Below are 112,793 nucleotides of genomic sequence, written 5' to 3' on the forward strand. Positions count from 1 at the left end.
CCAATGGGGAGAATGTGGCCCGAAGGGCCGGATGAGGGGGGTACCCTCTCCGAATATCGCTACCCTTGCCCCCTCATCCCGCTGCCGCGGACTTCTCCCCGGCGGGGAGAAGAAACAAGCGGTGCGCCCCCAGTCACTAAGTTGAACTCAATTCACAGCGAAACTTCCGTCTCGCTGTCCTCCGCATCCTCTTCTTCTTCTTCTTCTTCCCACTTTTCCGCCTTGGTCTTCGGCTTCATCAGCGGTTCGGGCTTCACCTCGCGCACCGGCTTGTTGTGCAGCATCTGCCGGCCGGCGGCGAGGCCTTCCACGGCCTGTAGCTGCAACCGCTCCTCGTCGCGTTCGCGAATGTCGTCGGCAATCGCCAGCGCCCTTTCACCGTCCATATCCAGCCCCTCCAGAATGCGCCTGCCGAACAGCAGGCCCGATTCCAGCGTCTCGCGGATTTCATATTCCACGCCCTTTTTCCTGAGGTCGAGGGAATGCACGCGATCATAGGAGCGGGCATAGATGCGCACGCTCGGAAATTCCGACTGGATCATGTCGATGATACGGTCGGTCACCTCCTTTTTGTGGGTGCAGACCGCAACGAGATCGGCCCGCTCGATGCCGGCGGCGATCAGCACGTCCTTGCGGGTGCCATCGCCGAAAAAGATGCGGAAGCCGAAACGGGCGGCCTGGCGCACACGGTCGGCCGAGCTGTCGATGACGGTCACGTCGCGCCCGCCAGCGAGCAGGATTTGCGAGGCGATCTGGCCGAAGCGGGAAAAACCGATCATCAGCACATCCGCACCCGCCCCGTCGAAATCCTCTTCCAGCTTGTCCTCTTCCGCATCCTCCGCCGTCAGCCGGCGTGAAATCACCGCCAGAAGCGGCGTCAGCGCCATGGAAAGCGTGACGACGGCAACGAGGATCGAGGCCGTCGCCTGCGGAAACAGCCCGGAGGCGGCAGCCGTGGTGAAGAGCACGAAGCCGAATTCCCCGCCCTGCGCCAGCAGCAGCGCGATGCGGCTCGATGCATAACGCGACGAGCCGGCGATGCGGCAAAGACCATAGATCAGCGCCGCCTTCACCGCCATCATCGCCGGCACGGCGATCAGGATGAGCAGAATATGCTCATAGACGATATGAATATGCAGCGACATGCCGACCGCCATGAAGAACAGCGCCAGAAACAGGCCGCGAAACGGCTCGATATCGGCTTCCAGCTCGTGCCGATAGGAGGATTCCGACAGCATCAGCCCCGCCAGCAGCGCCCCCATGCCCATCGACAAGCCCACCGCCTCCATGATGGCGGCGGCGCCGATGACAACGAAGAGGGCGGCGGCGATCATCACCTCCCTCGCACCGGTGCGGGCTATGATCTGGAACATCGGCGTCAGAAGATATCGCCCGGCGAGCACCATGCCCGCCACGGCAACGACGGAGGCGATGAGATCGGACACCATCGAATCCGTCGGCACATCCGGCCGGTTGGAAAGAATGGTGACGAGGGCGAGAAGCGGCACGATGGCGAGGTCCTGAAACAGCAGGATCGAAAAGGACCGGTTGCCGTGCCGCGTATTCATGTCGCCGTCATCGGCAAGGATTTGCAGCGCAAAGGCGGTGGAGGAAAGCGCAAGGCCGAAACCGGCGACGAGGCTGCCGCGCCAGTCGATCAGCCCCGCCCACCAGGCAATCGCCGCCAGCACGCTGCCCGTCACCAGCACCTGCGCCATCCCCAGTCCTAAAATATCGCGCCGCATCTGCCAGATGCGCGACGGCTTCAGTTCGAGACCGATGATGAAGAGCAGGAAAACCACGCCGAGTTCCGAGACGTTGAAGATGTCCTTCGCATCTGTGACCAGATGCAGGAACGGCCCGATGATGATGCCCGCCACCAGATAACCGAGCACGGTGCCAAGCCCGAGCTTGCGGAAAACCGAGGCCGCGATGACCGCGCCGGCCAGAAGCAGCAGGGGTTCGGAAAAGAGAGCGTCGTGCTCGGTCATGCGGGCGGACTTTCGAATAGGTTGGCGACAATACCGTCCGAATGGAGAAAGCGGCGTTTCGCCCTTGATGCGGGGTTGCTGGCACAATAAATGGAACAGGAATGAAAGGCCAACTCATGTCCTCAGAAATAGATTCTTCCAAACTTCTCGATCGCGCCAGCCAGCTTGTCGATCTTGCCCGCGCCGCCGGTGCGGATGAGGCGGATGCCGTTGTCGTTCGCTCCCGCTCGCAATCGGTCGGCGTACGGCTCGGCAAGGTGGAAAGCACCGAATCCTCCGAAAGCGACGATTTTTCCCTGCGCGTCTTCGTTGGCCGACGGGTGGCGAGCGTTTCGGCCAATCCGGGTTTCGACCTGAAGACCTTGGCGGAGCGGGCCGTGGCCATGGCGAAGGTTTCGCCGGAAGACCCCTTTGCCTGCCTTGCGGACAAGGAACGGTTGGCCACTTCCTATGACGATCTCGAGCTTTTCGATGCGACGGACGTGTCGGCGGATCAGCTGCGTGAGGCGGCCCTTGCCTCGGAAGAGGCGGCACTTGCGGTCAAGGGCGTCAGCAATTCCTCCGGCGCCGGCGCATCGAGCGGCATGGGCGGCCTCGTGCTTGCCACATCCCACGGTTTTTCCGGCAGCTATATGGGCAGCCGCTTCAGCCGTTCCGTCAGCGTCATTGCCGGCGAAGGCACGAAGATGGAGCGCGACTACGATTTCGACAGCCGCCTTTATTATGCCGATCTCGATGCCGCCGAAGAAATCGGCCGCCGCGCCGGTGAAAAAGTCGTGCGCCGCGTCGGTCCGCGTCAGGTCGATACCGGCAGCAACATTACCGTGGTTTTCGATCCACGCATCGCCCGCGGTTTTGTCGGCGCGATTGCCGGCGCCATCAACGGCGCTTCGGTTGCTCGCAAGACCAGCTTCCTGCGCGATAAAATGGGCCAGCAGGTTCTGAAAAAGGGCCTTTATCTCACCGACGATCCGCAGATCGTGCGCGGCCCGTCCTCGCGTCCCTTCGATGGCGAGGGCGTGCGCGGCGAGAAGATGACGATGATCGAGGACGGTGTTCTCAAGCACTGGTTCCTGTCCACCTCGGCCGCGCGGGAACTCGGCCTTGAAACCAACGGTCGCGGCGTGCGCGGCGGCACGGCGGTTTCGCCGGCTTCCACCAATCTGGCGCTGGAGCCGGGCGATCTCTCGCCGGATGACCTGCTGAGACAGGTCGGAACCGGCTTTTACGTCACCGAGCTGATCGGCCACGGCGCCAATATGATCACGGGTGAATATAGCTGCGGGGCGAGCGGTTTCTGGATCGAGAATGGTGAAAAGACCTTCGCGGTTTCCGAGGTCACCATCGCCTCGAACCTGAAGGACATGTTCATGCGGGTCACGCCGGCTAACGATATCGATCGCAAATACGGCGTCGCGGCCCCGACGCTCGCCATTGAAGGCATGACGATCGCGGGCAAGTGAGACGGCCTGCGGGTTGTTTTCGCCGGCACTTTGTGTGCAAGTGCGAAAAGAAAAACGGGCGCGCCGTGTGAGGCGCGCGGAAAAGACGGCAAAATGAACGATATGGCTGAGGCCCGCTGGGCCTCTGATCTGAGGCTGGTCCTCGAAGCCGCCCGCAAGGCGGGCGAGACGGCCCTCGGTTTCTTCCGCAAGGATCCCGAGGTCTGGTGGAAGAATGGCGGACTTTCGCCGGTCAGTGCGGCCGACTACGCCGCCAATGAAATCCTCGAAACCATCCTGCGCTCCGCCCGGCCGGATTACGGCTGGCTTTCCGAAGAGACGGATGACGATACGGACAGGCTTTCCCGCTCCACCGTCTTCGTCGTCGATCCCATCGATGGCACCCGCGCCTTCATCGGCGGCCGGGATACCTGGTGCGTCAGCGTCGCGGTGGTGCACGAGGGGCGGCCGGTGGTCGCGGCCCTTGTCGCCCCGGCGCTTGCCGAGGAGTTCACCGCATTTGAAGGCGGCGAAGCGCTGAAAAACGGGGCGCCCGTTTCTGTCGCGCGCGAAAACGCCGGCATCTTCCATCTGGCGGCGCCTGAAGACGTGATCGCGCATCTGCCGGAAGAGGTGCGGGGCGGCGTCAAGCGCATTCCGCACGTGCCCTCGCTCGCCTACCGGCTGGCCATGGTGGCGGATGGCCGCATCGACGGAACGCTGGTCAAGGCCAACTCGCACGAGTGGGATCTCGCCGCCGCCGACCTCATTCTGGAGAAGGCCGGCGGCCGGCTGGTCGGGCTCGATGGAAAACCTCTGATGTATAATCGCCAGCAGGTGAACCACCCCGCATTGTGCGCCGCAGCAGATTATGCGCTGCCTGCACTTTTGAAAGCGTTTTCACATCTGTCTGACAGTTGACGTTTGCCGGGAAATCCCGCAGATGAATGCCTCTCTCAGAGTTTAAGAAAGAGACAAAGACATGACGGAATCTGGCAAACAGAAACAGCTGCTGCACCTCGTATTCGGCGGCGAACTGGAAAACCTTCAGGATGTTCAGTTCCGGGATTTGAAGGCGCTCGATATCGTCGGTATCTATCCGGACTATGCTTCCGCGCTCACCGCATGGAAGTCCAAGGCGCAAATGACTGTCGATAACGCCCATATGCGTTATTTTATCGTGCATATGCACCGTCTTCTCAATCCGGACGACAAAATTTGAGTCCTTTTGCCCTTGCGTTGTAATACTATTGGGTGAAAGCGAGTTTTCCCGTGATTCCTGCGCGAGCGGCGCAGGCCGGGAATACCGGGGCGAGAAAATGTGATCGCGCTTTCGTTTCCGATGACAAAAAATGACGCAATTTGAGAAGAAGTAGGCGGCGATAACAACCAAAAACAGGGGAAGGGCATTGCGCGGAATGATCAAGGGCAGAATGTCATGAGCAGCCGTATCGCACGTTTCGCTCTTTCCGGTTACCGCATTGCCGGTATCGCCGCTTACCCGTTCGCGAAACCCTATCTTTCCTATCGGGCGGCGAAGGGCAAGGAAGACAAGCGCCGTCGGCTCGAACGCTTCGGTTATGCCAGCGCCGAGCGCCCGCGTGGGCCGCTGGTCTGGTTCCATGCCGCAAGCGTGGGCGAAACGCTGGCGCTTATTCCGCTGATCCGCGAAATCCGCAAGCGCGATATCTTCGTGCTTTTGACCACCGGCACCGTCACCTCGGCCGAACTGACCCGCACGCGGCTCGGCGACGATGTGATCCACCAATATGTGCCGCTCGATATCAAGATCGCGGTCAACCGCTTCCTGACCTACTGGGCGCCGGATGCCGCCATCACCGCTGAATCGGAAATCTGGCCGGTGACGATGATGGAGCTGGAACGCCGGCACATTCCGCAGATCCGGGTCAATGCACGTCTCTCCGACCGTTCCTTCGACCGCTGGAAAGCCCGGCATGACATTGCTGAATCGCTGTTTTCCAAGCTGGCGCTGGTGGTTGCGCAATCCGATGTGGATGCCGAACGCTTCCGCGATCTCGGCTCCTGGCCGGTGGTGATTTCAGGCAACCTCAAGGGCGACACCGACCCGCCGCCCTGCGACGAGGCGCTTCTGGAGAGCTATCGCAAGCAGGTCGGCAATCGCAAGACATGGGCTGCCATCTCCACTTTCGACGGCGAGGAGAAGGCTGCCGCCACCGTGCATGCGGCGATCAAGTCGCGCAACGGTCAGTTGACCATCATCGTGCCGCGCCATCCCGAGCGCGGCGACGATGTCGAGGCGATGCTGAAGGGCATGAATCTTTCGGTCGCCCGCCGCAGCCGCAATGACGTGATCACCCCGGAAACCGATATTTTCCTCGGCGATTCCATCGGTGAAATGGGGCTTTACCTGCGCCTGACCGAGCTTGCCTTCGTCGGCCGCTCCCTGACGGCCGAGGGCGGGCAGAACCCGCTGGAGCCGGCAATGCTCGGCTGCGCCGTCCTGTCTGGCGCACATGTGCAGAATTTCCGCGAGGCCTATCAGAAACTGATCCGCGCCGGCGGCGGTCGTATCATCCGCGATGTGGAGATGCTGGCCAAGGCGGTGCATTATCTGCTGGTCAACGACAATGAGCGTTACAAGATGATCGATGCGGGCAACCGGGTCATTCAGGATATGCGCGGTGCGCTGTCCTCCACCGTCAAGGCGCTGGAACCCTATATCAATCCGCTCACCGTTTCCGCCAAGCTGCAACCGCGGAGCGCCATCGGTTCATGGTAGCGGATATCGAACTCAACGCGGCGCAATCGATCGCCGCAGTCCTTTTCGACAAGGACGGCACGCTTCTCGGCTATGACGCCAGCTGGGGTCCGGTGAACCGCGAACTTGCGGCGATTGCCGCCAAGGGCGATCCGGTTCTTGCCGACCGGCTTCTTTCCGCCTGCGGCATGGACCCCGTTACCGGTCATGTCGTACCGGACAGCCTTCTGGCCGCCGGCAATACGGCGGAAATCGCCGCCGGTCTGGTTGCCGCCGGCTCGCCCTGCGATGTCGGAGAACTGACGGCGCGCCTCGACCGGTTGTTCACCGAGGCGGCGGATAAATCCGTTCCCGTCACCGATCTCAAGGCGTTTTTCGCTAGATTGAAGGCGCGCGGCTACAAGCTCGGCATCGCCTCCAGCGACAATGAAAACTCCATCCGCCAGACGGCCATCCGCTTCGGTTTCGAAAAGGACGTCGATTTTGTCGCGGGATATGACAGCGGTTACGGCACCAAGCCGCAGCCCGGCATGGTTCTCGGTTTCTGCGAGGCGATAGGCTTCCCGCCGGAGCGTGTGGCGGTGGTCGGCGACAATAATCACGATCTGCATATGGCGAAGAATGCCGGTGCCGGTCTGCGTATCGCCGTTTTGACCGGAACAGGCTCGCGCGAAAGCCTCGGCGCCGATGCCGATTTTTGTTTCGACGACATCACGGCGCTTGAATCGCTTTTGCCGGAACGGGCTCTCTGAACCCGGTGGAATTTCCGCCGGGCCGGGTGCGGCTCCATCAAACCCGTTTATTCCATTTTTGCAATTTACGGTTTTTTCTGGCAAACAACCTCCTGACATGTGACGGGCGAACGGAATGCCGTGGGCGACGCGGCCGGGAGCGGGAATAGATGGTTTCTGAAGCGCCGCCGTTCTGGTGGCAGAAAGCGGGCTGGCAGGCGTGGCTCCTGTCTCCTTTCTCGCTTCTTTACGGCAAGATCGCCGGCCGGCGGATGCGAACGGCGAAGAGGGCAGGCGTTTCTGTTCCGGTCATCTGCATCGGCAACTTCACCGTGGGCGGCGCCGGCAAGACACCGACGGCGATGGCAATTGCGAGAGCCGCCGTCGCAAAGGGCCTGAAACCCGGATTTCTCAGCCGCGGTTACGGCGGCACGCTCGATGTCACCACCCTTGTCGATCCCGGACAGCACCGCTCGGCCGATGTCGGCGATGAGCCGCTGCTCCTGGCGCGGGAGGCGGTCACGGTCATTTCCCGCAAGCGCGTGGAAGGCGCACACCGACTGGTGAAGGAGGGCGTCGATCTCATCATCATGGATGACGGTTTCCAGAGCGCACGCCTGACGCTGGATTATGCGCTCGTCGTCATCGATACGATGCGCGGCATCGGCAACGGCCATCTCGTGCCGGGCGGCCCGGTGAGGGCGCCGCTTGCCGAGCAGATGCGGCATATGACCGGGCTCTTGAAGGTCGGCAGCGGCCATGCGGCTGATGCCCTGGTCCGGCAGGCGGCAAAGGCTGCCAAACCCGTCTTCGTTGCGGCGATCACGCCGCAGGAGCCGCAGGATTTCAGGGGAAGGCGCGTGCTGGCATATGCGGGCATCGCCGACCCGGCCAAATTTTATCGAACCGTCGAGGCGCTCGGCGGCGACATCGTGCTGCAGCGCTCTTTCCCGGATCATCATCATTTCAGCGATGACGAAATTGCCGATCTTCTACAGGACGCCGGCAAAGACAACCTGCAACTGGTGACGACGGCCAAGGACGCGGTGCGGCTTAGCGGGCACCACGGCCGGGCGGAAGAGTTGTTGTGGAACAGCCTGGTGATCGAAATCGACATGGTGTTCGACGACCCCAACGCGGCCGCGACGATCATCGATGCGGCGGTGAGGAACTGCCGTGCGCGCTTGCTGCGGGACAATGCGCGGACGTCGGTTTAGAGTACCGAAGAAGATAAACCGCCGTGCACCCACTTCTCCTCATTCCTGTGCTTGTCACAGGAAACCAGTCGACGCGCGTCCGCGCGGCGGGAAGAGTCCTTTCAGCCCAAGGACTTGGGCTGGCTAGATCCCTGTGACAAGCACGGGGATGAGGGGAGGCACACGCGCTATACTCAACGCACCGCTTCCCAACTCACACCGGCAAATTGCCAGCCTTCTTTTCGGCTTCCAGCGAAGCCGCCGCATCCACATAGGCCTCCTGCCGTGCCACGCTCCAGTAGCGCAGCTCATCGAGAGGAATGTTTTTGCCGGTGATGGCGCAGATGACGTGCGAGCCGGTCTGGACGATGCGGAAGTCACCGTCGAGATATTCGATGACGGCGAGGCGGTTGCCGCCTCCTTCAAATCTGTTCATCCGTTTTCGTCTCCTGCTCTGTCCCGTCAGGGCACCCAGTCCGAAACGGCGCAGCGTTTTCCTGAACAATTGGGTGCTCCAGTATCTCAAATTTATATAGCCCGGCGCGGCGCAAGGCCAGCCCCGCCTGCTTGTGGCGTCAGCTACGGCCGAATAGCCGTTCTATATCGGAAAGTTTCAGTTCGATATAGGTCGGACGGCCGTGATTGCACTGGCCGGAACCCGGTGTGTTTTCCATCTGCCGCAGAAGCGCGTTCATCTCCTCCGGCCGCATCCGCCGGCCGGAGCGCACAGAACCGTGGCAGGCCATGGTGGCCGCGACATATTCCAGCTTGTTGGCAAGCGTTGAGGCCGCGTCCCATTCGGCAATCTCGTCGGCAAGCTGGCGTACCAGCCCCTGCACGTTGACCTCGCCCAGCATGGCGGGCGTTTCCCGGACGGCGACCGCGCCCGGCCCGAAACGCTCGATGACGAGCCCCAGCGCATCGAAACCGGCGGCATGATCCATCAGCCGGTCGCAATCCTCTTCCGGCAGATCGATGATTTCAGGGATGAGCAGCACCTGCGAAGGCGGCCGCCTGGAATGCAGCGCATTGCGCATCTGTTCGAACACCAGCCGCTCATGCGCGGCATGCTGGTCGACGATGACGAGGCCGTTTTCCGTCTGCGCGATAATGTAGTTCTCGTGGAGCTGCGCCCGCGCGGCTCCGAGAGGATAAAGCACAGGCTCCGGTGAGGGGCTTGCGGCGGTCTCGTCAGTGTCCCGCGGCTCGGCCCGCGCCGTCGGCATGGTGATGTCGGAAAAGCGTGACTGCACCGCCTCCGCAAATTGCGCACCGCCTGAAACCGCAAGCGGGCGGGAGGGCGAGGTGGCGGCGGACCACGGCGCGGGGGCTGCCATGGAAGGCGAGGGCCGGAGGCCGGACGGGCTGTAGCCGGGGCGGAAGGCGTTCATCATCTGGCTCGCGCCCGTCGTCGCGGCCCTGTCGCCGTCGCGCGTCAGCGCCTGCCGGATCGCGCCGACGATCAGCCCGCGAATGAGGCCGGGATCGCGAAAACGCACGTCGGATTTTGCCGGGTGCACGTTCACGTCCACAAAGGCGGGATCGAGCGTGATGGATAGCACCGCGACCGGATAACGCCCATGCGGCACGGTTTCGGCATAGGCGCCGCGAATGGCGGATAAAAGCAGCTTGTCCTGCACCGGGCGGCCATTAACGAAGACATATTGATGCGCCGAGTTGCCGCGATTGAAGGTCGGCACGCCCGCAAAACCGGTCAGCGTCACATCCTCGCGCCCGGCATCGATCTCGATGGCGTTGTCCTTGAACTCGGCACCGAGGATTTGCGCCATGCGGGCCAGATGATCGTCGCCGGTCGAAGGGATTTCGAGCGTCGAGCGGTCGGTGCCGGAGAGCACGAAACGGATATGCGGAAAGGCGATCGCCATCCGTTTGACGACTTCGGTGATGGCGGCGGCCTCGGCGCGTTCCGTTTTCAGGAATTTCAACCGCGCCGGCGTGGCGAAGAACAGGTCGCGCACCTCGACGATGGTGCCGGCATTCGAGGCGGCGGGCCGCACATCGGACACCTTGCCGCCGGTAACGGAAATCACCGAACCCTGTTCCGCGCCCTGTTGGCGGCTGGTAATCGTCAGCTTGGCGACGGAGCCGATGGAGGGCAGCGCCTCGCCGCGAAACCCGAGCGTGCGGATATCGTCCAGCGTATCGGAAATTTTCGAGGTGCAGTGACGCCGGACCGCCAGCTCCAGATCGGCAGGTGACATGCCGGAGCCGTTGTCGGTAATCCGCACCAGCCCCTTGCCGCCGCCCGCCGTGGCGATTTCGATCCGGGTCGCGCCCGCATCGATGGCGTTTTCCACCAGTTCCTTCGTGGCGCTGGAGGGTCTTTCGATGACCTCGCCGGCGGCGATCTGGTTGATGAGGGTTTCTGAAAGCTGCTTGATGGCCATGATCGTCATTTTCGCGGATTCGCCGTGGCTTCGAAAGCAAAAAACTCGAGCTGCGGAAATTTGCACATGTTTTGCGGCCTGTCCGGCATTCGATCATTTCCGTCAACATGGCATTAAGCGTTAATCCGCCTTTAATCGGCCTTGATTATGGTGAGGCGGCTTGAAATGACCGCAGGAACGGGGCCGCCTTCGCCGGGCGGTGTGTGACGTCGAATATGGGTGAGCGTCATCTTCCCCTCAAGACTGCTTCAAGTTGCAAACCCTGATGTCTCTTTTTCGGAATTTTTCGTTTCATCCCGGCATCTGCCCTGGACGATTCCAGTAGAAACATAAGCCTGACCCCTGAAAAACAGGCGGGAGTTTGCAGTTGAGTGATTTGGCGTCCTCTGGCGCGGGCGTTCATACGGTGATGCTTGATGCCCTTTGCGACGCGCTTGGCGCGGCGATCGTCGTTTACGACCGGAACGATCACATTATTTTCGCAAGCCGGAAACTCTTGAGCTTTTTTCCGCTGGAAGAGGCCGTCATCGGCCCGGGCGCGCGGCTGCGCGACTATCTGAGTGCGCTTTACGATTGTTATCTACTCGAGGCGGAAAGCCTCTCCGCCAACGCCCGCCCGCTCGGCCGGGAGGAATGGATCGGCGAGCGGCTGGCGCTGCACTGGAAGGAAAGATCGGAAAAAACCGAGAGGCTGAAGGGAGAACGCTTCCTGCGCTTCGTCATGAACCGCCTGCCGTCGGGCCTCGGCATCAGCGTGGTTGCGGATATTTCCGAACAGAAGAAGCGCGAAGAGCAATGGCGCATCGACCTCGAGCGCGTGCAGCTCATCGAGGATATTCTCGACAATCTGCCGTTTCCCGTCTTCGTCAAGGACCGGAACATGGCCTATGCCGCCGTCAACAAATCCGCCTGCGCTTTGGTCGAAACCAGCCCCGAGAGCATTCTCGGCCGCACCGTTTTCGATCTCCACTCGCGCAAGGTCGCCGGACGGATCGATATTGCCGATCGTATGGTGCTGGATAGCGGCACGCCGAGCGTCATCCCCGAAAGGGTGCGGCGGCTGAACGGCGAAGAGGTACTGACCATCACCCGCAAGCAGCGTGTGGGCAGGCCCGGCCGATATTTCCTGGTGACGACGATGGAGGACGTGACCGCTCTCGCCACCATCGATGCCAACGGCATGCCCGTCATCCCCTCGCTTGAACACGTCCCTTTCGTCGCCTCCACTTACGGTAGGGATGAGGAAACGGAAAAGCGCGGCGGGGTTTTAAAGAGCAAGGCGGTGCTGATCGTCTCTGAAAACGGACGCTTTGCGGAAGCGGCCGGTCGCCGGCTGACAGCGGGCGGCATGGACCATGCGGCGGTGACGAGCGAGGACGAGCAGCGTGCCTTCATCGACGTCGCGACCTCCGCCGGCGTGAGCATCGATGTGGTCGTTGTCGACGCCCAGATGAGCGTCGCCTGCCTCGATATTGCCGCCGCGCATGATCTGCCCGTCGTCACCATCGAGGAAGAGGAGATAGACGCTTCGCTGCTGCATTATCTTGCGGCCGGGCTGCAATCGTCCCCGAAGGAGAAAACCGCCGACGAGGACTGGGAGATCATGACGGAGGACCTGCCTGAAATCCTCAAGACCGGCGGCGTCTGCGAGATACTTCTCGTCGAGGATAACAGGGTCAACCAGATCGTCTTTTCGCAGATACTCGAGGGCCTCGGGCTTTCCTGGCGGCTCGCCACCTCGGGCGAGGAAGCGCTGCGTCTCTTTGCCGAACAGCCGCCTTCCGCCGTCCTGCTCGACACGACGCTGGGCGATATCGACGGCTTCGAAGTCGCGCGCCGCATGCGCGGCCTTTGCGGCGAAAAGCACATTCCCATCGTCGGCGTCATCACCCACGCTTTTGAGGGCGATCTCGATAAATGCCGCGCGTCGGGCATGGACGACATGCTGCTGAAACCCGTCAGCCCGGATATGGTCGAGGCGGTTTTCCTGCGGCTTTTCGGTAAGGATGTCCTGCGGCTGCAGGCCTGACATTGCCTTTGTCGGCAGGCTATGGCTTTTTTAATACTTGCCCTGCATTGTGAGCGCGGTCGACACAGGATTCACGAGATGCAGGAATGAAACGGGCAGAGCCGCAAACGTTGCAGGTCAGCCAGAACGAGCTGCAGGCGATGGCCTACAGCGACCCGCTGACGGGGCTCGGCAACCGCTACCGTCTGCGGGACAAGATTCGCATGCTTGCCAGCGAGCGCTCCAGCGATCCGGCGCCCTTTACGGTCGGCATCGCCAATATAGACGGCTTCAAACCCATCAATGATCTGTTCGGTGTGCAGGCGGGCGATGAAATCCTCTGCCAGGTCGCGCACCGGCTGAAGGCCTGCATTCCCGATGGCGCGGTCGTGACGCGCCATGACGGCGACGAATTCGCCTTCGTGCTGCCGCTGGTGTTCGAGCGCACCGGTGCCGAGCGCATCGGCAACATGATCAAGGACGTGCTTTCGGCCCCTTACGATCTCGGCGACCGTAACGTTCGCCTGTCTTCTTCCTTCGGTTTCGCCATCTATCCCTTCGCCGGCGATGAATTCGAGGATTTGCTGAAAAGCGCCGAGACGGCGCTCTATCGCTCCAAGAGACGTGGCCGCGGCCAGATCACGGTCTATTCGCGCGAAATCGCGCAGGAAATGAAGCGCGCCACGCAACTGGAACAGGCGCTCAGAAACGCCATCATCACCGATGCCATCGACGTGCATTTCCAGCCCATCGTCAGGCTGGAAGAGGCGAAGGTCATCGGTTTCGAGGCGCTGGCCCGCTGGAACGATCCGGACCTCGGTTTCGTATCGCCCGCCGTTTTCGTGCCGCTGGCCGAAGAGCGCGGTTTCATCGATGCGCTGTCAGAAGCTTTGCTCCGAAAGGCGGCGGAAGCGGCCCTGTTCTGGCCGCGTGAGCTTTTCCTGTCCTTCAACCTCTCTTCCGCGCAATTGATGGACCCCAGCACGGCGGACAATATTCTCTCCATCCTCTCGCGTGTCGGCCTCGACCCGCATCGGCTGGAGCTTGAAATCACCGAAACGGCTGTGATGACTTCCGCCGATACCGCTCAGCGCATCATCAGCGAGTTGCAGAGCGCCGGCGTTCGCATTTCGCTGGACGATTTCGGCACCGGCCAGTCGAGCCTCGGCCGTCTGCGCGATTTCACCTTCGACAAGGTGAAGATCGACCGCGCCTTCGTGTCGCGCATCAGCAGCGACCGCCCTTCCGAACATATCATCAAGGCCATCGTCGCCATGTGCGAAGGGCTCGATCTCGAAGTCGTGGCCGAGGGGATCGAAGAACGGGCGGAAGAGGAAAAGCTGCGCGCACTCGGCTGCGCCATGGGGCAGGGCTATTTCTACGGCCGCCCCGCCGATGCCGCCGCGACCCAGCGGTATCTGCACGAGAATTACCGCGAGATATTGTCGGATATTTCCTGAAAACCGGGTGACTATAGGGCGGGGTCGAACTCACCAGCCCCCAACCCTCATTCCTGTGCTTGTCACAGGAATCCAGCCGACGCGCGTCTGCGCGGCGAAACGACTCCTTCCAGCCCAAGGACTTGGGCTGACTGGATTCCTGTGAAAAGCACAGGAATGAGGGGTTCTGGAACGCCATTACATTGAGCGTTCCAGGCGCTGTTTTTCCGAACCCGCGCCTTAGAGCCTGTAAAGCGGCTCGAACCGACCCTTCACCTCAACCCCCAGCTCGAACGTCAACCCGTGCTGCGGATTGGCGGCAATGGCGTCGTCGTCGAGATGTTCGCGCGCCGAGGTGACGAGAAGGCGCGATGCGTCGGGGCCGATGAAGGCCGGGCAGGTCGTCTGTCCGCCGGGCACCTCATATCGGGCAATGTGATTGCCGTCCGTGTCGTAACGATCCACAGCGCCTACGCCCCAGCGGGCATTCCAGATATGCCCTTCGGCATCGCAGACCGACCCGTCGATGCCGCCTTTGATACCGGTGGAATCGATGAAGACTTCAGCCTTGCCTGCGGGAAGGCCGGTCTCCGCATCGAGCGGCACCCGCATCAGCTTGTTCACCTTGGTATCGACGTAATATCCCGTCGCGCCATCGGGCGAAAAGCAGATCGAATTCGGAATGCTGATCTCGGCAAACAGCTTTGTCACGGTGCCCTTCGCGACATGATAGATGCTGCCCGCACCGGTCTCCGCCTTGCGGCCCATGGTGCCGATCCACAGCGCGCCTGAGGGGTGCATGCGCCCGTCATTGGAGCGGTTGCCGGGTAAGTCCTTTTCCAGCTCCGCATGCAGGGTCAGCACGCCGGTTGCCGTGTCGCGCAGGAAAAGCCCGTCATCGGAGGCGATCAGCTGCTTGCTGTCGCTGACCTTGGCGAGTGCACTGCCCATGAAGGGCAAAGCGTGCACGGTCTTGCGGCCGGAGGCGAGGTGCAGCTCATGCAGTTCCCGCTCGAGAATATTGAACCACCAGGCGGTGCCGGTCGCAGGATCGAAGGTCGGGCCTTCGCCGAGCAGCATCGGCGTCTCGTCCAGAACACGTCCGGCAAAGGGAAAAACAGTCGCCAAGCTCTTATCCTCCGATGGCTGCATCATAGGCTGAAAGTGTGACAGTGGCGCGTTCGCGCACCTCCGCTGCCGTCATGCCCGGCTTGTAAAGGCTGGTGCCAAGCCCGAAAGCCACGATACCGGCCGAGGTATATTCGGCGAAATTCTTGTCCGAGACGCCGCCGACGGCGGCGATCACCAGATCCTTCGGCAGGATCGTCCGGATCGCATTGATGCCGGCGGGGCCGATGATGCTGGCGGGAAAGAATTTGAGACCCGTCGCGCCGGCCTTTGCGGCCACCAGCGCCTCGGTGGGGGTGAGAACACCCGGCATCGTCACCATGCCCTTGACGCGCGCGGCAACGATCACATCGGCATCGGCATTGGGGCTCACCATCAGCTTGCCGCCGGCCGCATCCAGCGAGGCCACGTCTTCCACGCTGAGCACGGTGCCCGCGCCGATCAGGCAATCGGCGGGCGCCATCTTCGCGGCGATCTCGATGGAGCGGAACGGATCGGGCGAGTTGAGCGGGATTTCAATGGCGCGGAAGCCGGTTTCGATCAGCGCGCCGACGACGCCCTCGGTTTCCTCGGGCTTCAGACCGCGCAGGATGGCGATCAGCGGATATTTGATGGAAGGGAAGGGAATACGCATGGTCGATCTTTCTTCTTATGGCCAGATGGCATTTGCAGCGGCCAGCAATCCGCGCCGCACGGCCTCGTCTGCATCGATGACCGTATAGTGGATATCAAGGGCGGTGAAGGCGCCTTCGTAAAGCGCGCCGAGCGCACCGGAACCGATCAACACCACCGGCGTCTCGCGCCGGGCGGTGGAATGCGCGCCGGCGATTTCCAGCCCGATCATGATGCCGGAAAGCTTGGCCTTGGCGTCGGTGGCGGTGAGGCCGTGCAGCAACTGGCCGGAGCGAAGGGTGAAAAAGCGATTGGTCGCAAGCTGCGGATTGGCATAGATGTCGCGCACCGCCGCCGTGAAAGCCTCATGCTCGCCGGTAAAGGCTTCCGCCTCGGCCACGGCATGGGAAAGGATCGTCTGTTTCGAGACGACTTCGAAGAGTTCGCCGGTCATGAACGTGGCGAAACCGGTCACGCCGCCATCCTTCACGGTCACCCATTTGGAATGGGTGCCGGGCATGCAGACGAGTTTTTCACCGGCGTCCGAGGAAGCGAGAGCGCCAAGCAACTGCGTTTCCTCGCCGCGCATGACGTCGGGCGCGTTTTGATCCCGTTGCGCCAGCCCCGGCAGAATCCGCACATCCCGCGCCTGGCCCGGCACGCGAACCGCCCCATCGAGAACCGCCGAAAGCGATGTCGGCACGTCGATGTAACCCGCCTCGACCCAGCCCTGCCGCGCGCCTGCCATGCCGCAGACGAGAACCGGCAAACCTTCCGGCGCGCGGATGGCGTCGAGATGCGATTGCAGCACATCGGCAAAACCGGTTCGCATGGCGGTGGTCATGCCTTCCGTGCTTCTGCGCTCCGCCAGCACCGCGCCCGATCGGCTCATGAGCCAGAGCCGGAAACTGGTCGTGCCCCAGTCGACGGCGATGAAAGCGGGTTCGGACATTATAGGAGGCCTCCGTCTACGATTATGGATTGCGCCGTGATGGCGCCCGATGCCGATGATGCGAGAAACAGGCACGGGCCCGCCAGATCGGCGGCGACGAGCGTGCGTTTCAGACATTGCCGCGCGGTGGTGGCAGCAATGCCCTCATCCGTCAGCCATAGTTCCTTCTGCCGCTCCGTCACGATCATGCCGGGCAGCAGCGTGTTGACGCGGATATTTTCCGGCCCCAGCCGTCCGGCAAGGCTTTTCGTCAGCCCGATGATGCCGGCCTTGGCCGCCGCATAGGAGGGCAACTCGCCCATGTTGAGCAGAAACGAGATGGACGAGAAATTGACGATGGAGGCGTCCTTCGCCTGCCGCAGATAGGGCAGGGCTGCCTGAACCGTGAAGAACATCTGCTTGAGATTGACCGCCTGATTGGCGTCCCAATAGGCTTCCGTCACCGTGTCTATGTCGTGGCGGTCGTCCCAGGCGGCGTTGTTGACCAGTACCTTGATGCCGCCGGTGGCGGAAGCCGCCGCCTCCACCGTCTTGCCGATCGCCGCAATATCGCGAAGGTCGGTCTTGAAGAAGTGGACCGGATGCGGCGTCGTCGTTGCAAGCCGCTTGACGAGCGCCAGGCTCGGCTCTTCGGCGATATCGATGAACGAAACCTGCGCGCCCTGCATCGCAAAGGCTTCCACCAGCGATGCCCCGATGCCGGAACCGCCGCCGGTGACGAGCACGCCCGCATCCTTGAGGTCCGGAAATTGGGCTTGCGTCATCGGCATCATCTCATCCATTGAATGGCTTGATTGTTCCATTATTTGGAACTAGATTTTACTAAATGGAATTATTCTCTTGGCGTCACGCTTATGTCAAGGCAGATGATGGTGGATGTTGCCATGCCCGATAATAAAAAGCCCAATGGGCAAAAGCCTGATGCGGTTCCGGTGACGCAACGGAAAACCGGAGTTGAGACGGGCACGCTCGGCAAGGCTGTCTCGCTGCTTGAGTTGATCGCCTTTGCTGAAAAACCGCTGCGCTTTACCGATGTGGTCGAAGCCTGCGGCCAGCCGCGCGGCACGGTTCACCGTCAGCTCGCCCATCTTGTCGCCGAAGGCCTTGTCGATCACGCTGCCGATCAGACCTATGCCGTGGGGCTGAGGCTGCTGCAACTGGCCGCGAAAGCCTGGAGCGGCAACGACCTGCGCAGCGTCGCGGCCCCCCATCTGGCGGCCTTGCAGGAGGTGACGCAGGAGTCAGTGCATCTCGCCGTGCTGAACGGCAGACAGGTTACCTATCTCGACAAGATGGAGGGCCGGCACACATTGCGCATGCATTCGCAGGTCGGCAAAACCTCGCCAGCCTATTGCACCGGCGTGGGCAAGGCGGCGCTGTCGCTGCTCTCCGCCGACGATCTGGCACAGCTGGCTGCGGAACTGGATTTTCATCGCTTCACGGAAAGCACGGTCACGACGACGGAAGCGCTGATGGCGGAGGTGGCGACCATTCGCGACAACGGCTACGGTTTCGACCTTCAGGAGCACGAGATCGGAATTCACTGCGTCGCCGCGCCGGTCCGGGCGCCCGGCCGCAATTTTCGAGCGGCGATTTCCGTCACCGGTCCGGCCTATCGCGTGGATGTGGAACAGCTTCGTAAATGGGCCCCCCTGGTGCGCGAGACCGCCGACAGGATTTCCGACGACCTTGCCTGCAGATTATCCCCGGTTGCGGATGGTTGAAGAAAACAGCGCTCGCAGTCCCTGGATTTTCCCGTGCGGAACCGCCGGCCATGCACCCATTCAGATGCGTTCGATATTATTTTCGACTATTCTGAATTAAGTTTTCAACTTTTGTTTGCATGAATCGTTTTGGTGAGTAACATCCGCAACAATTTCCGGGCAAGGGCGGGCCTTTGCGGCGGCATTTTCTCATTCTCGAAGAACAGCTTTGATGCAGAAAACAGAGACGGCCGCCGTTCAGTCGATTGGTGTTGATTGCGTTCGCGAGATCGCCGATCTCAACACGCAATTCGATATATTCCGGTTTTTGAAACGGCTGACGGAGGCCTGGGAATTCAAGGCTTTCATGGTGCTTGACCTGTCTTCGGAAGTGGCGAGCGAACTGTCGCAATATACGATCATCACCAGCTGGCCGGCCGAGCTTCTGCAGCGTTACGATGAAGAGGGCATGCTCCAGACCAGCCGGGTGATGGCGCAGTTGAAAAAATCGACCGTCCCCTTTTCCGTCTCCATGGATTTTCTGGTCAGAGGCGACGGAGAAATCGCCAAGAAAACCGTGATCAACCTTTTCGAACGTTTCGAGATGATCAATTCGGTCTGGTTTCCCGTTCACGACATCACCATGCGACGGGGCGCGGTATCCTTTTCCGGCAACAAGACGGCCGTGCCCGCCAGCCGGCTTGCGGAGCTTTTTTACATTTCCAGCCATGTCTTTGCCCGGCTGTCTGAAATCCGTCGCCTCGATCTCAGGGTTCCCGAAACCTTGAGCGAGCGCGAGATCGACTGCCTGAACTGGACCGCCGCCGGCAAGACCAGCGCCGAAATCGCTGAAATCATGATGTTGTCGGAACATACCATCAATCATTACCTGAACCGCGCGACGAAAAAACTCGACACGGTCAACCGCACCCAGGCCGTCGCAAAAGCGCTGCGGGTCGGCCTGATAAAATAGCGAAATCTTAATTTTATCATTGTGATAAACCGCTTCCTGGGCGATCCTCTTTTCGAATCACCGGAAAGGAGAAATCGTTTGCCGGAACGGCATAAGGTAAAAGCAGGATTTTCTCCGACTATCGATTGCGCCGTGCTGATAGCCGCTGCCGAAAAAGGCTTTGCTGCCGATGAAGGCATAGAACTCCAACTTTTCCGAAAACAGTCCGCCCGCGCCGTGCTTGCGGCGCTTGGCGAGGATGGCGTTCACGTCGCGCATCTGCCCGCTCCGGTTCCCGTCGGCTCCGCTGTCGGCCTCGACGATCTGCCGGCCGATATTGTCGGCGTTTTCACGCTTTCCCTCGGTGGATCGGCGACGACCGTTTCTCACGGATTTTATGACGAACTCTACCGCGAAGGGCTGAAGCTGCCGGACCCGGCGGCTTTTGGACGCGCCATGGCCCGTGTCTGCGCCGCGCGCCGGGCGGCGGGCGGAAATCCGCCGGTCTTTGCGGTCGAGGATATCGTCTCGACGCCGTTTTATGCGCTGCGTTACCTGCTCGGAAGCTGCGGCGTGCTGCTCGGCCGGGATATGGAAATCGTCGAGGCCCTGCCGAAGGCGATGCCGGCGCTCCTGGAAAGCGGCAAGGTCGATGCGCTCTGTACCGCCGAACCGGCGGGCAGCGCCGTGGTGCTCGGCGGCGCTGGCCGGATCGTCACCACCGGGGCGTTGATTTGGCACAATGCGCCGGAAAAGATACTGGCTACGAAGAAGCGCTGGGCGGAGGAGAACCCCGCCCTTCTTGAAGGGCTGTTGCGCGCCCTTTACCGCGCCGGCGAATGGTGCGCCAATGCCGCCAATATCGAGGAACTGGCCGGCATCCTCGCCGCCCCTCAATATATGGATGAGAACGGCGAATTCCTGCTGCCGGCGCTGACGGGCTATATTTCCACCTCGCAGAAGGACATGCAGCGTTTTCAGGAGTTTTTCGTGACCAGCGCCAAGGCCGCCAATTTTCCATGGCAGAGCCAGGCCCTGTGGTTCTTCAGCCAGATGTTGCGCTGGGGCGAGGTTTCCGCCGATTACCGGTTCGATCCCGCCATGGTGGAGGCGGCCCGTAACGCCTACCGGCCGGATATTTTCCGCAAGGCGATGAAGCCGCTTTTCGTGCCGGTGCCGGGTGCTAATCTGAAACTCGAGGGCACGCTGCGCGAACCTGTTCATGTCGGCGCATCCCGCACGGGTCTGGTGCTCGGCCCCGACTGTTTTTTCGACGGCCATGTTTTCGATCCGGAAACGCTCGAGATGGACGACGAAATCTGAAACCGCAGCGTTAAATCGTCGCGAATGCCTGACTGTCGCGCTTTGGCATTGGCGAAGCGCTCCGGCTTGTCTATGGATGGCACGCAATACCCGGTCGGATGAAGAAGCGGAGCAGGAATATGGCAGAGGTCAGCAGAAGCCAGGTGGAAAAGGCGCTGGAAACGGTGATCTATCCCGGCAGCGGCAAGAGCATCGTCGCACTCGGCATGGTCTCGGAAATCTTCATCGCCGATGCGAAGGCCTATTTCTCGATCACTGTCCCGGCCGACAAGGCTGCGGAGATGGAGCCGCTGCGGCTTGCCGCCGAACAGGCGGCCAAAAGCGTGGAAGGTATCGTCGGCGCGGTCGTGGCGCTGACGGCCGACCGCAAGCCCGGCCAGCAGCAACCCGCACCCGCCGCGCGCCCCGCCGCTGCAACCGGCCGGCCGGCCCAACAGCCCGGCTCGTCAAAGGTGGGCGTCCCGGGTGTGCGGGCCATCATCGCCGTCGCCTCGGGCAAGGGCGGGGTGGGCAAGTCGACCACCGCGGTCAATCTGGCGCTCGGCCTCCAGTCGCTCGGCCTCAAGGTCGGTATGCTCGATGCCGATATTTATGGCCCCTCGTTGCCGCGACTGCTGAAAATTTCCGGCCGCCCGCAGCAGCAGGAAGACCGCATCATCCTTCCCATGGAAAACTACGGGCTGAAGGTCATGTCCATGGGCTTTCTGGTGGATGAGGAAGCCGCGATGATCTGGCGCGGGCCGATGGTGCAGTCCGCCCTGATGCAGATGCTGCGCGAGGTGGCCTGGGGCGAACTGGATGTGCTGGTGCTGGACATGCCGCCCGGCACGGGCGATGCGCAGCTTACCATCGCCCAGCAGGTGCCGCTCGCCGGCGCCGTCATCGTTTCCACGCCGCAGGATCTGGCGCTGATCGACGCACGCAAGGGCATCACCATGTTCCGCAAGGTGGAGGTTCCGCTCCTCGGCGTCATCGAGAATATGAGCTATTTCATCGCGCCCGATACCGGCGCGCGCTACGATATTTTCGGCCATGGCGGCGCGAAGGCGGAGGCTGAAAGGATCGGCGTGCCCTTCCTCGGCGAAGTGCCGCTCACCATCTCCATCCGCGAAATGTCGGACGCCGGAACGCCGGTCGTCGCCGCCGAGCCCAATGGCCCGCAGGCCGCGATCTATCGCGATATTGCCGAAAAAGTCTGGGCGCGCATCGGTGCGGGCGAGAGAAAAGCGGCGCCGAAGATCGTTTTCGAATAGCGCGGCAATCACGGACGCAAAATCGGTCAGGTGTCTGCCCGCTTTGAATAATCCTTTGAAAACAGAAGATTAATCGCCAGTATCGCGCAGGATTTCCGGATTTGAACTGCAGAAATGCTTCGCCTGCAATGCTGTCGAGAAAAAATATTGCTTGATTGCATCTCGCTTTGGGCGCATACGCCTGCGCCGTTTGGCTCTTGGTCCATCGGGCTGGCGAGATTGTGAAAATCCCGCTCGTTCCGGCGTTCCCTGAAGTGTCGTCCAAGGGTTTGCCGAGCGCAAACAGGATATGTTAAGCAGCATTGCGGCTGAAGCCTGCAATGTGGAGCGGAGAAACGGATTGATAAAAGCCTATCGCGCCAATTGCGAGGCGATCAGCCTGTCGTCAGACGACGGCTCCGGACAGATTCCCGACGACATCGTCTGGATCGATCTCGTCAATCCGGACAGGGCGGAAGAGCAGCATGTGGAAAAGCTGCTGGGGCTCGATCTGCCCACCCGCGAAGATCTGAAGGATATCGAACCTTCCAGCCGGCTTTATATGGAAGACGGCAATGTCTTCATGACCGCCTCCCTGGTGTGGAAGGCGGATTCGGACGATCCCCGTCTCACCGACGTCGCCTTCATCCTTGCCGGCAAGCGTCTGGTGACGATCCGTTACGCCGAGCCGAAATCCTTCCATCTCTTCATTGCCGCCATCACCCGCGTTCCGCACGAGATGCGCAGCGGCGCGGCGCTGCTCCTGAAGCTGCTGGAAACCATCGTCGACCGCACGGCGGAAATTCTCGAAAACTCGGTTACGGGGATCGACAATCTCGCCGCCGACATTCTCGGCAGCCAGGCTCGTTCCAAACGCAAGGCGCCGCGCTATCTCGAAGACCGCCTCGGCAACATCGCCGCCTATCACCGGCTGATATCGAAGGTCCGCGTGAGCCTTGCATCTCTGGCGCGTCTTCAGACCTTTCTGTCCACCAGCGATCAGGTGCGCGAAGACAAGGGCGCGCGGGAGCAGGGCAAGTCGATCGGCCGCGATATTCAATCGCTGAACGAACATGCCTCCTTCGTTTCCGGCAATCTGACCTTCCTGCTGGACGCCTCGCTTGGTATCATCAACATCGAGCAGAACGGCATCATCAAGATTTTTTCCATCGCTTCGGTGGTGTTCCTGCCGCCGACGCTGGTGGCCTCTGTCTATGGAATGAACTTTCAGCTCATGCCGGAGTTGAACTGGACATTCGGTTATCCGCTCGCGCTCGTCATCATGCTGATGTCCGCCATCATCCCGTTTCTCTTTTTTCGTTGGAAGGGCTGGCTCTGAGGAGCCAGGATCATCATGTCCCAGATCGCTGACAAGGATGTTGCCGAGAAACCGGATGCGGATGACGAGCACAAGAACAAGGGGCTTTACGCCGCGATCCTTGGTTCCATCGGCGTCGTCTATGGCGATATCGGCACCAGCCCGCTCTACGCCTTCCGCGAGGCCCTGCGGCCCATCGCCTATGACGGCGTGACGCAGGAAGAAGTCATCGGCCTCACATCGCTGATGATCTGGTCTTTGACCATCATCGTCACCTTCAAATACATTACCCTGCTGCTGCGCGCCGACAATGACGGCGAGGGCGGCACGTTGTCGCTGCTGGCGCTGCTGATGAAAACGGCGGGCACCCATCGCGGCGTTCTCATTGTGCTCGGCCTCATCGGCGCGGCGCTGTTTCTGGGCGATGCCATGATTACCCCGGCGCTATCGGTGCTTTCGGCGGTGGAGGGCCTGAAGCTCGTCACGCCGGAAATGGACGCCTTCATCATCCCGATCTCCGTCGGCATTCTCATCGGCCTCTTCGCCATCCAGTCCCACGGCACGGGCACGGTGGCGAAATTCTTCGGGCCGATCACCGCCGTCTGGTTCATCGTCATGGGTCTGGCCGGTCTCCTTCATATCGCCGATGATTTCAGCATCCTCTTCGCCTTCAACCCGTGGCATGCGGTGGAGTTTCTGGCCAGTGAAGGCTTCTACGGCATCGTTGTGCTTGGCGCGGTTTTCCTGACGATCACCGGGGCGGAAGCGCTTTACGCCGATCTCGGCCATTTCGGCCGCCGTCCCATCCAGTGGGCGTGGTTCTGTCTGGTTTTCCCGGCATTGACGCTGAATTATCTCGGGCAGGGGGCGCTGGTGCTGAAAGACCCTGCGGCGATGTCCAATCCCTTCTACCTGATGTTCCCGCAATGGGCGATCCTGCCGGCCGTCATTCTGGCGACCGCCGCCACCATCATCGCCAGCCAGGCGGTCATAACAGGCGCGTTTTCGCTCGTGCGTCAGGCGATCCATCTCGGCTACCTGCCGCGCATGGAAATCCTCTTCACCTCGGAAACCAATACGGGGCAGATTTACCTGCCGGCCGTCAACACCATCCTGCTGTTCGGCGTCGTGGCGCTGGTGCTCACCTTCAAGAGTTCGGATGCGCTGGCCACCGCCTACGGTATTTCCGTCACCGGCGCGATGGTCGTCACCAGCCTGATGTTCTTCGAATTCGTGCGCAAGCGCTGGCAGTGGTCGGTCTGGCTGGCCATTGCCGTGCTGGCCCCGCTTCTGGCGCTGGAGCTGATCTTCCTCGGTGCGAACCTCCTGAAGATTCACGATGGCGGTTATGTGCCGGTGCTGCTGGCAATCGCCTTCACCGTCATCATGACCACCTGGCAGCGCGGTTCGAGAATCCTCTTCGCCAAGACCCGCCGTATCGATGTGCCGCTGAAGGCTTTCATCGCCTCGGTGGAAAAGGAAAGCGCCCATGCGCCGGTGCGCGTGCCCGGCACGGCCATCTTCCTCACCGGCGATCCGGAAGCGGCGCCAGCCGCACTGCTGCACAATCTCAAGCATAACCACGTCCTTCACGACAAGAACGTCATCCTGACGATCCGCACCGAAGACCAGCCCCGCGTTCATCCCGCAGATCGTTATACGCTGACGAAGATGAGCGAGCGCTTTGTCGTGGTCGAGCTGCATTTCGGCTTCATGGAAACCCAGAACGTCACCCAGGCGCTGGGCTATCTCCGGCGCACCGGCTACAAGTTCGACATCATGTCGACCTCGTTTTATCTCGGCCGCCGCAAGCTGGTGCCGGATCCGAAATCGGGCATGCCGGGCTGGCAGAACCGCCTGTTCATCGCGCTTGCCGAAACCGCCGCCGATCCGTCCGATTATTTCCGCCTGCCGGCCAACCGCGTGGTAGAACTGGGTTCGCACGTCGTCGTCTGACGAAGTGGGCATGCCCTCAATATAGCTGGGCGATCTCCTTCTTTCCGTCATACCGGCCTTGAGCCGGTATCCAGCCAGCCCAAGTCCTTGGGCTGAAAGGAGTCTTTACGCCGCGCCGACGCGCGTCGGCTGGATTCCGGCTCGAGGCCGGAATGACGGATGTGGAGATGCCCTGCGGGACAGTTATGATCGGCACATGCGAACTCGGCTCCACGCCACGCGCATTAGAGGATGGTTACACATTAACGTGAAGCCGCGTCCGCGCGCGGCGTTAACCAAGCATCAAGGTTAATAAGAGATTCTCGAACACCTGTAGCAAATATGGTTGTCGGTGTTCGGAGTGCTGGTTTTGCGTTCGAAAAGAGTAATGCGTCGTCGGTCCCCCGTGTCCATTCAGGGGTGGGCGTCAAAATGGACCTCGCCCGTCGTCTTCGGCCTTGCCGCCTGGCTCGTTTTTCCCTCCCTCGCTGCGCGCGCGGATCTGGCCTCGCTTCTGGCCGGTCTTGATAATGGCGGCGAGCAATGGCGCATGGTGCTGACAGCCTCTCCGGCGGGCTCGGTGCACAATGCCTCGCTCACCTTCAACGATGCCGCAGGGGAGGCGGCGCTGCAGGGCGGCGGCATGACCCTGCCCAATGGCAGCAAGGTCGCCTTCGTCACCAACAAGAAGGGCGAGGCAACGACGCCCGACAGCGAGCGCGTCAACCGCGCCGCCAAGAAGGGCCGTATCGTCGCCACCGAAATCATGCAGCCGCCCAAGGCCTTCACCGCCGGTTCCGTTCTGCAGCGCACCAGCATGCTGGATATCGAGCCGCTGAAGCGCAAGGACCGCACCGCTTTCGTCAAGCCGAAGCGCGGCAAGGATGTGGAACTCGCCTCCTTCTATTTCCGTCGTGAGGAAAAGAAGGCGGACAGAAGCGTCTCGCCGATGCTGGCCGAACTCATCACCAATCGCACGCCGGATATTCTCGCCACGGCCTATGCGCCGGCCGAACCGGATTTCGCCCGCGAGTCGCCCTTCGACGCCATTCTCAAAAAGCCCGAGGCCGGCCGTTTCGTGCCGCAGATCGCCGAGGACGACCACGCCTGGGCGGCCACCCCGCTGCCCGCCACCGTGTTTTCCGCAGCCGAACAGCAATGCCTCGCCTCCGGCATCTATTTCGAGGCGCGCGGAGAATCGGTGAAGGGGCAGGCGGCGGTGGCGCAGGTTATTCTCAACCGCGTGCGCAATCCCGCCTATCCGAAAACCATCTGCGGCGTCGTTTATCAGAACAAGGACTGGCGTAACCGCTGCCAGTTTTCCTTCGCCTGCGACAATATCAAGGACCGGGTGAATTCCGAACGCCACTGGAAAATGGCGCGCGAAGTGGCCATGGCCACCACCGCCGGCAAAATCTGGATGAAGGAAGTGGGTTCGGCAACCCATTATCACGCCGTTTATGTGCGTCCCGCCTGGGGCCGCACGATGAAGAAGGTCGGCAGAATCGGATTGCACGTCTTTTACCGTACCTATGGTGGCGGCTGGAGCTGATACCACCGCCGATTTGTCGCATTTTGCGTGTCAAAAATGCCGATTCCTTTGCGAAACATCGCGGTCAAACGGCGATTTGAGGTCAAGCTGTTGTTTTTGCATGATTAATTTGTGCTGCAACAACCGTCGCCAGTGCCTTGACTAGAGAAGCCCCTAAAACTATGTTGCGCGCGACTTCAGAGCGGGCTGGAACAGGCTTAATCCGTCACCGTTTACAACTCCAAAGGGTTCTGGCATGGCTGGAACGGAGAAAATGGGTGGGATTTTAAGATGACTGGCAACCGTGACGATAGTCTGGACGAGCGCCGCAAGCGCCTTGCTGATGAGTTGGCGAAGGTGAAGGCGGAGGATGAGGCGGAAGTGAGGGCGGAGACCAACGCTGCGGAAAGCCGGAAGGGCTTTGCGATGGCGGTTAAGCTCTCATCGGAGTTCATTTCGGCCATCGTGGTCGGCGCTATGCTGGGTTATCTTCTGGACTATTTTGCCGGCACGACGCCGTGGGGGATGATCGTTCTTCTTCTTCTCGGTTTCTGCGCAGGCGTATTGAATGTGTTGCGCTCGACGGGCGCGGTGGCCAAGCCGCCGCTGCTGGAAAAGGCAGACAGGCGAGACGAGGGTGGAAAAGGCGGCGTTTAAGCTGTTTTTTCTTGCAGTTGAGATGCCGCGACAGGCGGCGACAGGTAAAGAGGGCAGCCGGTGGCAAACGATCCGACCCATCAGTTCTTGGTGCAGCCGATCATTCCGATCGAAATTGGCGGCGTCGATTTTTCCTTCACCAATGCGTCGCTCTTCATGGTCGCGACCGTGGCTGCGGCTTCCGGTTTCCTTTATTTCGCAACGTCGAACCGCGGTCTGATCCCGACCCGCATGCAGTCCGTCGCTGAAATGTCCTATGAATTCATCGCCTCCATGCTGCGCGAAGGCGCCGGCAAGAAGGGCATGGTGTTCTTCCCATTCGTATTCTCGCTGTTCATGTTCGTGCTGACGGCGAACCTTCTCGGCATGTTCCCGTATTTCTTCACGGTCACCAGCCAGATCATCGTCACCTTCGCGCTCGCCTGCCTCGTCATCGGCACGGTCCTGGTTTACGGTTTCTGGAAGCATGGCCTACATTTCTTCGGCATCTTCGCCCCCTCGGGCGTGCCCAAGGCGCTTCTGCCGCTTGTGGCGTCGATTGAAATGATCTCGTTCCTGTCGCGCCCGATCAGCCTTTCGGTTCGTCTCTTCGCGAACATGCTGGCCGGCCACATCACGCTCAAGGTTTTCGCAGGCTTCGTCGCCTCCATGAGCGCGCTCGGCGCGCTCGGTGTCGGCGGTGCTGTCCTGCCTCTCATCATGACGGTCGCGATGACCGCTCTCGAATTTCTCGTTGCCTTCCTGCAGGCTTATGTCTTCGCGGTACTGACTTGCATGTACCTGAACGACGCCGTGCATGGTGGTCACTGAGAAGTAAAGTCGCTGGCCCCGGCAACGGGCGTCAAAAACAGCCGCAACAACCAATATCTCAAGGAGTCTCACATGGAAGCGGAAGCAGCAAAGTACATCGGCGCAGGTCTCGCATGCCTCGGCATGGCTGGTACGTCCCTCGCACTCGGCCGTATCTTCGGTGATTACCTGTCCGGCGCACTGCGCAACCCCTCTGCTGCCGACAGCCAGTTCGGCCGTCTGGTATTCGGCTTCGCCGTTACGGAAGCTCTGGGCATCTTCTCGCTGCTCGTTGCTCTCCTTCTCCTGTTCGCTGTTTAATATCGGCATCAGGTCTGGATCACGGCCCGCAAATGGCGTGCCGTGATCCTTCGCATTTGCAGTACCCCTGGAGGTGAGCATGTTCGTGACCGAGGCTTATGCCCAGTCAGCACCGACCGTAGGTGAAACGCATACGGAAACTCCGGCTGTCGGCCAGCCGCAACCGGAAGCCACGCACACGGAAACCGGTGTGGCGCACGGCGCCGAACACGGCGCTTCCGGCGTATTCCCGCCGTTCGACCAGTCTACTTATGCATCGCAGGTTCTCTGGCTGGCGATCACGTTCGGCCTTTTCTACCTGCTCATGCAGAAGGTCATCGTTCCGCGCGTCGGCGGCATTCTCGAAAACCGTCACGGACGCATCGCACAGGATCTCGATGAAGCGGCACGGCTGAAAAGCGAAGCCGACGCTGCCGTCGAAACCTATGAAAAAGAACTCGCGGCAGCCCGCGCCAAGGCAGGCTCCATCGGCGCTGCGGCCCGTGACGCCGCAAAGGCGAAGGCCGATGCCGACCGCGCCGCTATCGAAGCCGGTCTTGCCGAAAAGCTTGCCGCCGCCGAAAAGCGCATTGCGGGCATCAAGGAACAGGCATTCGCCGATGTCGGCGCAATCGCCGAAGAAACCGCGACCGCGATTGTCGACCAGCTGGTCGGCGCCAAGGTCAAGGACACGGACGTCAAGGCAGCGATTGCCGCCGCTTCGAACGTGAAGGGAGCCTGATATGGCATTTGATGCATCATTTTTCGCTCTCGTCGGTCTCGTCCTCTTCTTCGTTCTGGTTGCCTATCTCAAGGTTCCCGGCATGCTCGCCAAGTCTCTGGACGAGCGCGCCCAGAACATTCAGGACGAGCTGGCCGAAGCCAAGCGCCTGCGCGAAGAGGCCCAGCACCTGCTGGCCGAATATCAGCGCAAGCGTAAGGAAGCCGAGGCCGAAGCCGCAGGTATCGTTGCCGCCGCCGAGCGCGAGGCCGCAGCCCTGACGGAAGAAGCCAAGCAGAAGACGGAAGAATTCGTCGCCCGCCGCACGGCCCTTTCGGAACAGAAGATCAAGCAGGCCGAAGACGACGCCATCGGCGCCGTCCGCGCCGCCGCCGTGGATATCGCCATTGCCGCTTCCGAGAAGCTCATTGCCGAAAAGACCACCGCCGCCGCAAAGGCCAAGCTTTTTACCGCCACGATTGGCGAAGTGAAGTCGAAGCTGAACTGAGATTTATCTCGGACTGTTTAAAGCCCCTCCGGCACGAGCCGTGAGGGGTTTTTTGTTTGAGGTGGTGAAGCTGGTTCGGGATGTGGCAAGATTAGCCGTCGGAAATGCGAATCCGCTGCAAAAATTACCACCGACCGGCCCGGTTGGGTCGAGCCACGAGGTCAGGGGGCTTGGCATCGCTTCGGCGTAAGCTTTATCAATGCCTGATATCCAATTTCGTTGCTACTTTGCGCCAAATCAAACATGGCTGAGCTTCCATTGGTGACGAAATCACCGAGACGAACGAGGCTGCTCTTGGTTACTGCTAGTTGCAATGCCGTCATTCTGCTATACGACGAGATAACTTGGATGGTGCACAACGGGTTAGGATGAAGAAGAAGGACAGAGGAATTGTCGATCTCCCATCAGTACGGGAGCTTTCAACTGCGCTGTCTGTTGCGCGAATGGTTCGCCACCTAGCAAACCTAGCGCTCAAAGTGGGGCTTGGTGGAGAAAAGACGAGGAAGATCGTGGATAGCGCGGATCAGTTTCTTGCCCAATCGGACATCCTTCATCTTCCCGACAGATTCAATGCCGCATTCTCAGGACGGGGCTGGCTTGCGACGTCATCAATGTCGGTGGATGCTATGCGTGCTGCTTTGAAAAAGCATGAAGAGGGCGACACGGATGCCGGGGAAGAGATTATACTCGACTGGGTACTTGACCGCGAGACGATTGATCTTTTTGCCATCAACCGCAGCAAAAGGTTCGGGGGCGTCAGCGGTCGGTGGCATCAGTTACGCGAAGCACTGACGCTGACCACAGAAGGTCGGTACTGGTCAGCGGTTCCACTAATCCTGATCGCTTGCGACGGTTTCGCGTCGGACGTACTCGGAACCTCACCGTTCGAGAAGAACGCGGACCTGAGCGTGTTCGATTCCTTAGTAGCCCACCCGTCATCGCTTCCTGCGGCAATTGCACGGATTACAAAAGGGGTGCGCAAGTCGAGCGACGATATGCTTTCTTTACCGCTCCGGCATGGCATCCTTCACGGCCGTTCTCTGGGCTATGCAAACCGTGCGGTCTGCGGAAAAGCATGGATGCTAATGATTGCGCTGGTGGACTGGGCTGCGGACAAACAAGACGAGGAGGCACGACGGGCCAAAGACGAGGAGCGACGATCCATCAAGTGGGCTGATATCTCCGCATCACTGGAGAAGAACAGGGCGGACAAGGTAGCTATCGAAGCGTTTGTCCCTCGCCGCTGGGAAGGGCCGTTCTTAGCGGGATTGGCAGATGACGAGCCTCCCATTGCGTTCCGAGAGTTTCTCACTGGCTGGCAGAATCGGAACTTCGGCATCATGGCAAAACGAGCGGTCAATATGACACGGCAGAAGCACGCACATCTCGCAGGTCGTATGCGTGCAGATGAGGAGCATATAAAGCTCATTGAATTTGAGATTATCTCAGTGTCGCAGACAACAGTTGCTCGAGCGGAAGCACGCATTCGAATGAATGGCCGGAATCAGAAAGGTGATGTTAGCGGTGAATTTCTAGTCTTGGCTTTCAATCACACAGTCGATGGCCAGATTGCAATGCCTACCGATGAAGGCACTTGGCAGGTCCAGCAGGGATGCATGTTTGATTTAATGCACGAGCGTACGATCGATAAGCGGAATGTTTGAGCAAGATTGCCGCGAGATTGCTCATACCCGACCTCAACTCGTTTTAAGATAAGTTGGTGAAAGGGCTATCGCTAAGACGGACGGCTTCGATAACGCCAGTGAATCTCAGCGAATAAGAGCTTTTCTCTATAACGTTGCCGAAATCAATCCCGCTTCAGCGGCCTGAAGCTCATCCGGTGCAGCGGGCAAGGCCCGTGGCTTTCGATGGCGCGCAGGTGGGCCGGCGTGCCGTAACCGGCATGGCCTTCAAAACCGTAGGATGTGTGCACCACACCCGCGCGTTCCATCATCCGGTCGCGGGTCACCTTGGCGATGATCGAGGCGGCGGCGATGGAGAGGGAGCGGGAATCGCCCTTGATGACGGCTTTGGCTTCGCAGGCGATGCCGGGCGGGCGGTCGCGGCCGTCGGCCAAAACGAGGGCAGGGGAAATTTCGAGACCGAGCACGGCGCGGCGCATGGCGTCGAGGCTGGCGCGCAGGATATTCATGCTGTCGATCAGGCCGGGGCCGGAAGAGGCGACGGATACGATCGAGGTTTCCATGATCTGTACGAACAGGCTTTCCCGCTTCTGCTTCGTCAGCTTCTTGGAATCGTCCATCCCCTTGGGAATATTGTCCGGATCGAGAATGACCGCTGCCGCAACCACCGGTCCGGCCAGAGGTCCCCGGCCTGCCTCATCCGTGCCGGCCACGGGCCAGAGGCCCTTCTTTTTCGCTTCCAGTTCGAAGGAAAAATCCGGGCCGGTATCGGCAAGATCAAAAAGAGCAGGAGAATCGGGTGTGGCCGTGCGTTTCATGCGGCGAAACTGGCACACACACCCGATCTCCTGCAAGCCCCCGGAAGCGGGCGATGACAGGCATGGTGAGCCGGGGTCAAGGGGCGTGGCTCACCGTGCCCCGAAGGTCATCATGACCTTTGATCCTCCAACGGGGCGGCGGAGGAAAAACGATCGCACGCGAGGCGGCGGTTCCGGGGGCGATGTCCGGCGGGCCAGGGAAAACCCGCCGGGCATGTCGTGGGAGTGTGGCCGGTCTAAAAAAGAGGCCGCCGCTCCCTGTCATATTCTGCCTGATATCGCCGCACGTTCCGTATGGTGCTTCGATCAGGCGGAGTTGTTTTCAGCATCGGTCTTTCAAAGCAGCGACAACTGCACGCCGGCTCCGCCCGGCGGCACGAAGAGATCGTCGCGCAGGTGGATGCCGCGACGGATGAGGCCGAGCCTTTTTGTCGCCATCTCGAAACGCCTGCCGATCTGCCAGGCATAGGGGCCGGCGCCCTTCATGCGTTTTCCAAATTCCGCGTCATAATCCTTGCCGTCGCGCATGGAGCGCACCAGCGACATGACATGACGGTAGCGGTCCGGATAGTTGCGCAGCAGCCAGTCGCGGAACAGCGGGCTCACCTCCAGCGGCAGGCGCAAAAGCACATAAGACGCTTCGGTGGCGCCGGCGGCCTTGCCGGCCTCGAGAATACGCTCGATCTCATGATCGTTGAGCGCCGGGATGACAGGCGCCATCATAACGGCTACGGGAATGCCGGCCTCGGTCAGCGCCTTGACGGCTTCCAGTCGCTTCTCTGGCGTGGCGGCGCGCGGTTCCATGTTGCGCGCGAGCTTTCGGTCCAGCGTGGTGACGGAAATACCGACCTTGGCGAGCCCCTTTTTGGCCATGGGCGCCAGAATGTCTATATCCCGCTTGATCAGCGCCGATTTGGTGACGATGGCGACGGGATGATCGGCCTTGGCCAGCACTTCCAGTATCTGCCGCATGATGCGCCATTCGCGCTCGATCGGCTGATAGGGATCGGTATTGGTGCCGATGGCGATCACCCGCGGCTTGTAGCCCGGCTTAGCCAGTTCCCGTTCCAGCAGCTTCGCCGCATCCGGCTTGGCGAAGAGCTTGGCTTCGAAATCCAGCCCGGCGGAAAGCCCCATATAGCTGTGCGTAGGGCGCGCAAAACAATAGATGCAGCCATGTTCGCAGCCGCGATAGGGATTGATGGAACGGTCGAAGGGGATATCGGGCGATTCATTGCGGGTGATGATGCTGCGCGGCTTTTCCACCTGCACCTCGGTGCGAAACTCCGGCATGTCCTCGAGAGTCTGCCAGCCATCGTCGAAAACCTCGTGCTGCAGGGTCTCGAACCGTCCATCCGGGTTCAGCCCGGCACCACGGCCGCGACGGCGGTCGATCTCGATGCGCAGGCCGGATGCATCGGCCAACGCATTGGCAATATCCGGCATATGGCTCGGCTGGAAGGCAGCCTGCCCCGAAAGCGTATGGTTTCTCATCTGGATGCTCCCAGGACGCCGCACGCCTCTCAAGGCACGCTCAACGCCCTAAACCGTTTCCGTCCGGACAGGCTTTCAACCGCCTCCCGAATGATTAAATTCCTACATCAGGAATGAGAACAATACAAGAACAAAATTGCAAATTCGGCTCGTTCTCCAGAGATGGATGAGTGGCCGCGACAGGCACGGCCACATCTGGAGACTGTGCGGTCGGTGGGCATGGACAGCCTTGGATTTTACAGCGATGAGCATAGTGGCAATTTATTGTGCGATGCGTTAGAGCTATGCAGATGTTGACAGTCATAATGGAATGCCGGGATCACGAGCCGGAACTGGCGCACACATTGTCTGCGCTTGTAACCGGGGCCGTGGAAGGGCTTGTAAGCGATGTTGTGATTCTCGATCACGGTTCGCGCGATGGATCGTCGCGCGTCGCCGATGCCGCCGGCTGCCGTTTTTATGGGCAGTGGGACATCGAGGACGTGGTGAAGTCCGCACGCGGCGGCTGGCTGCTTCTGATCGAGCCGGGCGCGCGCCCGCAGGCGGGCTGGATCGACGAGATTCTCGAATATGTGGCGATCTGCGCGCAGCCGGCCCGTTTCTCGCCCTCGCGCTATCACCGGCGCAATGTCTTCAGCCGTATGCTGCGGCGTATTCCGCCATTGGAACACGGATATCTTCTGCCAAAGAAGCATGCCGTGTCGATTGCGAAATCGGGCATGAGCCTGACGCAATTTGTCGGCGCGCAAAAACCGCGCCGGCTGAATGCGGAAATGGTGCCCGCCTGGGCGCTGCGAGCCTCGGCCTAACCTCGGGGCCGCTTTACCCGGCCAGAACCTTGCCGGGGTTCATGATGCCGGCGGGGTCGAAAGCGTGCTTGATGCGCCGCATCAGTTCCATTTCGATGCCGGGGCGGATGGCGGCCAGTTCGTCGCGCTTCAACTGCCCGATGCCGTGTTCGGCCGAAATGGACCCGCCGAGCGACAGCACGATGCCATGCACGATCTCGTTCATGTCCCGCCAGCGGCCAATGAATTCGGCCTTGTCGGCACCCACCGGCTGGGAAATATTGTAGTGAATATTGCCGTCGCCCAGATGCCCGAAGGCGCAGACGCGGGCGCCGGGTATGGCGGCAAGAACCGCCTTTTCCGCCGTCGCCATGAATTCCGGTATTTTCGACACCGGAACGGAAACATCGTGCTTGATGGAGCCGCCTTCGGGTTTCTGCGCCTCCGACATGCTTTCGCGCATGTGCCAGAGAGCCTGCCGCTGCGCTTCGGACGCGGCGATCACCGCATCCTGAACCAGCCCGGCCTCAAAACCGCGCTCCAGCAGCGATTGCATCATGCTATCTGCCGTTTCGGCCGAGTCGGAGGTGGAAATATCGATGAGCGCGTACCAATCATGCGGCTGTTCCAGGGGATCGCGCACGCCGGGAATATGCCGGGCGGTGAATTCGACGCCGATTCGTGGCATGAGTTCGAAACCGGTGAGCGCCGTGCCGCAGAGATTGGAGGCCATCTCGAACAGCTTCAGCGCATCCTCGGTGGAGGTGAGCCCGGCAAAGGCCACCTGATGGCCGAGCGGTTTCGGGAAGAGCTTCAGCACCGCGCCGGTGATGATGCCAAGCGTGCCTTCGGAACCGATGAAGAGATCGCGCAGATCGTAACCCGTATTGTCCTTTTTCAGCCGGCGCAGCCCGTTCCAGATTTCGCCGGTCGGCAGCACCACTTCCAGCCCAAGGCAAAGCTGGCGCATATTGCCATAAGCGAGCACCGCCGTGCCGCCGGCATTGGTGGCGAGATTGCCGCCGATGCGGCAGGAACCCTGCGAGCCGAGCGACAGCGGGAACATGCGCTCCACGGAATCGGCAGCCTTGTGGATGTCATCGAGAATGCAGCCGGCATCGGCGACGATGATATTGGCGACCGGATCGATATCGCGAACGCGGTTCATGCGCTCCAGCGACAGGATGATGTCCGTTCCTTCGGCGCGCGGTGTCTGGCCGCCCACGAGGCCGGTATTGCCGGTCTGCGGTACGATGGCGGTGCCGGTTTCGCTGGCGAGCTTCAGGATGGCGGCAACCTCTTCGACCGAACCGGGCTTGATGAGCAGCGGCGAGGCGCCGCGATAAAGTCCGCGATTTTCCACCAGACGCGGCGCCATTTCCGCCGGGTCGCGGACCGCGTTCTTTTCGCCGACAATGGCGGCAAAGCGGTCGAGGATGTCGGAGGAGGGGATGGCGGTGGTCGTCATGGGTGGCGTCTCGCTGTCTTTTGAAACATGGGCGAAAGGATTGGGTGTCGTCAGCCTCGCGGCGCGGCGGCGCGGGAAAGGCGGTCGTTGATCGCCTCTCCGAGACCGTGGGTGGGAATGGCGGTGATGGCGATCATGTCTGCGCCGCTCGCATCGGCGGCTTTGAGATAATCGAACAGATTGGCAGCGGCCTCGGAAAGATCGCCGGAGGGGCTGAGATCGAGCACGGTGCGCGCCGTCTCTTCGCCGGCAATGGCGATGCCGCCGAAGCGGATCAGCGCTTCGCCCGGCAGAACCGATGTGGCGTGAAGGCGCACGGCCGCACCCGGCGCGTAATGCGAGGCCAGCATTCCCGGCGCTTCAATGGCGGCGGCGGCTTTTTTCGGCCGTTCAAGCCGTTTGCCGGCAATGCGTTCTATGTCCGCGGTGACGATGCCGCCGGGACGAAGCAGCCGCACCCGGCCATCCTCTTCCACCTTGACGATGGTGGATTCGACGCCGACAGCGGCCGCCCCGCCATCGAGAATGAGATTGATCTTCTGGCCGAGATCCGCCTCCACATGGGTCGCACTTGTCGGGCTGATCTTGCCGGAACTATTGGCGCTGGGGGCGGCGAGCGGCCTGCCGAAGCGGCGGATCAGATCGCCGGCAAAACCCTGCGGCACACGAATGCCGACCGTATCGAGACCGGCTGTCGCCAGCGAATGAATGTCGCTTGCCGGTTTCAGCGGCAGCACCAGCGTCAGCGGGCCGGGCCAGAAGGCTTCTGCCAGCTTCAGCGATATGGGGTCGAAGACGGCGTAACGTTCGGCCATGGCGATATCGGCCATGTGGCAGATCAGGGGGTTGAACTGCGGCCGGCCTTTTGTCTCGTAAATGCGGGTAATCGCCGCCGGATTGGTGGCGTCGGCGGCAAGGCCATAGACGGTTTCCGTCGGCAGGGCGATGGGCTGGCCGGCGGCAAGCTCCGCCACGGATACCTGCAGGGCCGTTTCCCGCTCTTTGTCTATATCGATATGACGCGCCATGATGCTGCCTTTCAGGGCGGTCAATAGCGTATTTCAGAGGCTTATGGAAAGTTTTATATCGCCTTGATGATCCTGCGCATCTCCTCGGACCGCGCGCCGAGCATGAGCACGTTTTTCAGCGCCACCCGCGGATCGTGGGTCTGGAACAGCAGGCCGCCGCGATGGACGGAGGTATCGACGGCGAGTTCCTGATCGGGAAGCGCGTTGATGGCGACGGCGAAGTACATCCGCGAATAGCGCGCATCGATATTTTCGAAGAAGTTTTCAGCCCCGCTCAGCTCGGCGAAGAAATTCGCGAAATAGAAGGACCAGAGCACATGGCGCTCGGCGTCGAAGCTGGTTTTCGCCGCCGTGACGTGACAATAGCCGAGATGCGGCCGGTCATTGAGCAGATGGTGAAAAACCATCTTCGGAAAACGGATGGACTGGTGAAAGCCGTTCAGACGGCTGTGGGTGGCATCGGCGGCAGCTTCCAGCTTTCGCCCGGTCAGCGCAGCCACTTCGTCATGGCTGTAATAGACGCGTTCTTTCGGCAGCCATCGTTCTTCATAACGGCTGATACGCCCTGTCCGCAGGAAATCGGAATGCGCGGTCTTCGAGCGTATCGGTGTGAGCGAATGCCTGCTCGCATCGAAATAGCGTATGCGTGTCGCCTTCTCCACCGGGAACACCCTCGTTGCTGTCGATCCGGCAAGATAATTTAGGGCGCGTTAATACTCCGTTGCGCCGCACCCCCCGTTTTTTAATGGGTGGGGAGCAGGATGCGCGCCATCATGCGTCATATTGCGACGTCATTTCCGTCATTGAATAGCTGTCGGATTTCCCAGCGGAATGGGCTGAGAGGGCGAATTGCGCATGTCGCAATTTGTCGCCAATGCGGAAGGTAATGTCGCTGTTTGTGCTGCCGCAAATGAGCGCCGGTGTTTAGATGAGTACATGCTTCCGCAACCCCGCAAATGGTGTCGGGCAGGGCGGTTTGATCGAGGATTTGGCCATGGAATTGCGTGATACCGTATTGCGCCAGCTGAAAAACCGCCGCGAAGGCTTCAGCCTGGAACAGCCCTTCTACACGGACCCGGATTATTTCAAGCTGGATATGGAAACCATCTGGTATCGCGACTGGCTGTTTGTCGGCCATGATTGCGAAGTGTCTAAATCCGGCAGCTATTTCACCGTGCAGGTCGGGGCCTATTCCGTGGTCATCGTTCGCGGTCGCGACGGGCAGATCCGCGCCTTCCACAATTCCTGCCGCCATCGCGGCTCCCGCGTTTGCACCACGCAGAAGGGCCAGTCGGCCCGCCTCGTCTGTCCCTATCACCAGTGGACCTACGATCTCGACGGCAAGCTGCTTTTTGCACGTCACATGGGAGAAGAGTTCGACAAGGGCGATTTCGGCCTGAAGCCGGTCGCCTGCGAAACCGTCGCCGGTTACGTCTTCATTTGCCTTGCCGATCAGCCGGCCGATTTCGAGCCCATGCGCAGGGAAGTCGAGAGCTACATGGCGCCGCACCGCATCTGGGAAGCGAAGGTCGCGCATGAGAGCACGATCATCGAAAAGGGCAACTGGAAGCTCGTCTGGGAAAATAACCGCGAGTGCTACCATTGCGCCGCCAACCACCCGGAACTCTGCCGCACCTATCCCGAAAACCCGAGCGTGACGGGAACGGACGGCGGTGCGAGCGATCCCGAGATCGGCGGCCACTGGGCGCGCTGCGAGGCCGCCGGCCTGCCGAGCCGTTTCAAGATCGACCCCAAGGGCCAGTTCCGCGTCGCCCGCATGCCGCTGATCGGCGAGGCGGAAAGCTACACCATGTCCGGCAAGCGCGCCGTGCGCCGGCCGCTGTCAGACGATGTCAGCATCAGCCATATCGGCGCGCTGCTCCTGTTCCATTACCCGACGACCTGGAACCACTTCCTCGGCGACCACACCATTTCCTTCCGGGTGCTGCCGCTCAGCGCCACGGAAACCATGGTCACCACCAAATGGCTGGTGCACAAGGATGCTGTCGAGGGCGTGGATTACGATCTAGAGGACCTCACCCATGTCTGGAACGAGACCAACGATCAGGACCGCCGCATCGTCGAGGAAAATGCCTTCGGCATTCGTTCCCCGGCCTACGAGCCCGGCCCCTATTCCATGGAGGACGAGGGCGGCGTGATGCAGTTCGTCAACTGGTACTCCGATTTCATGGTCGACCGGCTCTCCGGCGATAAGGCCCGGCTTTCGGCTGTAGCGTGATGCGAAGATGAATATGGTTGTAACCTATAAGCATATTGACGAGATGAAGCCATGGAGCGACAAGCTCCAGCTTCTGGAGTGCATCTCGGTGACGCCCGAGACGCCCGATGTGATGACGTTCCTGTTCCGCTCGGAGGATCAGAACTGGTTCCGTTATCTGCCGGGGCAGTTCGTCACGCTGGAATTGCCGGTGGGCAAGGAGCCGCTTTACCGCACTTACACATTGTCCTCCAGCCCGTCGCGGCCCTATGCGCTGTCGGTCACGGTCAAGGCGCAGGCCAACAGCATCGGCACGCGCTGGATGTTCGACAATCTGAAGCCCGGTATGAAAATCCGGGCGCTCGGGCCGCTCGGCGACTTTTCCTACGTCAAGCATCCCGGCGACAAATATCTGTTCATCTCGGCAGGCTCCGGCGTTACGCCGATGATGTCGATGGTGCGCGACATGAGCGACCGCGCCCCGCAGAGCGATATTGCCTTCATCAATTGTTCACGTACCCCCGGCGATATCGTCTTCCGTCACGAGCTGGAATATCTCGCCCGGTTCATGCCGAACCTGTCTCTCGGCTTCATTGTCGAGAAATGCGGCCGCACAGATCTGTGGTCCGGCCTGAAGGGCATGATCGACAAGGCCAAGATCGCGCTGCTCGCGCATGATTTCATGGAGCGCACCGTCTTCTGCTGCGGGCCGGAGCCGTTCATGGCCGCCGTCCGCTCGATGCTCGATGCCTCCGGCTTCGACATGAGCCGCTATCATCAGGAAAGCTTCGCGCCGGCCGCGCCGGTCACTGTTGGTGAAGCCGTGCTTACCGGTGCGGATGGCGAAGCGCTGTCTATGGTGGGTTTCACCCTTTCCGGTAAAGAAATGCCCTGCCAGCCAGGCCAGACGGTTCTGATGACGGCGCGCGCCGCCGGGGTCCGTATCGGGGCGGCGTGCGAATCGGGGATTTGCGGCACCTGCCGGGTGCTGAAGCTTTCCGGTGAGGTGGAGATGAACCACAATGGCGGCATTCTCGATGAGGAAATCGAGGAAGGCTATATTCTCGCCTGCTGCTCACGCCCGTTGACCGATGTAAAGGTGGAAGCCTGACACGAGCAGGCGTTTCATTTCATACGTCTTTCCCCGGATGGTTGTCTTGGAACCAAATTTCTCTAAACTCGTTTGCACGTCATCGAATTCTTTTCGGGCATGAAACGGGGCTGTCCCATATCTCCGACAAGAGCGAGTGGGTAAAAAGGCGCGGGTCCAACGCGCTGAAGCAAACGGAGGAAGATCATGATGAATTTCCGGACAACGAGTGTCGCCACGGCGATGATCGTGTTCCTCACCAGCTTTACGCCGTCGCAGGCGTTCCAGGCCCCTGTGCCGATGCCCAAGCCGGCGGTTTCGACCGACAATGTCGTGCCGGTGCAGTACCGTGAATGGGATCGCCGATACGACCGCAGGCATGGCGACCGCATGTATCGCCCGCGCCCGCCGCGTGACGGCTATTATAACGGTCACCGCGGCTATCGCGATCGTCGTCCGGGTTACCGTTATCACAATGGTTACTGGTTCCCGCTCGCTGCCTTTGCGGCCGGTGCGATCATCGGCGGCGCCATGCAGCAGCCGCGTCCGACCTATGGCGGCAGTCATGTTTCCTGGTGCCAGAACCGCTGGCGGTCCTACCGCGCTTACGACAACAGCTATCAGCCGAGCAGCGGTCCGCGCCGCATATGCGTATCGCCTTACAGCCGCTGACAGGACTTTCGAAAGCCCGGATTTTGATCCGGGCTTTTGTTTTGCCGCTGCCGGATCGGGTAAACGAAGCGTGATGGGATCGTTAATGCTGGGTTCAGGCGAAAACGCCTAGCCTGCAACCTGCAATGTTCCAGCCAGACCGAAAAACTGGCCGAATGAGAATAAAAAAGTGTTATTATTCACGGAGAACGGCCTGTTGACCGTCGTGAATGGAGGAAGTCAGATGAGAAGCTATATGAAGAATATCCTGGCTGTCGGTCTTTCTGCGATTGTGGTTGCGGGAGCGATTGTTCCGGCGGAAGCAGCAATGCCTTTGCCGATCGCGCCGAAGAGCGTTGAGACCGCAGGCAACGATGCCAGCAAGAATATCGTGAACGTGCAATATTGGCGTGATCGCGACGGCTGGGGCGATCGTCGCGGCTGGTATCGCGGCCACCGTGGTTATCGCGATTACCGTCCGGGCTATCGTCACCATGACGGTTACTGGTTCCCGCTCGCAGCCTTTGCGACGGGTGCGATCATCGGCGGCGCACTCTCGCAGCCGCGTGAAGTCTACCGCCCGGTACCGGAATATCGTCCGCGCCCGGTCTATCGCGAATATCGCCCGGTCTATCGTGGCGGCATGAGCCGCGCGCATGTGAACTGGTGCTATGGTCGCTATCGTTCCTACGATGCCTATAGCAACACGTTCCAGCCGTATCACGGCCCGCGCCAGCCCTGCTATTCGCCCTACGGCTGATAGAGTCGCTTCAATCGAGAGAGCCGTCCGGTCGCCACCGGGCGGCTTTTTGCTGTCACAAGATCCGCGCGCGCTTCAGCACGAACCAGGCGAGCGCAACCGAAATCATGATGAAGATGCTGGCCGACAGCGTGCCGCCCGTGCCGACGGTAAACGGCAGCTCATCCGTATTCATGCCGAAGAAACCGGTGACCAGCGAGGGCGGCAGCAGGAATGCCGTCATCAGCGACAGAATATAAAGGTGCCGGTTGGTTTCCGACGAGAGTTTGGAATCGATTTCTTCATGCAGCAGCCTTGCCCGCTCCTGCAGGGCGTAGACGTCGTGGTCGACAGCCTCCAGACGGGCCATCAGGCGTGAGGCGACATCCTCGAAACCATTCGGCATCTCGTCATCATCGGCGGCCGAAGCCCGCCGCATCAGGGTCAGCACGGTGCGCAGATGCCGGTGCAGGCGAACCACGGTGCGGCGCAGCGGGGCAAGACGCCGCCGCTCGTCACGGTTCTCGCTGTCATAGACCATATCCTCGATGGCGTTCAGCTCTTCCGTGGTCTCCATCACCAGATTGATGAGCGAGCGCTGGAACTCCGCCACCAGCCCCTCGAACACATGTGATGGCGTGAGGTAGCGGTTGGAATTCTTGTCGACCGCCGCCTTCAGCCGGTCCACCGAATGCAGCGGCTGCAGGCGGGTCGTGATGATGAAACGGTCGCTCACCGCAAAATGCAGCCAGCCGAAGTCACGTGTCTCCTTGTCGAATTCCCGCTGGAAATCGACAAGCGTGCCGTAAAGCGATTTTTCATCGACCACGATGGAGGGATGCGTCTCATGGGTGGTGAGGCTTGCCCGCGCCGCCGGATCGAGACCCTCTATGGTCTCGAGAAAACCCGCCACACGCTGATCGGCGAGGTTGAGGTGCAGCCAGAAGAACCCTTCGCACTCTGCCATTTCGTGAAAGCCGGCATCGGGCGCGAGCCGCCGGCACGGGGCCGTACCGGGATGAAATTGATAGGCCCAGACAAGGCCGGGAATAACGGGCGTTACGAGATCCATCGTGGCAGTCCTGACCGGCTGGATGGGAGGAGGGAGGCGTCCGTCGTTCCGGTGTGGGAGCGGCGGCGGCGAGGCGCCTTTCAGCGCATGCTGAGCAAATTCATATGACAGTTTTATAACAATCCCGCCGAAATGACGGGAATTTTCAAATTGACGTTTACGTAAAAATCATTTAGCCCGAAGGCAGTAGCAAGATGCCAGAGCTTCAGGAGGAGGCAGCATGTATAGCGCGCCGGTGGACGATATCGCCTTTACACTCAAACATGTAGCGGGTCTTGAAGACGCGCTGTCGACGGGTGCGCTGGGAGACCTTGGGGAAGATCTGGTCGATGCCATTCTGCACGAAGCCGGCCGTTTCGCCACCGCAGAGGTCGCGCCGCTCGCCGAGATCGGCGACCGCCAGGGCGCAAAGCTTGCCGACGGCAAGGTGACGACACCGGATGGCTGGGCCGATCTTTACCGCCGCTGGGCGGAAGCGGGCTGGAACAGCCTGACGGCGCCGGAAGAATTCGGCGGCCAGAACCTGCCGCATATGCTGAATGTCGCCGCACTCGAAATGTGGAATTCCGGCTCCATGGCCTTTGCGCTGGCCCCGACGCTGACCATGGGCGCGGTGGAAGCCCTTGTCGCCCACGGCAGCGATGACCTCAAGCGCACCTATCTGCCGAAACTCGTCTCCGGCGAATGGACCGGCACCATGAACCTCACCGAGCCGCATGCGGGTTCGGATCTCGGCGTCCTGAAGACCCGGGCGGAGCGCAATGGTGATGGCACCTACCGCATCTTCGGGCAGAAGATTTTCATCACCTGGGGCGAACACGACGCGGCGGACAATATCATCCACCTCGTTCTCGCCCGCCTGCCGGATGCACCGGCCGGCACGCGTGGTATCTCGCTGTTCCTGGTGCCGAAATTCCTGCCCGATGACAACGGTGCGCCGGGCAGCCGCAACGATCTGTTCTGCCATTCGCTGGAACACAAGCTCGGCATTCACGGCTCGCCCACCTGCACGATGATCTTCGGCGACGGCAAATTCGGCGAAGGGAAGGGCGCTCTCGGCTGGCTGGTCGGCGAGGAGAACAAGGGGCTCGCCTGCATGTTCACCATGATGAACAACGCCCGCCTTGCCGTTGGCATGCAGGGCGTGGCGATTTGCGAGGCCGCCACCCAGAAGGCCATCGAATATGCCAGGGAGCGCACGCAAGGCAAGGCGCCCGGCTGGCAGGGTTCCGGCATGAGCCCGATCATCGAACATCCGGATATCGCCAGAACGCTTCTGACGATGAAGGCGCTCACTCAAGGGTCGCGGGCGATTTCCTTTAGCTGCGCGCATGCCATCGATATGGCGCATGCGACTGAAGACGCCCGGCAGCGCGCTCACTGGCAGGAGCGCGCTGCCCTTTTGACACCCATCGCCAAATCCTTCTCCACCGATGCCGGCGTCGATGTCGCCTCCATGGGCATTCAGGTGCATGGCGGCATGGGCTTTATCGAGGAAACCGGTGCTGCGCGTTATCTGCGCGATGCCCGCATCGCGCCGATCTATGAAGGCACCAACGGCATTCAGGCCATCGATCTGGTGCTGCGCAAGCTGCCGCTCTCCGAGGGCGCGCAGGTGCGCGGTTTCGTCGCCGAACTGCGCGAGATCGCCGCCCGCACATCAGCTTCGAACCGCGACGATCTCGGCGAGACCGGCCGTTATCTCGAAGCCAGCCTCGCCGATCTGGAGACAGCGACCGACTGGCTGCTGGACCGCATCAAGGCAGGCGAAACCGAAACCGCGCTCGCCGGCGCGACGCCCTATCAGCGCCTCTTCGGCCTGGCGCTCACCGGCGCCTATCTCGCCAAGGGCGCATTGGCTGCCGTCGATGATGGCAAGAGCGGGCATCGCGCAGCCCTTTGCCGTTTCGCAGCGGAAAATCTGCTGGCGGAAACGGCGGCGCTGAAGGACCGCGTTATATCAGGTGCGGCAAGCCTTGCCGCCGCCCGCACCGTATTGGCTTGAGGAGGCTCAGATGTCGGACGATCACATTCTCGTCGAGCGCGTCGGCCATGCGCCGGAAGTCTTGACCATCCGCTTCAATCGGCCGGACAAGAAAAACGCCATCACCGATGCCATGTATCTACGCATGGCAGACGCCCTGCATGCCGCCAATGCGGACCCGGAAATTCGCGTCGTTGCCTTTCTCGGCACGGAAGGCTGCTTCTCCGCCGGTAACGACATGGCCGATTTTCTGGCCTTCGCCATGTCGGGCGGAAAGGGTAAGCTTGCCGCGCTCGAGCTTCTGAAAGCGCTCGTCGCTTTCGAAAAGCCCATGGTATCCGGCGTCGACGGGCTCGCCATCGGCATCGGCACGACGCTGAACCTGCATTGTGACTTAACGGTCGCCTCCAGCCGCAGCCTGTTCAAGACCCCATTCGTGGATCTCGCTCTGGTGCCGGAAGCGGCTTCCAGCCTGCTCGTGCCGAAGCTCATGGGACACCAGCGCGCCTTTGCGCTGCTTGCCATGGGCGAGGGTTTTTCCGCCGATCAGGCATTGCAGGCCGGAATGATCTGGAAAGTCGTCGCCCCTGAACATGTGGAGAGCGAGACGCTGGCGCTTGCCACCCGGCTTGCGGCCAAACCGCAGCAGGCGCTGAAGATCGCCCGCGATCTGGTTCGCGGCAATCCGAACGATCTTCTCGCCCGCATCGAAGAGGAAGGCCGTCATTTCATCGCGCAACTGCAAAGCGCCGAAGCGCGCGCCGCCTTCGAGGCATTCATGCGTCGCTGAGTGCCGCGGGAATCGGGAAGCCCGCCGCTTGTTTCTTCTCCCCGCCGGGGAGAAGTCCGCGGCAGCGGGATGAGGGGGCGAGGGTAAAGATATTCGGCAACGTAGCCCCCTCATCCGACCCTTCGGGCCACCTTCTCCCCGGCGGGGAGAAGAAGCCGGCGGCATCGTCGGAAGTTTGAAGCCACTGTGCTTGCGAAGGCGGATTATGTATGGTCGATCAAATCGGTCCGACCAAGACCGGATCGTACAAGCTCTACGCCCGAAAGCCACCCGCATGCGTCACGTCGTGTTCGCCCTGTCCGTCTTCCTCTGCGCCGCCACTGTCACCGAAGCGGCGGCGATAACGCGCCCTCCGGCGGCTTCCGCCGGCAATGTCATTCTGGCGCAATCTGTCATTACCGAAGACGATGGCTCGGATTATTATTCCGGCCGCAATCGCGACCGCCAGGGCCGCGCCCGTTTCGTCTGCGTCATCACCCCGCCGGAGAGCGCCAATCGCCGTCGGCCCTATGTCTGCCCCATCGAGCGGGGTCGTGTGGGCGGCGCCTGCCGCTGCTCGGGTGTGGTCGGTAACGGCACGGTCGATACGGCCTGGTGACTATTTCTCCAGCGTCGCCACCGCTTCCACATGCGGCGACCACAGGAACTGGTCGACCGGCGTGACGCGGGTGATGCGATAGCCGCCTTCCGTGAGAATGGTAAGATCGCGCGCAAGCGTCAGTGGGTTGCAGCTCACCGCAACGATCTTCTTCACTGTGCTGCGGGCCAGTTCCTTGCACTGGAATTCCGCACCGGCGCGCGGCGGATCGAACACGACTGCATCGTAATTCTTCAGTTCGCTTGTCATCAGCGGTCGGCGGAAGAGATCGCGTTTCTCGACGCTCACCGGTTTGAGGCCCTGCGTGTTGCGGGCGGCAAAATCCAGCGCCTTCAGCGGCTTGTCTTCTGCTTCCACCGCATGCACCTTGCCGATGCGTGCGAGCCTCAGCGCGAAGGTGCCGGAACCGCAGAAGAGATCGGCAATGCGCTTCGATTTGCCGATATGGGCAAGCACCAGCTCGGCCATGGCGTCTTCCGCCTGCTTCGTCGCCTGCGTGAAGCTGCCGGCCGGCGGGGAAACCGCAACGCCGCCGAATTCGATGATCGGCTTTTGCGGTTCGATCAGAATTTCACCTGAGAGCGAAACACGGGCAATGCCGCGCATGGCAAGCACCGTTTCCGTGAGTGTGCGCCGCTGCTTGTCACTGACCGACTTGATGCCCTCAACCGAAATATCGAGACCCGAGAGCGTTTCGAGAACGGTGATGCGGAACGGTTCGGCATTCGCCACCATGGAAAGCCCGATGGCGCGAATGGCATCCAGCCGCGAGACGATGCCGGGCGAGGTGACGGGACATTCCTCGATAGCGACGATGTGATGGCTGTTCGCCTGGCTGAAACCGAGCAGCAGACCCTTTTCCGTCTTGCGGGCGGCAAACACCGCGCGGCGGCGCTCGCCGGGGCGACAGATGACGAGATCGTCCACCGGCGGCGTCAGGCCCTTTGATTTCAGTGCCGAAACCACCAGCTCCCGCTTGTAGGCATGGTAAGGTTGATCGGAAAGATGCTGCAGCGAACAGCCGCCGCAGGTGCCGTTCTTGCCATCGGGGCCGAAATGGCGGCAGGCCGGTTCACGGCGCTCCGCCGAGGCCTCCGTTATCGACATGACGGTGCCGTGATCTTTCACCTTCGCAATCGCGACCGTTTCGCCGGGCAGCGCGAAGGGCACATAGACCGGGCCGTCGGGACAGTGCGCGATGCCGTCGCCCTGCGCGCCGAGGCTCTTGATGGTGACGGTCTGTGTGCTCATGGCTTTTCGCCTCCGAGAAGAAATTCGATGTTGCCGTCGCCGCCGGAAATCGGCGAGGGAATGAGGCCGAGGCTTTTCCAGCCCATGTCCTCGGTCAGCCAGCGTTCCAGTTCGGCGGCCACGGCAGGCGCCGTTTCCGGTTCTTTCAACAGTCCGGCCTTGCTGATGGCGTCACGCCCCGCCTCGAATTGCGGCTTCACCAGCAGAACCGCGAGAGCGCCGGTTTCCGCAAGCTCGAGTGCCGGCGCAAGCGCAAGCTTCAGCGAAATAAAGGACACGTCGGAGACGATGAAGCCGATGGGCCGGTCATCGATATCTTCCGCCGTCAGGAAGCGCGCATTCAGCCCTTCCAGATTGGTCACGCGCAGATCGTTCTCGATTCTGGCATGCATCTGCCCGTGGCCGACATCGATGGCGGTGACGTGTTTTGCGCCGCGCTCCAGCAGTACCTCGGTGAAGCCGCCGGTCGAAGCGCCGACATCGAGACAGTCATGGCCCGACGGGTCGAGCCGGAAATGATCGAGCGCGGCCACGAGCTTCAGCGCTGCGCGCGAAACATAGGCCTGCGCCGGATCGCTGATGGCGATTTCGGCATCGCCGGCGACGGTCTGGCTCGGTTTGGTGACGATTTTACCGTTGACGCTCACGGTGCCGCGTGCAACCGCGTCGCGCGCACGCGAGCGGCTGGCGAAGTGGCCGAGCGACACGAGAAGCTGGTCAAGCCGTTCATTTTCAGATGTTTTGGACATGGTCCCGTGTCAATGACCGCCAAACCCCGCCGATGCAAGCGATTTATCGCTGAAAGGGACCGACGATGCCCGCTGTCGCCCATTGATGTTGCACCGCAAAGTCAGAATGTTCGATTAATCCAATATAAAGGCTTGTATTGCACTTTGTGCACAAGGCCCGTGCGGCCACCGGAACCTGCCATGACGGCATCTCCTCCCATCCACAAAATTGCGGCCGTTGCAGCGCAGACGCTTGCTTCGAGGCATCGGGTCGCCGAGAGAGTTTGCGATGTCGCTTAAAAACCTCCCCATCAATCTGAAGCTCATAGCCACCTTCTGTGCCTTGATGAGCGTGTGCCTGCTCGCTTCCGCGGTCGTATTCTGGCAGACGCTGGGGAGCGAGCGTGTCACGATCGAAAACAACCGTACCAAGGATATCATCCAGGCCGTGGATGGCGCGACGGCAGCCATGCTGGAACAGGCCGTCAATCAGCGTGGCTTCCTGCTGTTTCGCAGCGACAGCACCTATAACGATGTATTCGCCCAGCGCGACCTGATGCTGAAGAAGCTCGATGAGGCCCGCGCGCTGGCCGTCGGCCGGCCGGACATTCTGACATCCATCGACGACATGCAGAAATCCGCCACCGTGTTCTTCAAGGAACTGGCGGAACCGCAGATCGCCGCACGCAAGACGACCGAAGCGCCGATTTCCGAAATCATCGAAATCGGCCGCAATCAGGCCAAGGGCCAGCTCGATGGCTTCCGCGCCTCCGCCGCCAAGATCAAGGAGCAGTTGAACGGCCTGTCCGCCGCTTACGCGGCAGAACAGCAGGCAGCCGCACTGAACCTGAAATATGCGCTTCTGGGTGGCGGCGCTGTCGCCGGTCTTCTGGCCGTTGCCCTCATCTGGGCGTTGTCGCGCTCCATCGTCACGCCCATCGTTGGCATGACGGCGGCGATGAGCAGGCTCGCCGATGGCGATCTGACGACGGAAGTTCCCGCCACGGATCGTGGCGACGAAGTCGGCAAGATGGCGAAGGCCGTTCTGGTCTTCAAGGAAGCCGGGCTGGAAAAATCCCGCCTTGCCGGCGAGACCGATCGCATGCGCTCCGCGACGGAGGCTGAACGCCGCCGCAACGAGGAAGAAAAGGCCAAGGACGAGGCCGCCAGCGCTTTTGCCAGCGCCGAGCTTGGCAAGGGCCTTGCTGCTCTCGCGGATGGCGATCTTTCCTATCGCATCGAGACGCCTTTTGCGCCTGCCATCGATCCGGTTCGCGTGAATTTCAACAGCGCCGTCGAAAAACTCCAGCAGGCGCTGCGCACCGTCGGTGAGAACGCAGCCGCGATCAATGCCGGTGCTTCGGAAATGCTCTCCGCCGCCGACGACCTGTCGCGCCGCACCGAACAGCAGGCGGCCTCCATCGAGGAAACCGCCGCAGCGCTGGAAGAAGTCACCACCACGGTGCGCGATAGCGCCCGCGGCGCGGAAGATGCCGGCAATCTGGTCCAGCGCGCTCGCGCCGGTGCGGAAAAGTCCGGCGTCGTGGTCCGCAAGGCTGTTGCCGCCATGCGTGAAATCGAGAAGTCTTCGGGCGAAATCGGCAACATCATCGGTGTCATCGACGATATTGCCTTCCAGACCAACCTGCTGGCCTTGAACGCTGGCGTCGAAGCCGCCCGCGCCGGTGATGCAGGCAAGGGCTTTGCGGTGGTTGCGCAGGAAGTCCGCGAACTCGCCCAGCGTTCCGCCAATGCCGCCAAGGAAATCAAGACGCTGATCGGCGCTTCCAGCCAGCAGGTGGAAAACGGCGTCAATCTGGTCGACGAGACCGGCAAGGCTCTGGAACTCATCGTGGCGGAAGTCGAAGAGATCAATGCCCATGTCAGCGCCATCGTTGTCGCTGCCCGCGAACAGGCGACCGGCCTGCAGGAGATCAATACAGCCGTAAACACCATGGATCAGGGCACGCAGCAGAATGCCGCCATGGTGGAACAGCAGACCGCCGCCAGCCATTCGCTGGCCCGCGAAGCGGAAGCGCTGAACAGCCTGCTCGGCCAGTTCAGAATGGATGGCGCACGCGCTGCCGTTGCCAGCGCCGGCGGCTATTCCGCGCCGCGCCAGTCTTCCGCCAGGCCTGCCTTCCAGCCCGCGCCGGCCGCACCGGCCCGCAAGGCTCCGGTAAAATCGGCCTCCGCAACCGCAAGGCCTGTCGCCTCGCCGGCCCGTGCGCTTGGCCAGAGCCTCGCCCGCGCCTTCGGTGGTGCTGCCGAAGCACCGGCTGCCAAGGATCAGGACTGGACGGAGTTCTGAACCGGGCTTTCAGATTGAACCTATGGATTGGGGGCCGAAAGGCCCCCTTTTTGCATCGGTCATTTCAAACGGGAAACGCCACTTAGAGTTTTTTGCTTTTCTTCGAATCGCGCAAACACTCTAACTCTTTGTTTTGGCGCATTTCCGGACGGAAAGCCGGGGTCCACTTTTCCTGGAAATGTTCTATGTGCCCTGTAGCCGGAACATCCGCGCAAAGAACAGCTCGTCCGACAGGCGGTGAAGCAGGGCGGCAATGCCGGCGGTCGCGGCAATGGCGAAAACAAGCCGCCCGGCGAGAATGCCATAGACATCCGCGCCAAGCGACATCACCACGAGCGTGTCCTCGATCACGCTATGGGCAAAACCCATGAACACGCAGGACAGAAACACCTGACGTGGTGATATCGTCCCCGATTGCGCCTCGCGGATCAGGAAGCCGGCGCCGTAGGAAATTCCGAGGAACAATCCGATGGCGGTGAGATATTCGGCCTCGCCGCGAATGCCCGCAAGACGCAGCAGGGGCGAGAGCGCTTTCATCATCAGCGCCAGAAGGCCGGTCAGCCTGAGGATTTCAAGGCAGAGGGAAAGAGCAAGCAGAATGACGAGCATCCAGACCATGGTTTCCCCGAGGCCGAGGAAATAGGCGGTCCATTCAGGCGTGGCGCTCATCGCAATCCAGGCGGGGTTTACCGGGCCTGACAGCCATCCCATCGCCTCCAGAACGTGATGCAACATGAAGGCATAGAGCAATCCGCCGCCGACGCGCAGCGCCGTGGTGACGATCATGCCCGGTCCCGCCTTTTCAATGATCTTCTGTTCGATGGGCAGGCCATGGGCGAACAGGATGAGTGCCGAAAAAACGGTGATATCCGCAACGGTGAGCGACGATGCGGGCACAAGGGTGAAGATGAGCGGCACCGCACCCCATATGCCGACCAGCATTGCTGTCAGCCAGGCAAGACCAAGTTCCGGCGGCAGCCCGATGAGGTTCATGACCGGCGCAAAGGCAGGCGCCACCGCCTCGATCGTGCCCATCCTCGACAACAGCTCGGTCAGAATGGCAATCGGAACCGTGATCCGCACAAGCACCCAGTAGATCGCAAGCGTTTCCCGCGTTTTTTGCCAGACGGGCAGGAAAAGTGACATGTGAGGCTCCCTGAAGGTTGTTCCCATTCACTAATCCCGGCGCGTTCGCATTTGCGGTCAAAGATTGCAGTTTCATGCAATTTTATTGCAAATCTAGTGGCGGGCGATATGCTGCCGGCATGGATCGGATCGACCGGAAACTTCTGAACCTTTTGCAGAACGATGCGTCGCGCACCAATGTGGATATGGCCGATGAAGTCGGGCTGTCTCCATCCAGTTGCCTGCGCCGCCTGCAGCGGCTGCGCAAGTCTGGCGTGATCGACCGCATCGTGGCGATCCTCAACCCCGCAAAGGCGGGGCGGGTTATCAAGGCTCTGGTGACGGTGGAGCTGAAATTGCACGGCGAGCAGCATATGCGCCGCTTTCTGGATATTGCGAGCGCCGAAGAGGCCGTGTCGCAGGCCTATGCCGTCACCGGCGCAACCGATGTCGTGCTGATGTTGCGCCTGCGGGATATGGAAGAATTCGACGCCCTGTGCGACAGGCTCTTCCGCGACCAGCACAATGTCGCGCGCTTTGTCACCATGGTCGTCATCAAGACGGCGAAAGAGGAAACGGCCATCAGGCTTTAACCGGAGCCCTTCGCGGTTTTCCAGAAAGGTAATTTTCAGATGGCGCCTCGTGTTAAGCTGCAAATTCTGGACGGTTCATATGGGATAGCCCGGCTTCATGCGTCCGAAGCCGTTCCGACATGGGCCGATGGCGGTGGATTTGTCAGCATCACCCGGACCGATGACGAGCTTTCCATCGTCTGCCGGGCGGATCGCATACCGCATGATGTGCGGGTCGATGCGGGTTGGTCGTGTTTCAAGTTTCAAGGCCCGTTTGCCTTTGATGAGACCGGTATCGTTTTGTCGGTCATCGCGCCGTTGTCGACCAATGGGATAGGAATATTCGTGGTTTCGACTTTCGATGGCGACCATCTGCTTGTGAAGTCGAACGATCTGGAGAAAGCGCTCGACCTGCTGGCAAATGCAGGACATTCACTCGTTTAGAAATCCATTTCGCCACGACGTTTTTTGAAGAGGTGCATTTTGAATAGTGAAATCGAACTGCCGGTACAAAAGCAGCTTGAGGCCTACAATGCCCGTGACATCGATGCCTTTATGCTCTGGTGGGCGGATGATTGCCAGTATTACGCTTTCCCGGCGACGCTTCTGGCGGGAAGCGCGGCAGAGATTCGGGAGCGCCACATCCAGCGCTTCAAGGAACCGGATCTCTATGGGAAACTGCTGACGCGCATTGTCGTTGGCAATGTCGTCATCGACCATGAAACGGTCACCCGCAACTTTCCGGAAGGAAAGGGAGAGGTCGACGTTGCCTGCATCTATGAAGTTGAAAACGGCAGGATCGCCAAGGCCTGGTTCAAGATCGGTGAGCCGCGGATATTGTCGCGAAAATCCTAGCGCGTGCAAAGGGTGCGTGCGCGACTTTCCCTTCGTCCATGTCGCTATGCGGCGTGATCCGCCCGCATGGGGTGCCAGACGGAAATATCGCGCGGGACGTCGAGAAGCTCGGGCAGGGCATCGTGCCATGCCTGCCGATAGGGCCGGTGAATCTGAACGTCGATGACGTCCTGATGGTCGCTCCAGGTCTCATGCAACAGGAAGCGGTTCTCGTTTTCGCCATCCCGGTGCAGGGTTGCGTTCACGAAGGTCTTTTCGTGCCGCATGGCGTCGAGCAGCGCATTCAGCAATTCGAGAAAGCGCTCGCGCTGGCCGGGGCGGACCTGAAAGCCGATGAGATAGGTGGTGTGCACGGGTCTTACTCCTCGGTGCCTTGCATCAGTGCTTCGCGGGTTGCCGCATCGGCGGGGTAGAAACATTCCAGCACCAGTTCGGACAGCGTGACGTCTGTGGCCGTTCCGAAAACCGTGGTGGTTGAAATGAAGCTCAGGACTGCGCCCGATGACGGATCGCGAAGCTGGAGCGGTATAGCCAGCGGATCGGCCCCGGCCGCATGCGGCGGGACCTTTGGCGCAGGATAGGCCGCAAGCTCCGCATGCAGCCGGGAAAGCACCTCGTCTCCCGTCTCTTCGACCTGACGACGCAGGCGTTCCAGCAGGTGATGACGCCATTCGGCAAGATTGACGATGCGCGAACTCAGGCCCAGCGGATGCAGGCTCAGCCTCAAGGCGTTGAGCGGCGGGCGAAGCAGCTCCTCGGAAACGCCGGCCAGAAGCGACGTGATCGCCCCATTGGCGAGAACGACGTTCCAGTGCCGGTCAACGGCAAGGGCGGGAAAGGGCATATGCCCGTGCACCACGGTTTCGACCGCCTGCCGGGCCGCCGCCATATCGGGCGCATCCATCGGCCGTTCGGAATGAACAGGCGCATAACCGGCCGCCAGCATCAGCCGGTTGGCGGCGCGGGCGGGCATGGAAAGCTGCTCGGCCAGTTTCGCGAGCATCTCGCGGCTGGGGGATGATCGCCCGCTTTCCACGAAACTCAGATGGCGCGCGGAGATATCCGCCTCCATCGCCAGATCGAGCTGGCTCAACCTGCGGCGCGCACGCCATTCCTTCAGCACCTGGCCGACATGTTCTCGATGATGTGTCATGCCCGCAGCCTAGCAGAAGAGAGCGGCAATGCGATTACCTCTGAGGTAATTGTTCCGCTTCCCGACCGCCGGCATGTTTGGGCCGTCAACCAGAAGGAGCGCAATCATGACGCAGCATCTCGCAATCGCCGAAACCTATCTCGCAGCCTGGAACGAAGAGGACAATGAACGCCGCAGGCATCTCGTCGGTCAGGCGTGGGCAGAAAATACGCGCTACGTCGATCCGCTGATGCAGGGCGAGGGGCAGCAGGGGATTGCCGCGATGATCGAGGCGGCGCGGCAGAAATTTCCGGGATATCGTTTCGTGCTCACAGGCACCCCGGACGGCCACGGCAATTTCACCCGTTTCTCATGGCGTCTGATTTCGCCTGACGGAGACGATGTCGCTGGCGGAACCGATGTCGTCAGCCTGAATGTCGAGGGACGGATCGAAAACGTTGTCGGTTTTCTCGACGGCGCTGCATCCTGAGGCAGAGGCGGGATCGTCCCGCCTCCTGTCCCGGCAATCGTGTCAGCCGGCGAAACCGACGCCGGCCTGACGCTGGCCGAGCGCATTGAACACGGTGGAAACGATGCCGGCCCGGTCAAGGCCGGCATTGGCATACATGGTCTCGGGCTTGGCCTGTTCCACCCACTGGTCGGGCAGCGTCAGCGTCCGGACCTTGGGGCCATGGTCAAGCAGGCCGGCGCTCGCCATGAAATGCAGCACATGCGCGCCGAAACCGCCGACGGAGCCTTCTTCGATGGTCACCAGAACCTCGTGATGGCTGGCCAGCTGGCGGATGAGATCGAGATCGAGCGGCTTGGCGAAGCGCGCATCGGCAACCGTGGTGGAAAGGCCGGCTGCTTCAAGGTCTTCGGCCGCCGCCAGGCATTCCGCCAGCCGCGTGCCGAAGGAGAGCAGCGCAACCTTGGTGCCCTCCTTGATGATGCGGCCCTTGCCGATCTGAAGAATCTCACCGCGTGCGGGCATCTCGACGCCCACGCCTTCACCGCGCGGGTAACGGAAGGAAATCGGGCCTTCGTTATAGGCCGCCGCCGTGCGCACCATATGTTTCAGCTCGGCCTCGTCGGCCGCCGCCATCACCACCATGCCGGGCAGGGTGGCAAGGAACGTCGTATCGAAGGAGCCGGCATGGGTCGGCCCATCCGCGCCGACGAAACCGGCGCGGTCGATGGGGAAACGCACCGGCAGGCTCTGGATCGCCACATCATGCACCAGCTGGTCGTAACCGCGTTGCAGGAAGGTGGAGTAAAGCGCGCAGAACGGCTTGTAACCATCCGCTGCAAGTCCGGCCGCAAAGGTGACGGCGTGCTGTTCGGCAATGCCGACATCGAAGGTGCGGGTCGGGAAAAGCTCGGCCATCTTGTCGAGGCCGGTACCGTTCGGCATGGCGGCGGTGACGCCGATGATCTTGTCGTCGAGAGTGGCTTCCTGGATCAGGGCTTCGGCAAAGACGCTGGTATAGCTCGGCGCATTCGGCTTGGCTTTCGCCTGCGCGCCGGTGATGACATCGAATTTGTTGACGCCGTGATATTTGTCGGCTGCGGCTTCCGCCGGCGCATAACCCTTGCCCTTCTGCGTCACCACATGGATGAGGACGGGGCCTTTCTGGTTGTCGCGCACATTGCGCAGCACCGGCAGCAGGTGATCGAAGGAATGACCGTCGATCGGGCCGATGTGATAGAAGCCAAGCTCCTCGAACAGCGTACCGCCGGTCACGTAACCGCGCGCATGGGTCACGGCGCGGGTAATGGCGCGGTCGATAGTCTTGCCGAGATAGGCTGTCAGTTTCTTGCCGAAATCGCGGAAACCCATATAGGTGCGGCCGGAGGCAAGACGCGCCAGATAGGCGCTCATTGCGCCCGTCGGCGGCGCAATCGACATGTCGTTGTCATTGAGGATGACGATCAGCCGCGCATCGAGCGCGCCGGCATTGTTGAGCGCTTCGAACGCCATGCCCGCCGACATCGAGCCGTCACCGATCACGGCGATCACCTTACGATCGCTCTGATCCAGACCCGCCGCCACGGCCATGCCGAGACCGGCGGAAATGGAGGTGGAGGAATGGCCGGCGCCGAAATCGTCATAGTCGCTTTCCGCACGACGCGTGAAACCGGAAAGCCCGCCTTCCTGCCGCAGCGTGCGAATGCGGTCGCGCCGGCCGGTCAGGATTTTATGCGGATAACATTGGTGGCCGACATCGAAGATCAGCCGGTCTTCCGGCGTGTTGAAGACCTTGTGAATGGCAATCGTCAATTCCACCACGCCAAGGCCGGCACCCAGATGGCCACCGGTCTTCGACACGGCGTCAATCATCTCGTCGCGCAGTTCCCGTGCCAGTTCCGGCAGGTCGCGATCGTCGATCTCCTTGAGATCGGAGGGGAAATTCACCCGGTCGAGCAGTGGGGTCTGGGGCATTCCGGTCAATCGTTCGGCCTTTTCTCGTGGTCAGCAGGGGGCGCCGGAGCGTCTTTCATCGGGAAAGCCGACGGTCCATTCCTGCATGTCGTACACTTCTATAGAATTTCAACCTTCCGGCAAAGGGACAAACTCTTCTTCGTCGCCGGGAACGATATCGAAGCGTCCGGTTCTCCACTCCTGTTTGGCCTGCTCTATGCGTTCTTTTGATGACGAAACGAAGTTCCACCAGATGTAGCGGCGCTGATTGAGCGCCGCCCCGCCGAAGATCATGATGTGACAGCCATTGCTGCCGGCCTGCAGCGTGATGTCGTCACCCGGCCGGAAGACGAGCAACTGGTCGGCGGCGAAGATATCGCCCGCCACATCCAGCGAACCGGACAGAATATAGATCGCCCGTTCCTCATGATCGGCGGAGAAGGGAAATTTCACCCCCGGTTCCAGCGTCAGGTCGACATAAAGCGTATCGGTAAAGGCCGAAACGGGGGAGGTGAGGCCTTCGAATTCGCCGATCACCACGCGGCCGGTAGCGCCCTTGATATCGATCAGCGGCATGTCTTCCCTGGCCGTGTGGGCAAAGGCAGGGTCGATTTCTTCCATATGGTCCGGCAGGGCAAGCCATGTCTGCAGGCCGGACATGGACAGCGGGTGGCCGCGCAGGTTTTCCGGCGTGCGTTCCGAATGCACGATGCCGCGCCCGGCCGTCATCAGGTTGATATCGCCGGGGCGGATGACAAGCTCGGTGCCGAGACTGTCGCGATGCTTGATTTCGCCGTCGAACAGATAGGTGACGGTGGAAAGCCCGATATGGGGATGCGGTTTGACGTCGAGCGCCTCACCGGCCTTCAGGATCGCCGGGCCCATGCGGTCGAAAAAGATGAAGGGGCCGACGAGACGCCGCTGCCGGGTCGGCAGGGCGCGGCGCACGGCAAAGCCGCCAATGTCGCTCGTGCGGGGAATAATGAGGTTCTCGATGGCGTCGCAGGCAAAAGCATCACCCGCGACGGGATCGTTACCGGGAAAAAAGGACATCGCAAGCTCCTCGTATCGTCTGGCGGGAGTTTAGCATAACGGAAGGAGAGGGGGAGTATCGGGATGTCGAACGCTGTGTTTGTGCATTGTCACCGGATGCGCGGGAGAGAATTGAACGCGGCTTGACCTACAGCCTCCCTCATTCCTGTGCTTGTCACAGGAATCCAGCCGACGCGCGTCTGCGCGGCGATAAGAGTCTTTTCAGCCCAAGGACTTGGTCTGGCTAGATTCCTGTGACAAGCACAGGAATGAGGAGGGAGAAAATCACTCCCCGTCGAGCGGCTCCACACCCTGCGGCTTGCCAGCACGATCGAGGCGAATCTTCTCGATTCGCTTTTCGGCAGCGTTCAACAGCGTTTCGCAGTGCTTTTTCAGGGCTTCGCCGCGCTCATAGATGGCGATGGATTCGTCCAGCGCCACATCTCCGCGTTCCAGGCGTGCGACAATGCTTTCCAGCTCGGCGACGGCTTTTTCGAAGGAATAACCGCTGACATCGGCTGTGTTGGCATTTTCCGTCATGTTCAACCCTTCATCATTCTCAAAATATGCATGGCTGCCGATTCCGCCAGCCCTTCCAGATCATAACCGCCTTCCAGCAGGCTGACGACCCGGTTCGATGTGTATTTATCCGCCATTTCCAGAAGCCGGCCCGTTGCCCAGTCGAAATCCTCGCCCACCAGATTGATCTGCGCCAAGGGATCGCGGTGATGCGCGTCGAAACCGGCGGAGATGAGGATGAGATCGGGTGAAAAATCGGCAATCGCCGGCAGAACCCGCGATTTGAAGGCCTCGCGGAAATATTCGCTGCCGGTGTTGGGCGAAAGCGGGGCGTTGACGATATTGTTCTTCACGCCGGTTTCGTTTTTGTCGCCGCTCCACGGGTAAAGCGGCATCTGGTGGGTGGAACAGAACAGCACGGAGGTGTCGTTCCAGAAGATATCCTGCGTGCCGTTACCGTGATGCACGTCCCAGTCGATGATGGCGACGCGCTCTGCGCCGTGCGCCTTCTGCGCATGGCGGGCGGCAATGGCCACATTGTTGAAAAGACAGAAGCCCATGGCCTTTGCGGTTTCCGCATGATGGCCGGGCGGGCGGGCCGCGACGAAGACATTGTCGGCAGCGCCGGTAAACACGTCATCCACCGCCGCCATGGCAGCACCTATGCCGGTTAGCGCCGCCTGCAGACTTTTCGGCGAGACGTAGGTGTCGGCCTCGACGCGGTTGATTTCGCCATCCTCTTGCGGGATCTGCCGCATGATGGCAAGCAGATGCTCCTCCGGATGCGCCAGCAGCACGGCATCCTCATTCGCCTGCGGCGCTTCTTTGCGTTCCAGCCGCTCGAAATTCGGGTGTTCGAGCGCGATGTTCAGCGACCGCAGGCGGTCCGGCCGCTCGGGGTGGCCGGATGGCGTGATATGCTCCAGGAAGATCGGATGTTCGTATAAACGCGTCGCCATTCTTTTCCTCCCGAAGAAAGTCCGTTCAGGCGCGCTGCGGCAGAAGCGGATAACCGGCCATCACGGCACGGCCGGCAAGGGCCGCGAGCACGGCCTTCAGCGCATCGCCCGGAATGAAGGCGAGCGAACCCATGAAGGCCTTTTCGAAACCGAGCCCGACGACCAGCGCCAGATAGGTGATGCCGAAAGCATAAAGCACGACCACGCCGCCGATCAGGCTGGCGACGAAGAAACCGATGCCCTGCGCCAGAGCGGACTGGCCGCGATTGACGAGTTTTTCCGAGAGCGTGCCGGTGACGAAAACCGCCGCGATCCAGCCGATCAGGAAACCCGTCGTCGGCGTGGTGAAAATCGAAAGACCGCCGCGTCCGCCCGAAAGCACCGGCAGGCCGATGGCGGCAATCAGGATCGTCAGCAGAACCGCCAGCGTGCCGCGCTTCGCACCCAGCACGACACCGGCCAGCATGACGCCGAGCGACTGCGCGGTGATCGGCACCGGAATGAAGCCGAGCGTGATCGGCGGCAGAAGCCCGAGTGCGATGATGATGGCGGAAAACAGCGAAATCAGCACAAGGTCGCGGGTCGTCATGGCTCGGAAACTCCGGATGGTTATCTGGCCGTCAGCTTTGGCCTCTGAAACCGCGCGCGTCAATGGCGTCGGCAATGGCATCGGCATCCTTCAACGTCATAATGACGAGCGGCACGATGATGGTGGCCATCCGCACGGGCAGGCCGCGCGCCCGGTGCGCATCGCGCACCGCATGGTAACGGTTGACGATTTCAGGCACGAAACGCACGACGAGCCCGACCGAAAGCCCGATATCGGCGGCCTTCACCAGCCCCAGCCTTTCCAGCGGGGCGGCGGCAAGCGCGATCTCGTCCATGAATTGCGAAATGCTGACGGTGATGGTGACGGCGGTGGCAAGCAGCGCCAGCGCCGTCAGCCGCAAAAGATTGACACTGGCATCATGGGCCGGAAGCAGGAGATAGCTGAAGGCGGCGACGAGGAAGATGGTCAGCATCACCGGCCGCAGCCGCAGGCCGATCTCCTTGAAGGGCAGCCGCGTGGCGCCCAGAATAAGGGCGGCCAGAACCGTCGCGCATGCGAGAACCAGCAGATCGCGGGTGAGGAACAATGCGATGCTGAAACCCATGAGCGTCAGCAGCTTGAGGCGCGGCGAGATGCGGTAGAGCCAGCCAGTGCCTTCGACATGCAGCGATTTCATCGCGATGCCACCTCCAGATAGCGCGCCACCGCTTCTTCGGGGGCGGCGTCGGCAACCAGTGCGCCTTCATGGAAAACCAGCACCCGGTCGAAACCCGCAACCAGCGGCAAATCGTGGGTGATGACAACAAGCGCCTGCGACAGCGCCGCCATGGTCTTTTCCACGATCGCGCGGTTTTTGAGATCGAGCTGGTTGGTCGGCTCATCGAGAATAAGGATTTGCGGTTCGGTGACCAGAAGCGCCGCCAGCGCCGCAAGCTGCAATTCGCCGCCGGAAAGCTCATGCGCGCGCCGGTCTTCCAGATGTGCGATGCCGAGCCGGGCAAGGACGGCTTTGGCCCTGGCGTCGGTTTCCGCCCTGCCGAGGCTGAGCCGCTTCAGCCCGAAGGCGACATCGTCGCGCACGATCGGCAGGATGATCTGGTTCTGCGGATTCTGGAAGATGAAGCCGACCGCCTGCAAGACCGCCTTGGCGTCGCTCACGGTGTCGAGGCCGTTTACCGAAACCTTGCCCTCGCTCGGTTTGGTCAGCCCGTTGATCAGCCGGGCAAAGGTGGTTTTGCCGGAACCATTGAGGCCGATCACGCCGATACGCCGTTCCGTCAATGTCACAGACAGCGGCTGCAGGGCCTGCCGGCCCTCGAAAGCGACGCCGGCGGCGGTAAAACGGATTTCCAAGCTTACATCCTCGCGTACTTTTTCCGGTTCTATACCCCGTCATCAGCAGAAGTGAAACAAGGAACAAAAAAAGAACATTGCAATCGCGAAAAAGCCGTCATACCTTCTGCTCCATGGTGATCAAGGTTTCAAACGAAGCGGCAAGACGAATTTTTCTGGCGCGGCAGGGGCTTTCCTCTCCGCCCGGCAAGGCGCTTTCCAAGGATGGCCTGTTGCAGCTCATCACCGATATCGGTTTTGTGCAGGTGGACAGCATCGGCACGGTGGAGCGCGCCCACCACCAGATTATTTTCTCCCGCAACCAGACCTACAGGCGCGGCCATCTGACCACGCTTTTGGAAAAGGACCGGGCGCTTTTCGAGCACTGGACGCATGACGCCTCCATCCTGCCGACGGAATTTTATCCCTATTGGAAACATCGTTTCCGCCGCCGCGAGCCGATCATTCAGGAGCGCTGGCGCAAATGGCACGGCGAGGGTTTCGATGCTGCTTTCGGCGAAACGCTGGAGCGCATCGCCGCCACCGGCCCGGTTCTGGCACGGGAGCTGAAGGAGGAGGGGCACCAGTCCGGCGGCTGGTGGAACTGGCATCCCTCCAAGACGGCACTTGAATATCTCTGGCACACCGGCAAGCTCGCGATTGCCGGCCGGGTGAATTTCCAGAAGGTCTATGATCTCGCCGAACGGGTCATTCCCGGCGAGCATCACGAAACCGAGGTGGAGAACGCCGAATTCGTTGACTGGGCCTGCCGTCAGGCGCTAAAGCGGCTGGGTTTCGCCACCCATGGCGAAATCGCCGCCTTTTTCGATCTCGTCACCCCGCAGGAGGCGAGGGACTGGGTCAAAAACCATCGCGATGAACTCTGCGAGGTCTCGCTTCTTTCCAGCGACGGGGACAATGCCCGCGCGTCTTTTGCCTTTGCAGATTTCACCGCTGACCTGACAGACGTGCCGGAACCTTCCGCCCGCGTCCGCGTCCTCAGCCCCTTCGACCCGCTGCTGCGCGACCGAAACCGCACGGAGCGGCTGTTCGGCTTCTATTACCGCATCGAGGTCTTCGTGCCGGAGCCGAAACGGCAATATGGCTATTACGTCTTCCCCCTTCTGGAGGGTGACAGGCTGATCGGCCGCATCGACATGAAGGCGGATCGCAAGCGCGGCACGCTGGATGTACGCCGCCTGTGGCTGGAGCCGAGCGTGCGTGCTTCGGCCGGTCGGCTGGAGAAGCTCGACGCGGAACTGGTGAGGCTGGCGAAGTTTACCGGGGTGGAGAGCGTGAATTATCTGGAGGGCTGGCGGGAGGAAAAATGAGGTCCGTGGCTCTGGGTGTCATGAGAAAGGCGCATCCCACACCCCGTTGTTATCGTCCTTGAGGAAGCACGGCATTGCCGCTTGTTTCTTCTCCCCGCCGGGGAGAAGGTGGCCCGAAGGGTCGGATGAGGGGGCAACGGCAGAGATATGCGGAGAGCTTGCCCCCTCATCCCGCTGCCGCGGACTTCTCCCCGTCGGGGAGAAGAAACGAGCGGAACCCGCTCGCCTCACAATTGCGCGGTGAAGCTAGACAGCGCTCAAAATCACCCGATATCCGTCGCCGAAATCTTGATGCCGAACCCTTCAAGGCCGACATAATGCCGCTCCCGCGTGGTCATCAGCTTGATGGAGCTGATGCCGAGGTCCTTCAAAATCTGCGCGCCGAGGCCGATTTCCAGCCATTCGTTTTCGCGCGAACGGGCCTGCGCATGCGCCTCATCCGGATCACGGGCCTTGCGTCGTCCGGCCACCTGGCCGACGCCGACCGAGCCTTCGCGCAGATAGACGATGACGCCGCGGCCTTCTTCGGCGATCTTCTGCATATAATGCCGCACCGGCTGGCGGTCGCCGAACACATCGTCGGCCACGTTTTCGGGGTGCAGGCGCACGGGAATGTCGATGCCGTCGCGGATATCGCCGAAAATCACCGCCATATGCTGCATCGGATCCCAGGGCAGGGAATAGGTCTGCGCCTTGGCGGGTCCGAAGGGCGTCTCGATGGTGAAGGAGGACTCCATCTCCACCAGCGTTTCCTTGCGCTGGCGATAGGCGATGAGATCGGCGACCGAAACGTGCTTCATGCCGTGTTTTTCGGCGAAATCCAGCACCTGCGGTCCGCGCATCACCGTGCCGTCGTCATTCACCAGCTCGCTGATGACGCCGATGGGCGGCAGGCCGGCGAGCCGGCAGAGATCGACCGCCGCTTCGGTATGGCCGGAGCGCATCAAGACGCCGCCCTCGCGGGAAATCAGCGGGAAGATGTGGCCCGGCCGGGTGAAATCGGAAGCGCCAACATTGGGATTGGCAAGGTTGCGCACCGTGAGCGTTCGGTCATCGGCGGAAATGCCGGTCGTGGTGCCGTGCTTGAAATCGACGCTGACGGTGAAGGCCGTGGTATGCGCGCTGTCATTTTCCGCCACCATGGCGTTGAGGTTCAGCCGCTTGGCTTCCTCGCGCGGCATGGGCGCACAGACGATACCGGAGGTGTGGCGCACGATCAGCGCCATTTTCTCGGGCGTGCAGTGAACCGCCGAAATGATCAGATCGCCTTCGTTCTCACGGTCGTCATCATCGGTCACGACAACGATTTCACCGGCTTCGAAAGCGCGGATGGCGTCCACGACGCGTTTCTGGTCATAGGCCATGGCGATCCCCTTATTTGAGAGCAACGGCACGTTGCTCTCCGTTTTTGTTTCGGTATCGGATTTTCCGAAAACCGCTTCGCACTTTTCGGTCCTCTACCGGCGGCCGGTCTGGCCGCGATCCCTCAGATAATGGTCGGCAACGGTGCAGGCGATCATCGCTTCGCCGATGGGCACGGCGCGGATGCCGACGCAGGGGTCATGGCGGCCCTTGGTGCGCACATCCACATTGTTGCCGTCGGTATCGATGGAAAGACGCTCCGTCAGAATGGAGGAAGTGGGCTTGATGGCGAAGCGGGCGATGACAGGCTCGCCGGTCGCGATGCCGCCCAGAATGCCGCCGGCATGGTTGGAGAGGAAGATCGGCTTGCCGTCATTGCCCATGCGCATCTCATCGGCATTTTCCTCGCCGGAAAGCTCGGCCGAGGCGAAACCTTCGCCGATCTCCACGCCCTTGACGGCGTTGATCGACATCAGGCTGGAGGCGATATCCTGATCGAGCTTGGCATAGATCGGCGCACCGATGCCGGCCGGAACGCCTTCCGCCACCACTTCGACGACGGCCCCGATGGAGGAGCCGGCCTTGCGGATGCCGTCGAGATACTCTTCCCACACCGGCACCATGGCGGCATCCGGGCAGAAGAACGGGTTCTGGTCGACCTGATCCCAATCCCAGTTGTCGCGGTTGATTTTGTGCTTGCCGATCTGCACCAGCGCGCCGCGCACGTTGAGGCTCGGCACCACCTTGCGGGCAATCGCACCGGCGGCGACACGTGCCGCTGTCTCACGCGCGGAAGAACGTCCGCCGCCGCGATAGTCGCGAATACCGTATTTCAGGTCATAGGTGAAATCCGCATGGCCGGGTCGGAAACGCTTGGCGATCTCGCCGTAGTCCTTGGAGCGCTGGTCGGTATTTTCGATCAGCATGGAGATTGGCGTGCCGGTGGTTATCATCGTCTCGCCGTCCTCATCCAGCATCACGCCGGAGAGAACCTTGACGATGTCGTCCTCGCGGCGCTGGGTCACGAAACGGCTTTGGCCCGGTTTGCGTTTGTCCATCCAGTGCTGCACCTCGGCAAGGGTGAAGCGAATGCCGGGCGGGCAGCCATCCACCACGCAGCCAAGTGCAGGCCCGTGGCTTTCTCCCCAGGTGGTAACGCGGAAAAGATGACCGAAACTGTTATGCGACATATTTTCAAAACCGGAAAACAGGGCGCCTGCGGTGAGCGCCGTTTAAAACAAGCGGATTTGTCTTAGTGGAAAATCCGGGCAAGGCAAAAGCCTTTCTTTCGCCGCGGCGGTATAAGTGCGGGACACGGCGTCCTGACTGGAGACACGCATGTCCGTGCCGTCATTCCTGGGGGAGCACAGGGATGAGAGCAACGGGGCGATTCGCGCCCGCCGGAGACGTTTTTCGAAATGACGAAAATGTAAAAGCGCCGTCGTTTTCCACGTTAATCCGGAGTTTTCCAATATTGCCGGGAAATGCGGTGTAAAAATCACTAACGGCTTGAACACGATCCCAAATCCGTTCATCAATTGGGCCGAAAATGTCATGGTTGCGGGCAATTTCCGCCACATTCGAAAGGCAATTCTTCATGCATGTAAGGTTTTCACGCAAATCCACGAAAGCTAGATCGATGCGTATGATGATTGCCGCCCTTCTGGCCGCCGCCAACCTCCTGATGCCCATCAACGGCTACGCCCAGAGCGTCGACGTGGAAGGCACGATCAGCAAGATCGATGCGAATGGGCTGAGCATTACGCTCAACGACGGCAAGACCTATCGCGTGCCGGAAGAGTTCAATTTCGAAGGCCTGAAAGCGGGCGTGAAGGTCGTGGTTTTCTACACGGAAGTGGATGGGAAACGCGTGGTCGACGATCTTCAGGTCGTGCAGTAAGCACCAGCCCTTACTCAGCCCTTATGCCAAACCTCCGTTGTGAAACGAGCGTTTGCATCCGTTTCTTCTCCCCGCCGGGGAGAAGGTCGCGGCAGCGGGATGAGGGGGCAAGGGTCGTGAGTTACGGCAACGTTACCCCCTCATCCGACCCTTCGGGCCACCTTCTCCCCGGCGGGGAGAAGAAATACGCGGCGTCCGCTCCGCTAATATACAAGTATCTCTAGGAGGACGACGCGGAGAATTGCTCTCCGTGATCCCTCACGAAACCCAGTCCGCACTATTCCTGTCGATTTCGACTTTCAAAATCCGGTCCTGCGGAATTTGCGTCCTTGACGCTTCGTCCTTGTCCATGCCGGAGACCAGCCGGAAGATCGAGCGGATGACGCCGCCGTGGCAGACGCATATCGTCGGAACCTCGACGGAGGAAAGCCATGCGCCGATGCGCCAGGAGAGGATTTCATAGCTTTCGGCGTCCTGGCCGGGGGGGATGAAATCCCACTTGTTGGCCTTGCGCGCCTTCACCCGGTCCGGGAACTCTTTTTTCAGCTCCGGCAGGGTTTGCCCTTCCCAGTCGCCGAAGGAAACTTCGATCAGGCGATCGTCGGTACGATAGGCCTTGGGATCGAGGCCCATCGCGCCGCGCATCAGTTCCATGGTCTCGCGCGTGCGCCCGAGCGGGCTCGCCACATAGTCGAAATCCGTGGCCTGTTCTCCCAGCAGATGCGCGAGGAGTTTGCCGTTACCGACCGCCTGCTGGCGGCCGAAATCGTTGAGCGGAATGTCTTTCTGGCCCTGAAGCCGGCGTATCGCATTCCAGTCCGTTTGTCCGTGCCGGATCACATAGACGAGCAAGGCGATACCCCGTTCTTACACTTTTCAGGCTTAGTCCTTCACCACCGAAATGTCAGGCGCATCCACCGCCTTCATGCCGATGGTGTGGTAACCGGAATCGACATGGTGGATTTCGCCGGTCACGCCGGTCGAAAGGTCGGACAGCAGGTAAAGCGCCGACTTGCCGACTTCCTCGATGGAAACGGTGCGCTTCAGCGGCGCATTGTATTCGTTCCACTTCAGAATATAGCGGAAGTCGCCGATGCCGGAAGCTGCAAGCGTCTTGATCGGGCCGGCGGAAACGGCGTTGACGCGGATGCCGCGATTGCCGAGGTCGACAGCGAGATAACGCACGCTGGCCTCGAGAGCAGCCTTGGCCACGCCCATGACGTTGTAGTTCGGCATGACCTTTTCGGCGCCGTAATAGGTCAGCGTGATGATCGAGCCGCCGTCATTCATGACCGGCTCGGCGCGCTTGGCAACGGCGGCCAGCGAGAAGACGGAAATGTCCATGGTGCGGTTGAAATTATCGCGGCTGGTATCGAGGTAACGGCCGGTCAGCTCGTCCTTGTCGGAAAAGGCGATGGCGTGCACGACGAAGTCGATCTTGCCCCAGTGCTTTTCCAGCCCGGCAAAAACCGCATCGATCGTCTCGAGATCGGTCACATCGCAGTGACCGGCCATGAAGGCGCCCAGTTCCTGCGCCAGCGGCTCGACACGCTTCTTCAGCGCGTCGCCCTGCCAGGTCAGCGCAACTTCCGCGCCCGCGTCGGCACAGGCCTTGGCGATGCCCCAAGCGATGGAACGATTATTGGCGACACCCATGATGAGGCCGCGTTTGCCAGCCATGAGGCCGGATGCCTGAGCCATTTTATGCTCCCTAGTACTTTTGATCGGTCCTGCCTATGGCATAGGCTGCAATCCTGTTCAAGATTGCCAAAGATCATCAACTGTTAGGGAGCGTAACAAAGGGTGCGTTGTCCCGGCTATTCGCAAAACTTTCACAAATAAAGGCCTTCGCGCATGTGCCGCATCAGGTCGGTCACCTTTTCATCCGGCTTTTCCAAGAGAACGATGCGCAATTCGATGACGAGATCGCCCTGTCCGCCCTTGCCGTCGGCGAGGCCCTTGCCGGCAAGCCTCAGCACACGGTCGGAGCCGGACCAGGCCGGAATGGTGATGTTTTCCTCACCGAGCGGTGTCCTGACTTTCGTTTCACACCCCAGAACCGCGTCGCTGAGCGATATCGGCAGCGTCGTGTGAATATCGAAGCCACGAAGGGAAAAGGCGTCCTCACGGGCGGTCAGCAATGTCACGGCAAGGTCGCCGCGCGCCATGTTGGGAAGCTTCAGCCCCTGTCCCTTCAGTCGCACCACGTGTCCGTCGGTCATGCCGGCTTCGAGCTGGAAGCGAACCTCGCGTTCGTCGGCAAGCGACACGGTAACCCACTTGTGTTCCAGCAGATCGGCGACCGTGACGGTGGCTTCCGCAGTGATGTCCGGCGCTTTTTCGGGAGCCGGCTGCTGCGTGCGGAAACGGCGCACGAGAGCGCTGAAGAGATTGGCGGCGAGCGATGCAGGCGCTGTCCTGTCATCGCCAGCGCCGGGCTGCGCGGTCTCGCCGGCACCCGGCATATCGCTTTTTGCGGCGCCCGCGGCAGCCTTTGCCGCTTCGGCCGCCTGCTGCACCTTGGGATCGTTCTGTGCTTCCGCGCCAAAAATCCGTTCGACGATATCTTCGGCGGTTTCTGCCTTGGCGTCGGTTTTCTGGCCGGTCTGCGCCCGGTTGCGGGCGTCCGCACGGGCCAGTTCCTCCATCAGCTTTTCGGCGGCCTTGGCGCGCTCGGCAGCCTCGCGCGCGGCTTCCCGCTGCTGCATGATGGTTTCGCCGCGCTGTTTCTTTTCGGCCGCCCTGCGGGCCTGATCGTAGAGATCGCGCTTTTTCGGGTCTTTGAGAAGATCATAGGCCTGCCCGATCTCGGCGAATCGCGCCGAGGCGTCGGGATCGTCGCGATTGGCGTCCGGATGGACAGTTTTCGCCTTCGTGCGCCAGGCGGCCTTGATTTCCTCGTGGCGGGCGTCACGTTTTACGCCGAGGATCGAATATGGATCGCGCATGCGAAACACCAGTTACGTTGGCTCAGGCGCTGCCGCCCTTCATGGCGCAATCCTGAAACTAACCCCTCCGAAAAGGGATGCCCGCGATCATTCGCCTGCACGCCCTCGGTTTAATCAACGTCGACTGTTGCAATAAGTTGCTAATCACTCCTTTACGGAGGAAGCGCGCCGCACCGGGGCCGGCTCTATTCCATATTTAAGGGTAAACAGATTATTTCTGCTCGAAGCGGGTCAGCAGCCATTCGCCGGTTTCCGACAGGCAGGCCTGTCCCGAATAGCTCGCAACGCCCTCGAAGGAGTGGCGCGTCGTCCTGAAATCGCGGCAGACGAAGCCGCTGGATTTGTCTTCGTGAATGGCGGTGACGACGCCGGCGCTGCCGGTGGCGGCATTGGCCCAGGGCAGCGGCTGGTCGGCGAGCTTGGCGAGATCGGCCGACGTCACCGCATTGCGGATCGTCGCATCGTCCGTCTGCGGCGCATTGTTCGGCTGGTTGGGAATGGAGGCCGTGGAAAGCGAGCGGTCGACCTTGTCGCCGCCGAACAGGTCGAGGCTGACGCAGCCGCTCAGCACCACAAGCATTGACACGACGGCGGAAACTTCCGCTACCGACGAAAGGAGGCTCTTTGTTCGACTGTTCGACTTTGCTATGACGGTCACCATCTTTCGCCAGAGATCATCTCTGGGGTCCAAATCAGCTCGGGAGCATTTTAGTCAATATGTCGGAAACGGGGTTAACATCCAGTGACTTCACGGAAGAAAATGAACCGTTCACGCTTTTTGCCGAATGGCTGAAAGATGCAACGGCTTCCGAAATCAACGATCCGAACGCGGTAGCGCTTGCTACCGTGGACGAAAATGGCCTGCCGAATGTGCGCATGGTGCTGCTGAAAGGCGTCGACGACCGCGGCTTTGTTTTCTACACGAATTTCGAAAGCCAGAAGGGTCAGGAGATCCTCGGCCAGAAAAAAGCGGCCATGTGTTTCCACTGGAAAAGCCTGCGGCGACAGGTGCGCCTGCGCGGCGAGGTGGAGATCGTCAGCGACGAGGAGGCGGATATCTATTACGCCTCGCGCCCGCGCGGCAGCCGCATCGGCGCCTGGGCTTCCAAGCAGTCACGTCCTCTCGAAGGCCGTTTCGCGCTGGAAAAGGCGGTGGCCGAATATACCGCCAGATATGCCATCGGCGATATTCCGCGTCCGTCCTACTGGTCGGGTTTCCGCATCCGGCCGCTCAGCATCGAATTCTGGCACGACCGCAAGTTCCGCCTGCATGACCGCATAGAATTCCGCCGCGAGACGCCTGACGGTGCATGGTCCAAGGTCCGCATGTATCCGTAAGGGCCTGATTTAAAAGAAGCTGAGCGATAGCAGTTCAGGTTGTCGGAAACTTCATTTGATTTTAGCTACAATAGGAAAACGCAACCGACTGTTATCGCTCAACTTCTTCTAATTCGAGCTCTAAGAGGGCAAATAATGACGCGGGACTTGGATGTTTTTGGGCGAATTCTAATGAAAGAGGTTCGAGACCTAACAATATCGTCATATGACCGAATGGCGTCAGGCACGATAAAATCTATTACGGGAAAGAAGATACATGCTCTCACCACTCCGTTTAACGAAGATCAGAAAGAGGTTATTAAAAGTATTGTTTTGACTCAAATTGACGCAGCGATTCACAATTTCCTTTGGCTGATTGAGAGGCAAGGTGATTCTACGTTTCCGCTTTTTTTGGAGGGAGGAGTTCCACCGGTGGATTTAGCCGCAGTTAGTGACGGTCTCACGGGTGAGCTTTACAGTGACGAAGGGTGGATAGCTCAGTATTCCGTGAACGAGGGTAGTATTGAATAAATAATCAATCACCCTATGAGATTATTTTTGTCTAAGATGAGAATTATAGAAAAATCCATCACTTCGGCCGAAACCTGGATTATGACCCCTCATATCCGCCTCATTAACAGACGTCTCGTAAAGTATTGCTACCATTGAAGTTTTCTCGTGTACGGCTTTGAAGATCATCAAGGCAGGCCATTTACGGCCTGCCTATTTCAGCAGCGAATCGAACAGCGGCAGGCCGATGGCGGCGGAGATGGCGATCAGCCCATAGCAGATGCGCCGGAACGCCGCCTCGTCGGCAAGCCCGTGCAGTCGCGCGCCGGCATAAAGCCCGGCCCCGTAAAAGGGCAGGGCGAGCAGGAAAAAGACGAAGACATCGGCGGTGAACAGGCCGCTGACAAAATAGCTGCTGGTGGAGATCACGGTCGAGATCGCGAAATATAAGATGACATTGGCGCGCACGAAGGCGCCTTTGAGGGCGCCGCCGAGCCAATAGGCGACGACCGGCGGACCGCCCAGTTGCGCAGCCCCCGAAAACAGCCCGGCCAGAAACCCGGTAAAGAGGGTCAGCGGCGTCTTCGGTCGACCGCTGTAACGCCAGCCGGAAAGCAGAAACAACAGCAGCATCACGACCACGGCGGAGATGATCCAGCGCAGCGTCAGCGGATCGCCGTTGGAAAGCAGCATGGTTCCAAGCGGCACGCCGACAAAGGCACCGGCCGCCATGATGAAGACTTCACGCCGATCCGCCATGCGCCATGCGGGCGGTATCATGCCGAGCGTCAGCACGGCGTCCACCACCAGCAGCACTGCCGAGGCGACACGCGGCCCCACGATGGCGCTTGCGAGCGGGATGAAGATGAGCGCCGCACCGAAACCGGAAAAGCCGCGGGCAAGGCCGGCGAGAAAGGCAGCGCCCGCAAACATGGCGAGCAGCGTCGGACTATGTGCGGTGATGAGGGACGAGAAAAAATCGAGGTGGGACATGGGCGATGGCACGGTTGTTCGAATATCTTTTCTCTATCCCGCTTGCTTGTACATGTCGCGGAAATTTCAGTTCATGGCTGCGTGACGCCCTGACGGGTCGACGCCGTCAGAGAATCATGATTAGAGTTGTAGCGCATGAACAAAGGATGAACAAATGTTTGCTGACATGATGCCTCGGTTTGAAGAGGCCTCGCAAAAATATGCCGCTGAAAACGGAATATTCCGCGATCCGGACTGGTACATGCTGAAGCTTCAGGAAGAGGTTGGCGAGGTCACACAGGCCTGGAATCGGCTGACAGGACGGGGGCGCATTAAGGGCAGGAGCAAAGAGGAGATGAAGCGGGATCTGGCCGACGAAACCGCCGATCTGCTCGGCCATGTGCTGTTGCTGGCCCATTATAACGGTCTCGATATCGAAGGCGCTATCGAACGAAAGTGGCGTTTCAAGCCGGGAGCCTGACGATGCGCGGAACGGCAGCTTGATCCTTGCGGTATAGCGCCTCTGGCGATGCGGCTAGGAGAACGCGACGATAAAGAACAGGATCGCAAGAACGGCAGCCACGGGCGTCATCACCAGCCGCTCCGGGCGGCTTTTCGACATTGCGTTCAATCCAGCGCTCACTGCCAGATAACAGGCGATGATCCAGATGCCGGGTTCGATCCAGCCGGATGGCCAGATGTGAGCATAACCTGCCTTTTGCAGCGGAAAGGATGCAAAAAAGGCATAAATAAGCGGAGCCGACGCGCTGGCAATTCTTCGCCGGACCGGCAACACCCGGTGCGCACCGCCCCAGGCAAGACGTCCGAAAGGTGCGCCGGCTGCAAGCGCAATCTGGAATAGGGACAGGGCCAGCAGTATCAGCGTTACGAGCGACACGGCAACTGGCGGCATGATCACCCCGCTTATGGATGCGCCGACAAAGGCGCTCGGCCAATCTCGGTGCTGCAGCCGAGATGAGCCTCATCATGAAGCCGAATGGCTAAGGATATGTGACGCCTCTCCGCGCTTTTAGCCCGATTTTCATCTCACTCAGGCCTGCGCCTTTTGCAGAAGGCCGGCCACCGCATGCAGGTCGCTTGCAACGGCAATGCACTTCTCCCGCATTTCCTCGGTCGGCGGCGCCACGTCCGGCACCATGATCGTCATCATGCCCGCCGATGTCGCGGAGCGCACGCCTGAATAGGAATCCTCCAGCGCAAGGCAGCGGCCCGGATCGAGGGAAAGCCGTCGGGCTGCGGTGAGATAGGGCATGGGTGCGGGTTTCGGCTCGGTATAGTCGCCGCGGGCGACGATGGTGTCGAAACGTCTGAGAAGATCGTGGGGGCCGAGATGGCGCGTCACCGAATCGTGCCGCGACGAGGTGGCGATGGCGCGGCGGATATCGAGCCGGTCGAGCAGATCGAGAATGTCGATGACGCCCGGCTTCAGCGCCACGCCTTCCGCCATCATCACGCCAAGATGCCGGAGCCAGGCGTCGCGGAAGCTGTCGATGGGAAAATCCGCACCATAATCGGCAAAGATGGTGCCGGTGATGACGTCCCACGGGCTGCCGCAGACCTTCTGATAGGTTTCGACCTTCATTCCGTGGCCGCCTTCATCCGAGGCAGCCAGAAATGAATCGCGATAGAGCCTCTCGCTCTCGATCAGCAATCCGTCCATGTCGAAAACCACGGCCTGCGGAAGAAAAGGCAGCATGGCTTAACCGAACCGGAAGGGGCGTTCGCCGAGGCTCTCGAACGGGCGGATCAGATAACCGTCCGGATCGGCGACGATGAATTGCCGGTTGCCCACTTCGACCGTGCCGCGCCTGTACCATTTTTCCTCCAGCGGCATGACGAGGTCGATGGAGGATCGCTCCAGCCGGGAGAGAATCGGTTGCAGGGAGGGAACGGCGAGTTGCAGGTTCATGCCGCGGCCGAGCGGAAATTCGAGCGCGGCATTGTCCGTCACGAATGTCCGGGTCGCGCCGATCTGGTCGATCATCAGCTGGGCATCCCCCAGCGCCAGATAGGTGAAACCCTCCTCGGGGCGCTCATAGACCACATGAAAACCGATCAGGTCGCAATAAAAGGCGCGGCTTTTCTGCCAGTCGCTGACGGCAAGTTCAGGAACGAGGGCATTTCGTATGATGGTCATGGTCTCCTTTGCCGCGCAGGCCCGGGGTGGGAGGAGGGGCCTGCCATAAGGGGTGATCTTACCGTCTTCCCGGCCGCATGCCAGAGGAAACCTCATCATGGCAGCCATGTGCGGGGTTATGGGCTGACAGGATGGCGACGTTGCGGGTGAGGACTGTCGCAGCAGGTTCGACATCTCCCGCGACCGCGCCATGTGCGGCGGAACTAAGCCTTCGTACCGCCGACGGTGATCTGGTCCATGCGCAGATGCGGCTGGCCGACGCCGACCGGCACCCATTGTCCGGCCTTGCCGCAATTGCCGATGCCGGTATCGAGCTTGGAATCGTTGCCGATCATCGAGACGCGCTTCATCGCATCCGGCCCGTTGCCGATCAGCATCGCGCCCTTTACCGGCGCGCCGATCCTGCCGTTCTCGATGAGGTAAGCCTCGGTGCAGCCGAACACGAATTTGCCGGAGGTGATATCCACCTGGCCGCCGCCGAAGGAAACGGCATAGATGCCCTTCTTCACGGAGGCGATGATCTCTTCCGGCGTCTTGTCGCCTGATAGCATATAGGTATTGGTCATGCGCGGCATCGGCACATAGGCGTAGCCCTGCCGGCGGCCGTTGCCGGTGGGCTTGGCGCCCATCAGCCGGGCGTTCTGCCGGTCCTGCATGTAACCGACCAGCCTGCCGTTCTCGATCAGCACATTATAGCCGGAAGGCGTACCTTCATCGTCGATCGTCAGCGAACCGCGGCGGCTGTCGATGGTGCCGTCATCCACCACGGTCACGCCGGGGGCGGCTACCATTTCGCCCATCAGGCCGGCGAAGGCCGAGGTTTTCTTGCGGTTGAAATCGCCTTCCAGACCGTGGCCCACCGCCTCGTGCAGCATGACGCCCGGCCAGCCGGAGCCGAGCACCACATCCATGGTGCCGGCCGGCGCGTCGATGGCGGTGAGGTTGACGAGCGCCTGGCGCAGCGCTTCATCCGCACCGCGCTGCCAGTTTTCCGTGGTGATGAAATCGCTGAAGCCGACGCGGCCGCCAATGCCATAGGAGCCGCTTTCCTGCCGGTCGCCTTCGCCCGCCACGACGGAAACATTGATGCGGGTCATCGGCCGGATATCGCTGACGCGATGGCCGTCGGCCCGCAGGATGTCCACCACCTGCCAGCTTGCGGAAATGGTCGCCGTCACCTGCCGGACCTTGTCGTCCTTGTCACGCAGATAGGCGTCGATATCGGTGAGGAGCTTCACCTTTTCCTCGAAGCTCGGACTGCCGATCGGGTTCTCGTCGCCATAGAGCTTCTTGTTGGTGCGCTGCGGTGCGGCGGCATAGGAGCCGGAATAACCCTTGGTCACCGCACCGACTGCATCCGAAGCACGTTTCAGCGCGCCCTGCGACAGCTCGCCCGCATGGGCGTAGCCCACCGTTTCGCCGGCGACGGCGCGCAGGCCGAAACCCTGGTCGGTGTTGAAGGAACCGCCCTTCAGCCGGCCATTATCGAAAGTCAGCGATTCGGCCTGGGCATGTTCGATGAAAAGCTCGCCATCGTCAGCGCCGGCAAGCGCCTCGCCGACGAGCTTGCGCAATTGCGTTTCGTCGCAATCGAAGAGTTTTACAAGATCGTCGGTCATGGGAGGCTCCAGTCATTATCGTTCAATGACCGATTTAGGCACTGGAGCGGACGGACGCAAGGCTGTCCGGCAATGGCAGGCTTTAAGGAAGCGCGTCGTAGCCCTCGGCAAAGCCGGAAAGCTCGATCGGAATACCGACGCGATCCTGATCCACGGCTTCGCGTAGCGCGAAAACCGCATTCTTGCCGGCGCGCAGAACCTTCAGCAGCTCGTCGTCGATATCCACTTCCACATAGCAGCCTTCGGAGAAGCAGCGGGTGAAATAGGCGCGGCCGATATTATTATTGTCGATATAAAGCTCCATGCCATCCTTCAAAAGCACGCCGAGCGGCGCGAGGATGCGCAGGATGCGCGACTTGCGGTCGGCCGTCTTCAGCACCACCACCGAAAGCCCAACTTCCGGGCGGTCATCGGCGATCACGTTCTGCATCAGCGCGCATTGTTCTTCGGACGCGCCCGCCGGCTTGTCGCAGATGACAGACCAGGCTCCGTGCGTCGACTTCGGCGTGCCGGGCGGCTGCTGTTGCGCCAGCGCCGCAGCGGCGGGAGCGATGATGGCAAGACCGGCGGCGGCAAGAAAAGTGCGCGCGAGCGGGGAAAGACGCATGGATACCTCTGGGATTCGAATCAGTGCGGCTATTTTGACGCCATAATCCGGAAAAAAAAGCCTCAGGCCTTCAATTCCAGCGGAGTTGGGCGGAAATAGGACCTGTCTTCCGGTATGGGCGTCTGATTTGCCCGGCGCGACATTCATTATCCGGCGATGAAACTGGCGGCAAAACCGGCTGTGAGAAGGGGCTTTGTCGCATTTGGGCTGTTTGAAACCGCGTTCTGCCGGTCCGGTGAGGCGTGGGGTGAGAGAAAGTCGCCGTGGATTGACCAATGGCAAAATTGGGGCGCATCCGTGTCCCGACGCATATTGCGGCAGAGGACAAACTGTGGTTTGAAGTTAGTACCATAAGCATGGATTCTGCGTCTGTGATTGATCTAGATCAGACGCGTGAGGGAGAGGGTACCGTGACGAATAGGATTTACGCAGCACTGGCGGGGATGACCTGTCTGCTCACGGCTGTCGGCGCCCACGCCGATCAGCCGGTGCATTGGCAAATGGGCATGCAGGAGGCCGCCACGCCGATCATGCACGAAATACGCTGGTTTGAACAATATACGCTCTGGTTCATTGTTCCGGTTACGCTTTTCGTTCTTGCGCTGCTCATCGTCGTCGCCCTGAAATTCCGCGCCGCGAAAAATCCGGTGGCTTCCAAGACCAGCCATAACACGGCGATCGAGGTGGTCTGGACGCTGGCGCCGGTTCTCATTCTCCTGTTCCTTGCTTTCCCGTCGTTCAATCTCTTGAACGCGCAGCTCACGCAGCCGGAAAACCCCGACGTGACGCTGAAGGCGACCGCCACGCAATGGCTCTGGAGCTATGAATATACGGCCGCCGAAGGCGCCGAGCCGGTTTCCTTCGACAGCTACATGCTGAAGGATCAGGATCGCGCCGCCGCGGGCAAGGAAGACAGGGCCCGCTATCCGCGTCTTCTGGCGGTAGACAATGAAATGGTCGTTCCGGTCGGCAAGACCGTTCGCCTGCTCGTCACCGCCGCACCGACGGATGTGATCCATTCCTTCGCCATGCCGGCTTTCGGCGTCAAGATCGACGCCGTTCCCGGCCGCCTGAACGAAACCTGGTTCAAGGCGGAAAAAGAGGGCCTTTATTACGGTCAGTGTTCCGAGCTTTGCGGCAAGGACCATGCCTTCATGCCGATCGCCATTCGGGTGGTTTCCGAACAGCAGTACAACACCTGGCTCACCGCCGCCGCTTCTGACCTGAGCGGTGCGAACCGGGCGCTGATGGCCTCTGTCGATGGCGCTCCGCGCACCGTCGACGTTGCCGCCAACGAAACCAACTGACTCTGGAGTGAGGACAATGGCTGGACCTTCCGCACACGACGATCATCACTCGCATGGTCATTCCGCACATGATGGGCACGATCATTCGCATGATGCGCATCATTCCCATACGCCGGGCTTCTTCGCCCGCTGGTTCCTGTCGACCAACCACAAGGACATCGGCACGCTCTACCTGATCTTCGCGATCATCGCCGGCATCGTCGGCGGCGGGCTTTCCGTCGTCATGCGCATGGAGCTTCAGGAGCCGGGCATCCAGATCTTCCACGGTCTGGCGTCCATGGTCTACGGCTTCGAGGGTGACGCCGCCATCGATGGCGGCAAGCACATGTTCAACGTGTTCACCACCGCGCACGCACTGATCATGATCTTCTTCATGGTCATGCCGGCGCTGATCGGCGGTTTCGCCAACTGGATGATCCCGATCATGATCGGCGCTCCGGACATGGCTTTCCCGCGCCTGAACAACATCTCCTTCTGGCTGATCGTTCCGGCTTTCATCCTTCTCATTCTCTCGCTCTTCGTCGAGGGCCCTGCGGGCGCCTACGGTGTCGGTGGCGGCTGGACCATGTATCCGCCTCTATCGACCAGCGGCATGCCGGGGCCGGCGGTGGATCTGGCGATCTTTGCGCTGCACGTTTCGGGCGCGTCGTCGATCCTCGGTGCGATCAACTTCATCACCACCATCCTCAACATGCGCGCGCCGGGCATGACGCTGCACAAGATGCCGCTCTTCGCCTGGTCGGTCCTCGTCACCGCGTTCCTGCTGCTGCTTTCGCTGCCGGTTCTGGCGGGCGGCATCACCATGCTTCTGACCGACCGCAACTTCGGCACGGCATTCTTCTCGCCGGAAGGCGGCGGTGACCCGATCCTTTACCAGCACCTGTTCTGGTTCTTCGGCCACCCGGAAGTCTACATCCTGATCCTGCCGGGCTTCGGCATCATCAGCCACATCGTCTCCACCTTCTCCAAGAAGCCGGTCTTCGGTTATCTCGGCATGGCCTATGCCATGGTCGCCATCGGCGCCGTCGGCTTCATCGTCTGGGCCCACCACATGTACACGGTCGGCCTGTCGCTCGAAGCGCAGCGCTACTTCGTCTTCGCCACCATGGTCATCGCGGTGCCGACGGGTATCAAGATCTTCTCGTGGATCGCGACCATGTGGGGCGGTTCGCTGACCTTCTCGACCCCGATGGTCTGGGCGATCGGCTTCATCTTCCTGTTCACGGTCGGCGGCGTCACCGGCGTCCAGCTCGCCAATGCCGGTCTCGACCGTTCGCTGCACGACACCTATTACGTGGTGGCGCACTTCCACTACGTTCTGTCGCTCGGCGCGGTCTTCGCGATCTTTGCCGGCTGGTATTACTGGTTCCCGAAGATCACCGGCTACATGTACAGCGAATTCCTCGGCAAGCTGCATTTCTGGGTCATGTTCGTGGGCGTGAACCTCGTGTTCTTCCCGCAGCACTTCCTCGGTCTTGCCGGCATGCCGCGCCGCTACATCGATTATCCCGATGCCTATGCCGGCTGGAACATGGTATCCTCCTACGGTTCCTACATCTCGGCCGTCGGCGTGCTGATCTTCCTCTTCTGCGTCTGGGAAGCCTTCGCAAAGAAGCGGATCGCCGGCAACAATCCCTGGGGTGAAGGTGCGACGACGCTCGAATGGCAGCTGTCTTCGCCGCCGCCCTACCACCAGTGGGAGCAGCTGCCGCGCATTCGCTGATGCGCGGGCCGGAAGGCGCGGGCAGGGCCTGCGAATTCCCGGCGCTGAAAATGAGGGACGGCGCGGTTCGGTCCGTGCCGTTTCCCGAACGGGCAGTCTCTCCTGCCGCGTGACATTTTGTCCAAGCGATGCCTGCCGTCCGACGTGATACATGCCCCGGACGTGATAAATGCCAAATCTGGCCTTTATGAAATGCAAGCGCAGACGAATGGCGGCAGGGTGCGGCGAAAAGCCGGAAAATGGCATCGGTTTTGCCCGGCGCCGCTCATGCCAGGACGTTCGGGACCCATGAATTGACGCATCGCGCATGCCGGAAATCACATTCGTTTTCGGGCCGGTGCAGGGGACGTCGCTTCACGCGGCGTTCGAAGGAAGCAGGACAGGAAATGAGCATTATCGACAATCGCGACATGCTGGGCGTGAAGGGCTCCGAACTTTCGGAAGCCGGCGCGCGCGATTATTTCGAATTGCTGAAGCCGCGCGTCATGTCGCTCGTCGTCTTCACGGCCTTTGCGGGCCTCGTGCTGGCGCCGGGTGAAATCAACCCGGTGCTCGGCATCATCGCCATTCTCTGCATCGCCGTCGGCGCCGGCGCATCTGGTGCGCTCAACATGTGGTACGATGCCGATATCGACGCCGTGATGAGCCGCACCGCCCGGCGGCCGATCCCGTCCGGCCGCATCGCGCCGCGCGAGGCGCTGGCCTTTGGGCTGACGCTGTCGGCCTTTTCGGTGGTCATTCTCGGCCTTGCGGTCAACTGGTTCTCGGCCGGCCTGCTCGCCTTCACCATCTTCTTTTACGCCGTCATCTATACGATGTGGCTGAAACGCTCGACACCGCAGAACATCGTCATCGGCGGTGCGGCCGGCGCTTTCCCGCCCATGCTCGGCTGGGCCTGCGTCACCGGCGGCGTTTCGCTGGACAGCATCATCCTGTTCCTCATCATCTTCCTGTGGACACCGGCGCATTTCTGGGCGCTAGCGCTGTTCAAGATGCGCGATTACGGCGCCGTCGGCATTCCGATGATGCCGAACGTGGTCGGCGAACGCTCGACCAAGAACCAGATGATCGTTTATGCGGTGCTGACCGCGGCCGCAGCCGTCGCGCCTTATTTCACCGGCCTTGCGAGCGCCGGCTACGGCATTTTCGCCGCCGTGCTGAGCGCGATCTTCGTCTACTGTTCGCTCGATGTCCGGCGCATGCCTGAGGGCGACGAGAAGATGCTGCCGGCCAAGAAGATGTTCGCTTATTCGGTGCTTTACCTTTTTGCGATTTTCTCCGGCCTTCTGGCCGATCATTTCGCGCCGGCCCTGAAGGCCGTCATGTCGGGAGTCCTGTGATGGAAACGGTGGAACTGAGCGCGGCGCAGAAAAAATCGAGACGTGGGCGCAACATCGCGCTCGGCGTCCTGCTCGCCGGCCTGGTGGTGCTGTTCTACATCATCACCATCATCAAGATCGGCTCGCACTGACGCGCTGATCGAGGGGAGAGGAGGAGGAGATGGCGAATATGGAAGCGCAGACGGCAGGGACCGGCAGGCAGCGGGTGAGCAATCGCTCCATTCTCGTGCTTTGTCTGGTGTTTTTCTGCGCCATGATCGGCATGGCCTATGCCGCCGTGCCGCTTTATACGCTGTTCTGCCGCGTCACCGGCTATAACGGCACCACCCAGCGCGTCGAGCAATATTCCGACGTCATCCTCGACAAGACCATCAACGTCACCTTCGACGCCAATACGTCGAACGGCCTCAATTGGGATTTCCAGCCGGTCGACAAAAAGGTCACGCCGAAAATCGGCGAAACGGTGCAGGTGACGTTCAAGGCGACGAACCGCTCACCCGTGGCGACCACGGGCACGGCGGTCTTCAACGTCACGCCGATGGAAGCCGGCGCCTATTTCAACAAGGTGGAGTGCTTCTGCTTCACCGAAACGACGCTGCAGCCGGGTGAAACGCTGGAGATGCCGGTGGTGTTCTTCGTCGATCCTGACATCGCCACGGCGCGCGAGACCAAGAGCATTCATACTTTAACGCTGTCCTATACGTTTTATCCGGCCAAAACCGAAAAACCGGTTGCGTCCTTGCCGGTAAAGACTTCATCTGGCGAAAGCAAATTGTGAGAGGAGATCTGGCCTTTTATCCGAGGCCGGATCAGGGAAGAGACATTCGGGGATTGTCGCAATGGCAGATACGCATCAGAAGAACCACGACTACCACATTATCGATCCAAGCCCCTGGCCGCTTCTGGCCTCGATCGGCGCCTTCATCCTGACCTTCGGTGGCGTCTGTTACATGCGTTACCTGTCGGGCGGCTCCTTCAAGCTGTTCGGCGCGGAACTGGCCAATCCCTGGCTGTTCTATATCGGCCTCGTCATCGTGCTTTACACCATGTACGCATGGTGGTCCGATACGATCAAGGAAGCCCATGAGGGTAACCACACCCGCGTCGTCTCGCTTCACCTGCGTTACGGCATGATCATGTTCATCGCCTCGGAGGTGATGTTCTTCGTGGCGTGGTTCTGGGCCTATTTCGATGCCAGCCTCTTCCCGCACGAGGCCATTCAGGCGTCGCGCCTCGAATACACCGGCGGCCAATGGCCGCCCAAGGGCATCGAGGTGATCGATCCCTGGCACCTGCCGCTCTACAACACCGTCATCCTGCTTCTGTCGGGCACCTGCGTCACCTGGGCGCACCATGCCCTGCTGCATAATGACCGCAAGGGCCTGATCACCGGTCTGTTGCTCACCGTCGCGCTCGGCGTCCTGTTCTCCACCGTGCAGGTTTACGAATACATGCACGCGCCGTTCGACTTCAAGAATTCGATCTACGGCGCGACCTTCTTCATGGCCACCGGTTTCCACGGTTTCCACGTCTTCGTCGGCACGGTCTTCCTGCTGGTCTGCCTGTTCCGCGCCGTTGGCGGCGGTTTCACGCCCAAGCAGCATTTCGGTTTCGAAGCGGCTGCCTGGTATTGGCACTTCGTTGACGTCGTCTGGCTGTTTCTGTTCTTCGCCATCTATATCTGGGGTGGCTGGGGCGCGCCGCTGCACGGCTGATTGCGCCGATAATGGAGGGGCGGCAAGTCGCCGCCCTGATGTCCAGGGCGAGCTTCCCGCACGCCCGGCGCCATTCCCGGGCTCGACCCGGGAATCCAGATCGGTAGTGTGCAAATCCTCGGGTCAAGTCCGGGGATGACGGAGGAGGGAGATTGGGCCTCCGTCGACACTTCACGGGCAGCGGTTGCTGCCCTCGTGCCTGAACCCTCTCCAACAGGGCGGTTTGCAGGCGGAAGCGGGAGGTCGTCATGTCTGAACCATCAAACGGCAATTTCGCGCCGGTCGATCCCATCAAGGTCGGGCTTAAAGGCTGCTGCCCGCGCTGCGGCAACGGACGGCTGTTCGACGGCTTTTTAACCATAAAACCCGCCTGCAGCGCCTGCGGACTGGATTACGGTTTTGCCGATGCGGGCGATGGCCCGGCGGTTTTCGTCATGCTGATCGTCGGTTTTCTGGTCGTCGGGCTGGCGCTCTGGTTCGATCAGCGTTTTGCGCCGCCGGTCTGGGTGCATGTCATGCTGTGGTTGCCGTTTACGGTGATTGTCTCCCTCGTGCTGCTGCGCAAGCTGAAGGGGATCATGATTGCGCTGCAATACCGCAACAATGCAAGCGAAGGCAGGCTTGATCGTGAATGACGTTTCCCACATGAAGGCGGCGGAAAGGCGGGTCTGGTTCGCCGCGCCGCTGGTGCTGCTGGCGCTTGCCATTCTTCTCGGGCTCGGCACCTGGCAGGTGAAGCGTCTCTACTGGAAAGAGGCGCTGATTGCCGATATCGAGGAGCGGCGGAGCGCGAGCCCGGTGCCGCTCTCCGATATAGAGGCGATCGCGAAAAGCGGCGGCGATATCGAATACCGCACGGTCAGTCTTTCCGGCACCTTCGATCATGCCCGCGAGCGGCATTTCTTCGCCACCCATCAGGGGCAAACCGGCTATTACATCTATACGCCGCTGACGCTCGCCGATGGCCGCATTCTCTTCGTCAATCGCGGCTTCGTGCCCTTCGAGATGAAGGAACCCGCCAAACGGCCCGACGGGCAGGTTACCGGTGCGGTGACGATCACCGGCCTTTCGCGCGCGCCGCTGGTTGCAAAACCGTCCTCGCTACTGCCTGATAACGATATCGCCAAGAACATCTTCTACTGGAAGGATCTGGCGGCCATGGCCTCCAGCGCCGATATCCCGCCCGACCGGCTGGTCCACCTCTTCGTGGATGCTGACAACGCGCCTAATCCGGGCGGTTGGCCGCAGGGTGGCGTGACGCTGATAGATTTGCCCAACAATCACCTGCAATATGCGATAACGTGGTATGGGTTGGCGGCGGCCCTTGTCATCGTCGCCGGTTTTGCCTATTTCCGGAACGGTAAGGCGCAGGGTGAATAAAGCGCAGCCCGTCCGGTAAGGCAGCTTGTCGGGCAAGGCCATGAAGTACGGCCCAAGCAGCAGGCCAAGGAGCTGGAATGAACATCGCCGTTTCCAAACCCCCTTTGACGATAAGGCTGTGCGGACCGCGCGGCTTTTGCGCGGGCGTGGACCGGGCGATCCAGATCGTCGTGCTGGCGCTGAAGGCCTATGGCGCGCCGGTCTATGTCCGTCACGAAATCGTGCATAATCGTTATGTGGTGGAAGGGCTGGAAGCCAAGGGCGCGGTTTTCGTCGAGGAACTGCATGAAATTCCCGCCGAGCACCGCGAGCAGCCGGTGGTTTTCTCGGCCCACGGCGTGCCGAAATCCGTGCCGGAGGATGCACAGGCGCGTAATCTGTTCTATCTCGATGCGACTTGCCCGCTGGTCTCCAAGGTCCACAAGCAGGCCATGCGCCACCAGCGCCTTGGCCGCCATGTGGTGCTGATCGGCCATGCCGGCCACCCCGAGGTCATCGGCACCATGGGCCAGCTTCCGGAAGGAACGGTTTCGCTGATCGAGACGGTGGAAGATGCCGGCCGTTATGAACCGGCGGACCGGGAAAATCTCGGCTTCGTCACCCAGACGACACTTTCGGTCGATGACACGGCCGGCGTCATCGCCAGGCTGCAGGAACGTTTCCCGGCCATTCAGGCGCCCGCCGCCGACAGCATCTGTTACGCAACCACCAACCGTCAGGATGCGGTGAAGCAGGCGGCCCCCGGCTGCGACCTCTTCATCGTCGTTGGCGCGCCCAATTCCTCCAATTCCAAGCGGCTTGTGGAAGTGGCGCTGCGGGCCGGTGCACAGCGTTCCGTGCTGGTGCAGCGGGCCTCGGAAATCGACTGGAATGAAATCGGCGATATCCGCACCGTCGGTCTTTCGGCCGGCGCATCCGCACCGGAGGTCATCGTCGATGAGATCATCGAAGCCTTCAAGGCGCGTTTCGACACGACGCTCGATCTCGCCGTGACGGTCGAGGAAACGGAACATTTCCTCGTCAATCGCGAGCTGCGCAGCATCGAGCTGACGACGGACGACATGGCTTTCGTGAACGGCAATGCCAATGATGCGCTGCCGCCGAAAACCGCCGCCGGCATCTGAAGCGGTATGGCGCTGAATGCGGGCGGTTTCCGTCCCACCTGCGTCATCTCCACCCGAGATTTCCACTCCATCCTTCATCAAGAGATTTGAAATTGGCAGTTTATACGGACATCACCGAAGATGATCTGAGGAATTTCCTCACGCAATATGACGTCGGCAGCCTCACCTCCTATAAGGGCATTGCCGAAGGCGTCGAAAACTCCAATTTCCTGCTGCATACCACCAAGGACCCGCTGATTCTCACGCTTTATGAAAAGCGCGTGGAGAAATCCGATCTGCCCTTCTTCCTCGGCCTCATGCAGCATCTGGCCGCCAAAGGCCTGTCCTGCCCCCTGCCGCTGCCGCGCAAGGATGGCGAGTTGCTGGGAGAACTATCGGGCCGGCCGGCGGCGCTCATCTCCTTCCTTGAAGGCATGTGGCTGAGAAAGCCGGAAGCGAAACATTGCCGCGAAGTCGGCAAGGCGCTGGCCGCGATGCATCTGGCCGGCGAGGGGTTCGAAATCAAGCGGCCGAACGCGCTTTCCGTCGAAGGCTGGAAGGTGCTTTGGGACAAGTCCGAAGCACGGGCCGACGAGGTGGAGAAGGGCCTGAAAGACGAGATTCGCCCGGAAATCGATTATCTCGCCGCCCATTGGCCGAAAAATCTGCCGGCCGGCGTCATCCATGCGGATCTGTTCCAGGACAATGTGTTCTTCCTCGGCGATGAACTGTCCGGCCTGATCGACTTTTATTTCGCCTGCAACGACCTGCTCGCTTATGACGTGTCGATCTGCCTCAATGCCTGGTGCTTCGAAAAGGATGGCGCTTACAACGTCACCAAGGGCAAGGCGCTGCTTGAAGGTTACCAGTCGGTACGCCCGCTCGGCGAAGCGGAGCTGGAGGCGCTGCCGCTTCTGGCGCGCGGTTCGGCGCTGCGTTTCTTCCTCACCCGCCTTTATGACTGGCTGACGACGCCGGAAGGCGCGCTGGTGGTGAAGAAGGACCCGCTGGAATATCTGCGCAAGCTGCGGTTCCACCGTTCCATCGCCACTGTCGCCGAATATGGGCTGGCGGGCGAATGAAACATGTCGATATTTTCACCGATGGCGCCTGCTCCGGCAATCCCGGTCCCGGCGGCTGGGGCGCCGTGCTGCGTTACGGCGAAGTGGAGAAGGAACTCTCCGGCGGCGAGGCCGAGACCACCAATAACCGCATGGAACTGCTGGCGGCGATCTCGGCGCTCAATGCGCTCAAAAGCCCCTGCGAGGTCGATCTTTATACCGACAGCTCCTATGTGAAGGATGGCATCACCAAGTGGATTTTCGGCTGGAAAAAGAAGGGCTGGAAAACCGCCGATAACAAGCCGGTCAAGAATGTTGAACTATGGCAGGCGCTGGAAGCGGCGCAGCAACGCCATAAGGTTACCCTGCATTGGGTCAAGGGCCATGCCGGCCACCCGGAAAACGAGCGCGCCGACGAGTTGGCGCGAAAGGGCATGGAGCCCTTCAAACGGCGGTAATGGAAGCCTGCTCTATTTCGGGCCGGGCAAATCCGCGCTGGCGGCCCCGTTATCGGGGGTTGTGAAAACCGAAACCCGACCTATCTTGTCGTCAAGGGGCGCTCCGGTAGCGCTCAACGGAGGAGAGAAATCCGGATGATCCTGCATTGTGTATTTCTACGCTTCAAGGCTGCAACGGCCTCTTCTGAAAAACACGCAATATTCGAGGCGATTGCCGCCCTGAAGGATGTGATACCCGGCATCATCGATGTGAAATACGGCCAGAATGTCTCACCCGAAGGGCTGAATGGCGGTTTTGTCGACGGTTTCATCGTGACGCTGGAAAGCCCCGAGGCCCGCGACGACTATCTCGCCCATCCCAAGCACATGGAAGTGGGGGAACGTCTCGTGTCGCTCACCGACGGCGGTCTCGCCGGGCTTCTGGTGTTCGATATGAATGTTTGAGTGGAGGGCGGCGGGGCCGCCCTTATTCTGCAATGTGAATGCCTATAGCAGAATCGTATCACGAAAGGTCGCCGTCACCCCGGACTTGATCCGGGGTCCAGTGCGATCAAGTCTTTGATCGCGAAAGACTCTTCCCACGGCGCAGACGCGCCGTGGCTGGATGCCGGATCAAGTCCGGCATGACGGGAAGTTGGAGCCTTTACATGCAACGAGGGACCAGGCTCGCCCTCAAAGCTGCTCGATCATCGCCGCAGCGGCCGAAACCGTCGCCTGGCCGGGGTTCTCTTCCACGTTGAGCGACTTCACCACACCGTCTTCCACCAGCATCGAATAACGCTTAGAGCGCACGCCGAGGCCGCCGGCGGAAAGATCGGCATCGAGGCCGAGCGCCTTGGTAAAGGCGGCGTCCCAGTCGGCGAGGAAGTGGATTTTGCCCTGACCGCCGGAGGATTGCGCCCATGCGCCCATCACGTGCCAGTCGTTGACGGCGACGACGGCGATATCGTCAACGCCCTTGGAAAGAATGGTGTCGCGGTTTTCGAGATAGCCCGGCAGATGGTTCAGTGAGCAGGTGGGGGTGAAAGCGCCGGGAACGGCGAAGAGAACCACCTTCTTGCCGCCGAAAAGCGCGTCCGTGGTGGTTTCCACCGGGCCGTCGGCCGTCTTTTCCTTGAAAGTTGCGGAAGGCAGTTTTTCGCCGATCTTGATGGTCATGTCCGTGCTCCTGTAGCCGTTCGGTTCGCGCGACTATAGAGCAACCAAATGAAACGTGTCATGCGGTTTTCGCAGGAAATTCCATTGCAGACGCGGCCGCTCAAACGTGACCGCCGAACCGATCAGGGCTTTGGAAAATGGAGCATCGTTTCCATGGCCCGGTCGCCGGATTTGACCAGGATAGGCCAGCTATTGCCCTGCACCTGATAGGTTTTCGGCAGGCCCTTGATGTTCATGTAGAAGGAGAGCTTGCGCTTGTCGCGCACCAGGTTCTGCGGCTCATAATAGGCAAAGCCCGAGGGGCCGGCGATGAAGATTTCGGTCTCCTTCGGCGCGTTTTCCGGAAGCTGCAATTGCACGCCGAGCATGGTCTTGTCGGGCGTGATGTGGAAATCGATCACCTTGAAATCGTCGGATGCCGCCTCGGGCAGCGTTTCGCGCGCCTCCTCCAGCAATCGCCGTTCCTCGCGGTCGTCATCGCCGGCATTGCCGCGCTCGATTGAAAACTTCGCCTCGAAGGGAATGCAGATGTTTTGGCACACGCCGATGAAGGCGGTGAGATCGATCTTTCCGCTTGCCGCCGGGTCGGCGGCTTTCAGCTGAAACGGAAGGCTGACGGCGTGGTCATAGCCGATATCGGTGATGTCGCCGTTTTCGATCAGCTTCGGAACCGGATAGGCCATGGTGGTGAGCGCCGCGCCGCTTGCCGGATCGGGCGTGATCTGCGGCGGTATGCCCGCTTCGCCCGGTTCGCGCCAATAGGTGATCCAGCCGTCCTTCGGCTCGATCTGGAGCACGCCGCGCACCACGCCGTCGGCATCCATGGCGAGGCTTGCCACGCGCATCTGGCCGCCTTCGCTTCTCGCCCAGTCGGTAATCTCGGCCTGGGCGGCTTCAGCACCGCCAAGTAGGGCAGCAAATGCCGCTGCAAAACGGAAATGTGAAAATCGAAAGAATATTCTGGCGCTCATGCTTTCCGTCTAACCCAACATCGCCCGGCGGACCAGTTACGAATTCGTGCGGTTCATCATTTTCGGTTGATTGATCGGGCGCGATGCCGCATCCTGTCCTTTGTCGAAGTGCGAACGCCGTTTTCCGTTAAACGACGGAATGCGGTCTGCTGGAGGCGCCGGTGAGCTTTTCAACCCTGATGGACAAACGCGAACGTGGCTTTCTCGATGGTCAGTTCCTCATCGCGATGCCGGGGCTGGACGACGGCAATTTTGCCCGTTCGGTGATCTATATCTGCGCCCATTCGGATGCCGGCGCCATGGGCTTCATCATCAACCGGCCGCAGCAGATCACCTTTACGGATATTCTGCTGCACCTGAAACTGGTGGACAGCAACGACGCCATCATGCTGCCCAACCGCACCCGCGAATTTCCGATCCAGTGCGGCGGCCCGGTGGAATCCGGCCGGGGTTTCGTGCTGCATTCGGATGATTATTTAAGCGAATCCAGCATTCCGGTCAGCGATGACATTTCGCTGACGGCAACGCTCGATATCGTCCGCGCCATCTCCAACGGCCGCGGTCCGCAAAGGGCCACCATGATGCTTGGTTATGCCGGCTGGGGTCCGGGCCAGCTGGAAAACGAGATCGCCAATAATGGCTGGCTGAATTGCCCCGCTGCGGAAGAGCTGATCTTCGACCGTGGGCTGGACAATAAATACGAGCGGGCGCTGGCGCTCATGGGCGTCGATGCGCGCATGCTTTCCACGGATGCCGGTCACGCCTGAGCCCCTGAATGTTCCCGCCCGTTTTGGCTGGAACCAAATCCCGACCCCTGACGTTACTCACCCGGAAAGCCGGACAGACAGTACGGCTCAACGAGGGAGTAGTATTATGGGTAGCACATCTGACAAGATCGCCGGTAAAGCCAATGAAGTTGCTGGCAAAGTGAAGAAGAACGTCGGCGAAGCGACGGGCAATAATGAATTGCGCGCCAAGGGTGCCGCTCAGGAAGCCAAGGGCAAGGTACAGACCAGCATTGGCAAGGCGAAAGACGCCGTCAAGGGCGCTGTCGACCGCATGTAATTTCGCCCGACGGATTGCGCCTTTCTGACGATGCGGCGCCTGGGAGCGCATGTGTAACAGCACATGCGCTCTTGTCGTCTGAGGGCCGGAATGTCCGGCTTGTTACGCCGTTCATGTTGATATCCTAGATTTGCCTCCACCCACCCGATCCATCGCAAGGGTTTCATCGATGAAGCTTTTTTCCTGCGCATCCTGCGGCCAGCCGGTCCATTTCGACAATCGTTTCTGCGTTTCCTGCGGTCATCGTCTGGCCTTCGTGCCGGAGCGGCTTTCCATGGAGGCGCTTTCGCCCGCGGGTGAGCCGAACTGGCAGATCGTTGCGGATCCGCAAAAACAGGTGCGGTTTTGTGCCAATGAAGTGAACGATATCTGCAACTGGTCGGTGCCGGCGCAAAGCGACAGCGCCTTTTGCCCGGCCTGCAGCCACAACCGTCTGGTGCCGGATATCGCGACGGATGAGGGCATTGCACAATGGCGTCGCATCAGCCAGGCGCAGCGGCATCTGTTCTATTCGATCCTGCGGCTCGGCCTGCCGCATCCCAATCGCGATGCCTATCCGGCTGGCGGCCTCGTCTTCGATTTTCTGGTGGACGAGGTGGCGCCCGATGGTTCCGTCATTCCCGCCATGACCGGTCACGATGAGGGCCTGATCGCCATCCGCGCCGCGGAGGCCGACGATGTCACCCGCGAGCAGGTGCGCGCCAATATGAACGAGCCGTACCGCACCATGCTCGGCCATTTCCGCCACGAGGTGGGGCATTTCATCTGGAACAAGCTGGTGCGGGATGAGAACCGCCTGGAGGCCTGCCGTGCCGTCTTCGGCGACGACAGCGAGGATTATGGCGCCGCTCTGCAACGCAATTACGAAGAGGGGCCGCGTGCCGACTGGCAGGAAAGCTTCATCAGTTCCTATGCGTCCGTCCACCCCTGGGAGGATTTCGCCGAGTGTTTCGCTCATTATCTCCACATCGTCGATACGCTGGAGACGGCGCGGGCCTTCGGCGTGGCCATCGATCCCGATGGGCATGAAGAAATGGCGGCGGAGGTGACTTTCGATCCCTACAACGCCCGCAGCGCCGAACAACTCGTCAAGGCCTGGATTCCGCTCAGCGTCGCGATCAATTCTATCCAGCGCAGCATGGGGGAGGCGGACCTCTATCCCTTCGTGCTGACGCCGCCGGTGGTGGTGAAGATGGAATTCATTCACGACCTCCTGCATGGGAGGGTGGCGGCGGATGCGTCAACACCGGTGCAGGCTGCCGTGGTGCAGTGAATGTTCGACAAACGAGGCGTAACAGTCGGCAAACGCGCCGTTTTCCCCTCCCGTCATGCCGGACTTGATCCGGCATCCAGCTAGCCCAAGTCATTGGGCTGAATGACTTTTCTCGCCGCGCCGACGCGCGGCGGCTGGATTCCGGCTCAAGGCCGGAATGACGGAGGTAGCCTACTTCGCGTTCCAATACTCCGCTTACGAAGCCCGCTTCGTCGGCTGGAACCGCTCCCGCAGAAGCTTCAGCGCCGCATCGCCCGAAACCGGGGTGCCGAACAGGAAGCTCTGGCCGAAATGGCAGTTCATGCGCGCCAGTTCGGCCGCATCCTCGGGCGTTTCGATGCCTTCCGCCACCACCTGCATGTCGAGCGCCCGCGCCATGGCGATGACGGAGCGCAGGAGCACGTTGCGCTTGTCGCTGGTATTGGCCACCAGCGCCTTGTCGAGCTTGATCGTGTCGAAGGGGAAGCGGGTCAGATAGGCGAGGGACGAATAGCCGGTACCGAAATCGTCCATGGCGAGGCTCAAGCCCGTTTCCTTGAGCTTGGAAAGCACCAGCCGCGCCTGCTCCGGGTTTTCCATGACGACGGATTCCGTCAGTTCCAGCTTCAGCTGCTGCGGATTGCAACGCGTGCGGGTCAGCATGCCGCGCACGTCATTGTACAATTCATTGTTCAGCAGCTGCGCGCTGGAAATATTGACGGAAATGAAGATTGGCATCTTCTCGATGGCGTGCTGCCAGTCCATCAGATCGGTCGCCGCCCGTTCCAGCGCGAACATGCCGAGCGGCTCGATCAGGCCGGAGGCCTCCGCAATCGGAATGAACTCGCTCGGCGGAATATTGCCGCGCTTGGGATGTTCCCAGCGCATCAGCGCCTCGAAACCGGCCAGTTCGCCATCGTCGAGCTTGACGATCGGCTGATAGGCCAGCGACAGCTCCTTGCGCTCGATGGCGCGGCGAAGGTCGCTCTCCATCTGCAGCCGGTCGGTGCCCGACGTGCGGAAGGCGGGGCGGAAGGGCTCGACGCGATTGCCGCCGGCGCGCTTGGCGCGATACATGGCGAGTTCCGCATCGCTCAAGAGACCGGCCGCACTTTCCTGCTGGTCGATCCACGAAACGAGGCCGATGGAAGCGGTGAGGATGATTTCGCGATTGGCGAAATTGATCGGCACCATGATCGCCTTGTTCACCGCATCGGCGAAATCGGCCACACGTTGCGGATCGCGCTCCGAGGTCAAGATCAGGCCGAACTCATCGCCGCCAAGACGCGCCAGCGTATCCTGCGGTTTCAAAAGACGGCGCAGACGACGGGTCAGCGCGATGAGGATATTGTCACCGGCAGCAATGCCGAGCGTATCGTTGACCAGCTTGTAGCGATCGATATCGATGGCCATCACGGTCGGGCGCACGCCGTCGCTGTCGGAAGACAGGTTGAGGATCGATTGCAGGCGGTCGAGAAACACCTGCCGGTTCGGAAGCCCGGTCAGATTGTCGTTCATCGCATCCTGAAGCAGCCTCTCGACGGAATTCTTCTGCTCGGTAATATCGGTGATGGTGCCGACGCAGCGGATGATTTCGCCGTTGGAGCCGAGAACCGGACGGGCGCGGATTTGCAGCCAGTGGAAATGACCGTCTTCGGCGCGAATGCGGAATTCGTGGTTGAGGCGGCCCTTGCGGTGGTCGAGCAGCACGTCGAGCGTCGCCTTGAACCGGTCGCGATCGTCAGGGTGCAGGCGCGGCAGCCAGTTGCGTGCCGCACCGTGCATGGCGCCGGGTTCCAGTCCCAGCCGGTTGGAAATGTCGGGCGTGGTGACGATGCGGTCGCGCGTCACATCCCAGTCCCAGACCGTATCGCCGCTGCCCGTCAGCGCCAGCGATTGCCGCTCCAGATCGGAGAAGAGACCCTGCTGGTAGGCGCTGCCGGCGAAGGCGTGCTGAATGACGGTGAAGCCGATCAACAGCACGATCAGCACCAGCCCGCCGCCGAGTGCGGGCTGCACGATGTCATTGTCCAATTGCCCCGTGACCGTCAGCCAGCTGCCGAACAGCCAGACGAGGATAAGCGCCCAGGAAGGCACGAGCAAAATCGCCCGATCGTAACGGTTGAAACCGAGATAGACGATAAGCGCGATGCCGGCCGTTGCGGTGAGCGCGAAGGACACGCGCGCAATGCCGGAGGCGACCGAGGGATCGTAGATCGCCACGCCGAACAGCAGCGCCAGACCCACCACCCAGGCAAAGGTCGCATAACCCAGATGCGCATGCCATCGGTTGAGATTGAGATAGGTGAAGAGGAAGACCACGAAGCTGGAGGCGAGCGCCACTTCCGCGCCCGCCCTCCATATTCGCTGATCGCTTGAGGTGACGGTGATGAGCTTTTCGAGGAAGCCGAAATCGACGCATATATAGGCGAGCACCGCCCATGCGAGCGCGGCCGAGGCCGGCAGGACGGAAGTACCCTTGACCACGAACAGGATGGTCAGAAGCACTGCCAGCAGGCCGGCAATGCCGAGCACGATGCCGCGATAGAGCGTGAACGCGTTGATCGTGTCCTTGTAGGCCTCCGGCTCCCACAGATAAAGCTGCGGCAGCTGCGGCGTGGAAAGCTCGGCGACGAAGGTGATGACGGAGCCGGGATTGAGGGTGATGCGGAACACGTCGGCATCCGGGCTCGGCTGCCGGTCAAGCGCAAAGCCTTCACTCGGCGTAATTGCCATGATGCGCTGCGAGCCGAGATCGGGCCAGAACAGCTTGGAATTCACGAGGCGGAAATGCGGCGCGACGATCACCCGCTCCAGCTGCTCTTCGGAGACGTTGGCGAGTGCGAAAACCGCCCAGTCGCCCTGATGGTCGGTGGAACTGGCGCGCACCTCGATACGGCGGCGAATGCCGTCGGGGCCGGGCGCGGTCGAGACCTGAAAGGCTTCGCCCTGGTTGGCATAGATATCGGTGGTGGCCGTCAGGTCGAGCGCCGTGTCGTCACGGGAAATCTTCACCGGCTCGAAGGCGTAGGAATAGGAAGAGAAAAGCAGGAAAAGCAGGAAAAATGGCGCAGCCAGCGCGATTGCCGCCAGACGTTTCGCAAGGCAAGGCGCAGTGTGATTGTAGGTCATGTATCGTACTTCGTTCCGCCGGAGCTTTGCTTGTCGGCAAGAAGGGAAAACATCATATGATCCCGCCATTGGCCATTGATTTTCAGATATTCCCGCAGGAGGCCTTCCCGCTGGAACCCGGCATTTTCGAGAAGCCGGATGCTTTTGAAGTTTTCCGGAATACAGGCTGCCTCGATACGGTGCAACTGAAGTCCGTTAAAGATGTATGGTATTACCAATTTTAATGCGGCAGACATATGGCCTTGGGCGGCGTGCCGCTCGCCGATCCAGTATCCGATCATGCAGCTTTGCGCCGCACCCCGGCGGATGTAACCGATGGTGATGCCGCCGACCAGCAGCGTCTCTTTCTCGAATAGCAGGAAGGAAACGGCGGTGCCGGAGGAAAATTCCTGGCCGTTGCGTACCACGCGCATGCGGAAGGCGCCTTCCGTCAGCTCGTCCGGCCGCCAGGTCGGCTCCCAGGGCTGGAGAAACTGCCGGCTTTCGGAGCGCAGCACATGCCATTGCTTGAAATCGCCGTAGCGCGGCAGTCTGAGAAGGTGGTTGGCGCTGCGCAGTTCGGGCGTGTCGCTATGTCGGGAAAGAAAACGCAGCATTCACGATCCCTGTGCGGCAGACATCGCCATCCGCGAGCGGGATGGCGAAAAAGATGAGCGGTCTTTGCCTTTAAATCCCGCTCTCATATCGGTTTATCCGTTCGCCTTTATCCTTGCGGGCTGCTGCGCGGAAAGCGCGGCAGTGATGTCGGAAAGAGGCGGCAGATGTTCGAGCGGGCCAATTGCGGACAATGTCGGAACTGTATCGAAAAACAGTCGTCCCGCAAGATCGGTCAGGCGCGCGCGGGTGATGTCGCCAAGCCGCTCCATCATCTCCTCATTGGGGATGGGCCGGCCGTAAAGCATCATCTGCCGGGCCATCTGGCCGGCGCGGGCGGCCGGGCTTTCCTGGCCCATCAGCAATTGCGCGCGGATTTGCGCCCGGGCGCGGTCGATTTCTTCCTGATGGATGGTCTGCGAGGACTTGCGAAGTTCCTCCAGAATGACGGGCACCAGTTCCGGCAGGTCGTTGCCGCCGGTGGCCGCATGCACACCGAAGATGCCTGTATCGGAAAAACCCCAGTGGAACGCATAGACGGAATAGCAGAGGCCGCGATATTCGCGCACCTCCTGGAACAGGCGGGAGGACATGCCGCCGCCCAGTATATTGGCGAGAATTTGCGAACAATAGAAATCGCGGGCGTGATAGGCCTTGCCCTCGAAGCCAAGGAGCACCTGCGCATCCATCAGGTCGCGGGTCTCGCGGATTTCCCCACCGGTATAGATAGCCTTTTCGAGAACCGGCGTGGCGATGGGCAATTGCGGCAGCGAGGCGAAACGTTCTTCCACCTGCTTCACGAAGCTCTCGTGATCGACAGCGCCTGCCGCCACGACGAAGATGCGGTCCGTCGTGTAGTTGCGGGCGAGATAATGCCTGATCTGGCCGGTGGTGAAGGATTGAACGGTGTCCGGCGTGCCGAGGATCGGGCGGCCGATAGTCTGGTCGCGATAGGCGACACCGGAGAAATTGTCGAAGATCACGTCGTCGGGCGTATCGGTCGCCGCGCCGATTTCCTGCAGGATGACGTTTTTCTCCCGCTCCAGCTCATCTTCGTCGAACAGCGATTCCGTCAGGATGTCGGCGAGGATATCGACGGCGAGGGGGACGTGGTCTTTCAGGACGCGGGCGTAGTAGGAGGTCGTTTCCGTCGATGTCGCGGCGTTGACTTCGCCGCCGACATTTTCGATTTCTTCGGCGATCTGCCGGGCGGTGCGGCGCGCCGTGCCCTTGAAAGCCATATGTTCGAGAAGATGGGCGATGCCGTGTTCGGCAGTCGTCTCGTTGCGGGAACCGGATTTGATCCACACCCCAAGAGCGACGCTTTCGAGATGCGGCATTTTTTCCGTCACAACGGTCAACCCGGACGAAAGCCGGGTCACATTTACTCTCATACTCAACGTCTTTCCGCGTCTCTATTTGCCGGCGCGTGCGTGTTTGCCGATGAAGGTTTCCACGGCTTTGAGCTCCGCATCCAGAATGTCGAAACGCTCCTCCCGGTTCATAATGTCAGCTAACCATACTGGAAGCGCAGGCTCGATTGCGCAAGCGGATTTTACAGCGGCCGGGAATTTAGCCGGGTGAGCGGTCGACAGAACGACCATCGGGCTTGACGCCTTTTCGTGCTTTTCCGCCACGAAAACGCCGGTCGCCGTATGCGGGTCGATCAGGTAGCCGGTTTTCTCAAGCGTGTCGCGGATCGTTGCCGCCACCTGCTTTTCGGTGGCGCGGCCGGCGCGGAAATCCTTCTTGATGAATTTCAGCGCATGCGGCGGAATTTCAAAGGATCCGGATTGCTTGAGGCCGTCCATCGATGCCTTTACCGCAGCGGAATCACGGCCATAGGCTTCGAACAACAGGCGCTCGAAGTTGGACGAGATCTGGATGTCCATGGAGGGCGAGGTGGTGGGCTTGACGCCGCGCATCTCGTAGCGGCCGGTTTTCAGCGTGCGCGCCAGAATGTCGTTGTCATTGGTGGCGATGACGAGCTTGTCGATCGGCAGGCCCATCTTCTTGGCGACGTAACCGGCGAAGATATCGCCGAAATTGCCGGTCGGAACGGTGAAGGAAATCTTCCGGTCGGGACCGCCGAGCGAAAGCGACGCGGTGAAATAATAGACCACCTGCGCCATGATGCGCGCCCAGTTGATGGAGTTGACGCCGGAAAGCTTCACGCCGTCGCGGAACTTCACGTCGTTGAACATCTCCTTCACCAGCGTCTGGCAATCGTCGAAATTACCGTTGATCGCCAGCGCATGCACATTGGAAGCGGTCGAGGTCGTCATCTGGCGCTGCTGCACCGGAGAGACCTTGCCGTTCGGGAAGAGGATGAAGATGTCGGTGCGTTCGCGCCCGGCAAAGGCGTCGATGGCCGCGCCGCCGGTATCGCCCGAGGTGGCGCCGACGATGGTGGCGCGCTCGCCGCGTTCGGAAAGCGTATAGTCCATCAGCCGGGCGAGAAGCTGCATCGCCACGTCCTTGAAGGCGAGCGTGGTGCCGTGGAAAAGCTCGAGAACGAAGGTGTTCGGGCCGGTCTGCGTCAGCGGCACGACGGCAGGATGCCGGAAGGTCGCATAGGCGTCGTCGATCATCGCCTTGAACTTGTCTGCCGGAATCTCGCCGCCGGTGAAACGGTAGAGAACCTCGAAGGCGACGTCCTGATAGGACTTGCCGCGCAGGTTGCGGATTTCCTTCTTCGACATGGAAGGCCATTTGCGCGGAACGTAAAGCCCGCCGTCACGGCCAAGGCCCGCCAGAAGCGCGTCGCAAAAACCAAGCGAAGGGGCCGCACCCCTGGTCGATACATATTCCACGAGATAGTCCCTTATCCGTTACCGATGCGATCGGCGTCTTTGTCCGCAGCGTCTCACCGGAATGAGGCGATTGGCGAGCTAATGAAGGGCTTTTCTGAAAATTCAAGCAAAACCGAACATGCCAATCGATTTTTTCCGGCGTCGCTGCTATAGACCATCGCCAACCTGGGTGAAAGGTCAATAAACAGCGTCTCCGGTTCTGTTCCGGGACAAGGGAGAGGATTTAGAAGAGTGTCAGGGAATTTCTTGCGTTTGTCCGCCGCGATGTCGCTTCTCGTCGTTGTTGCAGGATGCAATTCCTCCAACCCGTCGGACTCGCTTGCCGTCAACCCGCCGGCGGCGCAGGCCGCACCGACGGCTGCCGTGGTTCAGGCCAATTGCCCGGCCGTGACGGTTCTCGATGCCAACGCCGTTCATCGCGTCTATGCCGGCGGCGCCAAGGACGATCCGCAGAAACTCGCCTATCAGGTCTCGCTGTCCGATACGACGCGTTCGTGCACCGCCAATGAATCGACGCTTACCGTAAACGTGCTGGCCCAGGGCCGCCTCGTTCCCGGCCCGATGGCCAAGCCCGGCCGCGTGACCGTGCCGATCCGCGTGACGGTGAAGGACGGCGACGGCGAGATCTACGGCGAAACCACCGCCTTCGCCATCGATGTTCCGGCAGGCGGGGCCGGCACGCAGTTCATCTTCAACAACGACCACGTCGCCATCCCCAACGGACCGGGCGGCGCACCGAAGTCTGTCAGCGTCTTCATCGGCTTCGCGGAGCAGGGCGCAAAGGCCAAGACCAAGCGCCGGTGATTTGACGGGCTAGATGTCAAAAAACCGGAGGCTGCTTTTGCGGGCTCCGGTCAGGTCGCGGACAAACAATTCCTCACGCGCGACGTCATCCTCGGGCTTGTCCCGAGGATCCAAACACGTATCGTAAAATCAAACCGTTGCAGATGCTCGGGACAGGCCCGAGCATGACGAAGTGGCGTTTGTGACAAAGCCACAGATTAAAAAGCGCCTTCCCACTCCGCCATCGCCGCAATCACGGCCGGCAAATCCTGCATGCGCGAGATCACCGTTTCGGCGCCCGCATCCGTCAGCCGGTCGGCATGGCTCGGATAGGTGTGGGATGCGCCGGTGAAGCCGATGACGCGCATGCCGGCGGCTCTTGCGCCATGGATGCCGTGCACGGAATCCTCGACCACGACCACGCGGTCGGGGGAAACGCCGAACTGTGCCGCGCCGTGCAGGAAGATGTCGGGCTTCGGCTTCACGCGGTCGGCTCCAAGGTCCTTGGCGGAATAGATATGCGGCGCGAAATAGGGCTTCAGGCCCACCTTCGTCAGCATCATGTCGAGCCGGTGGCTCGAGGAATTCGAGCAGATGCAACGCGGCGTGGTCAGGCGCGACAGAGCGAATTTGACGCCCTCGATGATCTTCACGTCGCGTTCCAGCCGCATGTCGAGCAGCTTTTCCGATTTGTCGAGCAGCGAGGCGGAGAGCGGAATGCTGGCTTCGCTTTCCACCTGCAGAAGAATGTTCTTCCAGGTCATACCGGCGAAACGTTCGCCCATTTCCTCTACGGAGATCGGATATCCGGCTTCGGTCAAGAGGCGGGATTCCACCTGCGCCGCGATGATTTCGGAATCGACCAGAACGCCGTCACAGTCGAAAATAATGAGGTCGAAGCCGCTCATGGGCGCTCCCTGTATCGGATTTGGCTGGAAGAAAATGATGCCGGGCTTTTAGACCATGTCCGCGCCAAGCTCAACCGGCTCACCCGCAAAGGTCGGTCCCATCAGGCTCATAGCTCGGTCGGCCCGTGTAAGCGACTGTGCCGCCTCGAATATTTGGTTTGGCGTTACTCTTTCGCGCAAAAACAGCTACACACGGCCGCGCCATATGCGTTATGGGATGTTATGCCCAAGCCAGTGAAGAACACGCCCGAAGACACCATTGCCGCGCGCATCAGCCGCACGCTTGCCGACCGCATCGTTCGCGGCGAGCTGTCGCCGGGCGAAAGGTTGCGGCAGGATCACATCGCCGCCGAATTCGGCGCGTCGCATGTGCCGGTGCGCGAGGCATTCCGCCGGCTGGAAGCGCAGGGGCTTGCCGCCAGCATTCCGCGTCGGGGTGTCCGGGTGGCGGATTTCGGCCTTGACGATGTGCGCGAGGTGGCGGAAATGCGCGCCGCCCTTGAGGTTCTGGCGCTCCGCCACGCCATTCCCAACATGACGCCCGCCATTCTCGACCAGGCGGAGGCGGCGACGCTCGAAGGCGACAGCGCCGTCGATGTGCAGCATTGGGAGGAGGCCAACCGCCGCTTCCACCGCCTCATCACCGCGCCCTGCAACATGCCGCGCTTGATGGAGGCGATCGACGGGTTGCATGCGGCGAGCGCCCGCTTCCTGTTTTCCGCCTGGCGCGCCGGGTGGGAGCGCCGCACCGATACCGATCACCGCGCGATCATCGATGCGCTGCGCGGCGGCCGCGCCGAAGAGGCGGTGCGTATCCTCGACGGGCATGTGCAATGGATCGGCCGCAAGGCGATCCGCACCTCGTCCGGCTCGGTGCGCGACGCCTTCGCCATCGTTGGATAGGGCGGGCCCGTGACCGTCCGCCTCCGGCCCCACCATCTTCTCTGTATGCTCACCTATGTGGGCAAGGGATATACGTCCGGTTTCGTCGAGAATTACGACCGCGTCGCCGCCCGCCTGAATGCCGGCGAGGAAGATATCGAGCTGGTGGATGGTCCGGACGATATTTGCGAGGGCCTGTTGTGTGAAAGCCATGCCCACTGTTTCAACGAAGGCGTGGTGCAGCGAGATGAGACGGCCCGCCTTTCGGTGTCAGCGCTTTTGGGCGAGACACTGATCGCCGGCAAGAGGCTGCAGGCGACGCCCGACTTTCTTGCGAAGATGCGTCTGGCTTTCGCCGCAGGCGAGATCAGGCCGGCCTGTCGAGGCTGTCAGTGGATAAGACTGTGCGACCGTATCGCGGCGTCAGGCTTCGCAGGTGTGAAAATCGGCGAACGTCCGGAGCCTCCGGCCGGGCGGCGGCCGAAGCCTACTCCGGCACATCCGTCTCGGTTCTCTCGGCGGCCTTGACCGTCGCCTTGATCTCCTTCGGCTCGCGGCCGGATTTCTTGTCGTAGCTCACCTTCACCGAATATTCGCCGGGATGCAGGGTTTCCTGATGCTGCGTGCCGTAACGGCCGGAAATCTCTTTCTGCGTGCCCTGAAGATCCTTGGTGGTTTCAACGATATCGATCCGTTCCGCACCGGGCGCCTTGATGGCGAGAACGCCCGCATCGAGATCGAGGGTGATTTCGGTTCGTTTTCCGGCAGTCACGGTGAATGGTTGTTCCACCGTCACCTTGCCCAGACGCGCGCGCATGACGAAGTCGCCGGCGGGCATTTCCATGATCTTGCCGGTGCCGTAAATGCCGTTGATGGTCTCACGCGTGCCATCCAGCGTTTCCTTGGCCGACATCGCTTCGAAGCGGATATCGTCCGTTTCCACCGCCCTACCGCCTTCCGCATAAACGGCCTTGGCGATCACCACGCCGCTTGGAATGACCAGCTCGTGGCTGATCTTCTCGCCCGCCTTGATGGCAAGCGTCTCCTCGGCCCGCGCCGGGCCGATGCTGCCGGTGAGGACGACGTCTCCCGCCGGCACGAAGACGGTATTCTGGCCATAGACGCTGTCCTTGAAGTCGCCCTTGGTGATTTCCGTCTTCGCCTGCGTTTCCACATCGCCGCCGGCGCTGCGTTTCGGCACGACGGTCAATTCCGCAGCATCAAAATTCACCTTCGGCCTCGCGACGCTTCCGTCCTTCACCTCGAACGACACGTCGCGGGTCACATTGCCCAGCGCCGCCACCCCGACATATTTGCCCGCCGGCAGTTTCGCCTCGAAGGTGGCGTCATAGGAGCCGCCGGCATTGTCGTCGGTACGCCCGCCGGAGCGGTCTGCCTTGTAGAAATCCCACCGCACCCTGTCGCTGTTGCCGAGCGACGGGCCGCCATCGAACAGGACCGCATCGGTGACGACGTTATATTGCGGGGCCGGTTGCTGCGCCTGCGACGGCGCCGGCAGCGCCGTTGCGAAAAGTGCGGCGCAGACGACATTCATGGAAAAAGAAGCCATTTTCATCACGGACCCCATTGCGGATTACCCCCTGCCATCATGGCTCTTCCCGCCGCGCCGATATGCGGGGACAGGAGAACCCGTTGTGCACAACGTTTTTGCCCGACTTCGGGTTCCCCCGCCGGCCGCCGCAAATCGCGCCTGCGGGCCGCGACAGCCATTTATTTCGCATTTTCCGTGACTTGTTCAGGCTTTGATAACCATCTTCGGTAACCATAAGCATCAGTAGAGAGTAAGCGTATGGAGCGAGTACCAATGGCAGCAGTTTTTCCGCTGGCCGATTTTCGGCGTGCCGGTTTTGATCGTGCGGGCGAGAGCGACGCCTGGAAAGACAGCATCATCAAAGGTGATTGTGTCGCTGCCTTGGATGCCCTCCCGAGCCAGTCGGTCGATGCGATTTTCGCCGATCCACCCTATAACCTTCAGCTTGGCGGAACCCTGCACCGTCCCGATCAGTCGCTGGTCGATGCCGTCGATGACGAATGGGACCAGTTCGCCTCCTTCGAGGCCTATGACGCCTTCACCCGCGCCTGGCTGCTCGCCTGCCGCCGCGTCCTGAAGCCGAACGGCACCATCTGGGTCATCGGCTCCTACCACAATATCTTCCGCGTCGGCTCCATGCTCCAGAACCTCGATTTCTGGATCCTGAACGACATCGTCTGGCGCAAGACCAACCCCATGCCGAACTTCAAGGGCCGCCGGTTCCAGAACGCCCATGAGACGATGATCTGGGCCAGCCGCGATCCGAAAGCCAAGAACTACACCTTCAACTACGATGCGCTGAAGGCCTCCAACGACGATGTGCAGATGCGCTCCGACTGGCTGTTCCCGATCTGCAGCGGCAACGAGCGACTGAAGGGCGACGACGGCAAGAAGGTGCATCCGACCCAGAAGCCGGAAGCGCTGCTGGCGCGCATCATCATGGCCTCCACCAAGCCGGGCGATATCGTGCTCGACCCGTTCTTCGGCTCCGGCACCACGGGCGCCGTTGCAAAACGTCTCGGCCGTCACTTCGTCGGCATCGAGCGCGAACAGGATTATATCGACGCGGCGTCGGCCCGCATCGCCGCCGTCGAGCCGCTCGGCAAGGCGGAACTGACCGTGATGACCGGCAAGAAGGCCGAACCGCGCGTTGCCTTCAACACATTGGTGGAAAGCGGCCTCGTCCGCCCGGGCCAGGTGCTGACGGATGCACGACGCCGTTATAGCGCCATTATTCGTGCCGATGGTACGATTGCATCCGGCGGGACCGCCGGCTCCATTCACCGCCTCGGCGCGAAGGTGCAGGGTCTCGACGCATGCAACGGATGGACCTTCTGGCATTTCGAAGACGGCGACGCGCTGAAGCCGATCGACGATCTGAGAGCGATCATCCGCAGTGAACTGGCAAAGGCCGAATAGTCAAAGCCCAAAAGGCTTAGATGCAACGATCCACCGCCCGCCCTTGTCAGCCTATGTCTCCGTCCGGTTTAGTACCTTCAGTCCCGGATGGAGAACGACCAACGCCCGGCACCTCTGTGTCGGGCGTTGGTATTTTCGAGTATCCTATTTTAGCAAGACAAGTTTCGCGCAAGAGATCGGCAATACTGTCTCAAATCAGAGCAGTGGTTGTGAAAATCCGGTTCGGAAAAATCACAAAAACATTGCGTCCGATGCCGCTTGCGGCAGGACTGGCGCAGGCCGGAGACCGCCATTTCCGCCTGCGCCAATTTCTTTTCCCGATCTGTTTTGACAAACTTTGCCAAATTCTGCACCCGTATTCAGCGGCCTTCCGCCGATCCTACTGGTATCATCCGCAGGCATCGCGGTCGCAGGCTCAGTCCGGCCATGGCATCAGTGAAACGTGGCGGTAGGGGCAAGTATTCTCGTCAGAAAACTTCGAAGGACCGGGGCAGTCTGTTCGCTTGGAATGCGATGCCCACATTCAAAAGTGTGAAGGGCAACAGATCGTTCGGCCTCCGAAAGTGCATCTGCAAATCTCTCTGCTTGATCCACCGGTGCGCGGTCATCGTATTTGCCGTGCAAAAGCAATGTTTCCGCACGGATTTTGTGTACATGAAACAGGGCGGAGCGATCCAGGAAAGCTGCATTTGAAACGCCCGCCTCTTTCTCGATGGTCAATTGTAGCCCGCGTGAGCTGCTTTGGTAGGCTCCTTTGAGATCGTAGACGCCAGCCGATAGAATAATGGCGCGCAGACTTGGCATCCGGGCAGCAACCATTGCCGAAGCAACTGCCCCGCGACTGTTGCCGTAAAGAATGATGCGTTCAGGATCGATTAAAGACTGTTCCTTGAGAAAACCCAGAGCGGCCATAATCGCTTGCTGTGTCTGCGGACCACAGAAATCCGTGGGGCCTTCGGATGCGCCGAATCCGGGCTGCGAAACCGCCGCCGCCGTCACGTTCAGGCGAGAGGAGAATCGGAGTAGCGTGCCGTTGTCGACCGCCTCCTTCGCACCCAGAAGAAGTCCGCCCTGATTGCCATGCACAAACAGTATCGCTCCCCTTGGTGCGCCTGTGGTTTGAACTTGGAAAAGTTCAACGGCTGCGCCATCGCCTCGATCAATGATGTGCCGCGTTAATGCCGACATCGCCATTCCCAAGTTGAAACCGGTGGGTGAGGGGCCTACGAAGAGATGATATCCGCAGCCCCCTTCGTCTTCTATACCTCCACCCCATAAGCCAGCAAATCCTGCCGCAGCTTTTCCGCGTCGGTGAAGTGCACGGCCTGCCAGCCTGCTTTCTTCGCGCCTTCGACATTCACAAGCGTATCGTCGATGAAGAGGCTGGCGGCCGGATTGAGGCCGAATTCCCTGGTATGCAGATCGTAGATCGCCACATCGGGCTTCAACAGCTTCACATCGCCGGAAACGGTGACGCCGCGCGGCAAAGTGAGGAAGGGGAACATCTTCTGCGCCTCGCGAAACGTGTCGGAGGCGAAGTTGGTCAGCATCGTCACGTCGTAGCCGCTGTCGATCAGGGCAACCATGATCGCGACGCTGTCATCATAGGAATGCGAGACCATCTCGTGCCAGAACTTGCGGAAGGAACGGATGTGCTCTTCCCGCTCCGGAAACTGCTCCACCAGCAGCGCTTCGGCATCTTCCCAGCGGCGTCCGCGATCCTGTTCGAGGTTCCAGTCATGGGTGCAGACGTTTTCGAAGAACCATTTGCGCTCGTCGGCATCGGGAATGAGGCGGCTATAGGGAATATGCGGATCGTAATGGATCAGCACCTTGCCGATGTCGAATACGATATGCTCAATCTTGGTCATCGAAATTTCCTGCTTTCATCGAACATTAGCGCGTCTTTCAGACGCTCTAAATCTTTGAGTTGCGTATCGTTCCTATCGAAAATCAATTTCGATTTTCGGGCCGATACGCGGATGGAATAGCTTGGGCGATGACTTTTTTCATCACCGTTGGCAGCGCCTGCGCGTCAAGATTTGTAACCGGCTCCCACCATCCGTCATCCGGGCCGGTTTTAAGACCGTCCGGCACCTGCGCGCGGTAGACGGTGAGCCGCAGTTCGAAATGGGTGAAGACATGCACGATGACGCCCGCCGCCTGCCAGCCGGCGGCAAAGGGCGCATGGCTCGCCTCCGTGCCGCCGTCCATGCGGGCGGTCCATGCCGTTGTCGGCACCTCGGTCATGCCGCCGAGAAGCCCGCTTTCGATGCGCCGACGGAGCAGGATTTCGCCGCTCGCATTCACCGCCACGAAGGCAGCCCCGAGCCGCACGGGCTTGGCCTTCTTCGCCGCCTTGACCGGAAAACGCTCCGGCTCGTCATGGGCAAGCGCAAGACAGTGGCCGTTGAATGGACAGAGCGCGCAGGCCGGTCGTTTCGGCGTGCAGATCGTTGCGCCGAGATCCATCATCGCCTGGGCAAAATCGCCGGGCCGGTCAGAAGGGGTAAGCGCGGCCACCTTCGCTTTCATGGCGGGCTTTGAGCCGGGCAGGGGGGCGTCTATGGAAAAGAGGCGGGAGATGACGCGCTCCACATTGCCGTCCATCACCGCCGCCTGCCGGTTGAACGCGATGGCCGCCACGGCGGCGGCGGTATAATCGCCGATGCCGGGCAGTTGCTTCAGGCCCTCTTCGCTGTCCGGAAAGGTGCCGCCATGGTCGCGCGCCACGGCTTCAGCGCATTTTTTAAGGTTGCGGGCGCGGGCATAATAACCGAGCCCCGCCCAGGCCGCCATGACATCCTCGACCGGAGCCGCGGCCAGATCGCTGACGCTTGGCCAGGCGGCGAGAAACTTCAGGAAATAGGGTTTAACCGCCTGCACCGTCGTCTGCTGCAACATGACCTCCGACAGCCAGACGTGATAGGGATCGGCGCGTTTTCCCCGTGCCGCCATGGCGGGGGACGTGCGCCATGGCAGTTCGCGATGGTGCCGGTCATACCATGCGAGAAGTTGTTCCGCAGTCGGATGTGATATGTGTTGCCGCGTATGTGTGTTCATCGCCGCTGAACATAGACACGGCACGGCAATCTGCAACAGCAGCCTGCGGCGGCGGCGTGGAAAACCGCATCCGGTGACGAACGCCCGACATCGAAACCCATGATCCGATTTTGGAGGAAGAGCCCCATGCTGAATCCGCTGCTGGATAATATACCCCAACCGCTGCTTTATGTTATCGGGGTTTTGTTGGCCCTGTGCCTGATTGGAAGCCTGTTGAACCATATTGGCCGTCTGTGTTTCGGGCGTCAGAACAGCGTGGCCTTTGTGGTTTCCCGCCTGATCGGCGAAGTCCGTGAACTGGAGAAGATGAGAGGCAAGCCCTCGCGCCGCTTTCGAATTATCGAATCCGGTTTCTGGGCGATTTTCTGCCATGGCCTGTGGATATACCTCTCCATCGTGCTCACCTGCATGTTGGTGATTGCCGTTATGTCGGATAAGCCGGGAATATCGCATCTGAAGTTTTTGGCTGGGGCCTATTTCCTCTTTGGATGTTTGGTGGCGGGAATGATACGCTTGGGCGCCTGCCGGGACTGGCGACGATTCCGCGCATTGTTGCGCGGAGAAGAAGATGACGATGGCGCGACCGCTTGAGGCCGCTTGGCCTTTGTCGAGGAGAGCATGAAGAAACCCGCAGATTCATTCCGCAAAGGCGTCGTGCAGATCGCCGAAGTCGCCAATGGCATCATGGACCCCGTGCTGTCCAAACGGGCGGGCATCAACACGGCGCTGCTCGGCTCCTGGGACGAGATCGCCGGCGAGGATTTCGCCGATTGCACCCGGCCGGAAAAGATCACCTGGCCGCGCCGCGACGAGGGGCCGGATCGCGGCGGTTATCAGCCGGGCGTGCTGACGATTGCCTGCGAAGGCGCGCGCGCCCTGTTTCTCACCCATGCGCAGGGCGAACTGATTGCCCGCATCAACGGCTTTTTCGGCTTTCCGGCGGTGCGCCAGATCAGGATCGTGCAGAAACCGGTGTCGCAAACCGTTAACCGCCGGCGCAAACCGCAGCCCCTGCGCGGCGATGCGGCAAAACGTCTCGATGACATGATGGACGGCATCGAGAGCGAGGCGCTGCGCAAGGCGGTGGAGAGGCTGGGCACGGCGGTATTGCAGAAAAAGCCGCGCGGCAGGACGATTTGATGTGCACGGGCTGTCCTTGACTGGTCACAATTCTTTGACAAGAAGAGTTCAAAACCCCGCTTGTGATGAACAGGCCGTCGCTATATCGGAATCAACGGACAATAGAGTCTATTACCAACAGGTGCTTTCATGCATTTTCCCGAACTGACCATTTCCCGTCGCAGCCTCCTCGGCGGCGTTGCTCTTGCCGCCCTTGCCACGGCCCTGCCGTTTGCCTTCACGCCCGGTATCGCCGAGGCGCAGGAATTGCCTGAATCCACCGGCGATGTGGATATGGCTGCGGTGATGAAGCCCGGCCCGCTGCCGGAAGCCGCGCTCGGCGATGCCAACGCACCCGTCAAGATCGTCGAATACATGTCGATGACCTGCCCGCACTGCGCCAACTTCCACAACAAGACCTTCGAAGAGATCAAGAAGAAATACATCGATACCGGCAAGGTCTATTTCGTGCTGCGCGAATTCCCGTTCGATCCGCGCGCCGCTGCCGCCTTCATGCTGGCGCGCTGCGCACCGGAAGGTCAGTATTTCCCCTTCGTTTCCATGCTGTTCAAGCAGCAGCAGAGCTGGGCCGTTGCACAGGATGCGCGCGCCGCCCTGCTGCAAATGTCGAAAATGGCCGGTTTCTCACAGGAGTCTTTCGAGGCCTGCTTGACGAACCAGAAACTTCTGGATGATGTGAACGCAACGATGCAACGCGGTGCGACGGAATTCGGCGTCAACTCCACGCCGACTTTCATCATCAACGGCAAGAAATACGCAGGAGACATGTCGGTTGAAACCATGTCGGCTGTCATCGACAAGCTGCTCTGATCGCCGGACCCTGAAAGAAACGGGCGGCGGATATTTCCGCACGCCCGTTTTTTATTGCCCGTCTTCTTGCCGGGGCGTGACGGCATGAAGTTCAACAAGCTCCGCCTCGTCGGTTTCAAGTCTTTCGTCGAACCTTCCGAATTCATCATCGAGCCGGGGCTTACCGGTGTCGTCGGACCGAATGGCTGCGGCAAGTCCAATCTGGTCGAAGCGCTGCGCTGGGTGATGGGCGAGAATTCCTACAAGAACATGCGCGCCTCCGGCATGGATGACGTCATCTTCTCCGGTTCCGGCAATCGCCCGGCCCGCAACACCGCCGAAGTCGGCCTTTATCTCGACAATTCCGACCGCACCGCGCCCGCCGCCTTCAACGATGCCGATGAAATTCAGGTCACACGCCGCATCGAGCGCGAAAACGGCTCCGTCTACCGCATCAACGGCAAGGAGGCGCGCGCCAAGGATGTGCAGCTTCTCTTCGCGGATGCCTCCACCGGCGCCCGCTCGCCCTCCATGGTGGGGCAGGGCCGTATCGGCGAGCTCATCAATGCCAAGCCGCAGGCCCGCCGCCAGTTGCTGGAAGAGGCGGCCGGCATTTCCGGCCTGCATTCCCGCCGCCACGAAGCCGAGCTTCGCCTTCGCGCCGCCGAGACCAATCTGGAGCGGCTGGAAGACGTCACCGCCCAGCTGGAAAGCCAGATCGAAAGCCTGAAACGCCAGGCGCGGCAGGCCAACCGTTTCAAGATGCTCTCGGCCGATATCCGCGCCCGCGAAGCGACCCTGTTGCACATTCGCTGGGTGGAGGCTAAGGAAGCCGAAGGCGAGGCGGAAAGCGCGCTCAATCAGGCCACGAACATCGTCGCCGAAAAAGCGCAGGCGCAGATGGAGGCGGCCAAGCAGCAGGGCATCGCCAGCCTCAAACTGCCGGAACTGCGCGAGGACGAGGCGAAAGTCGCCGCTGCCCTGCAACGCCTGCAAATCGCCCGCACCCAGCTGGATGACGAGGCCAACCGCCTGTTGCGCCGCCGCGACGAGCTGGCGCGCCGTCTGTCGCAGCTCGGCGAGGATATTATCCGCGAGGAACGGCTTGTCTCCGACAATGCCCAGATACTCGCGCGGCTCGATGAGGAAGAGGCCGAACTCCTCGAAATCCTCTCCGATTCCGGCCGTCATGCGGAAGAGATGCGCGAAGCCTTCGAAGCTGCGGCTATCAAGCTGGCGGAAAGCGAAGCCATCTTCACCGCGATTACTGCCGAACGGGCCGAGGCATCCGCCGCCCGCCAGCAATTGGAGCGGGCGATCCGCGATCTTTCCGATCGCAAGCTTAGGCTGGAGCGGCAGTCGCAGGAGGCATCCGCCGAGATCGATGCCATCGACGAAAAACTCTCCGGCCTTCCCGATCCTTCCGAACGGCGAGAAGCGGTCGAGGCGGCGGAGATCGCGGTCGAGGATGCCCTGATCGTGGTGGAGGAAGCCGAAGCCGCCGTCGCTGAGGCTCGTTCCGCCGAAGCGCTGGCGCGCGCGCCGCTGGAAACGGCGCGGAACCGGCTGAACGCGCTGGACACGGAAGCACGCACCATCACCAAAATCCTTGCCTCCAGCGCCGCCGCCAATGGCAGCTTTACGCCGGTGGCGGAAGAAATGACCGTGGAGCGCGGTTTCGAGGCGGCATTGGGTGCCGCCCTCGGCGACGATCTCGAAAGCCCGCTCGATCCCGCCGCGCCCGCCTATTGGGCCGGAAATGGCGACGGGGCTGATGATCCCGCCTTGCCTCAGGGCGCGAAACCGCTTCTGGATTATGCGCAGGCGCCGGAAGCCCTGCGCCGCGCTTTGGCGCAGATCGGCGTCGTCGCAAACACTGCGGAAGCCCTGCGCCTGCTGCCGCATTTGAAGGCTGGCCAGCGGCTGGTGACGCGCGAAGGCGCGCTGTTGCGCTGGGATGGTCACATCGCCAGCGCCGATGCGCCGGGTGCCGCAGCGCTTCGCCTGTCGCAGAAGAACCGCCTCGCTGAAATCGAGACAGAACTGGATGAGGCCCGCTCCATTCTGGACGAGGCCGAAGACCAGCTTGCCGCGAAAACCGAAGATATCCGCAGCAGCGAATTGCGGCTCTCGGAAGTGCGTGACAGAAGCCGGCTTGCGACCCGCCATCTTGCCGAGGCGCGCGAGGCGCTGACCATCGCAGAAAGGGCCTCGGGCGATCTGCTGCGCCGTCGCGATATCGTGTCCGAAGCACTGAACCAGATCGGTGCGCAGATCGACGAGATCGCCGTTCAGGAAGAAAACGCCCGCATCGAAATGGAAGACGCGCCGGATCTTTCCGTGCTGGATCTGCGGCTGCGCGAAAGCCAGCTTGAAGTCGCGACCGACCGCGGCCTTCTGGCGGAGGCCCGCGCCCGCCATGAGGGTGTGAGCCGCGAGGCGGAAAGCCGCCAGCGCAGAATTCAGGCGATAGGGCAGGAGCGCTCCACCTGGCAATCGCGTGCGGCAAGTGCGGCCGATCACATCGCCACGCTGCGCGAACGCGAGGAAGAGGCGCGCGAGGAAATCGCCGAGCTGGACATAGCGCCGGAGGAGTTCGACGAGAAACGCCGCAGCCTCCTCAACGAATTGCAGAAGACCGAAGACGCCCGCCGCGAGGCCGCCGACCGGCTGGCCGAGGCGGAAAACCTGCAGCGCGCCGCCGACCGTGTGGCGGCAACGGCGCTTTCCGAACTGGCCGAAGCCCGCGAAAAGCGCGGCCGTGCCGAAGAACGGCTGGTCTCCGCCCGCGAAAAACGACAGGAAACCGAACACCGCATCCGCGAAACGCTGAATACCGAGCCGCATATGGCGTTCCGCCTGACCGGCCTTGGCCCGGAGCAGCCGAAGCCGGACATTCGCGATGTCGAGCGCGATCTCGACCGGCTGAAGATCGAACGCGAGCGGCTTGGCGCGGTCAATCTGCGCGCCGAGGAAGAGCAGGCCGAGCTTTCCGCCAAGCTCGAAGCGCTGATCAAGGAACGCGACGACATCATCGACGCCGTGCGCAAGCTGCGTGCCGGCATCCAGAACCTCAACCGCGAGGGCCGTGAGCGGCTGATCGCCGCTTTCGATGTGGTCAATTCGCAGTTCCAGCGGCTGTTCACCCATCTCTTCGGCGGCGGCACGGCGGAATTGCAGCTGATCGAATCCGACGATCCGCTGGAAGCGGGCCTGGAAATCCTCGCCCGCCCGCCCGGCAAGAAACCGCAGACCATGACGCTGCTTTCCGGCGGCGAACAGGCGCTGACGGCCATGGCGCTGATCTTCGCGGTCTTCCTCACCAATCCAGCGCCCATCTGCGTGCTGGACGAGGTGGACGCGCCGCTCGACGACCACAATGTCGAGCGTTACTGCAACCTGATGGACGAGATGGTGGCCTCCACCGAAACCCGCTTCGTCATCATCACCCACAATCCCATCACCATGGCGCGCATGAACCGCCTCTTCGGCGTCACCATGGCCGAACAGGGCGTGTCGCAGCTCGTCTCCGTGGATTTGCAGACCGCCGAGCAATTGCGCGAAGCCGTCTGAGGCTTCTTTTCCCCTTCGCCCACCATCGCGAATTTATCTGGCCGTATCACCCATTCGGGTGAGCGACAACGCGCGGTGTTTTGCTATGTTTTCCGCAAGGGCCAAAGGGCTCGTCACAGACCCCACCATCCGGTTTCCTGTACCGGATGGAATGCCTTGCGAGGCCGCTGCCGTGGCCTCGCAAGGCTTTCTTTTTCGGCTGAAGAATACGGGTGGGCTCCCTCATTCCTGTGCTTGTCACAGGAATCCAGCCAGCCCAAGTCCTTGGGCTGAAAAGAGTCTTCCGTCGCGCAGACGCGCGTCGACTGGATTCCTGTGACAAGCACAGGAATGAGGAAGGGGGGCGGTGAGGCTCTGTAGTGTTCGGACGAAGTTGTGTGAGCATTTTTTGTGGCACCCGCTTCGTATCGAGCGTATGGGCCATTCACCCCGGCACCAGCCGCAGCCGCGTGCCCCAGGGGTCTATCGCTTCCACGACGTTATTCTCCATCTCCACCAGCACATAACCGGCGGCCCGCAGCCGCGTTTTCTGCGCCTTGAGATCATCGGGGTTGCGAACGGTGAGGGAAAACCAGTCGAGGCCGGTTTCCATGGCGTTGCGTTCCTTCGCACCACGGCTGTTCCATGTATTCACCGCCAGATGATGATGATACCCGCCGGAAGAGAGAAACGAGGCATCGGAGCGCGCATCCTGCGTCGGTTGCAGGCCGACGGCCGTTTCGTAAAAGGCGCGGGCGGCGGCGATTTCGCCGACCCGCAGGTGAACATGCCCGATGCGCATTCCCGGCGGGGCAGCCTCGTAATCGCTTCTTTTGGTATCGGTCAGCTTCACCAGATCGTCGACATCCAGCGGTTCGGTGCCCATTTTCACCACGCGGCCGCTCCAGACCCATGTATCCTTCGGCCGATCGCTGTAAACCTCGATGCCGTTGCCCTCGGGATCGTTGAGATAGATCGCCTCGCTGACATTGTGATCGGCAAAACCGGTAAGCGGCACCTGTTTCAGCGCCGCATGCACCAGCCAGCGCGCCAGATCCTTGCGCGAGGGCATCAGATAGGCGATGTGGAACAGGCCGGCGGAGGTGGGGCTTTCGAAATCCGCCGCCGGCTTGTGCACCAGATCGAGCAGCGGCACGGTGCCGACGCCGAGCGTCACGCCTCTGGCCGTGCGCTCCACCTCGTTCATGCCCAGCACTGAACGGTAATACTCGATCATCTGGTCGAGATCGCGCACGCGCAGCGCGGCCTGGCCGATATGCATCGGTGTCGTCAGCGCGAAGGGAAGGGCGGAGGCGGCGCCTGCGACGGGCACTGCGCCTTCGGCTCTGAGCGCCCCGGCAAGCGCGCTGGCGGCACAGGAAATTCCGGCAAATTTAAGCGTATGGCGGCGGGTAAATTGCATGAATAATCTCTTTGTCGGCGATTTGAATGGCTTAGGCAACACTCCAGTTCAGCGCACTACACGAATGCGTCAATCATGCCGTTATTCGGCCTTTGCGGCAATTCTTGCGCGCAATTTGCCGCAATTATGCTGCACTGCGATGTAAACTGCACGTTGCGGCGTTTCCAACGTGCCGCCAATGCTGTAGATGATAGAAAAATGACAACGCTTCTGGGTGGAGAGCGTGGAATGAAAAAATGGGTTTATACCTTCGGCAACGGTGCTGCCGAAGGCAGGGCAGGTGACGTTGCGATATTGGGCGGCAAGGGTGCGAACCTTGCCGAAATGGCAAGTCTCGGCCTTCCCGTTCCCCCCGGCCTCACCATCATAACCGATGCCTGCGCCCTTTATCACAAGAACGGCCGCGATCTTCCCGAAGAGCTGAAGCTGCAGGTCATGGCCGGCCTGCACGGCATGGAAACCGTGACCGGCAAGACCTTCGGCGGCAGCCACTCGCCGCTGCTCATCTCCGTCCGCTCCGGCGCGCGCGCCTCCATGCCCGGCATGATGGATACGGTTTTGAACCTCGGCCTCAATGACCGCACCGTGGAAGCGCTGGGCCATGATGCGGGCGACGCCCGTTTTGCCTGGGACAGCTACCGCCGCTTCATCCAGATGTATGCCGATGTCGTCATGGGCCTCGACCACGAATTGTTCGAGGA

General features: G+C 60.9%; 113 protein-coding genes (1 of these 113 cut by a window edge). 63 read left to right on the forward strand and 50 right to left on the reverse strand.

Translation table 11 applies throughout. The annotated features are described in order from the left end of the window. Window positions 1-152 precede the first annotated feature (152 nt). Window positions 153-1,991 (reverse strand): monovalent cation:proton antiporter-2 (CPA2) family protein, encoded by a 1,839-nt coding sequence (locus I3J13_RS16610; protein ID WP_196379492.1) that lies wholly within the window; start codon window positions 1,989-1,991, stop codon window positions 153-155. A gap of 116 nt (window positions 1,992-2,107) precedes the next feature. Between I3J13_RS16610 and I3J13_RS16615 the strand changes: the two genes are divergently transcribed. From I3J13_RS16615 to lpxK, 6 genes are all read left to right on the forward strand, one after another. After that, window positions 2,108-3,454 (forward strand): TldD/PmbA family protein, encoded by a 1,347-nt coding sequence (locus I3J13_RS16615; protein ID WP_196379493.1) that lies wholly within the window; start codon window positions 2,108-2,110, stop codon window positions 3,452-3,454. A gap of 93 nt (window positions 3,455-3,547) precedes the next feature. Beyond that, window positions 3,548-4,354, forward strand: a complete 807-nt coding sequence (locus tag I3J13_RS16620; RefSeq protein ID WP_196379494.1) for a 3'(2'),5'-bisphosphate nucleotidase CysQ — start codon at window positions 3,548-3,550, stop codon at window positions 4,352-4,354. Between the two features lie 61 nt (window positions 4,355-4,415). Beyond that, complete coding sequence (locus tag I3J13_RS16625) at window positions 4,416-4,655, forward strand: DUF4170 domain-containing protein (protein ID WP_003521023.1); 240 nt, start codon at window positions 4,416-4,418, stop codon at window positions 4,653-4,655. Window positions 4,656-4,871: 216 nt separating this feature from the next. Further along, window positions 4,872-6,194 carry a lipid IV(A) 3-deoxy-D-manno-octulosonic acid transferase gene (gene waaA, locus I3J13_RS16630; protein ID WP_127756293.1) on the forward strand — a complete coding sequence of 441 codons (1,323 nt, stop codon included), beginning with the start codon at window positions 4,872-4,874 and terminating at the stop codon, window positions 6,192-6,194. Next, window positions 6,188-6,925: an HAD family hydrolase gene (locus I3J13_RS16635; protein ID WP_196379495.1), complete on the forward strand. Its 738-nt coding sequence runs from the start codon at window positions 6,188-6,190 to the stop codon at window positions 6,923-6,925. Before waaA ends, I3J13_RS16635 begins: the two co-directional genes overlap by 7 nt. 149 nt (window positions 6,926-7,074) lie before the next feature. Next, window positions 7,075-8,121, forward strand: coding sequence for a tetraacyldisaccharide 4'-kinase (gene lpxK / locus I3J13_RS16640; RefSeq protein ID WP_196379496.1), 1,047 nt, complete (start codon window positions 7,075-7,077; stop codon window positions 8,119-8,121). Window positions 8,122-8,314: 193 nt separating this feature from the next. Here the strand turns inward: lpxK and I3J13_RS16645 are convergent, their stop codons facing one another. Next, the gene (locus I3J13_RS16645; protein ID WP_196379497.1) at window positions 8,315-8,536 is read right to left on the reverse strand and encodes a DUF2093 domain-containing protein; all 222 of its coding nucleotides are present in this window, start codon (window positions 8,534-8,536) and stop codon (window positions 8,315-8,317) included. Window positions 8,537-8,675: 139 nt separating this feature from the next. Beyond that, window positions 8,676-10,508: a DNA mismatch repair endonuclease MutL gene (mutL, locus tag I3J13_RS16650; RefSeq protein WP_080853240.1), complete on the reverse strand. Its 1,833-nt coding sequence runs from the start codon at window positions 10,506-10,508 to the stop codon at window positions 8,676-8,678. A gap of 409 nt (window positions 10,509-10,917) precedes the next feature. Between mutL and I3J13_RS16655 the strand changes: the two genes are divergently transcribed. Together I3J13_RS16655 and I3J13_RS16660 are read left to right on the forward strand one after the other, a co-directional pair. Then, window positions 10,918-12,537: a response regulator gene (locus tag I3J13_RS16655; RefSeq protein WP_196379550.1), complete on the forward strand. Its 1,620-nt coding sequence runs from the start codon at window positions 10,918-10,920 to the stop codon at window positions 12,535-12,537. Between the two features lie 86 nt (window positions 12,538-12,623). After that, a complete protein-coding gene (locus I3J13_RS16660; RefSeq protein ID WP_003521030.1) occupies window positions 12,624-13,976 on the forward strand; it encodes a putative bifunctional diguanylate cyclase/phosphodiesterase in 1,353 nt (450 codons plus the stop codon). Between the two features lie 219 nt (window positions 13,977-14,195). Here I3J13_RS16660 and I3J13_RS16665 read toward each other — a convergent pair whose 3' ends face one another. Genes I3J13_RS16665 through I3J13_RS16680 form a run of 4 tightly spaced genes read right to left on the reverse strand, consistent with a single transcriptional unit; the run spans window position 14,196 to window position 17,429 of the window. Further along, window positions 14,196-15,083: an SMP-30/gluconolactonase/LRE family protein gene (locus I3J13_RS16665; RefSeq protein WP_196379498.1), complete on the reverse strand. Its 888-nt coding sequence runs from the start codon at window positions 15,081-15,083 to the stop codon at window positions 14,196-14,198. Window positions 15,084-15,087: 4 nt separating this feature from the next. Next, the gene (locus tag I3J13_RS16670; protein ID WP_003521032.1) at window positions 15,088-15,717 is read right to left on the reverse strand and encodes a 2-dehydro-3-deoxy-6-phosphogalactonate aldolase; all 630 of its coding nucleotides are present in this window, start codon (window positions 15,715-15,717) and stop codon (window positions 15,088-15,090) included. 15 nt (window positions 15,718-15,732) lie between these two features. Then, window positions 15,733-16,647, reverse strand: a complete 915-nt coding sequence (locus tag I3J13_RS16675) for a 2-dehydro-3-deoxygalactonokinase (protein WP_196379499.1) — start codon at window positions 16,645-16,647, stop codon at window positions 15,733-15,735. Then, window positions 16,647-17,429, reverse strand: coding sequence for an SDR family NAD(P)-dependent oxidoreductase (locus I3J13_RS16680; protein WP_196379500.1), 783 nt, complete (start codon window positions 17,427-17,429; stop codon window positions 16,647-16,649). Before I3J13_RS16680 ends, I3J13_RS16675 begins: the two co-directional genes overlap by 1 nt. A 72-nt stretch (window positions 17,430-17,501) precedes the next feature. On the opposite strand from I3J13_RS16680, the gene I3J13_RS16685 reads away from it, so the two are divergent. The 13 genes from I3J13_RS16685 (at window position 17,502) to I3J13_RS16745 (ending at window position 31,280) form a co-directional block, all read left to right on the forward strand. Then, window positions 17,502-18,371, forward strand: a complete 870-nt coding sequence (locus I3J13_RS16685; RefSeq protein WP_196379501.1) for an IclR family transcriptional regulator — start codon at window positions 17,502-17,504, stop codon at window positions 18,369-18,371. 211 nt (window positions 18,372-18,582) lie between these two features. Further along, complete coding sequence (locus I3J13_RS16690; RefSeq protein ID WP_020809269.1) at window positions 18,583-19,323, forward strand: helix-turn-helix transcriptional regulator; 741 nt, start codon at window positions 18,583-18,585, stop codon at window positions 19,321-19,323. Window positions 19,324-19,401: 78 nt separating this feature from the next. Beyond that, window positions 19,402-20,625: a CmpA/NrtA family ABC transporter substrate-binding protein gene (locus I3J13_RS16695; RefSeq protein WP_196379502.1), complete on the forward strand. Its 1,224-nt coding sequence runs from the start codon at window positions 19,402-19,404 to the stop codon at window positions 20,623-20,625. A 119-nt stretch (window positions 20,626-20,744) separates the two neighbouring features. Then, window positions 20,745-21,878, forward strand: coding sequence for an Mrp/NBP35 family ATP-binding protein (locus I3J13_RS16700; protein ID WP_196379503.1), 1,134 nt, complete (start codon window positions 20,745-20,747; stop codon window positions 21,876-21,878). 340 nt (window positions 21,879-22,218) lie between these two features. Further along, the gene (locus tag I3J13_RS16705; protein WP_059760778.1) at window positions 22,219-23,196 is read left to right on the forward strand and encodes a magnesium transporter CorA family protein; all 978 of its coding nucleotides are present in this window, start codon (window positions 22,219-22,221) and stop codon (window positions 23,194-23,196) included. A gap of 15 nt (window positions 23,197-23,211) precedes the next feature. Further along, window positions 23,212-25,131: a potassium transporter Kup gene (locus tag I3J13_RS16710; RefSeq protein ID WP_020809266.1), complete on the forward strand. Its 1,920-nt coding sequence runs from the start codon at window positions 23,212-23,214 to the stop codon at window positions 25,129-25,131. Window positions 25,132-25,498: 367 nt separating this feature from the next. Further along, window positions 25,499-26,662: a cell wall hydrolase gene (locus I3J13_RS16715; protein ID WP_196379504.1), complete on the forward strand. Its 1,164-nt coding sequence runs from the start codon at window positions 25,499-25,501 to the stop codon at window positions 26,660-26,662. A 270-nt stretch (window positions 26,663-26,932) separates the two neighbouring features. After that, the gene (locus I3J13_RS16720) at window positions 26,933-27,298 is read left to right on the forward strand and encodes an AtpZ/AtpI family protein (RefSeq protein ID WP_035261818.1); all 366 of its coding nucleotides are present in this window, start codon (window positions 26,933-26,935) and stop codon (window positions 27,296-27,298) included. A 60-nt stretch (window positions 27,299-27,358) separates the two neighbouring features. Continuing rightward, on the forward strand, window positions 27,359-28,108 hold the full coding sequence (locus I3J13_RS16725; RefSeq protein ID WP_003521045.1) for a F0F1 ATP synthase subunit A: 750 nt from the start codon (window positions 27,359-27,361) through the stop codon (window positions 28,106-28,108). Between the two features lie 72 nt (window positions 28,109-28,180). After that, on the forward strand, window positions 28,181-28,408 hold the full coding sequence (locus I3J13_RS16730) for a F0F1 ATP synthase subunit C (RefSeq protein ID WP_003494147.1): 228 nt from the start codon (window positions 28,181-28,183) through the stop codon (window positions 28,406-28,408). A gap of 79 nt (window positions 28,409-28,487) precedes the next feature. Continuing rightward, the gene (locus I3J13_RS16735; protein WP_059760786.1) at window positions 28,488-29,129 is read left to right on the forward strand and encodes a F0F1 ATP synthase subunit B; all 642 of its coding nucleotides are present in this window, start codon (window positions 28,488-28,490) and stop codon (window positions 29,127-29,129) included. Between the two features lies 1 nt (window position 29,130). Next, window positions 29,131-29,616, forward strand: coding sequence for a F0F1 ATP synthase subunit B (locus I3J13_RS16740; protein WP_020810758.1), 486 nt, complete (start codon window positions 29,131-29,133; stop codon window positions 29,614-29,616). A gap of 368 nt (window positions 29,617-29,984) precedes the next feature. After that, window positions 29,985-31,280 (forward strand): hypothetical protein, encoded by a 1,296-nt coding sequence (locus tag I3J13_RS16745; protein WP_196379505.1) that lies wholly within the window; start codon window positions 29,985-29,987, stop codon window positions 31,278-31,280. Between the two features lie 143 nt (window positions 31,281-31,423). Here I3J13_RS16745 and I3J13_RS16750 read toward each other — a convergent pair whose 3' ends face one another. Both I3J13_RS16750 and I3J13_RS16755 read right to left on the reverse strand, forming a co-directional pair. After that, window positions 31,424-32,077, reverse strand: a complete 654-nt coding sequence (locus I3J13_RS16750; RefSeq protein ID WP_031233992.1) for a ribonuclease HII — start codon at window positions 32,075-32,077, stop codon at window positions 31,424-31,426. A 336-nt stretch (window positions 32,078-32,413) separates the two neighbouring features. Further along, window positions 32,414-33,571, reverse strand: a complete 1,158-nt coding sequence (locus tag I3J13_RS16755; RefSeq protein ID WP_020810756.1) for a PA0069 family radical SAM protein — start codon at window positions 33,569-33,571, stop codon at window positions 32,414-32,416. A gap of 290 nt (window positions 33,572-33,861) precedes the next feature. On the opposite strand from I3J13_RS16755, the gene I3J13_RS16760 reads away from it, so the two are divergent. Next, complete coding sequence (locus tag I3J13_RS16760) at window positions 33,862-34,380, forward strand: glycosyltransferase family protein (protein WP_003521054.1); 519 nt, start codon at window positions 33,862-33,864, stop codon at window positions 34,378-34,380. 13 nt (window positions 34,381-34,393) lie between these two features. On the opposite strand, the gene I3J13_RS16765 is transcribed toward I3J13_RS16760, so the two are convergent. The 3 genes from I3J13_RS16765 to I3J13_RS16775 are packed head-to-tail and all read right to left on the reverse strand — an operon-like array spanning window position 34,394 to window position 37,517. Next, window positions 34,394-35,827, reverse strand: coding sequence for an FAD-binding oxidoreductase (locus I3J13_RS16765; RefSeq protein ID WP_196379506.1), 1,434 nt, complete (start codon window positions 35,825-35,827; stop codon window positions 34,394-34,396). Between the two features lie 50 nt (window positions 35,828-35,877). Beyond that, window positions 35,878-36,855, reverse strand: a complete 978-nt coding sequence (locus I3J13_RS16770; protein ID WP_196379551.1) for an L-threonylcarbamoyladenylate synthase — start codon at window positions 36,853-36,855, stop codon at window positions 35,878-35,880. Window positions 36,856-36,908: 53 nt separating this feature from the next. Continuing rightward, on the reverse strand, window positions 36,909-37,517 hold the full coding sequence (locus I3J13_RS16775) for a DUF6656 family protein (RefSeq protein ID WP_059760871.1): 609 nt from the start codon (window positions 37,515-37,517) through the stop codon (window positions 36,909-36,911). A 332-nt stretch (window positions 37,518-37,849) separates the two neighbouring features. Here I3J13_RS16775 and I3J13_RS16780 point away from each other — a divergent pair, with 332 nt between their 5' ends. From I3J13_RS16780 to I3J13_RS16795, 4 genes are all read left to right on the forward strand, one after another. Then, window positions 37,850-39,094, forward strand: a complete 1,245-nt coding sequence (locus I3J13_RS16780) for an aromatic ring-hydroxylating oxygenase subunit alpha (protein WP_031233390.1) — start codon at window positions 37,850-37,852, stop codon at window positions 39,092-39,094. Between the two features lie 7 nt (window positions 39,095-39,101). Further along, complete coding sequence (locus tag I3J13_RS16785; RefSeq protein ID WP_196379507.1) at window positions 39,102-40,184, forward strand: FAD-binding oxidoreductase; 1,083 nt, start codon at window positions 39,102-39,104, stop codon at window positions 40,182-40,184. Window positions 40,185-40,370: 186 nt separating this feature from the next. Beyond that, window positions 40,371-40,835, forward strand: coding sequence for a BA14K family protein (locus I3J13_RS16790; protein WP_020808793.1), 465 nt, complete (start codon window positions 40,371-40,373; stop codon window positions 40,833-40,835). Window positions 40,836-41,058: 223 nt separating this feature from the next. After that, complete coding sequence (locus I3J13_RS16795) at window positions 41,059-41,574, forward strand: BA14K family protein (RefSeq protein ID WP_020808794.1); 516 nt, start codon at window positions 41,059-41,061, stop codon at window positions 41,572-41,574. Between the two features lie 55 nt (window positions 41,575-41,629). Here I3J13_RS16795 and I3J13_RS16800 read toward each other — a convergent pair whose 3' ends face one another. Then, window positions 41,630-42,625, reverse strand: a complete 996-nt coding sequence (locus I3J13_RS16800; RefSeq protein WP_196379508.1) for a transporter — start codon at window positions 42,623-42,625, stop codon at window positions 41,630-41,632. Window positions 42,626-42,845: 220 nt separating this feature from the next. Between I3J13_RS16800 and I3J13_RS16805 the strand changes: the two genes are divergently transcribed. The 3 genes from I3J13_RS16805 (at window position 42,846) to I3J13_RS16815 (ending at window position 45,997) form a co-directional block, all read left to right on the forward strand. Next, on the forward strand, window positions 42,846-44,630 hold the full coding sequence (locus I3J13_RS16805) for an acyl-CoA dehydrogenase family protein (RefSeq protein ID WP_196379509.1): 1,785 nt from the start codon (window positions 42,846-42,848) through the stop codon (window positions 44,628-44,630). Between the two features lie 10 nt (window positions 44,631-44,640). Further along, the gene (locus I3J13_RS16810; RefSeq protein WP_196379510.1) at window positions 44,641-45,399 is read left to right on the forward strand and encodes a crotonase/enoyl-CoA hydratase family protein; all 759 of its coding nucleotides are present in this window, start codon (window positions 44,641-44,643) and stop codon (window positions 45,397-45,399) included. A gap of 274 nt (window positions 45,400-45,673) precedes the next feature. Beyond that, window positions 45,674-45,997 (forward strand): hypothetical protein, encoded by a 324-nt coding sequence (locus I3J13_RS16815; protein WP_196379511.1) that lies wholly within the window; start codon window positions 45,674-45,676, stop codon window positions 45,995-45,997. On the opposite strand, the gene I3J13_RS16820 is transcribed toward I3J13_RS16815, so the two are convergent. Both I3J13_RS16820 and I3J13_RS16825 read right to left on the reverse strand, forming a co-directional pair. After that, window positions 45,998-47,248, reverse strand: coding sequence for a class I SAM-dependent RNA methyltransferase (locus tag I3J13_RS16820; protein ID WP_196379512.1), 1,251 nt, complete (start codon window positions 47,246-47,248; stop codon window positions 45,998-46,000). It abuts the gene before it with no gap. Continuing rightward, window positions 47,245-47,997, reverse strand: coding sequence for a TlyA family RNA methyltransferase (locus I3J13_RS16825; protein WP_059760801.1), 753 nt, complete (start codon window positions 47,995-47,997; stop codon window positions 47,245-47,247). Before I3J13_RS16825 ends, I3J13_RS16820 begins: the two co-directional genes overlap by 4 nt. A gap of 268 nt (window positions 47,998-48,265) precedes the next feature. Here I3J13_RS16825 and I3J13_RS16830 point away from each other — a divergent pair, with 268 nt between their 5' ends. Then, window positions 48,266-50,287, forward strand: coding sequence for a methyl-accepting chemotaxis protein (locus I3J13_RS16830; protein WP_059760803.1), 2,022 nt, complete (start codon window positions 48,266-48,268; stop codon window positions 50,285-50,287). A gap of 183 nt (window positions 50,288-50,470) precedes the next feature. On the opposite strand, the gene I3J13_RS16835 is transcribed toward I3J13_RS16830, so the two are convergent. Then, on the reverse strand, window positions 50,471-51,433 hold the full coding sequence (locus I3J13_RS16835) for a nucleoside recognition domain-containing protein (protein WP_196379513.1): 963 nt from the start codon (window positions 51,431-51,433) through the stop codon (window positions 50,471-50,473). 119 nt (window positions 51,434-51,552) lie between these two features. Between I3J13_RS16835 and I3J13_RS16840 the strand changes: the two genes are divergently transcribed. From I3J13_RS16840 to I3J13_RS16850, 3 genes are read left to right on the forward strand one after another with little or no spacing between them, the layout of a single operon-like run. Then, window positions 51,553-52,005, forward strand: a complete 453-nt coding sequence (locus I3J13_RS16840; RefSeq protein ID WP_196379514.1) for an Lrp/AsnC family transcriptional regulator — start codon at window positions 51,553-51,555, stop codon at window positions 52,003-52,005. Between the two features lie 39 nt (window positions 52,006-52,044). Further along, complete coding sequence (locus I3J13_RS16845; protein ID WP_196379515.1) at window positions 52,045-52,428, forward strand: ACT domain-containing protein; 384 nt, start codon at window positions 52,045-52,047, stop codon at window positions 52,426-52,428. Window positions 52,429-52,467: 39 nt separating this feature from the next. Then, the gene (locus tag I3J13_RS16850; protein WP_196379516.1) at window positions 52,468-52,839 is read left to right on the forward strand and encodes a nuclear transport factor 2 family protein; all 372 of its coding nucleotides are present in this window, start codon (window positions 52,468-52,470) and stop codon (window positions 52,837-52,839) included. 44 nt (window positions 52,840-52,883) lie between these two features. Here the strand turns inward: I3J13_RS16850 and I3J13_RS16855 are convergent, their stop codons facing one another. Then, on the reverse strand, window positions 52,884-53,192 hold the full coding sequence (locus I3J13_RS16855; RefSeq protein WP_196379517.1) for a putative quinol monooxygenase: 309 nt from the start codon (window positions 53,190-53,192) through the stop codon (window positions 52,884-52,886). Between the two features lie 5 nt (window positions 53,193-53,197). After that, window positions 53,198-53,992, reverse strand: coding sequence for a helix-turn-helix domain-containing protein (locus I3J13_RS16860; RefSeq protein WP_196379518.1), 795 nt, complete (start codon window positions 53,990-53,992; stop codon window positions 53,198-53,200). Window positions 53,993-54,098: 106 nt separating this feature from the next. On the opposite strand from I3J13_RS16860, the gene I3J13_RS16865 reads away from it, so the two are divergent. Further along, window positions 54,099-54,461, forward strand: coding sequence for a nuclear transport factor 2 family protein (locus I3J13_RS16865; protein WP_196379519.1), 363 nt, complete (start codon window positions 54,099-54,101; stop codon window positions 54,459-54,461). A gap of 42 nt (window positions 54,462-54,503) precedes the next feature. Here I3J13_RS16865 and dxs read toward each other — a convergent pair whose 3' ends face one another. The 7 genes from dxs to I3J13_RS16900 form a co-directional block, all read right to left on the reverse strand. Further along, window positions 54,504-56,423 (reverse strand): 1-deoxy-D-xylulose-5-phosphate synthase, encoded by a 1,920-nt coding sequence (gene dxs / locus I3J13_RS16870; RefSeq protein ID WP_196379520.1) that lies wholly within the window; start codon window positions 56,421-56,423, stop codon window positions 54,504-54,506. Between the two features lie 99 nt (window positions 56,424-56,522). Beyond that, a complete protein-coding gene (locus I3J13_RS16875; RefSeq protein ID WP_065654322.1) occupies window positions 56,523-57,446 on the reverse strand; it encodes a pirin family protein in 924 nt (307 codons plus the stop codon). Between the two features lie 264 nt (window positions 57,447-57,710). Next, entirely contained in the window at window positions 57,711-57,965 is a 255-nt protein-coding gene (locus tag I3J13_RS16880; RefSeq protein ID WP_003503059.1) for an exodeoxyribonuclease VII small subunit, read from the reverse strand. A 2-nt stretch (window positions 57,966-57,967) separates the two neighbouring features. Then, window positions 57,968-58,903: a histone deacetylase family protein gene (locus I3J13_RS16885; RefSeq protein ID WP_196379521.1), complete on the reverse strand. Its 936-nt coding sequence runs from the start codon at window positions 58,901-58,903 to the stop codon at window positions 57,968-57,970. 25 nt (window positions 58,904-58,928) lie between these two features. After that, window positions 58,929-59,492: a biotin transporter BioY gene (locus I3J13_RS16890; protein ID WP_196379522.1), complete on the reverse strand. Its 564-nt coding sequence runs from the start codon at window positions 59,490-59,492 to the stop codon at window positions 58,929-58,931. Between the two features lie 31 nt (window positions 59,493-59,523). Beyond that, complete coding sequence (locus I3J13_RS16895) at window positions 59,524-60,129, reverse strand: energy-coupling factor transporter transmembrane component T family protein (protein WP_196379523.1); 606 nt, start codon at window positions 60,127-60,129, stop codon at window positions 59,524-59,526. Then, window positions 60,126-60,806 carry an energy-coupling factor ABC transporter ATP-binding protein gene (locus I3J13_RS16900; RefSeq protein WP_196379524.1) on the reverse strand — a complete coding sequence of 227 codons (681 nt, stop codon included), beginning with the start codon at window positions 60,804-60,806 and terminating at the stop codon, window positions 60,126-60,128. Before I3J13_RS16900 ends, I3J13_RS16895 begins: the two co-directional genes overlap by 4 nt. A gap of 113 nt (window positions 60,807-60,919) precedes the next feature. On the opposite strand from I3J13_RS16900, the gene I3J13_RS16905 reads away from it, so the two are divergent. Then, complete coding sequence (locus tag I3J13_RS16905; protein WP_196379552.1) at window positions 60,920-62,116, forward strand: winged helix-turn-helix domain-containing protein; 1,197 nt, start codon at window positions 60,920-60,922, stop codon at window positions 62,114-62,116. A 263-nt stretch (window positions 62,117-62,379) separates the two neighbouring features. Here the strand turns inward: I3J13_RS16905 and ribB are convergent, their stop codons facing one another. From ribB to I3J13_RS16920, 3 genes are all read right to left on the reverse strand, one after another. Next, window positions 62,380-63,480: a 3,4-dihydroxy-2-butanone-4-phosphate synthase gene (gene ribB, locus I3J13_RS16910; protein ID WP_003521085.1), complete on the reverse strand. Its 1,101-nt coding sequence runs from the start codon at window positions 63,478-63,480 to the stop codon at window positions 62,380-62,382. 93 nt (window positions 63,481-63,573) lie between these two features. Beyond that, the gene (gene aroC / locus I3J13_RS16915) at window positions 63,574-64,668 is read right to left on the reverse strand and encodes a chorismate synthase (RefSeq protein WP_035263544.1); all 1,095 of its coding nucleotides are present in this window, start codon (window positions 64,666-64,668) and stop codon (window positions 63,574-63,576) included. Window positions 64,669-64,710: 42 nt separating this feature from the next. Next, the gene (locus I3J13_RS16920; protein ID WP_196379525.1) at window positions 64,711-65,034 is read right to left on the reverse strand and encodes a hypothetical protein; all 324 of its coding nucleotides are present in this window, start codon (window positions 65,032-65,034) and stop codon (window positions 64,711-64,713) included. Window positions 65,035-65,117: 83 nt separating this feature from the next. Here I3J13_RS16920 and I3J13_RS16925 point away from each other — a divergent pair, with 83 nt between their 5' ends. Next, window positions 65,118-65,378 (forward strand): DUF1344 domain-containing protein, encoded by a 261-nt coding sequence (locus I3J13_RS16925; RefSeq protein WP_196379526.1) that lies wholly within the window; start codon window positions 65,118-65,120, stop codon window positions 65,376-65,378. 258 nt (window positions 65,379-65,636) lie between these two features. Here the strand turns inward: I3J13_RS16925 and I3J13_RS16930 are convergent, their stop codons facing one another. The 4 genes from I3J13_RS16930 to I3J13_RS16945 all read right to left on the reverse strand — a co-directional run bounded on the left by I3J13_RS16930 (window position 65,637) and on the right by I3J13_RS16945 (window position 68,987). Then, window positions 65,637-66,230 carry a histidine phosphatase family protein gene (locus tag I3J13_RS16930; protein ID WP_196379527.1) on the reverse strand — a complete coding sequence of 198 codons (594 nt, stop codon included), beginning with the start codon at window positions 66,228-66,230 and terminating at the stop codon, window positions 65,637-65,639. Window positions 66,231-66,260: 30 nt separating this feature from the next. Continuing rightward, window positions 66,261-67,079, reverse strand: coding sequence for an enoyl-ACP reductase FabI (fabI, locus tag I3J13_RS16935; RefSeq protein WP_003521090.1), 819 nt, complete (start codon window positions 67,077-67,079; stop codon window positions 66,261-66,263). 131 nt (window positions 67,080-67,210) lie between these two features. After that, a complete protein-coding gene (locus tag I3J13_RS16940) occupies window positions 67,211-68,326 on the reverse strand; it encodes a DnaJ C-terminal domain-containing protein (protein ID WP_196379528.1) in 1,116 nt (371 codons plus the stop codon). A 211-nt stretch (window positions 68,327-68,537) separates the two neighbouring features. Beyond that, window positions 68,538-68,987 (reverse strand): RT0821/Lpp0805 family surface protein, encoded by a 450-nt coding sequence (locus I3J13_RS16945; protein ID WP_059760835.1) that lies wholly within the window; start codon window positions 68,985-68,987, stop codon window positions 68,538-68,540. Window positions 68,988-69,043: 56 nt separating this feature from the next. On the opposite strand from I3J13_RS16945, the gene pdxH reads away from it, so the two are divergent. After that, window positions 69,044-69,664 carry a pyridoxamine 5'-phosphate oxidase gene (gene pdxH / locus I3J13_RS16950; protein WP_003521093.1) on the forward strand — a complete coding sequence of 207 codons (621 nt, stop codon included), beginning with the start codon at window positions 69,044-69,046 and terminating at the stop codon, window positions 69,662-69,664. 135 nt (window positions 69,665-69,799) lie between these two features. Beyond that, window positions 69,800-70,174, forward strand: coding sequence for a hypothetical protein (locus I3J13_RS16955; RefSeq protein WP_137452272.1), 375 nt, complete (start codon window positions 69,800-69,802; stop codon window positions 70,172-70,174). Window positions 70,175-70,366: 192 nt separating this feature from the next. Here I3J13_RS16955 and I3J13_RS16960 read toward each other — a convergent pair whose 3' ends face one another. After that, a complete protein-coding gene (locus I3J13_RS16960; protein ID WP_196379529.1) occupies window positions 70,367-71,146 on the reverse strand; it encodes a sulfite exporter TauE/SafE family protein in 780 nt (259 codons plus the stop codon). Window positions 71,147-71,300: 154 nt separating this feature from the next. Here I3J13_RS16960 and I3J13_RS16965 point away from each other — a divergent pair, with 154 nt between their 5' ends. Further along, window positions 71,301-71,606 (forward strand): pyrophosphohydrolase domain-containing protein, encoded by a 306-nt coding sequence (locus I3J13_RS16965; RefSeq protein ID WP_003521095.1) that lies wholly within the window; start codon window positions 71,301-71,303, stop codon window positions 71,604-71,606. Window positions 71,607-71,660: 54 nt separating this feature from the next. Here the strand turns inward: I3J13_RS16965 and I3J13_RS16970 are convergent, their stop codons facing one another. The 5 genes from I3J13_RS16970 to I3J13_RS16990 all read right to left on the reverse strand — a co-directional run bounded on the left by I3J13_RS16970 (window position 71,661) and on the right by I3J13_RS16990 (window position 75,509). Then, window positions 71,661-72,038: a hypothetical protein gene (locus I3J13_RS16970; protein WP_196379530.1), complete on the reverse strand. Its 378-nt coding sequence runs from the start codon at window positions 72,036-72,038 to the stop codon at window positions 71,661-71,663. A 138-nt stretch (window positions 72,039-72,176) separates the two neighbouring features. Then, window positions 72,177-72,842: an HAD family hydrolase gene (locus tag I3J13_RS16975; protein WP_196379531.1), complete on the reverse strand. Its 666-nt coding sequence runs from the start codon at window positions 72,840-72,842 to the stop codon at window positions 72,177-72,179. A 3-nt stretch (window positions 72,843-72,845) separates the two neighbouring features. Beyond that, window positions 72,846-73,283, reverse strand: a complete 438-nt coding sequence (locus I3J13_RS16980) for a bleomycin resistance protein (protein WP_003521098.1) — start codon at window positions 73,281-73,283, stop codon at window positions 72,846-72,848. Between the two features lie 203 nt (window positions 73,284-73,486). Further along, the gene (tldD, locus tag I3J13_RS16985; protein WP_127756251.1) at window positions 73,487-74,902 is read right to left on the reverse strand and encodes a metalloprotease TldD; all 1,416 of its coding nucleotides are present in this window, start codon (window positions 74,900-74,902) and stop codon (window positions 73,487-73,489) included. An 82-nt stretch (window positions 74,903-74,984) separates the two neighbouring features. Further along, window positions 74,985-75,509, reverse strand: coding sequence for an invasion associated locus B family protein (locus I3J13_RS16990; RefSeq protein WP_003521101.1), 525 nt, complete (start codon window positions 75,507-75,509; stop codon window positions 74,985-74,987). 443 nt (window positions 75,510-75,952) lie between these two features. On the opposite strand from I3J13_RS16990, the gene coxB reads away from it, so the two are divergent. The 12 genes from coxB to I3J13_RS17045 all read left to right on the forward strand — a co-directional run bounded on the left by coxB (window position 75,953) and on the right by I3J13_RS17045 (window position 86,040). After that, entirely contained in the window at window positions 75,953-76,816 is an 864-nt protein-coding gene (coxB, locus tag I3J13_RS16995; protein WP_003521102.1) for a cytochrome c oxidase subunit II, read from the forward strand. Between the two features lie 16 nt (window positions 76,817-76,832). Further along, complete coding sequence (ctaD, locus tag I3J13_RS17000; protein WP_020809078.1) at window positions 76,833-78,539, forward strand: cytochrome c oxidase subunit I; 1,707 nt, start codon at window positions 76,833-76,835, stop codon at window positions 78,537-78,539. Window positions 78,540-78,925: 386 nt separating this feature from the next. Further along, the gene (gene cyoE, locus I3J13_RS17005; RefSeq protein ID WP_003521104.1) at window positions 78,926-79,879 is read left to right on the forward strand and encodes a heme o synthase; all 954 of its coding nucleotides are present in this window, start codon (window positions 78,926-78,928) and stop codon (window positions 79,877-79,879) included. Beyond that, a complete protein-coding gene (locus I3J13_RS25950; protein ID WP_003521105.1) occupies window positions 79,879-80,010 on the forward strand; it encodes a hypothetical protein in 132 nt (43 codons plus the stop codon). The genes cyoE and I3J13_RS25950 overlap by 1 nt, the downstream gene beginning before the upstream one ends. Before the next feature lie 29 nt (window positions 80,011-80,039). After that, window positions 80,040-80,657, forward strand: a complete 618-nt coding sequence (locus tag I3J13_RS17010; RefSeq protein WP_003521106.1) for a cytochrome c oxidase assembly protein — start codon at window positions 80,040-80,042, stop codon at window positions 80,655-80,657. Window positions 80,658-80,718: 61 nt separating this feature from the next. Further along, the gene (locus I3J13_RS17015) at window positions 80,719-81,594 is read left to right on the forward strand and encodes a cytochrome c oxidase subunit 3 (protein WP_003521107.1); all 876 of its coding nucleotides are present in this window, start codon (window positions 80,719-80,721) and stop codon (window positions 81,592-81,594) included. Between the two features lie 248 nt (window positions 81,595-81,842). Further along, window positions 81,843-82,229: a DUF983 domain-containing protein gene (locus I3J13_RS17020; protein WP_003521108.1), complete on the forward strand. Its 387-nt coding sequence runs from the start codon at window positions 81,843-81,845 to the stop codon at window positions 82,227-82,229. A gap of 10 nt (window positions 82,230-82,239) precedes the next feature. After that, entirely contained in the window at window positions 82,240-82,974 is a 735-nt protein-coding gene (locus tag I3J13_RS17025; RefSeq protein ID WP_196379553.1) for an SURF1 family protein, read from the forward strand. Between the two features lie 77 nt (window positions 82,975-83,051). Beyond that, complete coding sequence (gene ispH / locus I3J13_RS17030; protein WP_003521111.1) at window positions 83,052-84,098, forward strand: 4-hydroxy-3-methylbut-2-enyl diphosphate reductase; 1,047 nt, start codon at window positions 83,052-83,054, stop codon at window positions 84,096-84,098. A gap of 92 nt (window positions 84,099-84,190) precedes the next feature. After that, on the forward strand, window positions 84,191-85,159 hold the full coding sequence (locus tag I3J13_RS17035; RefSeq protein WP_196379532.1) for a homoserine kinase: 969 nt from the start codon (window positions 84,191-84,193) through the stop codon (window positions 85,157-85,159). Then, a complete protein-coding gene (rnhA, locus tag I3J13_RS17040) occupies window positions 85,156-85,596 on the forward strand; it encodes a ribonuclease HI (RefSeq protein ID WP_196379533.1) in 441 nt (146 codons plus the stop codon). The genes I3J13_RS17035 and rnhA overlap by 4 nt, the downstream gene beginning before the upstream one ends. Window positions 85,597-85,731: 135 nt before the next feature. Then, the gene (locus I3J13_RS17045; protein WP_003521114.1) at window positions 85,732-86,040 is read left to right on the forward strand and encodes a Dabb family protein; all 309 of its coding nucleotides are present in this window, start codon (window positions 85,732-85,734) and stop codon (window positions 86,038-86,040) included. A 228-nt stretch (window positions 86,041-86,268) separates the two neighbouring features. Here the strand turns inward: I3J13_RS17045 and I3J13_RS17050 are convergent, their stop codons facing one another. Further along, window positions 86,269-86,754 carry a peroxiredoxin gene (locus tag I3J13_RS17050; RefSeq protein ID WP_003521115.1) on the reverse strand — a complete coding sequence of 162 codons (486 nt, stop codon included), beginning with the start codon at window positions 86,752-86,754 and terminating at the stop codon, window positions 86,269-86,271. 122 nt (window positions 86,755-86,876) lie between these two features. Beyond that, complete coding sequence (locus I3J13_RS17055) at window positions 86,877-87,725, reverse strand: protein-disulfide reductase DsbD domain-containing protein (protein WP_196379534.1); 849 nt, start codon at window positions 87,723-87,725, stop codon at window positions 86,877-86,879. 161 nt (window positions 87,726-87,886) lie between these two features. Here I3J13_RS17055 and I3J13_RS17060 point away from each other — a divergent pair, with 161 nt between their 5' ends. The 3 genes from I3J13_RS17060 to I3J13_RS17070 all read left to right on the forward strand — a co-directional run bounded on the left by I3J13_RS17060 (window position 87,887) and on the right by I3J13_RS17070 (window position 90,063). Next, window positions 87,887-88,492, forward strand: coding sequence for a YqgE/AlgH family protein (locus I3J13_RS17060; protein ID WP_003521117.1), 606 nt, complete (start codon window positions 87,887-87,889; stop codon window positions 88,490-88,492). Between the two features lie 106 nt (window positions 88,493-88,598). After that, window positions 88,599-88,790: a CsbD family protein gene (locus I3J13_RS17065; RefSeq protein ID WP_196379535.1), complete on the forward strand. Its 192-nt coding sequence runs from the start codon at window positions 88,599-88,601 to the stop codon at window positions 88,788-88,790. A 169-nt stretch (window positions 88,791-88,959) separates the two neighbouring features. Beyond that, window positions 88,960-90,063: a zinc-binding metallopeptidase family protein gene (locus I3J13_RS17070; protein ID WP_196379536.1), complete on the forward strand. Its 1,104-nt coding sequence runs from the start codon at window positions 88,960-88,962 to the stop codon at window positions 90,061-90,063. Window positions 90,064-90,258: 195 nt separating this feature from the next. Here I3J13_RS17070 and I3J13_RS17075 read toward each other — a convergent pair whose 3' ends face one another. The 4 genes from I3J13_RS17075 to thrC all read right to left on the reverse strand — a co-directional run bounded on the left by I3J13_RS17075 (window position 90,259) and on the right by thrC (window position 96,581). Continuing rightward, window positions 90,259-93,174 (reverse strand): EAL domain-containing protein, encoded by a 2,916-nt coding sequence (locus I3J13_RS17075; RefSeq protein ID WP_035262976.1) that lies wholly within the window; start codon window positions 93,172-93,174, stop codon window positions 90,259-90,261. Continuing rightward, on the reverse strand, window positions 93,171-93,770 hold the full coding sequence (locus tag I3J13_RS17080) for a GNAT family N-acetyltransferase (protein WP_003509108.1): 600 nt from the start codon (window positions 93,768-93,770) through the stop codon (window positions 93,171-93,173). The genes I3J13_RS17075 and I3J13_RS17080 overlap by 4 nt, the downstream gene beginning before the upstream one ends. A gap of 93 nt (window positions 93,771-93,863) precedes the next feature. Further along, entirely contained in the window at window positions 93,864-95,162 is a 1,299-nt protein-coding gene (locus tag I3J13_RS17085; RefSeq protein ID WP_003520499.1) for a M16 family metallopeptidase, read from the reverse strand. A gap of 21 nt (window positions 95,163-95,183) precedes the next feature. Continuing rightward, the gene (gene thrC / locus I3J13_RS17090; protein WP_003520498.1) at window positions 95,184-96,581 is read right to left on the reverse strand and encodes a threonine synthase; all 1,398 of its coding nucleotides are present in this window, start codon (window positions 96,579-96,581) and stop codon (window positions 95,184-95,186) included. A 264-nt stretch (window positions 96,582-96,845) separates the two neighbouring features. On the opposite strand from thrC, the gene I3J13_RS17095 reads away from it, so the two are divergent. Further along, window positions 96,846-97,385, forward strand: a complete 540-nt coding sequence (locus I3J13_RS17095) for a PilZ domain-containing protein (RefSeq protein WP_162936788.1) — start codon at window positions 96,846-96,848, stop codon at window positions 97,383-97,385. 197 nt (window positions 97,386-97,582) lie between these two features. Here I3J13_RS17095 and I3J13_RS17100 read toward each other — a convergent pair whose 3' ends face one another. Next, the gene (locus I3J13_RS17100; protein WP_003520496.1) at window positions 97,583-98,272 is read right to left on the reverse strand and encodes an HAD family hydrolase; all 690 of its coding nucleotides are present in this window, start codon (window positions 98,270-98,272) and stop codon (window positions 97,583-97,585) included. A gap of 222 nt (window positions 98,273-98,494) precedes the next feature. Here I3J13_RS17100 and I3J13_RS17105 point away from each other — a divergent pair, with 222 nt between their 5' ends. Both I3J13_RS17105 and I3J13_RS17110 read left to right on the forward strand, forming a co-directional pair. Continuing rightward, a complete protein-coding gene (locus I3J13_RS17105; RefSeq protein ID WP_059754101.1) occupies window positions 98,495-99,175 on the forward strand; it encodes a GntR family transcriptional regulator in 681 nt (226 codons plus the stop codon). Window positions 99,176-99,220: 45 nt separating this feature from the next. Then, entirely contained in the window at window positions 99,221-99,682 is a 462-nt protein-coding gene (locus I3J13_RS17110; protein ID WP_196379554.1) for a DUF1284 domain-containing protein, read from the forward strand. Here I3J13_RS17110 and I3J13_RS17115 read toward each other — a convergent pair. Continuing rightward, window positions 99,642-100,742 carry a hypothetical protein gene (locus tag I3J13_RS17115; RefSeq protein WP_196379537.1) on the reverse strand — a complete coding sequence of 367 codons (1,101 nt, stop codon included), beginning with the start codon at window positions 100,740-100,742 and terminating at the stop codon, window positions 99,642-99,644. The two genes, I3J13_RS17110 and I3J13_RS17115, sit on opposite strands and share 41 nt — an antisense overlap. Before the next feature lie 237 nt (window positions 100,743-100,979). Here I3J13_RS17115 and I3J13_RS17120 point away from each other — a divergent pair, with 237 nt between their 5' ends. Then, on the forward strand, window positions 100,980-102,125 hold the full coding sequence (locus I3J13_RS17120; protein ID WP_196379538.1) for a site-specific DNA-methyltransferase: 1,146 nt from the start codon (window positions 100,980-100,982) through the stop codon (window positions 102,123-102,125). A gap of 432 nt (window positions 102,126-102,557) precedes the next feature. Here I3J13_RS17120 and I3J13_RS17125 read toward each other — a convergent pair whose 3' ends face one another. From I3J13_RS17125 to mutY, 3 genes are all read right to left on the reverse strand, one after another. Continuing rightward, window positions 102,558-103,313, reverse strand: coding sequence for an alpha/beta hydrolase family protein (locus tag I3J13_RS17125; protein WP_196379539.1), 756 nt, complete (start codon window positions 103,311-103,313; stop codon window positions 102,558-102,560). Between the two features lie 71 nt (window positions 103,314-103,384). After that, window positions 103,385-103,996, reverse strand: coding sequence for an HAD family hydrolase (locus I3J13_RS17130; RefSeq protein ID WP_196379540.1), 612 nt, complete (start codon window positions 103,994-103,996; stop codon window positions 103,385-103,387). 82 nt (window positions 103,997-104,078) lie between these two features. Further along, window positions 104,079-105,188, reverse strand: coding sequence for an A/G-specific adenine glycosylase (gene mutY / locus I3J13_RS17135; protein WP_196379541.1), 1,110 nt, complete (start codon window positions 105,186-105,188; stop codon window positions 104,079-104,081). 126 nt (window positions 105,189-105,314) lie between these two features. Between mutY and I3J13_RS17140 the strand changes: the two genes are divergently transcribed. From I3J13_RS17140 to I3J13_RS17155, 4 genes are all read left to right on the forward strand, one after another. Beyond that, entirely contained in the window at window positions 105,315-105,779 is a 465-nt protein-coding gene (locus I3J13_RS17140) for a hypothetical protein (protein WP_196379542.1), read from the forward strand. A 27-nt stretch (window positions 105,780-105,806) separates the two neighbouring features. After that, window positions 105,807-106,328, forward strand: a complete 522-nt coding sequence (locus I3J13_RS17145) for a DUF721 domain-containing protein (RefSeq protein WP_080817472.1) — start codon at window positions 105,807-105,809, stop codon at window positions 106,326-106,328. A gap of 129 nt (window positions 106,329-106,457) precedes the next feature. Beyond that, complete coding sequence (locus I3J13_RS17150) at window positions 106,458-107,138, forward strand: DsbA family protein (RefSeq protein ID WP_092769683.1); 681 nt, start codon at window positions 106,458-106,460, stop codon at window positions 107,136-107,138. An 84-nt stretch (window positions 107,139-107,222) separates the two neighbouring features. Then, window positions 107,223-110,690, forward strand: coding sequence for a chromosome segregation SMC family protein (locus tag I3J13_RS17155; RefSeq protein WP_196379543.1), 3,468 nt, complete (start codon window positions 107,223-107,225; stop codon window positions 110,688-110,690). Window positions 110,691-111,114: 424 nt separating this feature from the next. Here I3J13_RS17155 and I3J13_RS17160 read toward each other — a convergent pair whose 3' ends face one another. After that, window positions 111,115-112,092, reverse strand: coding sequence for a VOC family protein (locus I3J13_RS17160; protein ID WP_196379544.1), 978 nt, complete (start codon window positions 112,090-112,092; stop codon window positions 111,115-111,117). A gap of 228 nt (window positions 112,093-112,320) precedes the next feature. On the opposite strand from I3J13_RS17160, the gene ppdK reads away from it, so the two are divergent. Further along, on the forward strand, window positions 112,321-112,793 hold the 5' end (the start) of the coding sequence (ppdK, locus tag I3J13_RS17165; RefSeq protein WP_003520484.1) for a pyruvate, phosphate dikinase. The gene runs 2,254 nt beyond the window's last position; the window shows 473 of its 2,727 coding nt (coding positions 1-473); the start codon lies at window positions 112,321-112,323; its stop codon lies off the right edge, out of view.

Source organism: Agrobacterium leguminum, assembly GCF_015704895.1.
In the GTDB taxonomy this organism is placed as follows: Bacteria; Pseudomonadota; Alphaproteobacteria; order Rhizobiales; family Rhizobiaceae; genus Agrobacterium; species Agrobacterium leguminum.

Coding starts and splice junctions, on each gene's coding strand:
- I3J13_RS16610 (WP_196379492.1), bottom strand. CDS start 1,991: ATGACCGAGCACGACGCTCTCTTTTCCGAACCCCTGCTGCTTCTGGCC.
- I3J13_RS16615 (WP_196379493.1), top strand. CDS start 2,108: ATGTCCTCAGAAATAGATTCTTCCAAACTTCTCGATCGCGCCAGCCAG.
- I3J13_RS16620 (WP_196379494.1), top strand. CDS start 3,548: ATGAACGATATGGCTGAGGCCCGCTGGGCCTCTGATCTGAGGCTGGTC.
- I3J13_RS16625 (WP_003521023.1), top strand. CDS start 4,416: ATGACGGAATCTGGCAAACAGAAACAGCTGCTGCACCTCGTATTCGGC.
- waaA (WP_127756293.1), top strand. CDS start 4,872: ATGAGCAGCCGTATCGCACGTTTCGCTCTTTCCGGTTACCGCATTGCC.
- I3J13_RS16635 (WP_196379495.1), top strand. CDS start 6,188: ATGGTAGCGGATATCGAACTCAACGCGGCGCAATCGATCGCCGCAGTC.
- lpxK (WP_196379496.1), top strand. CDS start 7,075: ATGGTTTCTGAAGCGCCGCCGTTCTGGTGGCAGAAAGCGGGCTGGCAG.
- I3J13_RS16645 (WP_196379497.1), bottom strand. CDS start 8,536: ATGAACAGATTTGAAGGAGGCGGCAACCGCCTCGCCGTCATCGAATAT.
- mutL (WP_080853240.1), bottom strand. CDS start 10,508: ATGGCCATCAAGCAGCTTTCAGAAACCCTCATCAACCAGATCGCCGCC.
- I3J13_RS16655 (WP_196379550.1), top strand. CDS start 10,918: ATGCTTGATGCCCTTTGCGACGCGCTTGGCGCGGCGATCGTCGTTTAC.
- I3J13_RS16660 (WP_003521030.1), top strand. CDS start 12,624: ATGAAACGGGCAGAGCCGCAAACGTTGCAGGTCAGCCAGAACGAGCTG.
- I3J13_RS16670 (WP_003521032.1), bottom strand. CDS start 15,717: ATGCGTATTCCCTTCCCTTCCATCAAATATCCGCTGATCGCCATCCTG.
- I3J13_RS16675 (WP_196379499.1), bottom strand. CDS start 16,647: ATGTCCGAACCCGCTTTCATCGCCGTCGACTGGGGCACGACCAGTTTC.
- I3J13_RS16680 (WP_196379500.1), bottom strand. CDS start 17,429: ATGGATGAGATGATGCCGATGACGCAAGCCCAATTTCCGGACCTCAAG.
- I3J13_RS16685 (WP_196379501.1), top strand. CDS start 17,502: ATGTCAAGGCAGATGATGGTGGATGTTGCCATGCCCGATAATAAAAAG.
- I3J13_RS16690 (WP_020809269.1), top strand. CDS start 18,583: ATGCAGAAAACAGAGACGGCCGCCGTTCAGTCGATTGGTGTTGATTGC.
- I3J13_RS16700 (WP_196379503.1), top strand. CDS start 20,745: ATGGCAGAGGTCAGCAGAAGCCAGGTGGAAAAGGCGCTGGAAACGGTG.
- I3J13_RS16710 (WP_020809266.1), top strand. CDS start 23,212: ATGTCCCAGATCGCTGACAAGGATGTTGCCGAGAAACCGGATGCGGAT.
- I3J13_RS16715 (WP_196379504.1), top strand. CDS start 25,499: ATGCGTCGTCGGTCCCCCGTGTCCATTCAGGGGTGGGCGTCAAAATGG.
- I3J13_RS16720 (WP_035261818.1), top strand. CDS start 26,933: ATGACTGGCAACCGTGACGATAGTCTGGACGAGCGCCGCAAGCGCCTT.
- I3J13_RS16730 (WP_003494147.1), top strand. CDS start 28,181: ATGGAAGCGGAAGCAGCAAAGTACATCGGCGCAGGTCTCGCATGCCTC.
- I3J13_RS16735 (WP_059760786.1), top strand. CDS start 28,488: ATGTTCGTGACCGAGGCTTATGCCCAGTCAGCACCGACCGTAGGTGAA.
- I3J13_RS16740 (WP_020810758.1), top strand. CDS start 29,131: ATGGCATTTGATGCATCATTTTTCGCTCTCGTCGGTCTCGTCCTCTTC.
- I3J13_RS16745 (WP_196379505.1), top strand. CDS start 29,985: ATGAAGAAGAAGGACAGAGGAATTGTCGATCTCCCATCAGTACGGGAG.
- I3J13_RS16750 (WP_031233992.1), bottom strand. CDS start 32,077: ATGAAACGCACGGCCACACCCGATTCTCCTGCTCTTTTTGATCTTGCC.
- I3J13_RS16755 (WP_020810756.1), bottom strand. CDS start 33,571: ATGAGAAACCATACGCTTTCGGGGCAGGCTGCCTTCCAGCCGAGCCAT.
- I3J13_RS16760 (WP_003521054.1), top strand. CDS start 33,862: ATGTTGACAGTCATAATGGAATGCCGGGATCACGAGCCGGAACTGGCG.
- I3J13_RS16765 (WP_196379506.1), bottom strand. CDS start 35,827: ATGACGACCACCGCCATCCCCTCCTCCGACATCCTCGACCGCTTTGCC.
- I3J13_RS16770 (WP_196379551.1), bottom strand. CDS start 36,855: ATGGCGCGTCATATCGATATAGACAAAGAGCGGGAAACGGCCCTGCAG.
- I3J13_RS16780 (WP_031233390.1), top strand. CDS start 37,850: ATGGAATTGCGTGATACCGTATTGCGCCAGCTGAAAAACCGCCGCGAA.
- I3J13_RS16785 (WP_196379507.1), top strand. CDS start 39,102: ATGAATATGGTTGTAACCTATAAGCATATTGACGAGATGAAGCCATGG.
- I3J13_RS16790 (WP_020808793.1), top strand. CDS start 40,371: ATGATGAATTTCCGGACAACGAGTGTCGCCACGGCGATGATCGTGTTC.
- I3J13_RS16795 (WP_020808794.1), top strand. CDS start 41,059: ATGAGAAGCTATATGAAGAATATCCTGGCTGTCGGTCTTTCTGCGATT.
- I3J13_RS16800 (WP_196379508.1), bottom strand. CDS start 42,625: ATGGATCTCGTAACGCCCGTTATTCCCGGCCTTGTCTGGGCCTATCAA.
- I3J13_RS16805 (WP_196379509.1), top strand. CDS start 42,846: ATGTATAGCGCGCCGGTGGACGATATCGCCTTTACACTCAAACATGTA.
- I3J13_RS16810 (WP_196379510.1), top strand. CDS start 44,641: ATGTCGGACGATCACATTCTCGTCGAGCGCGTCGGCCATGCGCCGGAA.
- I3J13_RS16815 (WP_196379511.1), top strand. CDS start 45,674: ATGCGTCACGTCGTGTTCGCCCTGTCCGTCTTCCTCTGCGCCGCCACT.
- I3J13_RS16820 (WP_196379512.1), bottom strand. CDS start 47,248: ATGAGCACACAGACCGTCACCATCAAGAGCCTCGGCGCGCAGGGCGAC.
- I3J13_RS16825 (WP_059760801.1), bottom strand. CDS start 47,997: ATGTCCAAAACATCTGAAAATGAACGGCTTGACCAGCTTCTCGTGTCG.
- I3J13_RS16830 (WP_059760803.1), top strand. CDS start 48,266: ATGTCGCTTAAAAACCTCCCCATCAATCTGAAGCTCATAGCCACCTTC.
- I3J13_RS16835 (WP_196379513.1), bottom strand. CDS start 51,433: ATGTCACTTTTCCTGCCCGTCTGGCAAAAAACGCGGGAAACGCTTGCG.
- I3J13_RS16840 (WP_196379514.1), top strand. CDS start 51,553: ATGGATCGGATCGACCGGAAACTTCTGAACCTTTTGCAGAACGATGCG.
- I3J13_RS16845 (WP_196379515.1), top strand. CDS start 52,045: ATGGCGCCTCGTGTTAAGCTGCAAATTCTGGACGGTTCATATGGGATA.
- I3J13_RS16860 (WP_196379518.1), bottom strand. CDS start 53,992: ATGACACATCATCGAGAACATGTCGGCCAGGTGCTGAAGGAATGGCGT.
- I3J13_RS16865 (WP_196379519.1), top strand. CDS start 54,099: ATGACGCAGCATCTCGCAATCGCCGAAACCTATCTCGCAGCCTGGAAC.
- I3J13_RS16875 (WP_065654322.1), bottom strand. CDS start 57,446: ATGTCCTTTTTTCCCGGTAACGATCCCGTCGCGGGTGATGCTTTTGCC.
- I3J13_RS16880 (WP_003503059.1), bottom strand. CDS start 57,965: ATGACGGAAAATGCCAACACAGCCGATGTCAGCGGTTATTCCTTCGAA.
- I3J13_RS16885 (WP_196379521.1), bottom strand. CDS start 58,903: ATGGCGACGCGTTTATACGAACATCCGATCTTCCTGGAGCATATCACG.
- I3J13_RS16890 (WP_196379522.1), bottom strand. CDS start 59,492: ATGACGACCCGCGACCTTGTGCTGATTTCGCTGTTTTCCGCCATCATC.
- I3J13_RS16895 (WP_196379523.1), bottom strand. CDS start 60,129: ATGAAATCGCTGCATGTCGAAGGCACTGGCTGGCTCTACCGCATCTCG.
- I3J13_RS16905 (WP_196379552.1), top strand. CDS start 60,920: ATGGTGATCAAGGTTTCAAACGAAGCGGCAAGACGAATTTTTCTGGCG.
- ribB (WP_003521085.1), bottom strand. CDS start 63,480: ATGGCCTATGACCAGAAACGCGTCGTGGACGCCATCCGCGCTTTCGAA.
- aroC (WP_035263544.1), bottom strand. CDS start 64,668: ATGTCGCATAACAGTTTCGGTCATCTTTTCCGCGTTACCACCTGGGGA.
- I3J13_RS16920 (WP_196379525.1), bottom strand. CDS start 65,034: ATGACATTTTCGGCCCAATTGATGAACGGATTTGGGATCGTGTTCAAG.
- I3J13_RS16925 (WP_196379526.1), top strand. CDS start 65,118: ATGCGTATGATGATTGCCGCCCTTCTGGCCGCCGCCAACCTCCTGATG.
- fabI (WP_003521090.1), bottom strand. CDS start 67,079: ATGGCTCAGGCATCCGGCCTCATGGCTGGCAAACGCGGCCTCATCATG.
- I3J13_RS16940 (WP_196379528.1), bottom strand. CDS start 68,326: ATGCGCGATCCATATTCGATCCTCGGCGTAAAACGTGACGCCCGCCAC.
- I3J13_RS16945 (WP_059760835.1), bottom strand. CDS start 68,987: ATGGTGACCGTCATAGCAAAGTCGAACAGTCGAACAAAGAGCCTCCTT.
- pdxH (WP_003521093.1), top strand. CDS start 69,044: ATGTCGGAAACGGGGTTAACATCCAGTGACTTCACGGAAGAAAATGAA.
- I3J13_RS16955 (WP_137452272.1), top strand. CDS start 69,800: ATGACGCGGGACTTGGATGTTTTTGGGCGAATTCTAATGAAAGAGGTT.
- I3J13_RS16960 (WP_196379529.1), bottom strand. CDS start 71,146: ATGTCCCACCTCGATTTTTTCTCGTCCCTCATCACCGCACATAGTCCG.
- I3J13_RS16965 (WP_003521095.1), top strand. CDS start 71,301: ATGTTTGCTGACATGATGCCTCGGTTTGAAGAGGCCTCGCAAAAATAT.
- I3J13_RS16970 (WP_196379530.1), bottom strand. CDS start 72,038: ATGCCGCCAGTTGCCGTGTCGCTCGTAACGCTGATACTGCTGGCCCTG.
- I3J13_RS16975 (WP_196379531.1), bottom strand. CDS start 72,842: ATGCTGCCTTTTCTTCCGCAGGCCGTGGTTTTCGACATGGACGGATTG.
- I3J13_RS16980 (WP_003521098.1), bottom strand. CDS start 73,283: ATGACCATCATACGAAATGCCCTCGTTCCTGAACTTGCCGTCAGCGAC.
- tldD (WP_127756251.1), bottom strand. CDS start 74,902: ATGACCGACGATCTTGTAAAACTCTTCGATTGCGACGAAACGCAATTG.
- I3J13_RS16990 (WP_003521101.1), bottom strand. CDS start 75,509: ATGCGTCTTTCCCCGCTCGCGCGCACTTTTCTTGCCGCCGCCGGTCTT.
- coxB (WP_003521102.1), top strand. CDS start 75,953: ATGACCTGTCTGCTCACGGCTGTCGGCGCCCACGCCGATCAGCCGGTG.
- ctaD (WP_020809078.1), top strand. CDS start 76,833: ATGGCTGGACCTTCCGCACACGACGATCATCACTCGCATGGTCATTCC.
- cyoE (WP_003521104.1), top strand. CDS start 78,926: ATGAGCATTATCGACAATCGCGACATGCTGGGCGTGAAGGGCTCCGAA.
- I3J13_RS25950 (WP_003521105.1), top strand. CDS start 79,879: ATGGAAACGGTGGAACTGAGCGCGGCGCAGAAAAAATCGAGACGTGGG.
- I3J13_RS17010 (WP_003521106.1), top strand. CDS start 80,040: ATGGCGAATATGGAAGCGCAGACGGCAGGGACCGGCAGGCAGCGGGTG.
- I3J13_RS17015 (WP_003521107.1), top strand. CDS start 80,719: ATGGCAGATACGCATCAGAAGAACCACGACTACCACATTATCGATCCA.
- I3J13_RS17020 (WP_003521108.1), top strand. CDS start 81,843: ATGTCTGAACCATCAAACGGCAATTTCGCGCCGGTCGATCCCATCAAG.
- I3J13_RS17025 (WP_196379553.1), top strand. CDS start 82,240: ATGAAGGCGGCGGAAAGGCGGGTCTGGTTCGCCGCGCCGCTGGTGCTG.
- ispH (WP_003521111.1), top strand. CDS start 83,052: ATGAACATCGCCGTTTCCAAACCCCCTTTGACGATAAGGCTGTGCGGA.
- rnhA (WP_196379533.1), top strand. CDS start 85,156: ATGAAACATGTCGATATTTTCACCGATGGCGCCTGCTCCGGCAATCCC.
- I3J13_RS17045 (WP_003521114.1), top strand. CDS start 85,732: ATGATCCTGCATTGTGTATTTCTACGCTTCAAGGCTGCAACGGCCTCT.
- I3J13_RS17050 (WP_003521115.1), bottom strand. CDS start 86,754: ATGACCATCAAGATCGGCGAAAAACTGCCTTCCGCAACTTTCAAGGAA.
- I3J13_RS17055 (WP_196379534.1), bottom strand. CDS start 87,725: ATGAGCGCCAGAATATTCTTTCGATTTTCACATTTCCGTTTTGCAGCG.
- I3J13_RS17065 (WP_196379535.1), top strand. CDS start 88,599: ATGGGTAGCACATCTGACAAGATCGCCGGTAAAGCCAATGAAGTTGCT.
- I3J13_RS17070 (WP_196379536.1), top strand. CDS start 88,960: ATGAAGCTTTTTTCCTGCGCATCCTGCGGCCAGCCGGTCCATTTCGAC.
- I3J13_RS17075 (WP_035262976.1), bottom strand. CDS start 93,174: ATGACCTACAATCACACTGCGCCTTGCCTTGCGAAACGTCTGGCGGCA.
- I3J13_RS17080 (WP_003509108.1), bottom strand. CDS start 93,770: ATGCTGCGTTTTCTTTCCCGACATAGCGACACGCCCGAACTGCGCAGC.
- I3J13_RS17085 (WP_003520499.1), bottom strand. CDS start 95,162: ATGAGAGTAAATGTGACCCGGCTTTCGTCCGGGTTGACCGTTGTGACG.
- I3J13_RS17095 (WP_162936788.1), top strand. CDS start 96,846: ATGTCGCTTCTCGTCGTTGTTGCAGGATGCAATTCCTCCAACCCGTCG.
- I3J13_RS17100 (WP_003520496.1), bottom strand. CDS start 98,272: ATGAGCGGCTTCGACCTCATTATTTTCGACTGTGACGGCGTTCTGGTC.
- I3J13_RS17105 (WP_059754101.1), top strand. CDS start 98,495: ATGCCCAAGCCAGTGAAGAACACGCCCGAAGACACCATTGCCGCGCGC.
- I3J13_RS17110 (WP_196379554.1), top strand. CDS start 99,221: ATGCTCACCTATGTGGGCAAGGGATATACGTCCGGTTTCGTCGAGAAT.
- I3J13_RS17115 (WP_196379537.1), bottom strand. CDS start 100,742: ATGGGGTCCGTGATGAAAATGGCTTCTTTTTCCATGAATGTCGTCTGC.
- I3J13_RS17120 (WP_196379538.1), top strand. CDS start 100,980: ATGGCAGCAGTTTTTCCGCTGGCCGATTTTCGGCGTGCCGGTTTTGAT.
- I3J13_RS17125 (WP_196379539.1), bottom strand. CDS start 103,313: ATGTCGGCATTAACGCGGCACATCATTGATCGAGGCGATGGCGCAGCC.
- I3J13_RS17130 (WP_196379540.1), bottom strand. CDS start 103,996: ATGACCAAGATTGAGCATATCGTATTCGACATCGGCAAGGTGCTGATC.
- mutY (WP_196379541.1), bottom strand. CDS start 105,188: ATGAACACACATACGCGGCAACACATATCACATCCGACTGCGGAACAA.
- I3J13_RS17140 (WP_196379542.1), top strand. CDS start 105,315: ATGCTGAATCCGCTGCTGGATAATATACCCCAACCGCTGCTTTATGTT.
- I3J13_RS17145 (WP_080817472.1), top strand. CDS start 105,807: ATGAAGAAACCCGCAGATTCATTCCGCAAAGGCGTCGTGCAGATCGCC.
- I3J13_RS17150 (WP_092769683.1), top strand. CDS start 106,458: ATGCATTTTCCCGAACTGACCATTTCCCGTCGCAGCCTCCTCGGCGGC.
- I3J13_RS17155 (WP_196379543.1), top strand. CDS start 107,223: ATGAAGTTCAACAAGCTCCGCCTCGTCGGTTTCAAGTCTTTCGTCGAA.
- I3J13_RS17160 (WP_196379544.1), bottom strand. CDS start 112,092: ATGCAATTTACCCGCCGCCATACGCTTAAATTTGCCGGAATTTCCTGT.